The organism is Pseudomonas sp. GW822-FHT02G04 (assembly GCF_058802085.1).
Genome location: NZ_JBXANU010000007.1, coordinates 1 through 115,033 on the forward strand (window position 1 = coordinate 1; position 115,033 = coordinate 115,033).

The window sequence follows — 115,033 nt, forward strand, 5'->3', positions numbered from 1 at the left end:
CCCATGTGAGAGTAGGTCATCGTCAAGATTAAATTCCGAAACCCCTATCTGCGTATGCAGGTAGGGGTTTTGTTTTGCCCGCAGGAAAGTTCGTACAGCAACATCGGAACGCTCCCGGCTGTCACGGTCTGCCGACAGTGCTAAGGTTCGGCCCTAGCTTTTGTATTTTCCCAAGGAAGCCTTTATGCCGGACGCTACGTCCCTTAGTGCTGGTTTTATGGTGGTTCACGGCAACCGCCTGGACGAGCTGCGCAGCCTGGTGGTCAGTTGGATGCGGCGCTACCCGCTGGCTCCCTTGGAAAATGAAATCGCCCTGGTGCAGAGCAACGGCATCGCCCAATGGCTGAAGCTGGCACTGGCCGAAGACCCTGAAGATGACGACATGGGCGGCTGCGGAATCGCTGCCGCCATCGATGTGCAGTTGCCAGGCAGCTTCATGTGGCAGCTCTATCGCATGGTGTTGGGACGTGACGAAATCCCGGCCAAGTCCCTGCTCGATAAAGCCCCACTGACCTGGCGCCTGATGCGCCTGCTACCACAGTTGATCAACCAGCCGCACTTCGAACCCCTGCAGCGCTTCCTTACGAATGACACCGACTTACGCAAACGCTATCAATTGGCAGAGCGACTGGCGGATCTATTCGACCAATATCAGGTTTACAGGGCGGACTGGCTCGAAGACTGGGCAGAAGGCCGTCACCAATTACGAAATGGCAGAGGCGAAGCCAAAGCCCTGGCCCCGGCCAACTGCTGGCAAGCAGAGCTGTGGCGTGCGCTGTTGCTGGATGTCGGTGAACAAGGCATGGCGCAAAGCCGCGCGGGTGTCCACCAACGCTTTATCGAGCGTATCAATGGTCTCGACAGAGCGCCCGGTGGATTGCCTTCCAGGGTGATTGTTTTCGGGATTTCTTCACTGCCAGCTCAAGCCTTGGAAGCACTTGCCGGGCTGGCTCGATTCAGTCAGGTCTTGCTGTGCGTACACAACCCATGTCGTCATCATTGGGCAGACATCGTCGCCGATAAAGACCTGTTGCGGCATCAATACAAGCGCCAGGCTCGCAAGCACGGCATGCCGGTTGTGCTTGATCCGCAAACGCTCCATCAGCATGCCCACCCGCTACTGGCGGCGTGGGGCAAGCAGGGGCGGGACTACATCAATCTGCTCGACAGTTACGACGATCCCAACAGCTATCGCTCGGCATTTCGCGATGGGCGCATCGACCTTTTCAGCGATAACCAGCCTCAGAGCATGCTCAATCAGTTGCAGGACGACATCCTGGAATTGCGCCCCCTGAACGAAACTCGCGAGAGTTGGCCTGCAGTCGATCTGACAAAGGATGAATCGATCCGTTTTCACATCGCCCATAGTGCTCAACGCGAAGTGGAGATTCTCCACGATCAGCTGCTCGCACGATTCAGTGCTGATCCAGACTTAAGGCCTCGCGACGTGATCGTGATGGTTCCAGACATCGACAGTTACGCCCCCCACATCCGCGCTGTCTTTGGTCAGCTTGATCGCCACGACCCACGCTTCATTCCCTTCACGCTCGCGGATCAAGGCCAGCGCGGCAGGGACCCGCTACTGATCGCTGTCGAGCATCTGCTCAAACTGCCTGACAGTCGCTTCCCTGTCAGCGAAATTCTCGATCTGCTGGACGTTCCGGCATTACGCGCTCGGTTCGGCGTAGAGGAACGTGACCTGCCGACCTTGCACCGCTGGATCGAAGGCGCAGGTATCCGTTGGGGGATGAATGCCGAGCAGCGTGCGGGTCTGGGCCTGCCGGAAGAACTGGAGCAAAACAGTTGGCGTTTCGGCTTGCGACGGATGTTGCTTGGTTATGCCGTGGGCAGCGCCAGTGCCTGCGAGGGTATTGAACCCTACGACGAGATCGGTGGCCTGGATGCTGCGCTCATAGGTCCTTTGGTCGCACTGCTGGATGCACTGGAGATTGCCCACCAGGAGCTCACCCAACCTGCGTCGCCCAAACTCTGGGGCATCCGCTTGCAAGCACTGGTGCAGTTGTTCTTCCAGGCCAGTAACGAACATGACGACTATTTATTGGCCCAACTCGAAGAGTTGCGCGAGACCTGGCTTGAGACCTGCGAGTCGGTAGGTTTGCAGGACGAGTTACCACTGACCGTAGTCCGTGAAGCCTGGCTGGCTGGCCTCGACCAAGGTCGCTTGTCTCAGCGCTTTCTCGCCGGTGCCGTCAACTTCTGTACCCTGATGCCCATGCGAGCGATCCCGTTCAAACTGGTCTGCCTGCTGGGCATGAATGACGGCGATTACCCTCGCGCGCAGCCGCCACTGGACTTCGACCTGATGGGCAGCGACTACCGGCCCGGCGATCGTTCCCGGCGTGAAGATGATCGCTATCTGTTGCTGGAAGCCTTGTTGTCGGCGCGGGACCAACTCTATATCAGCTGGGTCGGCCGCAGTATTCGGGACAACAGTGAGCGTCCTGCCTCGGTATTGATAGGACAGCTGCGTGACCATCTCGCCAGCGGTTGGCGATTGCACAATGACGATGATGATCTGCTTGAGTCCATGACTCAGGAACATCCCCTGCAACCCTTCAGTGCGCGCTACTTCCATGCAGGCGATGATTTGTTCAGCTACGCCAGCGAGTGGCAGGTACTTCATCAGTCCAGCGGTATGACGCCTGCCATCGAGGTTCTTGAACCCTACATTCAAGACGAGCCGCTGAGTCTGGGTCAATTGCAGGATTTTCTGCGCAATCCGGTACGGCATTTCTTCAGTCAGCGACTTAAGGTGTTCTTCGAGGCTGCCGAAGCGCCTTTGGCGGATGAAGAGCCATTTGTGCTCGATGCGTTGCAACGCTATAGCCTCAGCCACAGCTTGCTCGAAGCAGCACTGGGGCAACTGGACCAAACCGATCTGGTACTGGAGGCGCAGGCGAAACGCCTGCAAAACAGCGGGCTCTTGCCCATGGCCGGTTTTGGCGAATGTCTGCAGCGAGAGTTGATCGAGCCGCTGCCGGATCTGTTGCAGCGCTATCAGCAGCTCCTGGCGTTATGGCCGACCCCGCTCACCAGCGCGTTGCCGGTGAGTCTGGAACTGCATGGGCTGCGCCTGGAGGGCTGGCTCAGTGGCCTGCATCAACGGGCGGACGGTGGTTTGCTGTCGGTCACCACGATTCCCAACAGCATCGGCTCGCCCAAGACCCGCAAATGGCATCGTCTGACGCGACCATGGATCAATCACCTGGTTGCCTGTGCCAGCGGAATGCCGATGACCACCGCGTTGGTGGCCAGTGACGACAGCCTGCTACTGGCTCCGTTGGCGAAGGATGCAGCACTTGATGTCCTGGGTAATCTGTTGCTGGCCTGGCAAACGGGCATGCGCCAGCCGTTGCCGATTGCCGTAAAAACAGCCTTCGCCTGGCTGGCTCAAAGCGATCCGGTCAAAGCCGACGCCGCTGCCCGCAAGGCCTATGAAGGCGATGGCCAGACCACTGATGGCGAGCGCCGCGAAAGCCCGGCACTCGCTCGGCAATACGCCGACTACGATGTCCTGATTGCCGACGAGACCTTCCCCGATTGGTGCGACGCTTTGTATCGGCCGCTGCTTGAGGCTCCCTGGCGTTCATTGACGAGCGAGGAGGCGCGCCCATGACCACGAAAACACCGCTGGCCCTGGCATTCCCCCTGCGTGGCAGCCAACTGATCGAAGCCAGCGCGGGGACCGGCAAGACTTTCACCATTTCTGCGCTGTACTTGCGTCTGGTCCTTGGCCATGGCGACGAGTCGAGTGGTTTTGGCCGTGAATTGCTGCCGCCGCAAATCCTCGTGGTGACCTTCACCGATGCCGCGACCAAAGAACTGCGCGAACGTATTCGCACACGGCTGGCTGAGGCTGCGCGGTTTTTCCGCGATGAGACAGCGGCGCCGGATGGCCTGATTGCCGAGTTGCGCGAGCAATACCTCCCCGAACAGTGGCCTGGTTGTGCAAACCGCCTGGACATCGCCGCCCAGTGGATGGATGAAGCGGCGGTATCGACCATCCACAGTTGGTGCCAGCGCATGCTGCGCGAACATGCATTCGACAGTGGCAGCCTGTTCACCCAGACCCTGGAAACCGATCACAGTGATTTGCTCGGCGAAGTCCTGCGCGACTACTGGCGACTGTTCTGCTACCCGATGCAAGGCGATGCGCTGAACTGGGTTCGTGGTAACTGGGGTGGCCCGGCGGCGTTGTTGCCGCGAGTGCGTGGGTTGTTCGCCAGCGAGCGTGATAGCGTTGAAGGTAAAGAACCTGCCGAGTTGATTGCCGAGTGCCTAGAGGAACGACGGGCCGCTTTGCTCGAGCTCAAGATGCCCTGGCGCCAATGGGCCGATGAGCTGCTTGCCATCTGTCATCAGGGCGTCGCGAGCAAAAGCGTCGATGGTCGCAAGATGCAGGCGCGCTACTTCGAACCCTGGTTCGAAAAGCTCCGGGCCTGGGCCGAAGACGAATCTCTGGAGCAACTGGACATTGGCACCGGCTTCACTCGCCTGACTCCCGATGGCATGGCTGAAGCATGGAAAGGTGAAGCTCCCCGTCATCCCGGTCTCGATGCGATGCCCGGCCTCAAGGCCAGTCTCGATGGCTTGCCGACCCCCGATGCCGCCGTGCTGCAACATGCCGCCCACTGGGTCGGTGCTCGGTTCGAGGAAGAAAAGCGTCGTCGCGCGGAAATGGGTTTCGATGACATGCTGCTGCGTCTCGATGCGGCGTTGCAGTCCGATGGCGGTGAGCGTCTGGCGACCTTGATCCGCGAGCAGTTCCCGGTTGCGCTGATCGACGAATTCCAGGACACCGACCCGGTGCAGTACCGAATCTTCGAGAGCATTTATCGCATCGAAGACAACAATCCTGAATCCGGCCTGTTCCTGATCGGCGACCCGAAGCAGGCGATCTATGCCTTTCGCGGTGCCGATATCTATACCTATCTGCGCGCCCGGCAAGCCACCACCGGCCGCCTGCATACCCTGGGTACAAATTTCCGTTCCAGTCATGGCATGGTCAACGCGGTGAACCATGTGTTCGAGCGCGCCGAATTTCGTGAGCAGGGGCGCGGCGCGTTCCTGTTCCGTGAGAAGAGTGGCGAGAACCCGGTACCGTTTCTGCCCGTGGAGTCCCAAGGGCGCAAAGAAGTCCTGCACATTGAGGGTCAGGTTGTACCTGCCCTGAACATCTGGCATTTGTCCTCTGACCAGCCACTGTCCGGCGTGGTGTATCGACAACAATTGGCCGCCGCCTGCGCCAGTGAAATTACTGCGCTGCTCAATGGCGGTCAGCAAGGCCGTGCGGGCTTCATCCAGGATGGTAAGGATCTCAAAGGCCTGCTGCCGGCAGATATCGCGATTCTGGTGCGCGACGGCAAAGAGGCCCAGGCCGTGCGCGGCGAACTTTCCGCTCGCGGTGTGCGCAGTGTTTACCTCTCAGACAAGGACTCAGTGTTCGCCGCGCAGGAGGCCCATGATCTGCTGACCTGGCTCAAGGCGTGTGCCGAGCCGGATGTCGAACGTCCCCTGCGTGCCGCGCTGGCCTGCATTACGCTGAACCTTTCATTGTCTGAACTGGAGCGGCTGAATCAGGACGAACTGGCCTGGGAAGCACGGGTCATGCAGTTCCGCGGTTATCGCGAGCTCTGGCGCAAGCAGGGCGTGCTGCCCATGTTGCGGCGATTGCTACATGATTTTCAGCTGCCCCAGGCGTTGATCGCGCGCAGCGATGGTGAACGGATATTGACCAACCTGCTGCACTTGTCCGAGTTGCTGCAGCAGGCCGCCGCCGAACTCGATGGCGAGCAAGCACTGATCCGTCATTTGTCCGAGCATCTGGCGTTGTCTGGTCAGGCTGGCGAAGAACAGATCCTGCGTCTGGAAAGCGACGAGCAACTGGTCAAGGTCGTGACCATCCACAAATCCAAAGGGCTTGAATATCCGTTGGTATTTCTGCCGTTCATCTGCTCGGCAAAACCGGTGGATGGCAGTCGTCTGCCGCTGCATTACCACGATGCCGCGGGCAAGGCACAAGTGAGCTTGAAGCCGACGGCCGAGTTGATCGCCCTGGCCGATGATGAGCGTTTGGCCGAAGATCTTCGACTGCTCTATGTGGCTCTGACCCGGGCACAACATGCTTGCTGGCTGGGTGTGACGGACCTCAAGCGCGGCAATAACAACGGTTCGGTCCTGCACCTTTCGGCGTTGGGTTATCTGCTGGGCGGTGGTGCGCCATTGGCTGAGTCGGCAGGGCTGCGTCGTTGGCTGGAAGACCTGCAGCAAGACTGTGCGGCGCTGAACTACGGTGAAATGCCTGACGCGACCGCCGAGCATTACCATCCGCCACGCAATGAAGCGACCTTGCTGGCCCCGCTGATACCCAGGCGCAAGGCCAGCGAAAACTGGTGGATCGCCTCTTACAGTGCCTTACGCATTGGTGACAGCTTGAGCGTGGGCAGTGACGAGGCACCGGAGAGCGCGCAAGCACAAAAGCTGTTTGATGACGAACGCCTTGATCCCGAAGCGCCACGAGAAGTCGCCGCTGGCGGCGCAGATATCCATCGATTCCCTCGTGGGCCGAACCCCGGCACTTTTCTTCATGGATTGCTCGAATGGGCCGGTGACGAAGGCTTTGCCGCTGCACCGCAAACCGTGGAAGACGCCATTGCCCGTCGCTGCAACCGCCGTGGCTGGGAAGGCTGGATCACCACGTTGAGCGGCTGGCTGCTGCACTTGCTCAAATCCCCATTGCACATCGGTGGCGGGCAGGCGCCGGTGGTGTTCGAGCAACTGTCTCAATACCGGGTCGAGATGGAATTCTGGTTCGCCAGTCATAAAGTCGATGTGCTCAAGCTCGATGAGCTGGTGCGCCAATACACCCATCACGGCGTGGCCCGGGTGGCTGCCGAACCGGTGCTGCTCAATGGCATGTTCAAAGGCTTCATCGACCTGACGTTCGAGCATGAAGGCCGTTACTACGTCGCTGACTACAAATCCAATTGGCTGGGCGTCGATGACGCGGCCTATACCGAGCAGGCCATGGAACAGTCGATTCTCGACAACCGTTACGACCTGCAATACGTACTGTACCTGCTCGCCCTGCATCGCCAGCTCAAGGCTCGGCTGGTCGATTACGATTACGACCGACATGTCGGTGGAGCGTTGTACCTGTTTCTTCGCGGTACTCGAGCGGCCAGCCAAGGCGTGTATTTTGCCCGTCCGCCACGGGAGCTGATCGAGCGCCTGGACCGGTTGTTCCAGGGCAAACCAGAGCCCAAGGCCGAACCTGCCTGGGAACAGGGAGTATTGCTATGAGTCGCACTTTCGCCGATTTGCTGCCTACGCCGTTGGCGGCCGAAAGTCTGGCGGACCTGGCCCCGTTGAGTCGCGCTGATGACTTGTTGCTGCTGCTCACGCGCTGGGTCGAGCGCGGCTGGCTGCGGGCGCTGGACAAGGCCTTCGTCGCGTTTCTCCACGAGCTTGCTCCCGACGATGATCCGCTGGTGCTGCTGGCCGCCGCGTTGATCAGTCACCAACTGGGCCACGGTCATGTCTGCCTGGATCTGTTCGAAACACTGAAAGAGCCGGACTTTGCCCTGTCGCTACCGCCGGAAGGTGATGTGCAAAGCGGTGCGATGTTGCTGCCGTCGCAATTGCTTGAGGCGCTGGACGGCGCCCATTGGTGCAAGGTCCTGGCATCCAGTCGTCTGGTGGCTCTGGCCGTCGACGGTCGTGAGGCCGCGCAGCACCGGCCGTTGGTGCTGTCGGGTAAACGCCTGTACCTGCGCCGCTACTGGGCTTACGAACGGCGCATCGACCACGCGCTGCGCCAGCGTCTGGCGACACACGAAGCTACGCCGAGCGATTTGCCCCAGCGCCTGACCGGCCTGTTCGGTCCAGCCAGGTCTGATGAAGTGATCGACTGGCAGAAGCTCGCGTGTGCCCTGGCTACCCGCAGTGCGTTCAGCATCGTCACCGGCGGCCCGGGAACCGGCAAGACCACCACGGTCGTGCGCTTGCTCGCATTGCTCCAGGCACCTGCAGTGGAGGCCGGTAAACCGCTGCGCATTCGTCTTGCGGCACCCACCGGCAAAGCTGCCGCACGATTGACCGAGTCCATCAGTCAGCAGGTTCAAACCCTGAAAGTGCCTGAAACAGTGCGCGAGAAGATCCCGTCGGATGTGACTACCGTGCACCGTTTGCTCGGCAGTCGTCCCGGTACCCGGCATTTCCGTCACCACGCCGGTAATCGCTTGCCGCTGGATGTATTGGTGGTGGACGAAGCCTCGATGATCGACCTGGAAATGATGGCCAACCTGCTCGATGCATTGCCGCCCCATGCCCGTCTGGTGCTGCTCGGTGACAAGGACCAATTGGCGTCGGTAGAGGCCGGTGCCGTGCTGGGCGATCTGTGTCGCGATGCCGAAGCCGGTTGGTACAGCCCGCAGACCCGCCAGTGGCTGGAGGCGGTCAGCGGTGAGCGCCTCGATGCCAGCGGTTTGCGGGAAGACACCCACGGCGCGCATCCACTGGCCCAGCAAGTCGTGATGCTGCGTCACTCACGGCGCTTCGGCGAGGGTAGCGGAATTGGTCAGTTGGCCCGTTGGGTCAACCAACAGCATCCCGAGGACGCGCGCAAGTTATTGGCCGCTGCAAGTCATGGCGACGTATTTTCCCTGCCCCTCAAGGGTGAGCAGGACCGGGCGCTGGAGCGCTTGTTGCTCGAGGGCCATGGCGGGGGACCGCAAGGTTATCGGCATTACCTGAGTCTTTTGCGTAGTCAGCGACCAGCGCTCGACCGCCCGCTCGACGATCCATGCTGGGCTAATTGGGCTCGCGTGGTGCTACAAGCCTTCGACGCTTTCCAGCTGTTGTGTGCCGTACGCAAAGGGCCTTGGGGGGTGGAAGGCTTGAATCAGCGTGTGACCGACGCACTGCTCAAGGCTCGGCTGATCGACAGCGACCACCAGTGGTACGAAGGTCGGCCCGTGCTGATGACCCGCAACGACTATGGCCTGGGTTTGATGAACGGTGACATTGGTATTGCCCTCAAGCTGCCGGAGCGTGAGGGGCCGGAGGCCGGGCGGCACGTGCTGCGAGTGGCCTTCCCGCGCAATGATGGGCAGGGCGGTGTGCGCTTTGTCCTGCCAAGTCGACTCAACGATGTCGACACGGTGTATGCCATGACCGTGCACAAATCCCAAGGCTCGGAATTTGCTCATACGGCGTTGATTCTGCCGGATGCTTTGAATCCTGTGCTCACCAAGGAACTGATCTATACCGGGATAACCCGGGCCAAAGACTGGTTTACCCTGATTGAGCCTCGAGCCGGCGTATTCGAAGAGGCCGTGCGGCGCAAGGTCAAGCGCTTGAGCGGGTTAATGCTGGAGCTGGAAGAGGGTACCTGGCCGAGTCATTGAACGGGGCGGTGCCAGACGCCGGAATCTGTCCGATGTGCCGTAGTGCGTGGCCTCGCTGGTGTTTCGGTGCTGTGCTATCGTTGCGGCATCATTTTGTTGCGATCGTAGGGAATCCCTGCATGAAGGTGGCTGTCTGGGCGACAGAGCGCGTCGTTGGCTGCAAGCAAGTGCTACTTGCCGGCCTTCTCTGTTTGTTGACGGGCGTTGTCTGCGCTCAACCGGAAACCGCCGTGAGCAAGGCCGACAAGCGCGCCAGCTCGGTCACTCAGGTGGTACTCGGGATCCTCAGTTATGCCCGATGGCCTGTTGAACCCCAACAGCTGCGTCTGTGCGTGGTCGGCCCCACTGAATACACCGACGACCTGGTCAAAGGCACCACGCAAGCTACGGGTCGACCGGTTACCGTACGACGGTTGTTGGCCGATAACCCGGCCATCGCCAGTGAATGTGATGCGGTGTACATCGGCAAGCTGACCAGCGATGAGCGCAGTCAGCTATTCGCCTCGTTGACGGGGCGCCCGGTGGTGAGCATCAGCGAAGGCGGCGATCAATGCACCGTTGGCAGCCTGTTCTGCCTGCGGGTCGGTGATGAACAGGTGTCCTTCGAGGTCAACCTCGACTCGGTCGCTCGCAGCGGTGTACGTATTCACCCCAGTGTGCTGCAACTGTCGCGCCGCAAGCCGGCGGCGCCATGAGTCTATTTAAATCTCGTATACGTCCGACCCTGGGGTCGGTTATCGGCCGTGGACATTTGATCGTCGCCCTGGTGGGCGTGGCCATGGCCAGTGTTTCATTGACCTTGCTGGGTGTTCTGGCTTTGCGGGTCTATGCCGATCACAACCTGCATCTGATTGCCCGTTCGATCAACTACACCGTGGAAGCCGCGGTGGTGTTCAACGACAAGGCCGCCGCCACCGAAGCGCTGGCATTGATCGCGTCCACTGAAGAAGTGGCTGATGCACAAGTGATGGACGAGGAAGGCGAGTTGCTCGCGCGTTGGCAACGACCGGAAACGGGGTGGCTCTCCGATCTTGAAATGCAGATCGTCCGAACGATTCTGGAAAAACCCATCAGCATGCCGATCACCCATCAAGGTCAGGAAATCGGCAGCATCCTGCTCACCGGTCATGGCGGCAGCCTGATGCGCTTCTTGCTCAGCGGTCTGGTGGGAATCGTCTTGTGTACCGCTGTCAGTGCCTGGGTTGCGCTTTATCTGGCGCGTCGGCAATTGCGAGGAATCACCGGCCCGTTGCGCAGCCTGGCTGTCGTGGCTCACGCCGCCCGTAGCGAGCGTGCCTTCGACCGGCGCGTACCACCCGCCGACATTGCCGAACTCGACAACCTGGGCAACGACTTCAATGCCTTGCTCGACGAGCTCGAGTCCTGGCAGACCCACCTGCAAAGCGAAAACGAAACCCTGGCCCACCAGGCCAGCCATGACAGCCTTACCGGGTTGCCGAATCGGGCGTTTTTCGAAGGCCGCCTGATGCGCGCCTTGCGCAATGCCGGCAAGCTCGATGAGCGAGTGGCCGTGCTGTTTCTCGACAGCGACCGGTTCAAGGAGATCAACGACAACTTCGGTCACGCTGCCGGTGATGCAGTGCTCATCGCCGTGGCGACCCGGGTTCGTGCGCAGTTGCGTGAAGAGGATTTGGTGGCGCGTCTGGGTGGCGACGAGTTTGCCGTGCTGTTGACGCCGCTGCACAAGACCGAAGACGCCGAACGGATTGCCGACAAAATCATTGCCAGTATGGAAGCGCCAATCCCGTTGCCGGGCAGTACCCAAGTGTTGACTTCACTCAGTATCGGCATCGCCGTGTACCCGGACCATGGGCTCACGCCGGGGGCGCTGCTCGATGCTGCCGACGCCGCGATGTATCAGGCCAAGCGCCTTTCCCGAGGCGCCCACCACACGGCAGGGTCGGAGCACTCTGTCGCCGATGTTCAAACCAGGAGCTAATTTCTGTGTTCACACTCACTCAGCGTTCTCTGCGATTTTTTACGATTACCTTATTCATGACCTTGCTGGCATTGACCGGTTGCCAGACGACACCACAGAAAGGCCTGACCCCGGCGCAGATCGCTATGCTCAAGCAGCAAGGTTTCGAGATGACTGACGATGGCTGGGCGTTCGGCCTGTCCGACAAAGTGCTGTTCGGTAGTGATGTCGAGCACCTCAACCCCACCAGTACCGAGATCGTCGAGCGCATTGGCAAGGCGTTGTTGAGTGTGGGAATCGAGCGAGTGAGAGTCGACGGCCACACCGATGCCTCGGGCAAAGAGTCCTATAACGAACAGCTTTCCCTGCGTCGCGCGAAGAGCGTCGGCAATGTCTTGGCCGCTGTCGGCATAAAAGAACAAAACATCCAGCTGCGCGGCCTGGGCAGCAGCAAGCCCGTCGCCTCCAACGCCACCGCGGCCGGGCGCACCGAGAACCGCCGGGTGTCGATCGTGGTGAGTGCCGATTAATCGGCGAACACCATCTCCCGGCTTTCCCCCATCAACAGCGCATGATTCTGCTCGGTGACGGTACGGATGTAGTCCCACAACAAGGTAATCCGCTTGAGCTTGCGCAGGTCTTCGCGGCAGTACATCCAGAACTGCCGGGTGATGGTGATCTCTTGCGGTAACACCGGCAGCAATCGCGGATCCTGAGCCGCCAAAAAGCACGGCAGAATCGCCAGTGACCGTCCTTGCTGCGCCGCCACGAACTGCGCGATCACACTGGTGCTGCGCAGATTGGCACTGGCACCGGGCAACACATTCGCCAGGTACAGCAGCTCCGAGCTGAACGCCAGATCGTCCACATAACTGATGAATTGATGCTTGCTCAAATCTGCCGGGCGGCGGATCGGTGGGTGCTTGTCCAGATAATCCTGGGTCGCGTACAGCTGCAATCGATAGTCACAGAGTTTGCAGCAGACATAAGGGCCGTGTTCCGGCCGCTCCAGCGCAATGACGATGTCTGCCTCGCGCTTGGACAGGCTGATGAAGTGCGGCAGCGGCAGGATGTCCACCGATATCGCCGGGTAGGCGTCGACGAAATGGCTCAGCTGCGGGGTGATGAAAAAGCTGCCGAACCCTTCGGTACAGCCCATGCGCACATGCCCGGACAGCGCGACGCCTGAGCCCGAAACCTGCTCGCAGGCCATGTGCAGAGTGCTTTCGATCGATTCGGCGTAACCCAGCAGACGCTGGCCTTCAGCGGTCAGGACGAAGCCGCTGGTGCGGGACTTCTCGAACAACAGCGTGCCCAACGAGGCCTCCAGCGAACTGATGCGCCGCGACACAGTGGTGTAGTCCACCGCCAGGCGCTTGGCCGCGGTACTGGCCTTGCGAGTGCGGGCAACCTCGAGGAAAAACTTGAGGTCATCCCAGTTCAACGAGCCTAAAGAGGTGATGTTTTTTTGCATGATGGACCGGCTTTTATGTGCGTTCTTATTAGAAGTTTGCACATCTATACTCCAAAAACAGTCCGACAACCAAATCGCGGCACACGCCTCATCTCAAGGCGACTTTCTCGCCTTGGCTCCCAAGATAGCTCTCTAAATAAGAACAACGTCCCGGAGACCCAACATGAACGCATCGCTAGAAACCACCGTGCAAAAGGTCAAGTTATTGATCGATGGCGAGTGGGTCGAATCCCAGACCACCGAATGGCACGACATCGTTAATCCGGCGACCCAGCAAGTGCTGGCCAAAGTCCCCTTCGCGACCGCTGCTGAAGTCGATGCCGCCATCAGCGCCGCCCATCGCGCCTTTCAGACCTGGAAGCTGACGCCAATCGGCGCGCGGATGCGCATCATGCTCAAGCTTCAGGCGCTGATTCGCGAGCACTCCAAGCGTATTGCCGTGGTACTCAGCAATGAGCAGGGCAAAACCATCGCCGACGCTGAAGGCGATATCTTCCGTGGCCTGGAAGTGGTCGAACACGCCTGTTCCATTGGCAGCCTGCAAATGGGCGAGTTTGCCGAGAACGTCGCTGGCGGTGTCGATACCTACACCCTGCGTCAGCCGATCGGCGTCTGCGCCGGCATTACCCCGTTCAACTTCCCGGCGATGATTCCGCTGTGGATGTTCCCGATGGCCATCGCCTGCGGCAACACCTTCGTGCTCAAGCCTTCCGAGCAGGATCCGATGTCGACCATGCTGTTGGTGGAACTGGCGATTGAAGCCGGCATTCCTCCGGGTGTGCTCAACGTCGTTCATGGTGGCAAGGATGTGGTCGATGCGCTTTGCACCCACAAGGACATCAAGGCTGTTTCGTTCGTCGGTTCGACCGCGGTCGGCACGCATGTCTACGACCTAGCCGGCAAACACGGCAAGCGCGTGCAATCGATGATGGGTGCCAAGAACCACGCCGTTGTGCTACCCGATGCCAACCGCGAGCAAGCGCTCAATGCACTGGTCGGCGCCGGTTTCGGTGCGGCCGGGCAACGCTGCATGGCCACCTCGGTGGTGGTGCTGGTGGGCGCGGCCAAACAATGGCTGCCGGATCTCAAGGCGCTGGCGCAGAAACTCAAGGTCAATGCCGGCAGCGAGCCAGGCACTGATGTGGGTCCGGTGATTTCCAAACGAGCCAAGGCTCGGATTCTCGACCTGATCGAAAGCGGTATCAAGGAAGGCGCCAAGCTGGAACTGGACGGTCGCGACATCACTGTTCCGGGCTACGAACAGGGCAACTTTGTCGGTCCGACTCTGTTCTCCGGCGTGACCCCTGAGATGCAGATCTACACCCAGGAAATCTTTGGCCCGGTGCTGGTGGTGCTGGAAGTCGACACCCTCGATGAGGCCATCGCCCTGGTCAACGCCAACCCGTTCGGCAACGGCACGGGTCTGTTCACCCAGAGTGGTGCGGCGGCGCGCAAATTCCAGACGGAAATCGACGTTGGTCAGGTCGGCATCAACATCCCGATTCCGGTGCCGGTGCCGTTCTTCAGCTTCACCGGTTCCCGTGGTTCCAAACTTGGCGACCTCGGTCCGTATGGCAAGCAAGTGGTGCAGTTCTACACTCAAACCAAGACCGTCACCGCGCGTTGGTTCGATGACGACAGCATCAACCACGGTGTGAACACCACCATCCACTTGCGTTAAGGAGCCGGACATGAAAATCGCTTTTATCGGTCTCGGCAACATGGGCGCGCCGATGGCGCGCAACCTGATCAAGGCCGGCCATTCGCTGAACCTGTTTGATCTCAATCAAACCGTGCTGGCCGAACTGGCTCAACTCGGCGGCAGCATCAGCACTTCACCGAAGGAAGCGTCGAAAGACGTGCAACTGGTGATCACCATGCTGCCGGCCGCGGCCCATGTGCGCAGCGTCTGGCTGGGGGAAGACGGCGTGCTGGCGGGAATCGCCAAAGGCGTGCCAGCGGTGGATTGCAGCACCATCGATCCGCAGACGGCGCGAGATGTTGCCGCGGCGGCCGCAAAGCAGGACGTGGCCATGGCCGATGCCCCGGTTTCCGGTGGCACTGGCGGTGCAGCGGCCGGGACGCTGACCTTCATGGTCGGCGCCACGCCTGAACTGTTCGCCACTCTGCAACCGGTGCTGGCGCAGATGGGCCGCAACATCGTCCATTGCGGCGAAGTCGGCACCGGGCAAATCGCCAAGATCTGCAACAACCTGCTGCTGGGGATTTCCATGGTCGGTGTCAGCGAAGCCATGGCACTGGGCAGCGCCCTGGGTATCGACACAACGGTGCTGGCGGGCGTCATTAACAGTTCAACCGGGCGCTGCTGGAGTTCTGAGATATACAACCCGTGGCCGGGCATCGTCGAAACGGCGCCGGCCTCGCGCGGTTATACCGGCGGTTTCGGTGCTGAACTGATGCTCAAGGATCTGGGGCTGGCCACTGAGGCGGCACGTCAGGCGCACCAACCGGTCGTGCTCGGCGCGGTGGCCCAGCAGTTGTATCAGGCGATGAGCCTGCGTGGAGAAGGGGGCAAGGACTTCTCGGCGATCATCAACAGCTATCGCAAACCCCAATAAGCGTTTGTGGCGAGGGAGCAAGCTCCCTCGCCACAGGATTCATGCATGCCTCTTTACCGAGAGACCACGTCGGGTGGTCTCTCGGTTTTTTGCATCAGGCAAACACGAAATACTTACGCACGGTTTCAACCACTTCCCACGTGCCTTTCATGCCCGGCTCGATGACGAAAATGTCACCGGCGCGCAGGTGGATCGGCGCCATGCCTTCCGGGGTGATGATGCAGTAGCCTTCCTGGAAGTGGCAGTATTCCCACTTCACGTATTCCACATACCACTTGCCCGGCGTGCAGATCCAGGTGCCCATGATCTTGCTGCCATCTTCGCTGGTGTACGCGTTGAGGTTGACGGTGTGCGGATCGCCTTCGAGCTTTTCCCATTTGCAGGCGTCGAGTACGGGCAACGGGTGAGTGTCGCGAAGAACGGTAATCGGTGCGGTCATGTGGACTCCGGGCCTTGGAATATAGAAAGTGGTACTGAAGAACTGAAGTCGCACCCTATAGCGCCCATGCTCCGCTCAGTTGTCTGTATTCGACATCGAGCTGTCCAGAAACGCGCGCTACCCTCAAAGACTTTCCAGCGGACAATCGATTCGGGCCTGCAGGAAGGTGCTCTCGAACCCGACCAATTGCTCGTGTTGATGCCTGAGTGCAGCAATCTTCTCGCTGATTTCACACTTCTTGGCATCGATGGCCTGCTGCGCCAATGACCAGGGCATCGCCTGGCCTTGATGCCCGGTAAAGATTGCCTGTAATTCCTTGAGCCTGAAACCCAACTGTTGAGCGCACTTGATGAGGATCAGCAGGTCGATGCTTTGTTGGTCGTAGACACGGTATCTGCCTTGTCGCTGAGCGGCAGGCAGCAAGCCGATGGACTCGTAATGACGAATGCTCTTGATTGTCGTCCCGGAGCGTTGTGCGGCTTGGCCGATGTACATGAAAAGTCCCTTTTCGCGGTGGTAACACCCGGCGCATTATCGGCACACTCAGTGACTGGCGATAGCCTGGGCTTGCCGTAACCAGGCCTCACGCTGACCCTCGCTTGCGCCGAGAATCGGGCCGAACGTGAGTGTGCGCCGGGGTTCGATGCCGCAGAAGGCGAGGGTGGTTTTACGTATCTGGTGCAGCCCGGGCATGCGGTAGATCCAGCGGTAATACCAGGGTGGCGTGTCCATGGTCACCAGCAGATGCGCGCTGCGACCGCGCAGGAGTTTGTCGGGGAAGGCTTTGCCTTCGCGGTACTTGAAGGCGAAACCTGGCAGGAACACCCGATCGAAAAAGCCCTTGAGCAACGCCGGTACGCCTCCCCACCAGATCGGGTAGACCAGGGTCAGGTGTTCGGCCCACAGAATGTCCGCCTGAGCGCGGCGCAGGTCGGCTTCCAGTGGCTGAACCTGTTGATACCCTTCACGCAGTACCGGATCAAAATCCAGTTTGCCCAGAAATAACTGGCGCACCTCATGCCCGGCACGCAGCGCCGATTGTGCGTAGCGTTCGGCCAGTGCGCCGCAGAAACTGTTGCTCGAAGGATGACCGAGAATCACCAGAATTCGTTTGCTCACCGTAGCGGTCCCTGAAGATGAAACCTCAAGGGTAAAGTCTGCCCCTCAGGGGAGAGTCAAGGCGTTCAGCAAGGCCTGGGCATAACCGGGCAGTACGGTGAAGTCCCGGGCGCACAGCAACAGTTTGCGGCGAGCCCACGGCTCTTCCAGTGCGACGCTTTTGAACGGCGTTTCAGCCGGCCAGCGTTCGACCGCCGCCAAGGGCACGATCGCCAGCCCGGCCCCCCGGGCAACCATGCGCATCACGCCATCGAAACCATCGGCGCGGATGCGGACCTGCATCCGCAAGCCGCTATGCAGGGCTTGTTCTTCCAGGTACACGGCCAAGGCACTGTTGGCGTTCAGGCCGACGTAATCGTGGTGCAAGGTGGTGCTGAAACTTACGGCACCGGTACCTGCCAACGGATGCCCCCACGGCAGGATCAACACCAGCGGATCGTCGCGGAAATAGCGGGTTTGCAGGCCGTCGGTATCCACGGCGTCGGACACGATCCCCAGGTCTGCCGCGCCCTGGCGCAAGGCGTGGGTGATGCGTGTGCTGGGCAGTTCCTGCAGGTCGATGTCGAGGTTCGGATGGTCGCGCAAAAAGTCCGCCAGCAATTCCGGCAGGTACTCGGTGATCGCTGTGGTATTGCACAGCAACCGCACCTGGCCTTTGACGCCTTTGGCGTATTCGACCAGGTCCTGCTGCATGCGCTCGGCCTGTTGCAGCAGGACTCGGGCGTGCTGCGCCAGTGCCTTGCCGGCCGGAGTGGGGCTGACACCGCGGCGACCTCGCTCCAGAAACTCGATGCCCAGTGAGGCTTCCATCGCGCGGACTCGTGCACTCGCCGCCGCCAGCGACAAATGGCTGCGGGCGGCACCGGCGGTGATGTTGCCGGTGTCGAGGATATTCAGGTAGAGGCGCAGGTCGGTGAGGTCGAAGTGCATACAGTGTCCCGGATCGTTCCCACGCTCTGCGTGGGAATGCCTCGCTGGACGCTCTGCGTCCGCTTCGGCATGTGACGCGAAGCGTCACGGCTGCATTCCCACGCAGAGCGTGGGAACGATCATTGCCTCTTGGTAAACAAGAGGCAGCCTCAGTATATGGCAGATTTTCAAGGTACTCTTCAGGGCTCACGATAGCCCCATGAATACACTTGCCGCGTTCTATCAAAATCTGGGCTTGGCCCTTTCCTTATTGGTCATCGCTACCTTCCTGCTGGCCGGGGTGATCAAAGGTGTGATCGGCCTCGGTCTGCCGACCATTGCCATGGGCCTGCTCGGCCTGGCTATGGCACCGTCGCAGGCTGCGGCGTTGTTGATCATTCCCGCGACGCTGACCAACGTCTGGCAACTGGCATTCGGCGGTCATTTGCGCGGGTTGTTGAACCGGTTATGGCCGATGCTGCTGGCGATTTTCATCGGCACTGGCGCTGGCACAGTGTGGATCGGCATGGCCGGTGGACATTGGGTGGTACGGGGGCTGGGGGCGGCGCTGTTGATGTACGCCTTGAGTGGGTTGTTCCTGCCAACCTTGCACGTCGGCGGTCGCACCGAGCGTTGGCTCGGTCCGCTCTGCGGTGTGCTGACGGGCGTGATCACCTCGGCCACCGGTGTCTTCGTGATTCCGGCGGTGCCTTATCTGCAAGCGCTGGGCTTGAACAAGGATGAACTGGTGCAGGCGCTGGGCCTGTCGTTCACCGTTTCGACCCTCGCGTTGGCCGCCGGCCTGTTATGGCGCGGCGCCCTCGGCGGTGGCGAGTTGAGCGCGTCACTGCTGGCGCTGATCCCGGCGGTGCTCGGCATGTTGCTGGGGCAATGGCTGCGCCAGCGGATCAGCGCCGTGTTGTTCAAGCGCGTGTTCTTCATCGGCCTCGGCGTGCTCGGCGGCCACTTGCTGATCAGCGGCTAGCGGACGATGTGCTGAGCATTTCAATCGGACGGATATCGAAATCCCGCTCCAGATACTCCATGCGCATGTCGAGGAACTGCTTCATATGCGGCAGGTTCGAGTGCACGTCCAGATGGGCCTGGGATTGCCAGATCTCGTAGAAGATAAACAGCGTCGGGTCCTGTTTGTCTCGCAGCATGTGGTACTCGATGCAACCGGGTTCGGCGCGACTCGGTTCGACGTAGGCACGGAAGAACGCTTCGAAGGCCTCGGCTTTTTCCGGGCGGGTCTTGGCGTGCAGGATGAAGCCTTGCAGCTCGCTCATCAGAATCTCCTAAACAGTCAGAATCGACGCAAGTCTATGGCAACAATCGCTTGTTGATTCGTGCGTATAGGTCAAATGAATTTTGCGGATTGAGCGCTTATTCCGCGCGAGGCTGATCGCTACTCTGCCGCCATCGATTTCAACCTTGCGAGATTTCTCATGAAAAAAGTCCTGTTGCTCAATGGCGGCAAAAAATTTGCCCACTCCGATGGTCGCTACAACACGACGCTGCACGAAGCGGCGCTGAGCGTGCTGGATCGCGGTGGTGTGGATGTGAAAACCACGTTCATCGACGAGGGCTACGACGTCGCTGAGGAAGTCGCCAAATTCCTCTGGGCCGATGTGATCATTTATCAGATGCCCGGCTGGTGGATGGGCGCGCCCTGGACCGTCAAGAAGTACGTCGATGAAGTCTTCACTGCAGGCCACGGCAGCCTCTACGCCAGCGACGGCCGCACGCGCTCCGACGCGTCGCAGAAGTACGGCAGCGGCGGCTTGTTGCACGGTAAAAAGTACATGCTGTCGGTGACCTGGAACGCCCCGCAGCAAGCCTTCGACGACTCGACCGACTTCTTCGAAGCCAAGGGCGTGGACGCGGTGTACCTGCCGTTCCACAAGGCCAACACCTTCCTCGGCATGACCGGTTTGCCGACCTTTTTGTGCGTCGATGTGATGAAGCGCCCGAATATCGAAGCTGATGTGGCGCGTTATGAGCAGCACTTGACCGAGGTGTTTGGCCTGCCTGCCTGAGTTTTCCGGCTAGTATCCGTCGCAACGGCGGGAAAGATCGCAGCCTGCGGCAGCTCCTACGGATGGCGTACACCCGAAGGTTCAGGGCACGCAATCCTTGTAGGAGCTGCCGAAGGCTGCGATCTTGGCGATTCAAGTCACGCCGATTCGCGAACGAGGACACACGTGAAAGCCAGATCCGATGAGTTGCAGATTTTCGTCTGCGTGATTGAGTGCGGGTCGATTTCGGCTGCGGCTGAGCAAGTAGGGCAAACGCCGTCGGCGGTCAGCCGCACGCTGTCGCGGCTGGAGGCCAAGCTCGATACCACGCTGATCAATCGCACCACGCGGCGCATGGACCTGACCGAAGAGGGCAAATATTTCTTCGAGCACGCCAAGCTGATTCTCGATCAGATGGACGAGCTCGAAGAGCGCCTGTCCTCACGCCAGCAAACCCCGTCCGGGCGACTGCGGATCAACGCCGCGTCGCCGTTCATGCTGCACGCCATCGTGCCGTACATCGATGAGTTCCGCCGTCTCTACCCGGACATCCAGCTCGAACTCAACAGCAACGATTTGATCATCGACCTGCTCGAACAAAGCACCGACATCGCCATTCGCATCGGCACGCTGGCCGACTCGACCTTGCATGCCCGCTCCCTGGGGTGCAGCCCGCTACACATCGTCGCAAGCACAGCGTATCTGGAGCAACACGGCGTACCGAGCGCTGTCGAGGATTTGAGCGAGCACACGCTGCTGGGTTTTACCCATAACGAAGGCCTCAACCAATGGCCACTGCGCTATGTCCACGGTGACCGCTGGCCGATCCAGGCGTCGCTCAGCGCGTCGAGTGGCGAGACGGTCAGGCACCTGGCGTTGGCCGGGCAGGGCATTGCCTGCCTGTCGCACTTCATGACCATCGACGACATCCGCGCCGGTCGCTTGCAGGTGTTGCTGGCGGAGTTCAACAGCGGATATCGCCAACCCATCAACGCGGTGTACTACCGCAATTCGCAACTGGCCCTGCGGATCCAGTGCTTCCTGGACTTCATCCAGGGCAAATTGGCAGCTTATGCGATTGCCGATTTCAAGGGCTGATTCGCAGGCCGCGTGATCGTTCATTGCGAGCAGGCCACCCATTCACTGGCCCGCCCGCCGTCAACTCCGTAACATCCGCGTCCCTCTTTTCCCGCCTGCATTTTTAGGTAAACCATGAAGTCCAAACGTCTGCGCGCCGATGTCCTGGCCGGACTCACCACCTCTTTCGCCCTGCTCCCCGAATGTATCGCTTTCGCGCTGGTGGCCCACCTCAATCCATTGATGGGGCTGTACGGTGCTTTCATCATCTGTACCCTGACTGCGCTCTTCGGCGGACGGCCGGGGATGGTGTCTGGTGCCGCCGGATCGATGGCCGTGGTGATCGTCGCGCTGGTGGTGCAGCACGGTGCCCAGTACTTGCTGGCGACGGTGCTGCTGGGCGGGCTGATCATGCTGGCGTTTGGTCTGTTGAGGCTGGGCAAGTTGGTGCGCATGGTGCCGCACCCGGTGATGCTCGGCTTCGTCAACGGTCTGGCGATTGTCATTGCGCTGGCCCAGTTGGAGCACTTCAAGAGCGGTGAGGCCTGGTTGAGTGGTGCGCCGCTGTACATGATGATCGGGCTGGTGGCGCTGACGATGGCCATCGTTTACCTGATGCCGCGCCTGACGCGGGCCGTGCCGCCGGCGCTGGTGGCGATTCTGGGCGTTGGGCTAGTGGTTTACCTGCTCGGCCTGCCGACCCGCACCCTGGGCGACATGGCGCACATTGCCGGTGGCTTGCCGGGTTTTGCGCTGCCAGACATCCCCTGGAGCCTGGAAACCCTGCGCATCATCGCCCCTTACGCGATATTGATGGCATTGGTCGGCCTGCTGGAAACCCTGCTGACCCTGAACCTCACCGACGAGATCACCGAGAGCCGCGGTTACCCGGATCGCGAGTGCGTGGCATTGGGCGCTGCCAATGTGGTCTCCGGCATGTTCGGCGGCATGGGCGGCTGCGCGATGATCGGGCAAACCGTGATCAACCTCAGCTCCGGCGGTCGCGGTCGGCTGTCTGGTGCGGTGGCCGGGGGGATGATCCTGCTGTTTGTGCTGTTCCTTTCGCCGCTGATCGAGCGCATCCCGCTGGCCGCACTGGTCGGGGTGATGTTCGTGGTGTCGCAGCAGACGTTCGCCTGGGCTTCGCTGCGGGTGCTTAACAAGGTGCCGCTGAATGATGTCTTGGTGATCATTGCGGTCTCGGTGATTACGGTGTTCACCGATCTGGCCATCGCCGTGTTGTGCGGGATCATCATTGCGGCGCTCAACTTTGCCTGGCAACAGGCTCGCGAACTGTATGCCGACAGTCACGTTGAAGCCGACGGCAGCAAGCTCTACCTCCTGCATGGCACGTTGTTCTTCGCCTCGACGACGCCTTTTCTCAACCAGTTCGATCCCGCCAATGATCCGTCCGTGGTCACCGTCGACTGTCGCCACCTGAGCTTTGTCGACTATTCGGCCATCGCCGCGCTGAAGACATTGCGCGAGCGCTACACCAAGGTTGGCAAGCAGCTACGCGTACTGCACCTGTCTGAACGCTGCAAGAAACTGCTCAAGCGCGCCAGCGAGCATCACGACTGACGCGCGATTGTCTCAAGAACGGACGCTGATCGTTGATCAGCGTAGGGGGATGAAAGTTCCACTGTCCGATTTTCATAACCCGCGACCTCCCATACCTCTGCACGACATCCCTTATCCCTCCACGAAAATTACTTTCACTTCGTTTGAAAGTAGCGCGTCGAAATGATTTATGAGTTTCACAACCCATTCGACGTGACCCTTTCGAGGAGTACCGCATGACGCTTTCCTTCGGCTATTGGCTGTTGGTTTACGCCGCCATCGCCATCATTGCGCTGATCGTTCTGATCGCCCGTTACCGGATCAATCCCTTCATTGTGATCACCCTGGTGTCCATCGGACTGGCGCTGTTGGCGGGAATGCCGCCGTCGGGTGTGGTCGGGGCGTATGAAGCCGGGGTTGGCAAGACGCTGGGGCACATTGCGCTGGTGGTGGCGCTGGGCACGATGCTCGGCAAGATGATGGCCGAGTCCGGTGGCGCCGAGCAGGTGGCGCGCACCTTGATCGACCGTTTCGGTGAGAAAAATGCCCACTGGGCGATGGTGTGTATTGCCTTTCTTGTAGGTCTGCCGCTGTTCTTCGAGGTCGGTTTTGTCTTGCTGGTGCCGATCGCATTCACCGTGGCGCGGCGGGTGGGCGTGTCGATTCTGATGGTCGGTTTGCCGATGGTTGCGGGGCTTTCGGTGGTCCACGCGCTGGTACCGCCGCACCCGGCGGCGATGCTGGCGGTGCAGGTTTATCAGGCGTCGGTGGGGCAGACCTTGCTCTACGCGATTCTGATTGGTATTCCGACCGCGATCATCGCCGGTCCCCTGTACGCCAAATTCATCGTGCCGCGCATTCAACTGCCGGACGATAACCCCTTGGAGCGCCAGTTCCTGGAGCGTGAGCCGCGCGATAGCCTGCCGGGTTTTGGTGTCACCATGGCCACCATTCTGCTGCCGGTGGTGCTGATGTTGATCGGCGGCTGGGCCAACCTGATCTCCACGCCGGGTAGCGGTTTCAATCAGTTCCTGCTGTTCATCGGCAACTCGGTGATCGCCTTGTTGCTGGCGACCTTGCTGAGTTTCTGGACCCTCGGCCTGGCCCAGGGCTTCAACCGCGAATCGATCCTCAAGTTCACCAATGAATGCCTGGCGCCGACCGCCAGCATCACCTTGCTGGTTGGTGCCGGTGGTGGCTTGAACCGGATTCTGGTGGACGCTGGCGTCACCAATCAGATCGTCAGCCTGGCCGATGAATTCCAGTTGTCACCGTTGATGATGGGTTGGCTGTTCGCTGCGTTGATGCGCATTGCCACCGGCTCCGCCACCGTGGCCATGACCACCGCTTCGGGGATTGTCGCGCCGGTGGCCGTTAGTCTGGGTTATCCGCATCCAGAGTTGTTGGTGCTGGCGACGGGGGCAGGGTCGGTTATCTTTTCCCACGTCAACGACGGCGGCTTCTGGTTGATCAAGGAATACTTCAACATGACCGTTACCCAGACCTTCAAGACCTGGACAGTGCTCGAGACGCTGATCTCGGTGGTCGCCTTCGGCCTGACCGTAGGCCTTTCTCACCTGCTTTAGTCGGAGCCATCCGCCATGGACATCCTCTATCAGATCCGCGCCCGTCAGGAATCCTTCAGTGCCGGTGAAGGACGTATCGCTCGGCTGATGCTCGACGACGTAGGATTTTCAGCGTCCGCCAGCCTCGATGAACTGGCGCAGCGAGCGGAAGTCAGCACCGCCACATTGTCGCGATTCGCCCGCACAGTCGGTTGCCGCGACCTGCGGGATTTGCGCCTGCAACTGGCCCAGGCCAGCGGTGTCGGCAGCCGCTTTCTCGACCCAGCGGGCACGCCCGAGCAGTCGGCGTTCTACGGGCAGATCGTCGGCGATATCGAGTCGACCTTGCGCCAGCACCTGGCGGCGTTCGATGAGTCGCGCTTCGCCGATGCGGTGAAATTGCTGGGTAAGGCGCGGATGATTCACGCCTTCGGCATGGGTGGCTGCTCGACCCTGTGCAGCGATGAACTGCAAGTGCGCCTGGTACGCCTCGGCTACCCGATAGCGGTGTGTCACGACCCGGTGATGATGCGTGTCACCGCCGCCAGCCTCGGCGCCGAACACGCGCTCATCGCCTGCTCGCTAACCGGTATCACGCCCGAACTGCTCGAAGCGGTGGAATTGGCGCGCAGCTACGGCGCACGAATTCTCGCCATCTCCCGCGCCGACTCGCCGTTGGCGCAAATGGCCGATGTGCTGTTGCCACTGCAAAGCGCCGAGACCTCGTTTATCTACAAACCCACGGCGGCGCGCTACGGCATGTTGCTGGCCATCGACGTGCTCGCCACCGAACTGGCGCTGGCCAATCCTGAAGACAATCAAGAACGTCTGCGGCGGATCAAACTGGCCCTGGACGACTACCGCGGCGGCGACGATCACTTGCCGCTGGGAGACTGACATGATGTACGACACGCTAATCCGCAATGCGCTGATTATCGATGGCAGCAACACCCCCGGCTATTCCGCTGACGTGGCGATTCTGAACGGCCGCATCGTGCGTATCGGCGACTTGCACGACGCTCGCGCCACCGACGAAATCGATGCTGCCGGAAGAGTATTGGCCCCAGGTTTCATCGACGTGCACACCCATGACGATACGGTGGTGATCCGCCAGCCACAGATGCTGCCAAAACTCAGCCAGGGCGTGACCACGGTGATCGTCGGCAATTGCGGGATCAGCGCATCGCCGGTGAGTTTGCGCGGTGATCCGCCGGACCCGATGAACTTGCTCGGCACCGCCGCGGCGTTTGTTTATCCGCGCTTCAGCGACTATCGCGCCGCCGTCGAGGCGGCCAATACCACACTGAACGTGGCCGCGCTGGTGGGGCACACCGCGTTGCGCAGCAATCACCTGGACGACCTGTATCGCACCGCGACCGCCGATGAAATCAGCGCGATGCGCGAGCAACTGCGCGACAGCCTTGAAGCCGGTGCCTTGGGTTTATCCACAGGCCTGGCCTACGCCAGCGCCTTCTCGGCTTCCACCGAAGAGGTGATGCAACTGACCGAAGAGCTGACGGCATTCGGCGCGGTTTACACCACCCATTTACGCAGTGAATTCGAACCGGTGCTGGAGGCCATGGACGAGGCGTTCCGCATCGGACGTCACGCACAGTCGCCGGTGATCATTTCCCACCTCAAATGTGCCGGCGCCGGTAACTGGGGCCGTAGTCCGCAACTGCTGGCGTCCCTCGAACACGCCGCGAAAACCCACCCGGTGGCTTGCGATTGTTATCCCTATGCGGCGAGTTCTTCGACGCTGGACCTCAAGCAAGTCACCGACGCCCATCGCATCACCATCACCTGGTCCACGCCACATCCGGAAATGGGTGGTCGGGATCTGATCGACATTGCCGCCGAATGGAACGTGCCACTGCTCGAAGCTGGCCGCCGACTGCAACCGGCCGGCGCGGTGTATTACGGCATGGACGAGGCCGATGTACGAAGCATCCTCGCACACCCGCTGTCGATGGTCGGCTCCGACGGCTTGCCGGAAGACCCGTTTCCGCATCCACGCTTGTGGGGCGCGTTTCCACGAGTGCTCGGACATTTCAGTCGCGACGTCGGCCTGTTTCCGCTGCACACCGCCGTGCACAAGATGACCGGGTTGTCGGCTGCACGATTTGGCTTGAAGGAACGTGGCGAGATTCGTGAAGGGTATTGGGCGGATCTGGTGTTGTTCGATCCTGCGACGATTCGCGATGTGGCCGACTTCAACGATCCGCAACGGGCGGCGCAAGGGATTGATGGCGTTTGGATCAACGGTGCCTTGAGTTATCGCGACGGGCAGGCGAACGGCAGAAGGGAAGGGCGGTTTCTGGCGCGGGAGGGGAATTTGCGTAAAGGGTTTCATTGATCGCCGCCTTCGTAGGCGCTGCCGAAGGTTCGGGCCGCGTGCGGACGATCTTTTGACTTGCGTCTCATGGTGGCTCATTGCAATTAAAGAAAGCCGTCGCCAAGCCGAAGCGCTGACATCCAGCCCAGCTACACTGGGCTCTTTCAGTCAGGGAGTTACCCCATGAGTTTCGGCAAAACCACCCCAATCCTGCGGACTTTCGACGAAACCAAGGCTTTGGAGTTCTACGTCGAGTTCCTGGGGTTCAAGATCGACTGGCAGCATCGTTTCGAAGCGAACTTCCCGCTGTACCTGCAAGTGTCGCGCGGCGAATGTGTGCTGCACCTGTCCGAACACCATGGCGACGCGACACCGGGCTCAGCCCTGCGCATCGAGACCGATGAGCTGGAGGCGTTTCAGCAGCAATTGCTGGCCAAGGAATATTCTTTCGCTCGCCCACAGATTCAGGCCATGCCGTGGGGTAGCCAGGACATGACTGTGACTGATCCGTTCGGGAATCGGTTGGTTTTTACCAATACGATTAGTGTTTGAGGCAGCAGGAAAAAGCTTAACCCGTGATAGTGTCGTCCGATCAATTCAGCGAGCACAGAGGGCGCTTATGGCCAGCCTTACCATTGGCAATCTTGACCCGCAGATTTATGAGCAATTGCGCAACAACGCGCGCAGCAACGGCAGGTCCATGGAGGAAGAGGCTCGCTTGATTCTGAGGCGCGCTCTCGATCAGATGGATGGTGCTCATGGATTGGGGACTCGAATCAACAACCGATTCAAAACTAGTGGCGGGATCGTGTTGGATCTGCCACATCGCTAGAGTGGGCAGTGAATGCGAAGCAAGGGCTAACCCGAAATAACTTGTGTCTGTTCAAAAGCATTCGCGGGCAAGCCCGCTCCCACAGGTTCAGTGAGTAACCTGTAGGAGCGAGGCTTGCCCGCGAATGGATCTTTCATTCACCGCAAAGTGAATATCAAACCCGGAAGTGGCTCACCATCATCTGCAACTGATTGCCCAATCGCGCCAGTTCAACACTGGACGCAGCGGTTTCGTCGCTGGCGGTGGCGGTCTGTTCGGACACGTCGCGTACGTTGATGATGCTGCGGCTGATTTCTTCGGCCACGGCGCTTTGTTGCTCGGCGGCGGCAGCGATCTGCTGGTTCATCGACTGAATGTTGGACACCGTGCGGGTGATGTTTTCCAGTGATACGCCGGCCTTGCGGGTCAGCGCCACGCTGCTGTCGGTCAGGGTACGGCTGTTGTTCATCACCGCCGCCACTTGTTGAGTGCCGTTTTGCAAACCGGCCACCAGGCCTTCGATTTCCTCGGTGGATTTTTGCGTGCGCTGGGCCAGGCCACGAACTTCGTCAGCCACCACCGCAAAACCACGACCGGCCTCACCGGCACGGGCCGCTTCGATGGCGGCGTTGAGTGCCAGCAGGTTGGTCTGTTCGGCTACGGCTTTGATCACGTCCATGACGCTGCCGATCTTGTCGCTTTCCTGCTGCAGCACGCTCATCGCTTCAGTGGAACGCACCACTTCGCTGGCCAGGCGCTCGATCTGGGCGATGGCTTCGTTGACCACTTTGTCGCCTTCGCGAGCTTCACCGTCAGCGGCAGCTGCGGCCTGAGAGGCTTCTTCGGCGTTGCGCGCGACTTCCTGCACCGTGGCCGTCATTTCGTGCATGGCGGTGGCGACCTGATCGGTTTCCACTTTCTGGCTGTTCACACCCGCGCTGGTCTGCTCGGTCACGGCCGACAGTTCTTCGGCGGCGCTGGCGATCTGGGTGACGCCATCGCGGATGCCGCTGATTAAATCCCGCAGGGTCACGCCCATGCGCGCGATGCCTTGCTGCAACACACCGAGCTCGTCGCGGCGGGTCACTTTGATGTCCTGAGACAAGTCACCACCGGCGATGCGCTCGACCACTTTAAGGGTATCGCGCAACGGGCCGGTGATCTGACGGGTGATGACCACGGCGGCAATGATGCCCACCAGCAACGCCAACAAGGTACTGATCAATTGCAATGTGCGGGCCTGGGCGCTTTCGGCGTCACGGCGGTCGAGCTGGAATTGATACAGTTTATCGCTCAGGGTCACGATGGCGGCGCCCTGGTCGGTCATTTCCTTGCGCGCCTGCACCGAGTCGTTGTTGGCGGCTTTATAGGCTTGCAAGGCACTGCGGTAGTTGCTTAGCGCGGTTTCCAGCTGACGCAGGGCGTCTTGCTGGGTTTCGGCGAAATGCACGTTCAGCGACTTCAGGCTGGCGATGGCCGCATCCAGTTGGGAAACGGCTTTCTGCTCGGTCTCGGCATTGGTGTTGGCGGTGTAGCCGCGCACTTCATAGCGGGCAAGAATGAACGCTTCCTTGGCGGCGGTGATGGCCAGGAACTGTTCGAAGCGCTGATCGCTCAAGGGCATTTGCTGCACACGGATGTTGATCGCATCGATCAGCTTGCCGGCGGTTTCGGCGTTGGCGCCCATGGCGTCGCGGGCGCTGTTGCCGGTGCGGTAGGCGCTGCGCATTTTGTTCAGCGACGTCTGATAAGCGGCGATGGTCGCGGCCTGCTCTTTGAGCATTTTGACGTTTTCAGGGTTTTTGAAGCTGCCCAGCAGGGCGGTTTGCTGAGCAACAAAACTGTCCAGGGTGGTTTGCACATTCTGTGCGGCGGTTTCGTCGCCATTGGTCAGCATGTATTGCAAGCGAACCACACGCAGCTTGGTCAGGCCGGCATTGAGCTGAGTGATGTCGCTCATCCAGTTGCTGCGGTCAATCAACCCGCCCAGGCTGGTCCAGCCGGTCAGGGCGAGGATGCAGGTCAGTGCCAGGACCAGGCCGAATCCCAGGCCCAGTTTCAGGTTCACGCTGATGTTACCGAACCAGCTATTCATCAAATTCCTCCAGGAACGTTGCGCGTTAGATCGTCGGTTGGCTGGAAGATTTTTGTTTTTAGGAGCCAGCAAGGTGTGTAGCAGGTATGTATCGGCAGCAATCGCGTGAGCTGAAAGGATTTTGTTGTACCGATTCTGTAACAAGATTTTTTGGGAGGCTCTTGAATTGGGCGACTCTTAAGCTTTTTTTCACATGAGTTTCACCAGCAGCCAACGCGAGACTCTCTACTCTGGCGGCTTTGTATGATTGTGATGCATGCCGGCGAGGCGGCTAAACGTGGAATTGAGACTGAGTCTGTTCGGGATAAAACGCTCGATCGATCTAAGGCGTTTGGCCCGTTATCGAAACGCCGTGGTCATCGTGGCCTCGTTGCTGCTGGTGATTCCGCTGACCGTGTGGCTGTTGCGGCCTGCGGCTGTGCCCGATCTGGCCCATGGCAATGTGGCGGGCGCCCGTGCGCTGGCTGCGGGTTGGGCCAAGGGCGACATGATCGTGCTGGTGCGTCACGTCGAGCGTTGCGATCACTCCACCGCCGCCTGTCTGATTGGCAATGATGGCATTACGGATCGCTCGCGCAGTGTGGCAGTGGGTGTCGGTGCGCAGTTTGAACATCTGGGCCTGAACAAGACCGATATCTATAACAGTCCGATCATCCGTGCGGCACAGACTTCCAGTTATATGTTCAACAAGGTCGGCGTCGGCGAAGACTGGCTGATCAACTGCAAGGGCAGCATATTGCGCGATGCCCTGGCGCACAAAGTGGCCGGGCGCAACCTGATTCTGGTGACTCACAGTGAGTGCATGGCGGAACTTGAAAAAGATCTCAAGCTGCCGACCGCTACTCTAGGCTATGGTGCCTCTCTGTTTATCTCCGCTGAAAAACCTCAGGAACCTCGCATGCTTGGTTCCATCGAAGCCTCTGACTGGCATTCGGTGACCACCGAATGAGCTTCTTCATCATCCCTCTGGATCTGGACGTACGATGCTGACTTCTTCCCGTTACCGCTTTTACTGGGTGAACTTTGGTATTCCGCTGGCCTGCGCGGTAGCGGTGTTCCTGATGTTTGACATGACCAAAATCGACATCGCTTTCAGCGATCTTTTTTATGACCCGGCTACCCGGCTGTTTCCGTTGGACCATGTCCGTCTGTTCGAGCAGATCACCCATAAATGGGCGCGAATCATCCCGAACTGGACCGGTGAGGTCGCGATCATTGGTGCCTTGCTGTCATTTCTCTGGCCGCGATTGAAGGCTGAAAAACATTCGAAGATCATCGCGTTCCTGGAAAAAATCAAAGTCGCGCCCGTGCTTCGATTCGCCAGTAAACACCGTCGGGACTTTCTCTACGTGGTGTTCGCGTTTTCCATCAGCACCGGCGTTATCCACTACCTCAAGAGCCACACCAGTGTGTATTGCCCGGTTGAAACCACTCAGTACGCCGGGAAAATCGAGCACAAGGAGTGGTACCAGAATTTTGACTTGCTGAAAGAAGCCGGTGACGGTCGCTGCTGGCCGGGTGGGCATGCGTCGGGCGGCTTCACGATGCTCGCGCTGTACTTCGTGGCTCGCCGCTACCGCTGGCGGTACGCAAAAACTGTGATGTACGGCTCGCTGCTGCTTGGTTTCATCTACGGCACGACACGGGTCCTGCAAGGCTGGCACTACATGTCCCACACCTTTTGGGCCGGGATCTTCGTGTGGCTGACGTGTTTACTGACGGCATTGGCGTTTTATGGGCGTGCGCGGCTGGAGTTGCCGTTGTTGCAGAAGGCTGCGCTACCCGTCGCTGAGCCGTTTACAGGGTCACAAAGTAGTAAGCCTGACGCCCCACCTTCATTGTCTTGATCACCTTTAAGGGCGCGGCGGGTTCATTTACACCAGACATGAGTGCCACATTAGCCGGTGAGGCGCTCAGAAACTCATGCAATTGCGCCTCGGTATCCAGGCCTTTGAGTACGCGCCGGGTGTAGAACACGCTGGCGCCGCCCACCCGCTCGTTGGCTTGAAACAACGCGACTTGTTGCCCGCTGGCCTGCAACGTCTGAATCTGCTCGGTCAGCGGCAGGAAGGACAGTTTGCGATCAGCGTGAGGCAATACCCATTGTGCGGCAGCGAGATAGCTGCCGATCACCACCGCCAATACGCCAATGCCTACACTGCGACGATGCCGGACAATCAGCCCTGGCAAGGTCGACGCACCGGTGTAGGCTTGAAGTCGCTCGAACAGCACTCTCGCATACTCCGCGGCAATCACCGCCGCCGCCGGCGTCATGGACATCAGGTACACCGTGCGTTTGCTCGACGCCAGAGTCAGCATGACGAACTGCGCCAGCAGCCACACCGTGAAGAACAACAGGTAACGATTGGCCATCAGGCTTTTGCGAAAGTGCCACAGCCCCAGGTACACCAGAATGTTCCAGGGCGCGAAGGCCTCCGGCAGCTTGGCCAGGTAGTAGTAGAACGGTTCGTAATGTCCGGCCTCGACGAAAGAGCCGCTGAAGCGCCCGACGCTATTGGTCAGCAACACTTCCCCCACGGCATGCGCGCCACCGCGTTGATACAGCACTGCGAGCCAGATCATCAGCGGCACCAGCCCCAACAGTGTCAACAAGCCGGGGCGCAGCCAGTCCCAGGGCTTCAGGCGCTTGTCCATCAAGGTTTCGGCCAGCAGATACGCGAAGATCACCACCCCTGGCATCGCCAGCCCCAGTACCCCTTTGCTCAATGTCGCGATGGCGATCCCTGATGCAAAAAGCAGGGCGTTGCCGACAGTCGAGTACCGTGTCCCCTGAAAAAATGCCAGCAGCGCCATGCTCACGCCGAAGGCCAGCAACGCGTCTTCGCCGACGCTGCGCGTGTTGCTCCAGTAACTGGCCATGGTCGCCAGCAAAATCCCCGCGGTCCAGGCAATCGCCTTGGGCCGGTCGAACCGCCGTAGCATCGCATACAGCAACATCACGCTGAACAACCCGGCAAACGCCGACGCCAGCCGCACCGCCCACGGCGTACCGCCGAATGCGCGAATCGCCCCGGCGTCGAGCCACAAGCTCAAGGGCGGTTTTTCAAGAAATGGCTCGCCGAACAAATGCGGGGTCACCCAGTCGTTGTCCAGGTGCATCTCCATGGCAATTCCGGCGACCCGGGCCTCCGTGGAACCTTGTAATTGGTGATTGCTTAGCGCGAAGAAAAACAGCAGAGCGGCGAGCAGAAACAGTGAAGAGACGGCGCGTGACATGAACTTCTGACTACCGAGCAGGGGACCGGGAAGCTTGAGCATACGAGGTGCATGCTTAACGAATCGTGAACGGCCAGCGAGAGGTCACGGGCGACGTCGGGGCAGCACTAACGGGGCCCATCTGAGTAGCAGAGCCCTTCCTGGCGCTGTTATTGTCTGACGTCATGGAGTTTGTAGTTAAGGATGATGCAATGGAGCTAGCGCTGACGGTTGGCACTCACGCATTGAGATTGAGCGCCCCCGACCCCGAATGGTGTAAAGCGTTGCAGCATGCGCTGAACGCCAGTTTTATCGCTCATTGCGAATTTCTGCCCTGGGCCAAACCCTACACCACCGAGGACGAGGCCCGATCGTTCCTCGCGCGGGCAGTCGATGAATTCAAAAGCGAAACCGGTGAGCGGCGGCTGTTTATCGTCGACGATGCCACGCACACGATCATCGGCTGCATTGGCTTGAAGCCCCGGCGCCGCAACCGGTATGTCGTCGGCTATTGGGTCAATACCGAGTATTCGGGCAAAGGCTATATGCGCACGGCGCTTGAAGCGTTGATCAAAAGCATGCCCGGTTTCACCTTTTACCTGTCCATCGCCTCGGCCAATGTGGCGAGCCAGCGGCTGGCCGAAGCGGCCGGGTTTGGCTTGATCAGACGGTGTTATCAGATGCCTTGTTTGCAGCCGCATGAGGCGCAGGATACGTATTTGTATCGGTTGAAATGATTGTGGGAGCGGTCACTTGCACCGACCGCTAACCAAATCGCAGACAAAAAAAAGCCCGCGGGAGGGCGGGCAAACCGTAGTTTCTTGAATGAGCGAGGGGAATGTACAGGTTGGAGAGAGGTGGTGGGGTGAAGAAAAGTTCATGTGGATGGAAGGCTTTTCCATATTGCTCACCACCACGAAGAGGCACTGAAAAAATCATTGCTTTGCAAGGAGACTCGACAGTAAGTTACATAAAGTGAAACCTTCTGTAGAGTCACAGGTATGCAGTCACACTCAAAATCCACCCAGCCAATGGGGCGCCTCCTCCGGAAACTGACCCATTTGGCCAGTGACGAGCGCTATCTGTTCACCCCGGACGATCTCAGGGCGTTGGTGCCCGACATTTCCGACGGTGCCTACAAAACCTTGTTGAGTCGTGCGGCCTCGGAAGGTCATCTGGCCCGAGTGTGTCGAGGGCTTTACCTGTTTGAAGCGGCCATGCCGTCCAGCGGGCTGGTGCTGTTTCATGCGGCTGCCAGGCTGCGTGCCATGCAGTTCAACTACATCAGCCTTGAAACAGCATTGAGTGATTGTGGCGTCATCTCACAGATTCCCATCAACTGGATCACGCTGATGTCTTCCGGGCGCAGCAGCACCCTTTCCTGTGGACGTTGGGGCACTATCGAATTCGTGCACACCCGCCAGATACCTCAGGACCTGGTTGGTCAGCTCCACTACGACGCACGTTGCCGCCTATGGCGGGCAACACCGCAACAGGCATTGCGAGACATGAAGGCGGCGAAACGAAATATGGACTTGATCGATTGGAGCGTTGCCAATGAGTTTGTTTGATGAACTGGTAGATGAGGCACTAAAAAACAAGCAGGATCTGGCGCCATTGCGGGTCGTGGTAGAAAAGGAGTTGCTCCACCACGACATCATGTTGGCGCTGAGTTCTGCTGGCATGCTCGCCAAGCTGACCTTTATTGGCGGTACCTGTTTGCGTGCATGCTACGGTTCTAACCGTTTGAGTGAGGACCTGGATTTTACCGGTGGTGCAGATTTCAATCGCGAGAGCCTGACCGAACTTGCCCATGTATTGGTAACCACACTAAAAACCAAATATGGCCTTGAGGTTGAAGTTGGAGAGCCTGTTCGTGAGGAAGGGAATGTAGACACCTGGAAACTGAAGGTTCAAACCAGACCTGGGCGCAAAGACCTGCCGGCACAGCGCATTAACATCGACGTGTGCTCCATCCCGAGCTATCAGCCACAGCCCATGCAGTTGCTTAACCCTTATGGTGTCGACATGGGCACAAGCGGCCTGATCTTGCAGGCTGAAACGCGCGAAGAAATCTATGCGGACAAGATCGTAGCGTTTGCTCTGCGCCCTAACCGAATCAAGAACCGTGATCTCTGGGATATGGTTTGGTTGCGTCAGCAAGGCGTAACACCGCAACTGGATCTGATCACGAAAAAGCTCGGTGACCATCACTGTGAGCAGGACGAGTTCTTGAGACTGTTCAAGGTGCGTTCAACGCTGCTCGACACCGACCCGAAAGTCGCCATCGAATTTCGCAAGGAAATGAGTCGGTTTCTACCGGGGGAGCTGGTAAATCAAACCGTTAATGAACCAGCGTTCTGGACGTTTTTGGTTGGGCATATACGCGGCTTGTATGTCACGACAGAGAAAACATTGAGCGGTGATGAGGGCATTCAGGACTTAGGCTTCAAGATGTAGCAATGAAGGGCATCAGCAAAAATGGGCGACCTCAATGAGGTCGCCCATTTTGCTTTTCTACGCTGAGATCTGCGTCTGTAGCTGTCGCTCAATCAACGAGTGCGATCACTCAATGCAAGACAGTAGGCGTGTCTACGGCCACCGACGCGTTCGGATCAAGGTTATCCTTCGCTCGGTTGACCAAAAGCTCGGTCAGCATCGTCAACTGCTGAAGCGCCAGTGCCACATTGCGCTGTGGGCCTTCGAGTCGGTTGGCAAAGTCCAGCGTCATGACGTTGAGGGACGCCAAGGTTTCGCTGGCATGAGCGAGCAGGGTGGGCATGTCGACGTCGGGGCGGACGCTGAAGATGTTCCTGTTCACGTTGCGCCGGCGGGCGCTGACGGCGCGCTCGGTGGCTTTGGGAAGTTGAGTCGGGTCGAGGGTTTCAGGCTGTGAAGTGGCCGGATTTTTAAGTGGGATTCGGGTGATCTTTTTCATAAGGGCGTTCCATTGGTTTAGGGATCCTTACGTAATGTCGGCTTGTTAAAACCATCCGCAGGGTCGCAGCGAAGGGTGAAGACTATCTTTCAGAAATGTTGTTCACCAGTTCATGGCAGTCGCTACGGGTTGCAGGAAAATTCCCAGGATGACGTGGTTCTAATCTGTCAGAGAAATCCTTTTTCGCTACCGTTGGCCCTGAGCAACCGCCGTGCCGTCTCAGTCGCTCAGTGTTTGTGCCTGTGATGGATATCGGGAAAGTGCGGATGACTGTGTTTAATGGGCGCGTGGTCGTGTAAATGGCTATGAGGTTGAGTGCCGTCCCACTCAAAGGCATGTTCATGTTGATGGTGCTCGTCATGAATATGCGGATGGTCATGTGTTTGCGGATCGTGTTGGTGTTCGTGAGAGTGGCTCTCGGTCAGGTGTATCCAGACGCCAACCCCCATCAGGCTTGCGGCCACCCAAAACACCCACGTCACCGCTTCGCCTAACAACAGGATCGAAATAGCGGCCCCCAGGAACGGTGCAGTAGAGAAGTACGCACCTGTGCGCGCGGTGCCAAGCCCCCGCAAAGCCAAAACGAATAGCACCAGGCTAACGCCGTAGCCCAAAAAGCCTACGAGTAGCGTTGGCCCCAATAGAGACAATTCAGGGAGATGCATGCCAAGAGCCATCCCCAAAGCGCAGTTGACCACCCCGGCGACCAATCCTTTGATGCCAGCGATGAACAATGCATCCGATGCGGAAACCTTCCGGGTAAGGTTGTTATCGATAGCCCAACAAAAACATGCAATCACTACGGCGACCGGGCCAACCCAACCATGGATCTGTGCGGAAGTTTGAGGCCAACCCAACAGCACGCCACCGGCAACGATTGCGATCATTCCAGCGACGATCCGCCGGTCGGCGTTCTCCTTGAACACCATCCAGGCAAGCAGGGCGGTTAACACCGCCTCAAGGTTCAGCAACAGCGAAGCGGTGGTCGCTGAGGTGAGGGTAAGGCCGAACATTAGAGACACCGGCCCCAGCACGCCGCCGAACGCGATAGCACCAATGAGCCATGGCCATTCGGATATTGTTAAACCGACAGGTTGCCAGCCGCGATCACGGATCAGCCGAGTGACCGTGAGACCTAAGCCACTTCCCAGGTAAAGCAAACCGGCGAGCAAGACGGGTGAAACGTTCAGCCCCAAGACCTTGGCAAGCGGTGTGCTGGCACCAAACAGCGCTGCAGCACCCAAGGCGTATAAAACGCTTTTGTTCATCATCTGTTCCGTAGCCAAAGGCATGGTTGAGAAACACGATACTCGTCATGCATGGATAGCGCATTGAATCGAATCCACAAAAAAGGCACCTGCGATAGGCTCGTCAGGTGCCTTTTTACGTTGGGGGGCGTGGCGACGACGTCCTATGCGGATTCGCTAAGACGCTGAAACCTGCCTCTGCAATCGCCGCCCAACCACATCCAGCAAATCGCAACCATCGCGCAACGAAGTCACCAACACCCGCGCCAGCTCACTGTGAACACCTTCGTTCACAGCGAAACTCTCCAGCAATTGAGTAGCCGTGCGGATGCGGTAGGCCGCTGTTTCATGCAGCACGTCCAGCGGTGCTTCGGTGTCGATCAGCAGCGACGCGATAGTGCAGTCGATGCCGGTGATCGGCATGTATCGATCCATGACAAAACCTCCATTCGATCAAACGAGCGCGATTGCTCAGTGGCAGACGGGCGTGACCGCCGGCATGGGCGAGTCGAGGTTATCCAGCGCTCGATTGATCAACATCTCGGCCAGCACGGCCAGTTGCTGCATCGCCAATGCCACGTTGCGATGCGAGCCTTCGAGCTGGTCGGCCAGGTCGGTGGTCATGACGTTCAGGGAGGCCAGGGTTTCGCTGGCGTGAGCGAGCAGGGTGGGTGTGTCAACGTCGGGGAGGATGGTGAACACATGGCTCACGGGATCGGGCTGTTTCGGGTTGCGCAAGCGGGCGCTGACGGCGCGTTGGGTGGCTTTGGAGAGTTGGGGCAGGTCGAGGGTTTCCGGCTCTGAAGTGGCTGGGTTTTCAAGTGGATTTCGGGTGGTCTTTTTCATTAGGGCGTTCCATTGATTTAGGGGGCCCTACGCTATTTCGGCCTGTCAAAACCGTCCGCTGGGTTGCAGCGAAGGGGGAAGACTATCTTTCAGAAGCGTTGTGCACCAGTTCATGGAAGCCGCTACGGATTGCGGGAAATTTCCTAGGACGGTGGGTGCGAGTCTGTCAGGCAGGTGATGGATTAGGTTCCTCCGGGGCTGGGTGTCAGCGGAATTGTTTCTGGAGGGGGATTCGTCGTGGTGTTCGACTGTGGCGACCCTAGGCAAGGTACCGATGAGTCGCGACAGTGCTTCATGAGCGCGTTGCAGTTGGGCTGTCTACGGAAGGAGTGGCAAATAGATGCTCGGCGGCAAAGTCCACGAATACGCGGATTTTCGGTGAAAGATGGCGACTGGACGGCCACAATGCCCAGAACTGCCCTTGATCTTCGCTGTGACCGTCGAGCACCGTTTCCAGGCGCCCCTGGGCGATAGCTTCGCGCGCCAGGAAGTCCGGGACAAATGCGATACCGTGCCCATCCACCACGGCCATCAGCATGGCTTCCATGTTGTTCAATGTCAGGGCGGTTGGCAGGCGCAACTGCGTGAACTGGGGGGCCGAAGACATACTCCAGTCCATTATTTTACCCGTCGTGACAAATCGGTAACGCAAGCACTCGTGATGCTCGAGGTCACTGATAGTGACGGGCCGTCCCTTACGCCGCAGATAGTCAGGCGATGCGCACAGGACAAACTTAAAAGGCCCCAACTTTCGGGCCATCAGCTTGGAGTCGGCCTGGCCGCCGCTGCGAATCACTACGTCAAAGCCTTCATCGATCACATCCACCAACTGGTCGTTGAAGTCCAGTTCCAGCTCAATCTCCGGATAGGTTTTGCGGAACCGCGCCATATGGGGCAAGAGAAAGCGATAACCGATGGTGGGCAAGCTGACGCGTAACTTTCCACGGGGTTCCTGTGTGGCATGGGAAAGCATCGCCCGGGCATCTTGAAGATCGTCGAGGATCTTGCGGCAGCGTTCATAGAACAACTGTCCCTCCGCAGTCAGGCTGACTTTGCGGGTGCTGCGGTGCAACAACCGCACATTCAGCGAAGCCTCAAGTTTGGCGACGTTTTTGCCCACGGCCGAGGCAGAAATCCCCAACGCCCTGGCGGCGCTGATGAAACTGAGCGCCTCGGCGGTTTTTACGAATGAGATCACCCCACTAAGACTGTCCACAACTCGATTACATCCTTTTGGTTCACTATAAGTGGAATAAAAGCCCGTTTATCTTCGATTGTATCCTAACTAGAGTGTACGAACGATCGCGCGCCTCGGCCTGGACAGCACGGATACTTCATAGATATGCAGGGAATCACCTAATGAACTCAGCTACCGAACCGCTGCCGGCCCATGGCCGGCACTCCATATTGGCTGCAATTTGCCTCGCCGCCTTGGTATTGCCCATGAGCTTTACCGGCGGGGCAGTGGCCACGCCGTTCATTGGTCAAACCTTTGATGCCCATCCCACGGAACTGGCCTGGATCACCAATGCCTTCATGCTTAGCTTCGGCAGCCTGCTGATGGCCGCCGGCACCCTCGCTGACCTCTACGGACGCAAGCGACTGTTCATGTGTGGCATGGCGTTGTTTGCACTGGTGTCGATCCTGTTGGCGGCGGTCCCCGATATTTTCTGGCTGGACCTGTTGCGTGGCGTGCAAGGCATTGCCGCGGCGGCAGCCCTGGCCAGCGGTTCGGCGGCACTGGCGCAGGAATTTGATGGGCATGCCAGAACTCGTGCTTTCAGCCTTCTGGGCACCACTTTCGGGGTTGGCCTGGCCTTCGGTCCGTTGTTATCGGGGTTGCTGATCGAGTACTTGGGCTGGCGCGCAATTTTCCTTTTCACGGCCCTGCTCGCCATCCTTTCCTTGATATTTGCCCTGCCGAAAATGCGCGAAAGCCGCGACCCGCAAGCACAGCGTCTGGATACGCCCGGCGTGCTGACGTTTTCCGGCCTGCTGATCATGTTTACCACGGCGGTGATCCTGGCACCTGAGCAAGGCTGGGGCTCGTCGGTCATCCATGCACTGCTTGGAACGTCGGCGGTCTTTTTGCTGCTGTTTATCATTGTTGAGAATCGGGCAAAACATCCGATGCTGGAACTGGGGCTATTTTTGTTTCCGCGCTTTGTCGGTGTACAGATCCTGCCGATCGGCACCTGCTATTGCTACATCGTCTTGATCGTATTGCTGCCGTTTAGGTTTATCGGCGTAGAAGGGGCCAGTGCCTTTGAAGCGGGGCTGATGATGTTGGCACTCTCTGCCCCGATGCTGATTGTCCCGATCATTGCCGCGTCGCTGACTCGCTGGTTGTCGGCGGGCGTACTCTGCGCAATCGGCTTCGTGATCGCAGCGGCCGGGCTCTACTGGCTGAGTACGATCCCGGTCGGCACGCACGCGCAGATCATCGCGGCCATGCTGCTGACCGGTATCGGTACAGGCCTGCCCTGGGGCTTGATGGATGGTTTGTCGATCAGCGTGATCCCCAAGGAACGGGCGGGGATGGCCGCCGGTATTTTCAACACGACGCGGGTGGCCAGCGAGGGTGTCGCCCTGGCGATCACTGTTGCGGTGCTGACGGCTCTGGTCGCACACCATCTGAGCATCAGTACCTCGGTCAAACTGTCCGCCGTTGACTATTCAACTATCGCGCAACGCCTGGTGATGGGTGATATCCAGCACGCGAGCACCGACGCCAGCCAAATCCCGCTGACGATGCTGCGCTCGGCCTATACCGCCGGGTTCAACACCTTGTTGCAACTACTGGCGATGTTCACGCTGTTCACTGCCGCCGTGGTCTTTCTATTCCTGGGACGCCAAAGCGAAGCCTGCGTCGGTGCCGAATCCACGCCCGATGTGGGGAAAGCCGGATAACCCTGCCCCGGTGGGGCTTCGTGTCTGGGGGCGAGACGGTAGTAACGATGTCCTGCGAGCCAAAGAAAGCTGGCCTTGGAAAAGCTTCGATGAAGCAATGAGGCGCGGGATTAGACTGGCTACGAAATGGTGTGAGCGATAACTGTTATTAGCAAACCGGTCTCGGTTGCTCAAGTTATTGCGCAGCGAGCTGAGTTTCAATCCAGCTTCAGCCACTTGGGCCGAGATCTGAACCGGTTTGGGCATCAACCTCATGCTGTGTCTTGCGTGGTGACTATCGGTCTCCAGCCAGAAGGGGACCAGAACGGGCCTTGCCTGACCACTGTCGGCTCCTTGTCGGAGCACTGGACAAGGCTGGTAGGGCATGTTCTATTCTTGCCTTTGATTTGGGAAGTTTCCTACAGCCCGGGTCGACTCTGATGAGGCGCTTCAGGATTAAAGCGTCTCCGCCAGCTCGCTAGCCTCCGCCGTTGTCACTTATCAGGGATGATATTCATGCGAAGCGATTGTCCAACCAATAACAACGCGCCCATGCAGTCCGTCGACGTGCACCAATTGCTCGATGCCGAGCTGAGCAGACGTGGCCTTGGGCATTTCGAGGTTTATCAGTGTGGGCCGACGCTGGATGAAGCGGAAATCATCACCAATTATCCCGATGCGCTGGACCGTGGTGACTCTGCGGATGACTTCTACCAACGCGGTCAATTGCTGTCTTTGTCCAAGCGCCGCATAAAACCGTTTTTCTGGAGCGATGAAAACATCCTCGCGCCCGCAGCAGAAGCGGTGCCGGTGCCGGGGCCCTGTGCACCCGTCGGTGAGGGAGCCAGTTTTATCGTGCATGGCAATCGGGGGGTTTATTCCATCCTCAACCTGTGCAGCTTTGGCGAACACCAGCAGTTTCGCGAGAGAGTGCTGGCTAACAAAAGTGAGCTGCAGATGTTGCTGGTCTCGGTCTACGACGAGACCTTGGAAAGCGACGTAGCCGTGTGCGCCCCAGTTTTACAGGAAACTGTACTCACGCCTCGGGAAACGGAGGTGTTGTCCTGGACCAGCCTGGGCAAGACCTATAACGAAATAGCGCTCTTGGTTTCAATGAGCCCGCGCACCGTCAAGTTCCATATGAAGAATATCTTCGGCAAGTTGGATGTCACCAACGGAAAGTCCGCAATTCGCAAAGCCTTGCAACTGGGCTACATCCGCGAACAGGCCTGATCAGCAGGCACTCCCATCTGCCAATGCCACGCCAGCCGGTGAATTTTCACCGGCTGGCGCGCGCGCGTGATTTGGCCCTACCTGTCTAAAAGGGCAGCTTGTTCGCGATCAAGCGGTGCTTTAGTTTTTTTGCAGCCGATGAGTCTAGCTCAGGCAAAAAAACAATAGCCGCAACACCTGAAAAGACCTTAGCCCAGCAATGAGCCTGGTGTTGCAGCGCGCCGCTTAATTATGGAGTGATTATGCTGGTCGATAAAAACAAAGAGCCTGTTGGCGAATACGCTGCGGGTATTTCCCGTGAAACCTTCGGAATGCTCAAGCATCTGTGCAAGAAGGATAACTATCACTGGGCCATCGCGCTGGGTAAGGACTACGCAATCATCGTCGTTGCCATCTACCTGTCCCTGGGTGTCAGCTACTGGTTCTATCCGCTTTCGCTATTTCTGATCGGTACCACCCAACGTGCCCTGACGAACGTGCTACATGAGTCAACCCACAAGGTCTTGGCGAAAAACCGTGCGATCAACTGGTTCGCCGGTACATTTCTCTCGGGCTACCTGGTTTTCCACCTGTATCAGTCCTACAGCACATCGCACATCAAGAACCACCATGTGCACTTGGGGCATCCGGAAAAAGACCCTGACTACAATTTTCATCTCCAATGCGGCCTATACGACTTGCAACAGAGCGAGCATGAGTTTTTCTTGAAAAACGTGGTGATGGCGCTGTCCGGCTACAGGACCCTTCAGTACATCAAGTACGTGGTCAAGGACCGGGTCCAGGGCCAGGACCCCCGCATTCGCAATGAACGCAGGGTGATGTGGGCCTACTGGGCGGTGATTCTGGCGGTGGCCGTCTGGTTTGGCGTGGTCGCTGAACTGGTGCTGTTCTGGCTGGTACCGCTATTCACCACCGCCGTCGCCGTAGGCTGGATCATCGAACTCGCCGAGCACTATCCACTGCCTGCCGTAGAGACCGACAAGCTCTTGCTGACCCGTAACCGTAAAGGCAACGTGCTGGAAAACTTCTTTTTTGGTCGCCATGACGATAACTATCACCTTGTGCACCACCTGCACCCGTCGATACCCCATTGGAATATGCGCAAGGCACATAAGCTGCTGATGTCACATCCTGAGTACGCGCGCTGGGACAACATGTGGGCCGGTATTTTTACTCGTGACCGGCATAGCCGCCATAAAGAGACCCTGCTCAGTTACGCGGCCAAGTTCCGCGCCCACAAGATTGTCAATCAAGGCGACGATTCGAGTTTCGCACGGCGCATGCTCAACCAGGCTTCCGGGGTTTAACGCCATGAACACTACTGATAACAGCTTGCTGGCTACCCTGGCCCTGAAGAAACTGGCGGCGAACAAGACCTATCGTGACTTGTTCCTGGCCAGCGAGACGCTGCGTGATTTCCTGCGTCCTGCAGCCCTTCGCTACATCATTTCCGAAGACCGCCTGGAGATGCTCGACAAGCTGGCTGCCCTGTTGGGAAAAGGCTATCGCACGGGTGTCGAGTTCGTCGGCGAGGAAGCGACTACGTTGGCCGAAGTGACCACTGCAACCGACGAATACCTGAAGCTGATCGACTTGATCGTGCAGCATCCCAAGCTCGGCGAACCACCTCAACTGGGGTTCGACCTGTCTAACGTCGGCACTATCATTTCCCGGGAACTGGCGATCGAGAACTGCTCGAAGATCCTGACCCATGCGGCCGACAAGAATGTCGGTGTGATCATCAGTATGGAGCGCTCCCAATGGACGGATTCGATCCTCGATATCTTCCTGCAACTGAGCGGGCGCTTCCCCAACGTGGGGATCACCCTGCAGGCGCAGTTGAACCGAACCCCGGATGACCTGGGGGCGGTCCTGGAAACCGGCTGCAAAGTGCGCCTGGTCAAAGGCGTCTATGCTGAGCCTGCCACGATTGCTTTGCCCCGTGGTGAGGCCCTCAACGAGCGTTACCTGGGGCTGCTGGACCGGATCAATGGCGGCCGTGGGCAGTTTGCTTTCGCGACCCAGGACCCGTTGCTGATTGAAGAAATCCTCACCAGCCACATCGCCAACCGCGGCGAGCTGGAGATGCTCCACGGCGTGCGCCCTGAACTGATCAAGGCGGTAAAAGACCAAGGCCAGGTCAGGGCCCGGGTATCGGCGGTGTATGGCACCAACTGGTACTTGCATCTGCTGCACCGTGTGGCTGAGTTTCCGCAGAACATTTTCCTGGCGCTGGATGACGTGGCTTCGCCTGGGTAATCTGAATCGGTCTTCTAGGTCATTGATTATTAGCGTCAATATGAATTTTGTATTTTGATTGGAATACCAATTGGAATACATCATGAAATAGTTTTTCCATTGAGCCGCCTGGATTCAACCAGAAATATCGCTTCGCATTCATGATTAACAGTGATTTTCGTGCGGCAGTCAGGACAGGAGCAGCAATTGATCCGAGTCGGAAGACTACAAAAAAAACGGCCATCAACAGCCTTTCGTTGGCCGTAGGCCGGTCAATGACGCAGTCATCCTTTAAAAAGGTTATACCTACCTTAGAGTTGTATATTGAAATCACCCAAAAAAAGAAGCGTAGCATGCCTAAATAGCGCCGCTGTTCGGGGCTTTGTAATTAAATCGTGTTTGTTGCTCGTACTTTATTTGAAACTAATTTCTAGAATCCTCGGCGGACTTCTCATCAGTAATTGTAAACGGGGCGATCTAAGGGCTGGGCTCTAAGGTGCCGCACGCATTCAATCCCCGTATTTAAGCCGCATCCATAGCTCTATCAATGAATATATCTGATGCTCCAAGCTTTTGGAGCTGTACGCGCACTGCCCGGCTAAATGCTGCATCGGCACGAGTTTTCGCCTTGAGTGCCTCAATTTGCCGTTCAATTGCTCGCATTGGAGCCTGATCGCCCAGCATATCTAGATCCTCAGCGCTTATCTGTATGGTTTCATAAAGCTCCTTTGCCTCTTTCATTGCCGCAAATCGAGCTTCCCTCATGCGCTCGAAGTTTAGCCCATAAATAATAGCTGACTCTTTGATACGTCTCGCTGGTAAACCAACACAAAATAAACTCTTAACGAAAAGTCCACGGTCATCAAAATCTATAAAGTTCAGATCGCCTCTAACCAGCGGGTCAAGTAACAACGGTAACTCATCATCAATGCAACGATCGTCCCAACTAGCTTTTCTGCTGCCGTCCAGTAAAGGAAACCAACTTCCCTTGCCTACGGTAACTTCATTGCCTTCATCTTTATTCAAACGATTACAATTCTGGGCTGAAAGCCGGAAATTTTCCCAACTGAAGGCGAGCCATGCGTAGCCGTGTTCGTCCATAATTTCTTCAGTGCGTTTAGCCTCTGACTTCGGACGAAAATGATCTACATCAAAATTGGCGCCCGCATCCTTCGCCTCGGAGTACCAGCATTTCCCATGCGACATCTTTGAGAGGTGCTTAGCGAAGCCACGCCAAATGTGAGACTTGCTCTTAATGTAGTCTTTTCTTTTCTCTATAGGTAGTTGCTCCAGCTTTATCTGAGCACGCGAAGCGACATCAAGAACTTTCTGAGGAATAATATCAGCATTTCTATTGATATAAATCATTTGCTCAGAACCTCTTTTTCTAATAGGGCGGTAATAACCTTTTTCATTGCTTCGCGCCTTCTCGCAGCTTTGTCAGGCGTTAACGGTGGTTTTTCAGCATATCGCAAGTCCTGCCAAGCCAAAAGAAACTCATTATAAAGTGGCTCCCTGTTTTCGAAGGAAAATCCCAAGCGATTAAGTTCATCATTAAGTACTGCCAGAGCATCATCTTGCTCAGGGGACCGTAATTGAATATGAGCCAGCTCATTACGATCATCTACAAGCTTTTGAGTCTCTAAGTCTAACGTTGTATTTAGCCCAAAGATCTCCGTTAAAGTTGACATAAATCCAATGCCACGAGGATCTACATATGGCTCCCTTGAATGGACCCTGTAATTGTCGTCCCGCCACATCACTTGGACTTGCTGTCTTTTAAGCTCCGCTATTGCTAGCGGATGATGTGTAACCATAAGCAAATGACTGGTTTCGTGATTGGGTACAAACTCTCGCAAAAATTGGAGGTACTTTATGGCCCAAGAAGGGTTTAAGTGGGTGTCGGGCTCATCCAGTAAAAACAATGAATCTTTACCGCCTGTAAATCTTAACAAGCCTAGCACTGTTAATAATTGCTGCTCACCTTCGCTAAGCTCACGAAAAGTTAATGCTTCATTACTACTAGAAACTTTGACGCGTATACTGACTTCTGAAATTATTTCAGAAAGAAGCGTGCTTTCCAGCATTTTAAATAGCTCAGCTGCTGTCAACCCTTCAGCAAATTCCCGTAATGAATCCAAGTTTGGCAAGAACAAATGAAAAAACTCATTTTTATTTCCCTTCCCCGTTAAAGTCATCCCTTCGTTTCTCTCAACTTTTACCGGAGCTATTACATGGGGATATAGAACGTCTAGAAATTTTCTTACGACACCAAATGCGCCCCAGAAAAGCTCTTTCTTTTTATCTGACTGAGTCCATGCTGCACGTCTCATAACAAAATGAATGCTGTCTAGCCCTTCGATACCTAGATGCTCTCGAAGAAAATTACTTTGAGTTTCACTTTTGTCAGCAAGAAAAAAAGCAAGCAATACAAACTGACTATGATTAGGTTTGGCATAGAATAACGGCCGGATATCGCCCTTGAGGTCAACTTTGCTCTCGAGCAACCTTTTATAAAAATTTGCACGATGTCTATGAAAGTATTTTTCAAGTCTATCGCTAGGGCCGGAGTAATAAGCAAACACATACTTAGGAAGATAAGGAGCGTTACCATCCTTGTCTCTTTTTACTTTGGAAAATGGAACGGTTAAACCAACTGCTTCACCGAATAATTCCGAAGACTCAAGAGTTAGAAGATCTACGACCTTAACCTCATATTGTTTGGCAAGCGTGCCCCGATTTGGTTCTCCGTCAATGGTTACCTCTAACCAGTTATCACTGGGGTTATTCTCGTGAGGTTGTTGTCCGAGCCGATAGACTAGATGATAGGAGAATGGGGGAGCTTCGCCCAAGTCCAGATTTCGAAAAATCGATACTAAAGCTTCCAATACGTTAGATTTGCCAGAACCGTTACGCCCAACAATAACAGTCATCAGGTTGTTCTCATCAAACTCAACAAGAACATTTTCCAGGTTTTTGAAGCGTGACCGAATATGTAGCTTATCGACTTTCATGAGCCTTCCCTAGCAATTTTATTCTGTCTCTTTCAAGGCGAACCAGTCTTGGCCGTCGTTATCCCGATATTGCTTGATGATTTGCTGCAAGTTTAAGGCAGATCGGATATCCAAAAAAAACTGTTCGAGTTGCTCAACGTTACTATCGCGGGGATAGCCAGCAGCACTCAAAAGTTGCTGACCGCTTAAAGGTTTGCCAGATTTTTTAAGCGCATCTACAACTTTAATAGGTTGATCGCTTACGATCTTGTCTTTCATTTTTCTTATACCATTTTTCTTTGGAGTTGACGGCTTGGTCAAAGCCTTGCGCTCAGCTTCTATTTTTTCCAGTAGTGTCTTTGCGCTATTTTCCCCATTAACTAAGTCTGGGTTTGCCACGCGCCAGTCAGCTGTGAGTTCGCCGCTGAAAGCTAGCATCAAGATGCTTTGTGGCAAACGGTCAACATGCGCTTGTGCTTCAAATACTTTTGCTTCGAACCGATCGGCAAAAGCGAGGAGCTTTTCAGCACGTCGAACTATCTCCTTTTGCTCTTCAAGAGATGGGACAGGAAATAAGAAGTTTCGACACTGAGATAGTGAGATGTTTATCTGTCCAGCCGACCCCTTTGTTTCATGCATTATGTTTTTTAGATTGTCTCCCCCCTCGAGTACAATCTTAATCCAGCCAGAAATAATTTCTTTACTCGGCCGGAACAGTGCAATTGCCTGGTTAAGATTCCACTCTGGATAAGAATCTGGAATTACTGCAATCTTACCGAGTGGTGGGCCTACAATGTTCATAACTACATCGCCAGGTAATGCTATTGACTTTGAGGATGAGGTTTTGTGTATAGACGCTTCAATAAATTGTGATCTATATTCGAAATCAATTTTTTGATCAACGATATTATAGACCTTTAAGAATGGGATGCCGCTTTGGGAAAATCCAGTTTTTGGCGTACCGCCACTTTGAACTTTTTCACAAATATCCATTGCTTTCTTGTAAGACCAAGCAGAACGGCTAGCTGTTGACCAGTTCTCTGTGAGTCGGCCAGAGACAGCGGCTGTGAAGACAGATTGGCGAAATTTTTTAATTTGGATAGGAATCGCGTCAATTCTGGCTTTAAGCATGCTAACACGTGCAATTAAGCCATCTACCTTCTTGGCAATATAAATTTGCTCATGAAGAGGAGGTAAAACAAAAGGGGCTGCTTTTGCTTTAGGTGTCCCTAAGCGTGGCATACCCATGCCGTGAGATGCCTCTTTTACATACTCGAGAAATGACGGCGACTTTAGCGAGTAAAACAGATAGCCACGATCAAGCAGTCCGGGCGATATGGTAATTATTTCGCTTGAGCAATAACCATCCTGGTCTATCTTAAGAACTTTATTCAAGTATGGTCGTAGTTTTCCGTAAAGAATTTGCCCTGCTGTAAACTTATTTTTAGAGCTCTTCGGTGCGCGTTCCTTTACGGTTTTAGTATCTATTAGTCTGGATGTATCACGCTCGACGTCTTCAAGCTCAATTAGCAGCGCTGATGAATCCATGTCCTGAGGCTGAACGGTAGTAGTATTTCCATAGTTGACCACATCACCAAGAGTCACTTTGAGCCAAGAAGCTGGGAGTTCAGTCATACCCCGCCTCCAGCTCTTGCATCAGTTGCTCGAGGTCATGGAGGGCTTCAGTAAGCTCAGTCATAATTTCGCTAGCGAGTATTTCCGGCGTGGGTAGATCAACCGAATTAAGACTGTCCGTATCCTTTAACCAACTAATGTCCAATGAATCACCTCGCTCCCTGATTTCCTCGCGAGTAAATACTCGAAAACGACTTAAATCACCAATGCCTTCTACATTTTCTGCCCGTTGACTATTTCCATTTGGGTCATCTCCGTATGCGTCTTCGAAAGGCTGGAGGTGATATGCCCCAAAGGTTGTACGCTTCCCAAAATTAGGCATATTACTGCGTAGGTTGTACACCCATACTCGCTGAGTGCAGCCTTCTTGTTGCTTGGGATTCTCGATACTTCCTTTCTGAAAAAATAGAACGTTGGTTTTGACACCTTGTGCATAGAAAATGCCTGTGGGCAGTCTGAGGATGGTGTGCAGGTTGCACTTGTCCATTAGTTCACGACGTACGTCGGTACCGACACCAGCGTCGAATAGGACGTTATCTGGCACCACAACTGCGGCTCTCCCACCGGCCTTGAGCCCATGATAAATGTGCTGAAGAAACGCTAGTTGCTTGTTACTTGTCTTATGAGTAAGGTCATCCCGTGTAGGGCCACCACCGCCCTTGGCAGTACCAAAAGGAGGGTTGGAAAGAATCAGATCAGCCTTGGGTAAGTTTACTCCAGCCTGGCCAAGGGTATTTCCTAGCCGTATAACTCCTTCGCTGTTACCTTCAATACCATGTAGTAAACAATTCATCAGTGCAAGGCGACGGGTGCCGGGAACTAATTCAATACCGATAAAAGCGTCGTTGCGCTGGAAGTGGCGACTCCGCTCGTCCAAATCTGCATGATCGTTGCTGTTTTGCTTGATATAGGCATCGGCTGCAATCAAAAAGCCGGCTGTTCCAGCTGCGGGATCTTGGATCACCTCACCTGCTCGGGGCTGTATAACGCGGATAATGCTATCGATTAGTGGGCGTGTAGTGAAGTATTGACCAGCGCCTGATTTAGTTTCACTTGCATTCTTCGCAAGTAGACCCTCATAGAGATCTCCAAGGCCATCCTGGCGAGCACTGAACCAGTCGATTGCGTCGAGATTCTTAATTAGCTGGTCGAAATGGTGTGGTTCGACGAGGCGAGTTTGGGCTTCTGAGTATATAGCAGCGATCAATGGGTCGGAGCTCGCGCCCAAATCCGTTAGCATCTGCCTATAGTGATTTAGACGAAGCACACCGACTTTGTCGGTGAGATCTGTCCAGCGGCAGCCAACCGGCAATTTATGCTCAAAGTTTAAGTGGTTCTGGACCTGTTCATACTCCATTTTTATAAACAACAGCAGAACGAGCTCTGTCACATAATCGCTGTAGTTGATGCCATCATCGCGCAGTACGTCGCACAGGCTCCAGAGTTTATGGACGATGTCGATGTTAGTCATGCATTACTCAATGTAAGTGTCGGGCAGCATGTGCTGCCAGGCTGGTTTATCTGGTAACGGGTGCTTCGTCCTCCGCCGGGCAGACGCCGCAAGCAGCCCTTCTCAAGCAGATCGCTCAAGTGACGCGTAGCAGTAGCTTTAGATACTTTGGATAAGGCTTGGTACTGAGCTGCGCTGATTCCGGCCTCGAATCCTTTTTCGCCGCCATCAAGTAGGCGGTTAAGCACTTTTATTTGCTCCGAGGATAATCCGGCCTCACGGTATGCCTCCCAAAAGCGGGTCTTGGCTAAGATACTGTCTAAATGTGATAACGCCTGATCCAAACTATGCAGAAGGGTAGCGAGAAACCACTCTAGCCAATCTGTAATGTTCAAATCACCTTTTTGCCGAGTTTCTAACACTTGGTAATAACCAGCGCGATTACTGAGTATGCTAGCCGCCATAGCGTAGTGGCGAATAGCGTTACTTCCGCCCTGTGCGAGAGCCATGTCAGTAACAATTCGGGCCAAACGGCCGTTACCATCCTCAAACGGATGTAAAGTGACAAACCAAAAATGAGCGATTCCTGCTCGAAGAAGAGGGTCCAGAGATATATCTTTTTGGCTGGTTTCTAGCCAATCCAAAAAATCAGCCAGTTGTCTTTCTAGATTTGTACGAGGAGGAGCTTCGAAATGCACGGTCGGGCAATCCAAGCGGCCGGAAATAACCTGCATTGGCTCCTCACCACGTAATTGGCCAATTTTTTCGCACCCAACGAGCGAGAAATCATCTCGGGTAAATAACCAACTATGCCAAGCAAATAGGCGTTGCTCATTCAATGGTTGATCATCACCACTTATGGCGTCCATCAGCAATGTCACTAGGTTCTCACTGCGAGAACCTGGATTGTTCTCTCCAGCTATTCCAAGACGGTAAGCTAATGAAGAGCGCACGGATTCTACATTAATTGGTTCGCCTTCGATGGCAGATGAAGAAACTATATTCTGCAACATCGCGTCAAGACTATTTTGTGTTACTGCAACGCTATCAACGGCACCAATTATACCCAGTAGCCGGCCTTGCGTTTCGATACAGGATCGCAACAATGGTGACAATCGTTCCGACTGCCAGGTAAATTTCGGCCAGTCGGGGTGCTGCCAAATCCAATCAGCATTGCGCATAGGGAAAGAGTCTCATGTGAGTCAAATTGACTCTCTTTATTTGGCTCGTCACATGAGCCGATTATGCGGTTTGCTCTGTTTCTTGTCTAGGCTAGGTAAGGCTGCCGATAGGCAATTCAACGATTCGGCTCTCGAACTCAGCTTTACTCGAAGGCCATTCCTAACCTCCCACATAGATCAATGCCTTCGTACCATCCGGCAAAGTTAAGGTCATGCATCCGTATTTTTCCAAAGCAGTCGCGGCAAGCCATCCTTCCAATGATGCAGCGGGGGTACCCAGAAACAATAGGAGGGGAGACAGGCAACGTGGAGCGCCAGCGGTGGGCCGGCAGCTTCGGATGCAGGGCTTATTGACACTGCAGCTTGTGTTGTCGCGACTTCACATTTACGCTTTGCTCCGTCGTGGTCAATCCCGCGACCGGGTGTGACAACCTGAATTGTTCGAGGCGCATGGCGCCATAGCTACTAGCAAGTGCTAACACAGGCTTAGCTGCTGCTTTTCTATGGCGGATCGTGCGGGGCAGGCTTACGCCTGGCCGGTACCCTCGGACGCCGGTTTGTCACCCCCGTACGGTCTGCCACCCAACCGCGTGACAACGGTTGATGGCAGTTTTTACTTGTCCGAGGAGATAAGGAAAATGGCATGCCCCCCTTTTAAGCTCGTGCGCCTCCCTGGCGATTTGATTCAAGGTGCAAACTATTCCGGAGGGTTCCGTGATGTTTGATCTCTCGCTTCTAATCAGCCTTCCCAAACCCAACACCATCGATACTGCATCGCTTACCCCTGAAGGTGCAGCGATTAAACTGCGGCAGGCTGCCACTCTCCGGCTTAACGGAGCCCAGAGTATTCTGCTTCATTTTCCGCATGACGTTGAGCTGGCAGTTGAGCTGTTGGATGACGCTGCCGTGTTGTACGACAAGGCATTCCGGAGTCTAACTGGCATTCCAGCTCAAAGCGTTCATCAACAGATCCACGAGTATGTCTCTGTCCCGTCCGCTGAAGGGGCCCCCGCGATCCAAACACCGTGGGGTGATGAGTTCGCTCCGGTAATAAAGGAGGGTGTTCGTTGCGCAGAGACTTGGCTTGAAGGCTCATCACTTCCGTTATGGTGGGCACTGTCTCAGAACCGAAAGCGTCACCGTTCAGGTGATCCACAAGAGGCATTTGAAGCAGGTTTTCTGCTGCGGTTGCAGCAGACGCTGATCATGCGACGTGAGGCAGTCACTGCCCAATCAACCCGCTTTGATGCTTGAGTCTGTAATTGACGTTTGAGATTTGATTTTCCGCCAAACCCTCCGATCAAGCGATCTTTGATCGCGCTGATCGGAGGGTTCACTCGCTTTCTCTCGCCACCGTCGCGTTCCACCCCCCCCATTTTCAAATTTGATTAACCCCACGCTTGTTTTCACCCGTTAGTAATTTCCCGCGATTTCCATCAAGCCTAGCGCCATTCAATGTATGTGCGAATCTTTTCGTTGGCATGGATGTAGGTGTGGCGACAGCGGCGACAGCGGCGACGGCGGCGACAACCTACGTAGAACGTGGCCTGGAGCCTGGCGACAAAGTGGCGACAGTCGCCACTTTGACACGCTTTGGCCATAACGCTTGACCGCCTTTTCGAGTGAGTATAAAAATTGGCGCACGGATCGCTGTCGTTGACAGCACCAGCCCAGGTAGCCAGAACCTTCAAGGCTACGCCACTCGCGTGGTGGTTCTTCCGAAGTGCGATTAGCGTCCGGCGGCTCGCACGGTCACTCCCCAAGAGTGATGGATGCCTACTCGACTTATCTGCCCACTGCGGCAGACGATGGACTTTCCTCGCTGCATTGCAGCAACCTCACCTCTTGGCACACTTCGCTGCGCCAGACCGCGCCCGTCTCTTTCTCTTGGAAAGAGACGGGCGCTCGTACCACTGCTGCAAGCCGCGTCGTACAAGGCATTGCCGCAACTCTCCTCGTGACAATCGACCCGACAAATCCGATTCGTCGCCATCCGCCATGACACAGGCACCGGTGCCGCAGCCAATGGAAAGGCTGCACCTGACTGACAGTCAGGCATGCCCCAGGTATCCATGTCGTTGCCTTCTCCTACTCAGGATCTCCAGGTGCCGAACTCGTCAGTCGGCACAGCCTCCACCCGCCCGCATCTTCGGATGCGACTAAGGAGGCCAGATTCATGGGGGCATGCCATCGCTCCCGGTTGTAAGGAGCCGTTCGTTCCGCGTCAGTGAACACCTCACAGGCCGCAGGGGCCTTGATCCCTGATAACACTCAACAGCCGTGGCGGGACTACGTGAGGACAACCAGCAATGATCGAGGAGAGGGCCCATGCAGCAGTTAGATCCGAAGCTTGAACTACCACGACCACCTCGACCGTTGATTGAGTCGAATCCCTTGGCCCAGCCTTATCCGGTGCAGGCACTCGGTGGGATTCTTGGGCCTGCGGTTGAGCGCATGGCCGAGGTCATCGGTGTCCCTCAGGCACTGGCCGCGCAATCGGTGTTGGCTGCCTCGGCGCTGGCCACCCAAGGCCATGCGGGCTTACATCTCGACGGACGCAGTTATCCGCTGTCGCTGTACCTGATTACGGTGGCTGCGTCAGGTGATCGTAAGACCGCAGCGGATCGATTTGCACTGCTGCCAGCACGGCAATGGGAGCGTGAGCAGTGGCAGTGCTACCGCGAACAACTTGCCCGGTACCGCGTTGCACAACGACAGGCGCAGAGTCTCAATCCCGCCGATCCCGACTCTACAAACGTTGTGTCGCTCGAAGCGGAGCCCTCTGCCCCACGGCTGATCACCACGGACCCAACTATCGAGGCCCTGGTCAAAGGCCTCTGTCATGACTTACCGAGCATGGGCCTGTTCTGTGACGAAGGAGGGCAGTTCCTCGGTAGCAGCACCATGAGTAGGGATAACCGTTTGAAGGCGGTCACAACCTTGTCGTCACTCTGGGACGGTAGCCCGATAGATCGCGCGCGCTCCATGGTTGGTGAAAGCTTGCGAGCCTACGACCGGCGCTTGAGCCTGCATCTGATGCTGCAACCATATTTAGCCATGCAGTTACTCAGTGACCCGTTGCTGCAAGGGCAAGGCATTCTCGGCCGCTGCCTGATGACCTGGCCCACCAGTCTAGCCGGGCAACGTAGCTACCAAGCTGTCGACTTGTCCAAAGACGCCGCCCTCAAGCGCTATCATCACCGCCTTTCGGCTCTGTTTTATCAGCCTTGGTCACTTTCTGCTGACGGAGCCTTGCAGCTGTCAAAGCTGAGCCTCAGTCCGCTGGCGCGTCGTCGCTGGATTGATTTGCATGATGCTATCGAAGCTCAGTTGGGGGAGTTTGGCGAGCTGGCCAGCGTACGGCCCAGCGGATCAAAGGCCGCCGATAACCTGCTGCGCGTCGCCGGTATTCTTGCAGTCTTGGAGGAGAGCAGCGTCGTAGAGGTCGACCATATCCAACGGGCCTCCGCTTTAGTCGGCTACTACCTCACCGAGATCCAGCGCCTGACTGAGCAGGAGCCGGTGTGTCGAGTAAAAGAGGAGGCAGACCGGCTGCTGCGATGGCTACAGGTCAAAGATTGGAAGCGTTTCAGTATTCGTGAATTGAATCGCAACGGTCCCCGCTTTGCCCGCAAGAGCAGTCGTCATGCCGCCAAGCTGCTGGTCGAGTTGATTGATCATCAGTGGTTGATCACAGATGGCAACACCTTCGAGGTGCGCCATGTTTAATCTTGATGAAGCGCTGCGCAACCATCTGGCTCAGCGTCAAAAGGAGCCCAAAGCTCGATTTGTCGCCGCTACTGTCGCCACTTTGTCGCCACGCGCAAAACCAGGCAGGACGAGGGTTGTCGCCGCTGTCGCCAGTGTCGCCACCACCCCTAAAGGTATCGCCTCTACGATAGCCATTATTCAATGGTTGAAAGAGGAGGGTGCGCATCTTTACGTCACCGACAACACGCTGTGTTTTCGCCCGACTGATTGGGCTCAGTTCGCGATTGTAAGTGCGCACTGGCGAGCCCTTTTGCACGATCTCGCGGCAGTCGATCAGGAACAGAAAAATGGCTCGGGTCGGTAAGCGAGCGGGGCGCAATTTCGGCTTCGGTCGCCAGCTTAGCTATGCTGGACCGCAAGCACTGAAAGACCTGTTTGGTGACGGCCATTTTGCTACCGTCAAAGCCCATAGTGATCGCTGGCAGGCGTTCGTGCATTGGTGTCGATCCGATGAAGGACCGAGGGTCAACGACGCGCGCCAGATAGACCGCGAGATCCTCATGCGGTACGCAGTCCATGTGCGGGAGCAGGTTGATCAGGGCAACGTCGGCATTGCCACCGCGCAGAACCGACTGTCCAGCGTGAACCGAACGATGGCCGCACTGCGCGGTGATCAGTACGTCAAAATCCGGAGTCCGAGTAAGGCGCTGGGCTTGCAGCGCTCAAGTGTGCGTAGTGAGGCTCCGCAAGGCCAAGACCGTACGCAGGTCAAGTTGATCGCCCGGGCGCTGTCAGATTGTCAGCAATCGAGGGTGAGTGCCATTGTGCTCCTCGCCCGTGAGACTGGTATGCGCCTGCGCGAAGCGATCCTGGCCGATCTGCCCCGACTGCAACGTGAGGTTCGGCAACTGGGCAAGATCAACATCCAGGATGGCACCAAAGGTGGTCGATCAGGAGCCTCGGCACCGCGCTGGATTACGGTCACGGATCAAGTTCGCGATGCCCTGGATTGGGCCAGCGCGACCTCACCCAATGGCAGCCGGAATTTGTTGGCGCCCGGCGAAAGCTACAAAGACTTTATGCAGGCAGTTGTGCGACCGGCACGGGACATCCTGCATGAGCATGGATTGAAAGGTTTTCATGAGCTGCGGGCGGCTTACGCCTGTGAGCGCTATGAGCAACTAATCGGCTTTCCTGCACCCGTTAATGGCGGTCGTGTTCATCAAGAGGATCGAGCACTCGATCAGCGAGCCCGTAAGCAGATCAGCCACGAGTTGGGACATAACCGCATCGATGTGGTGAGTGCCTACATCGGAGGCCGGCGATGATGGCTGAGTTCGACATAGCGTTGTTCCTGCGGCCCATGCTCAAAGGAGCACATGCCACGCAGCAGCGGCACATCAGGCAAGCAGAAAGGATGCACGAGGTGATTCGTGAACGCTGGGGTTGCGCGACTCCCTGGTCCTGGAGAGAAAAGCACGTGAGGTGGTTTCTGGAGCACTATTTGCGATGCTCAGCTCCAGCTACCATCTACTACTACGAGTTAACAGCGGGGTTGATTCGCCGTAGAAAGGCAAAAGTCGTGGTTGCCTGATAGACGCTTTAAACGTGAGCCCCTGAGTATGGGAATGCGGAGCCTTCCCATACTCAGGGGCTTGGCTGAAAAAGCGCAGGCATACCAGAGATCTGGCAACTGTCGTCACTCCTTTCGCCCTACTACACGACACGAATCGTAGCCGGTGGCGCATACCTTTTGGGTGTTCAGCGAATCGGTACGACGTTGCGGTCTCTGGTTTGATTGATGGCCGATGCCGACAGGCTGCCGGTGGCCGCCTTCTGGATATGTTCACTCCACCAAGCCATCATCGGACGCCGGCGTTCGATGTAATCCGTCCGGTTGTAGGCGCTACGAACTTCGTCCTTGTCGACATGCGCCAGTGCGACCTCGATCAGTTCCGGATCCCAGCCATGCTCATTCAGGATTGTGCTCGCCATCGAGCGCAAGCCGTGGCTGACTAGACGGTCCTGAAAGCCCATGCGCTTCAACGCCATGTTGGCGGTCTGGCTATTGGCATGGGTGCGGGGGTTTCTATCTGAGGGGAACACGTACTCTCTGTTACCGCTGAGTTGCTTGAGCGTCTCCAGTAACGAAAGTGCCTGATCGGTAAGGGGGATTGTGTGCGGCCGACGCTTTTTCATGCGCTCTGCCGGAATGGTCCAAATGCGCTTGTCGAAGTCGATATCTGCCCATCGTGTGGTGGCTGCTTCGGCAGGGCGCGTCATCGTGTGCAGCTGCCATTCGATCAGGCAGCGGGTCGTGCGCTTGATGCTGGCGTTCGCGATTTCCATCATGAGCTCGGGAAGCTCCTCAGGTGGCAGCGCAGCCATGTTCTCTTTCTTGGGTTTCTTGAACACCGCCCGAATTCCATTGAGGGGGTTCGCAAATATCAGCCCGGAGTTGACCCCGTAGGTCATGATCTCGTTGAGTCGTTGGCTCAATCGTTTGACGGTTTCGAGGCTTCCTTTGGCCTCGATTGGGCGAAGGATCTTGATAACCATCGGAGCAGTGATTTGAGAGAGCGGTGTTGTTTTCATACTTGGGAAAACATGGAGCGTCAGCGATCTCCAAATGTCTTCGGCGTAGGCTTTGGTTACGGAGTCTTTCTTCAGCTCGAACCAGGCAGTGGCCACCTTCTCGAACGTGTGTTCAGTCTCAGCAAGTTTGGCTTGCCTTACCTCATCACGCTGGGTTTTGGGATCAGTGCCCAAAGCAAGCAACTCACGCGCCTCTGCGGCTTTCTTCCGGGCGTTGGCTAACGAGAGGTCGGGGTATGGGCCAAGCGCCATGTTGATACGGCTTCTGGTCAACGGCTCGCGGTAATTGAAATTCCACATCATCGAGCCGCTCGCGCGTACTCGAAGCTGCAAGCCATCGCCGTCGCTGAGGACGAAGTCTTTACCAGTTGCCTTGACTGCCTTGAGCTGGCGATCGGAGAGGCGGGTTGCGTTAGTAGGCATGGGGGCTACCTCCAGCACCGTTTTGGTATCCTGAAAATAGCATTTGGTAACCCGGGATACCACCTGGGATACCAAAGCGCCTGGAACTCAGAAATCCTCCAAAGCCCCAAAAAGAGCTGAAAGCCCCGTATTTACTGGATTTCAGGCACAAAAAAAGACGTCCGTGGACGTCTTTAGATGATGAAGTGGTGGAGCCGGGGGGATTTGAACCCCCGTCCGCCAGTACTCCGCTGTCGGTACTACATGCGTAGCCGTGTCTATTAAGTTAACCCTCAGCGACCCGACGGGCAGGGTGCTTTGGGCGAGTTGTGTAAGTTTTAGCCGCTTCGTCCACAACGTACTGCACGGCGATTCTGTTCTATATGACAATCACTTTGGGTTTACAGACATCCCCTGGTGATTGCTGGACCCGAAGGTACCAGAAGCTCAGGATCTAAGGCTGCTTACGCAGCGAGAGAGAATTCCTGGCCGTAGGTTTCGTCATTGGCAACTATAAGTAGTTGCAACAGTGGATTTACGAGTTCTGTTACCAACTCGGCATGCACCTAAAGTTTCGCAACCGGCGTCGAATCCTAAACGGCCCCGAACCTGCTGTGTGTAACCAGCAGGTAAGCGCAGTGTACGCCAATGCGCGCGGCGAGTCGACCTTCTGTCCTTACCTGCGTGTCAGGGTTAGCGCCGGATTGGCTCTGGCACGGCCCTAGTGGCTATGGCTTTGAATCTCCTGGAGCGCTTGCTGCGTCAGGGAAACACACTCTCTGTCGTTGTTGGAGGCGTGGGCGGCCTTGGCTTGTTCGGCTTTGGTGATGACGACACCTTTGGTGGCGGCGTCCAGCGTGGCAGCGCTGGACAGCTTGCTGTTGACTTCCTGGAGCTTCATTACGCATTGATCGCTATCGTTTGAGGCGTATGCGGAGGAGGCCAGCATTGTTGCAGCGATGAGCAGTCCAGCCAGGGCGGAACGCTTCATGGGTATCTCCTGGAACGGGGGTGGGGATTGGGCCACGCTGATTGGGGCTTAACAAATGGACTGTGACGGCGTGCAAGGGTTCTGTTTTCGCTTGCGATGGGGTGAAAGATTTTTCCGGGGGGGGCGGGTGCGAAAAAGGGACAAGAAACGCCTAACGCACAATCTCTGTGGGAGCGGGCTTGTGCGTTAGGCGTTATTGCCCCTTCTTTTTGTGCCTCGCTGTCAGACCGCTCTGGCCTGGGTCACCCGATCCACCAGATAGACCAGCCCGTGGTAGTCAATTCCACCGTGTTGTGTCAGACCAATCTCACAGGTGCGGCTGGTGGAAATCCCTTCGCTGCATTGCTGTACCGCATCTTTCAGTGTGCGTAACGAATGAGCGTTCAGTTCCGGGGTAGTGAAACCCTTGTCGCCGGCAAAACCGCAGCAGTGAATGCCTTCCGGAATGACTACGTTTTTACTGCACTTGCGCGCCTGATCGATCAACGCCTGGCTCTCGCCAAGATGCTGCGTGCTGCACGTGACGTGCACCGCGATCGGCGCTTCCTGCGGGGTGAAGTCCAGTCGATCGATCAAATGCGTACGAATGAAACGCACCGGGTCATACAGGTCCAGTCGCACGTCGCCCAGGTCCTGAACCAGCCGTAAGGTGCAGGGGCTGGTGTCGCAGTAGATCGGATCGAGCCCGCCACGGCTGGCGTGCAGCAGCGCGCCGATCAGTTCCTGGCGTTTGTGTTCGGCCTGTTCGGCGTAGCCCTTGGACGCGAATGGCTGGCCACAGCAGAGGTTGTCCTGATTGTCTGGAAAGACTACCTGGTAACCGGCCTTTTCCAGCAGGCCACGGGTTTTGTCGTACAGCGACATTTGCTCTTTATCACCCGCCGCCGGGCCCATGACCCGCGAGACGCATGCCGCGAGATACACCACCCGAGGGCGTTCGTCCGACACCGTCGGGCTGAAGCGAATGGCCCTTTCCGGTTGTGGCATGGCGTTGGTCCACTGTGGGACCTGGCCTTTGGATAGGCGCGTCAACGTTGCCGACAGTTTTGCCAAACGCGGCGCCCCCAGCAGCATCCGCGCACCGTTGGCGACGTGCAGGGTGAAGCGCGCACCTTGTAACGCAGTGGCGAAATTGCCTTCAATCCAGTTGGCGGTTTTCGTATGGGTCGCCTTACGGCCACGGAGCTTTTTCACCAGCTCGCCGGTGTTGATTCCTACAGGGCAACGTTGTGCACACAGGCCTGTGGCGGCGCAGGTATCGATGCCTTGGTATTCGTAGGCCTGTTCCAGTTCGGCGGTGTCTATGCCGGCGCGCTTCTTAGCCTGGATGTCGCGCCAGATCACGATGCGCTGGCGTGGGCTCAACGTCAGGCCTTTCGACGGGCACACCGGTTCGCAGAAACCGCACTCGATGCACTTATCCACAATCTCATCGGCGGCAGGCAACGGCTTCAGGTGTTTGAGGTGGATCTGTGGATCGTCGCTGAGCACCACGTCCGGGTTGAGAATGCCGTTGGGATCGAGCAGGCGTTTGAGTTGCCACATCAACTGGTAAGCATCGCTGCCCCATTCCAGTTCGACGAAGGGCGCCATGTTGCGCCCCGTGCCGTGTTCGGCCTTCAGTGAACCGCCGAACTCCACGGCCACCAACTGCGCCACGTCGTCCATGAACGCTTGGTAGCGTGCGACTTCTTCCGCGCTGTTGAAGCCTTGGGTGAAGACGAAGTGCAGATTGCCTTCCAGAGCGTGTCCGAAAAGGATCGCTTCGTCGTAGTGATGTTTGTCGAACAGCTCGATCAAGCGGTTCACGCCGATGGCCAGTTGTTCCACCGGGAAGGTCACGTCTTCGATGATTACCGTGGTGCCGGTTTTGCGCACCGCGCCGACGGCGGGGAAGGTGTCCTTGCGGATCGCCCAGAGCCGGGCGTTTTCCACAGGGTCTTCGGTGAAGTCGACTTGTTTCTCTACCGGGAACCCCGTCAGCGACGCCATGATTTGCGCCAGTTGTTCCTGCAGCAAAGTGGAAGAAGCGGCGCGGGATTCGATCAGCAGGGCGCAGGCGTTGGTCGACAGTTGTTGTACGAAAGCCGGCATGCCGGGCTTGTCCTGCACCGAACGCAGGCTGCGACGGTCCAGCAGTTCCACGGCCGACACCGGTTGGCTTTTCAGGACGGTGACGGCGTTGCAGCAGGTTTCCACGTCCGGGAACACGATCAGCGCCGACGCCTTGTTCGGGTGGTCGATCACTGTGTCGTAGGTGACTGCGCTGATGAACCCGAGCGTGCCTTCGGAACCCACCAGCAAGTGGCTCAAGATATCCACAGGCTCGTCGAAATCCACCAGGGCATTGAGTGACAACCCGGTGGTATTTTTCAGACGGTATTTGTGGCGAATTTTCGCAGCCAATTCAGCATTTGCGCGGGTCTCGCGGCCCAACGTTGCCAGACGCTCCAGCAGTTCGGCGTGGCTCTTTCGGAACGCCGCAATACTGTTGGCGTCTTCGGTATCGAGTCGGCTGCCATCCGCCAGCACCAGACGAATCCCGGCCAGGGTGTGATAGGTATTCTGCGCCGTGCCGCAGCACATGCCGCTGGCATTGTTGGCGACGATGCCGCCGATTTTACAGGCGTTGATCGATGCTGGATCCGGACCGATCTTGCGTCCGAACGGTGCCAGCCACGCATTGGCCTGCGCGCCGATTACGCCCGGTTGCAGGCGGATTTGCGTGCCCTGGCCGCGGATCTCGCGACCGTTCCAGTTATCCCCCAGCACGATCAGCACCGAGTCACTGATGGCCTGACCAGACAGGCTGGTGCCGGCGGCGCGGAAGGTCACCGGGACGTGGTCCCGTTGCGCCAGTTTGAGCAGCGCCACTACTTCGTCTTCGGACTCGACGCGGATCACCAGTTTTGGAATCAGCCGGTAGAAACTGGCGTCGGTGCCGAAGGCCAGGGTCGACAGCGGATCGTCGAAACGTCGTGCTTCAGGAATCAGTTGCTGCGCATCGCGCAGAAAAGCCGCCGGTAGACTCATTGGTCCTCCAGGATCAACACCACCAGGTCTTTCGGGCCGTGGGCACCGTAAGCCAACACTTGCTCGATGTCGGCAGTCTTAGATGGGCCGGACACCAGCAGCGCATTGGTCGGCATGCCTTGGGCCCATTCGAATTCCTGCTGCACCTGATAGAAGTTGTCGCGGATTTTACTGGCCTTGAGCAGGGCGAAATGCACCGGCGGCACCAGGCTCATCAAGCGCGGTTCTTCCCGCGTTGGCCAGAGAATCAGGCTACCGGTCGCGGCGATTGCGCCGAGGGTAGTGGTCAGGCTGGCCGGGGTGTCGTTGAACAACTCGGCTTTCCATTCCTCGACTGGGCGGTTGTAGGCTTTGAGCGCTGGCAGGCCAGGATTTTTCGCCCAATGCTCGGTGATGCGTTGCCCGTGAGGTGTCGTCGGCGCAATCAGCAGGCTCGGCAATTGGCGATCCCGCAGCAGGTGTGCGAGCAATTCGGGCCAGCCTTCTCTGGACGTCAGATGAATTTCGGTGTGCACCGCTTCCATCAGTTTGCGCAGTTGCGAGATGCGTTGTTCTGGTGTGTAGGTGTAGGGCTCGGTCACCAATTCGACATCGAAGTTGTCAGCCACCGGCGTGGTGCCCGTCAGACTGTTGCGCAACTTGGCGAGGATATTTTGTTTGGCGCTCATCAACGGTCCCCCTGTTTGGCCAGATGCTCGCGGGCCATGTCATGCAGTGAGCGGGCCGCGGGTTTCGGTGCGCTGTGGTTCTGGGTCCATGGGCCGACGTTGCTCGGTGTCAGCGCTCGCAGGCGAGTGGCAAAGAAGCCGAACAGGCGATAAAGCGTTGGCGAACTGTTGAGCCTGGCCCAGGCGTTCCAGATAAATCGTTCTTTGCGCGAATACTTGCTGCCCTGACCGCGCATCACTTGATGCGGGCTGTCCGGCGCTTTGACGTTTTCTTCCCGCAGGCGACGCAGCAATGCAGGGATCGGAATTTTTACCGGGCAGACTTCACCGCAGGCGCCGCACAATGACGACGCGCTCGGATGGTCGGGGACTTTCGCCAGGCCGACCATGTGCGGGGTGATGATTTTCCCGATAGGCCCGGGGTAAACCTCGCCGTAGGCATGGCCGCCGATTCGGGTGTAGACCGGGCAATGATTCATACAGGCGCCGCAGCGGATGCAGTTCAGGGTCTGGCGCAGTTCGCTGTCGGCAAATGCCTGGCTGCGACCGTTGTCCAGCAGCACCAGGTGCACTTCCTGTGGGCCGTCGAGTTCATGTTCCTTGCGCGGGCCGGAGATCATGTTGACGTAGGTGGTGATCGGGATGCCCAGGGCCGAGCGGGTCAGCAGCGACAGGAGTGGGACCACGTCGCGCAGGTTTTCCACGACTTTTTCGATGCCGGTGACGGCGATGTGCACCGGCGGCACCGTGGTGGTCATCCGACCGTTGCCTTCGTTTTCCACCAACAGCAAGGTACCGGTTTCGGCTACGGCGAAGTTGACGCCGGAGACGCCGATGTCGGCTTCGAAGAATTTCTGCCGCAAGACTTTGCGACCGATCTGAATGAGTTGGTCAACGTCCCTGGTGTACTCCACGCCAAGTTTGTCGTGGAACAAGGACGCGACCTGACCGGCATTCTTGTGGATCGCCGGCATAATGATGTGTGAAGGCTTCTCGTGGTCGAGCTGGACGATGTATTCACCCATGTCCGACTCCAGGCATTCAATGCCTTGAGCTTCGAGGACATGGTTCATCTCCATCTCTTCGCTGACCATCGATTTGCCCTTGATCACTTGCCGCCCCTCGTGAGCGCGGATGATCGACAAGACGATGCCATTGGCTTCGTCCACCGTTTCCGCCCAATGCACTGTCACACCGTTGCGGGTCAGGTTCTGTTCAAGCTGCTCGAGCAGGTCGGGCAACTTGGATAACGCACGGGCGCGGACCGCATTGCCCAGCGCTCGCAAATGTTCTCTTTCATGGGCATCGCTGAAAGACGCTGCCCGTTTGCTCATCAGTGAATCCATCGCCGTACGAAAGTTGTTTCGCAGTTGCGTGTCAGCCAAAGCCTTGTGAGCCCGGGTGCGAAAATCTTCTTCTACGGCGACCGTAGGAATAATCGTGGAGCTGCTCATCGGGCACCTCCGGTACGCTGCCAAAGGAAGCTGGCCAGATGCTGACCGCGCAACGCTTCCTGCTGTTTCTCCAACGAGCCGTTGATGTTCATCAGGCAACCGCAGTCGGCACTGAGTACCTTGTGCGCGCCGGATTCCTTCAACGCACGGGTCTTGTCGGCCACCATCGCGCCGGAAATATCCGGCATACGGACGCTGAAAGTCCCACCAAAGCCACAGCATTCACTTTCGTGGCTGTGGTCGACTCGCTCCACGTTGCTCAGCTGCGCCAACAACTCGCGGCCATGCAGGTGGGTGTTCATTTCACGGCGTGCCGAGCACGACGTGTGCAACGCCACTTTCACTGGTTCGCCGCTGTCCTTGAGCTGCACCTTGCAGACAAACAGCAGGAACTCGGCAAGTTCGTAAGTTCGTGCCGCGAGGGCCTGAACCTGTTTCAGCGTTTGCGGCTCGTCCTTGAACAAGTCGGCAAAGTGTTCGCGCAACATGCCCGCGCAAGAACCCGACGGCACCACCACCGGATAATCCCCGGCAAACAACGCCAGTTGCGAGCGCGCCACGGTCCGGGCCTGTTCGGTGTAACCCGAGGTGTAGGCCGGTTGCCCGCAGCAGCTCTGCCCTTGCGGGTATTCGACACGAATGCCCTCGCGTTCCAGCAGGTGGATCGCGTCCATCCCGGCTTCGGGGTAGAACAAATCCACCACGCAGGTCCCGAACAGGTACACCCGTGACGGTTTTTCGCTGGGGTATTGCCGAGGTTCAGGCAGTGGCGGGGCGACGCGGGTCGCGTTCGGCACAGCGTTGTAAAAAAGCTCGCTCATCAGGCGTGTCTCCGGGTGGTCCCGGTTATCCGTCCGCTGAGGCTGCTGAATATAGAGAGAGAAGCTTTCAGCAGCCTTGCAGACCCGGTTGTGAATAGCTGACGCCGGGGGCGTAACCCAGCGTCGGTTTTTTCCGTGTGGCGTGTAGTGCTTAGTGCACCAGCATGCCGGTGAACCAGTAAGCCTGGGCCAAGGTGATCAGGCCGACGATCGTTGCAAAGAATAGGCTGTGCTTGAGGGTGAAGCGGAACAGATCCGATTCTTTGCCCACCAGCCCGGTCGCGGCGCAGGCCACGGCGATCGATTGCGGCGAGATCATTTTGCCGGTCACCCCGCCGCTGGTGTTCGCCGCCACCAGCAAGGTGTCGTTGACGCCGATCTGGTGCGCGGTGGTCGCTTGCAGCGAACTGAACAGCGCGTTGGACGAGGTATCGGAGCCGGTCAGGAACACACCGAGCCAGCCGAGGAATGGCGAGAAGAACGGGAACGCCGCGCCGGTGCCAGCCAATACCAGAGCCATGGTCGACGACATGCCTGAGTAGTTGGTGACGAAGGCGAAGGCCAGCACCATGCCGATGGACAAAATCGGCCAGCGCAGTTCGTAGAACGTCTCTTTTAAAGTGGTCAGACCAATTTTAATGTTGATCTTCAGCACCAGCATCGAGATCAGCGCGGAGAAGAAAATCGCCGTGCCGGTCGCGGAAACCGGATCGAGTTTGAACACCGCAGGAATCGCTGTCGGGTTGGTCACGATCGGGGCGACCTTGATCACCATTTGATCCAGGTGCGGGATCGCGAAATTGAACACCCAGCCATACATCGAGCCACCTGCGGCAAACATCGCCTTGAACGGTTTCAGCGTCCAGATGGTGACCAATACAGTGAGGATCAGGAACGGCGACCAGGCTTTGAAAATTTCTCCCAGGCTGTAGGGCGAAGCCACGGTGGTGCGCGGTTGGCCGAAACCACCGGTGCTGGCCACCACGGAAGCCGAGACGGCGCCGACGATGTGTGCGCCCGCAGCGCGTTTTGGCTGCCAGATTTTCAGGAACAGCGTCAGGGAAATCAGGCTGACCAGCGCCGAGGTGATGTCCGGCAGTTCCGGGCCAATGAAGTTCGAGGTGAAGTATTGGGTGATGGCAAAACTCAAGCCGGCCACCAGCGCAGCTGGCCAGGTTTCCCGAACGCCGCGCAGGCCGTCCATCATGAACACCAGCCAGAACGGCACGAACAGCGACAGCAATGGCAGCTGGCGACCGGTCATGGCGCCGATCTTGAATGCGTCGATGCCAGTGACTTGCCCAGCGACGATGATCGGAATCCCCAAGGCGCCGAAGGCCACCGGCGCGGTGTTGGCGATCAGGCACAGACCGGCGGCGTACAACGGGTTGAAGCCCAGACCTACCAGCAGCGCGGCAGTAATCGCTACCGGTGCACCGAAACCGGCGGCACCTTCCAGGAACGCGCCGAAGCAGAAGCCGATCAGCAGCACTTGCAGGCGCTGGTCGTCGGTGATCGACAGTACCGAGCTGCGGATCACTTCGAACTGGCCACTCTTGACCGTCAGTTTGTAGAGGAACACCGCTGCCACGATGATCCACGCAATCGGCCACAGCCCGTAGGCAAAGCCATATCCGGCGGCGGCGAAAGCCATATCGACGGGCATCCGGAAGGCGAAGATTGCCACGGCAATGGACAACGCCAGGGTGATGCTGCCGGCCACATGGCCTTTGAGGCGGAACACGGCCAAAGCCAGGAAGAAAAATACAATGGGAATGACGGCCGCGAGTGCGGACACGCCGAGACTGCCGAGCGGGCTGTAGAGCTGTTGCCAGGTTTGCATATGGGGTGGCCCCTAATTGTTGTTGGTCAGGCACTGGTCAGCGTTCTTGGATAATTGGTAATACCAATTTACAATCGCTGTTGGCTAGGGTAAAAGCCTTGGAGGCGGTGTGTCAATTTGCCGCCCTAAAACTTTTGTCGAATGAGCGGTGCAGAACGCATCTGATCTGTTCGATCAAGCGTCGTCTGGTAGGTGCTGGCGCAGCGCCGATAGGCCAGAATAGAGAGCCCGGCGAGCCGCCGGGATCGTGGAGAGTTGAGTGATGGGGTTTGATCAGATTCGGCAACGCCGTTTGTCTGACGATATTGTCGAGCAACTCGAGGGGATGATTCTCGAGGGCACCTTGAAGGCTGGCGAACGTCTGCCGGCAGAGCGTGCGTTGGCCGAGCAGTTCGGCGTGTCACGCCCTTCGTTGCGTGAGGCGATTCAGAAACTGGTGGCCAAAGGGCTGCTGGTCAGCCGTCAGGGCGGCGGCAATTATGTGGTGGAATCCCTGGGTTCGACGTTCAGCGATCCATTGCTGCATCTGCTGGAAAGCAATCCCGAGGCCCAGCGCGATTTGCTGGAGTTTCGCCATACCCTGGAAGCATCCTGTGCTTACTACGCGGCACTGCGCGCCACCGATGTGGATCGTGAGCGGCTGACGGCGGCGTTTGACGAATTGCAGGACTGCTATTCGCGCCACGATGAAGTGAGTCGGGCGGAAGAGGGCGCGGCGGATGCAAATTTTCACTTGGCGATCGCTGAGGCCAGTCATAACGCAGTGTTGCTGCACACCATTCGCGGGCTATTCGACCTGCTGAAGCGCAACGTGGTGACCAACATCGGTGGCATGTACAAACAGCGCGTCGAAACCCGCGACATGCTGATTGCGCAGCACCGGGAGTTGTATCAGGCGATTATCGAAGGGCGGGCGGAGCAGGCACGAGAAGTTTCCAGTCGGCACATTTTGTATGTGCAGGAAGTGCTGGAAGAGGTGCGTCAGGAAGTGCAGCGCATGGCTCGGGCGGAGCGGCGCAAGGGGATGTAGTGACAGGCGATTCAGTGTGGCGAGGGAGCTTGCTCCCGCTGGGGCGCGAAGCGGCCCCCCGGCCAGCATTGTGGGCAGATTGTTTACGACTGCTTCGCAGCCGAGCGGGAGCAAGCTCCCTCGCCACAAAAGCCGCGATCAGGCAGGAAAATTAATCTTCCTTGCCCTTGTTCCGCACCGCTCGCTGCAATTCACGACCGGCGTCGCGTTCGCGTTCGGTATCGCGCTTGTCGTATTCCTTCTTGCCCTTGCCCAGAGCAATCTCGCACTTGACCATGTGCTTGCTCCAGTACCAGGACAGGCACACGCAGGCGTAGCCTTTTTGCTGCACGGCAGCGGCCAGCTTCTCCAGCTCGCGTCGGTTGAGCAGCAACTTTCGGGTGCGGACCGGATCGGCAATGACGTGGGTGCTGGCGGTCGTCAGGGGCGTGATGTGGCTGCCGAGCAGCCAGGCTTCGCCATCCTTGAGCAGCACGTAACTGTCAACCAGTTGCAGCTTGCTTGCCCGCAGACTTTTTACTTCCCAGCCGGCCAGGACCAGACCAGCCTCGAACTTATGCTCGATGAAGTAATCGTGTCGCGCCTTTTTATTTTGCGCGATGGTCCCTGTTGGGTGTTTCTTCTGTTTAGCCATAGGGGCGGCATTATAGGGAGTTGCGCGCGAGTCGGCTACGGTGACGCTACGTGCTTGAGCAGGTTGATTGAATCCCGGACAATGCGGCCTCTTTTTTGAACGCTTGGGCGTGATAACGATGTCGACAGACAAGGTTTCTGTCCACGGCAGTTGGGCTAGCCGCTGGGTCTTCATACTCGCTGCGACCGGTTCGGCCGTGGGTTTGGGGAGTATCTGGAAATTCCCTTACATGGTTGGCGTCTATGGCGGTGGGGCCTTCGTGCTGATGTTCCTGGCCTGTATCGCGCTGATCGGTGTGCCCGTCATGCTGGCCGAAACTCTGATCGGCCGGCGCGCGCGGCAGAGCCCGGCCAATGCCTTGAAGGTCCTGGCGCTGGAAGCGGGGCATTCGGCGAAGTGGTCCTGGGGTGCATTTGCCGGGATGATCACGGCGTTGCTGATTCTGTCTTTCTATAGTGTGGTTGGCGGTTGGTCGCTGGATTACATCATCGACATGGGCCGTGGCGACTTTCGGGGCGTGACGGCTGATCAAGTCGGCGCATACTTCGGTAATGTAATCGCCGACCCGTGGCGCCTGACACTTTGGCACACGATTTTCATGCTGTTGTCGGCAGTAGTGATCGCCAAGGGTGTAGTTGCCGGGCTGGAGCGCAGCCTGCGGATCATGATGCCGCTGCTGTTCGTGATGGTGATTGTCCTGCTGGGTTACAGCATGACCACCGGCCACTTCATGGAAGGCGTGCATTTCATGTTCGACTTCCACCCGGACAAGGTGCTTGATGGCTTGCTGCCGGCCATGGGGCACGCGTTCTTCTCCCTGAGCGTGGGTGTCGGTTCGATCATGATCTACGGCGCCTACATGCCGAAGCACTCGTCGATTTCCGGAACCGTCGTCGGTGTAGCGTTGCTCGACACCTTCGTTTCGCTGTTGGCCGGTCTGGCATTGTTTCCGATTGTGTTCGCTGCCGGCCTTAACCCGAGCGAAGGCCCCGGCCTGATGTTCGTCAGCCTGCCATTTGCCTTCGGTAACGTAGCGTTCGGCCAGTTGATGGGCGTAGTGTTCTTCGTACTGGTGGCGATTGCGGCCTGGAGCTCGGCGATTTCCCTGCTCGAGCCGATGGTGGCTTACCTGGTTGAGCGTACGAAGATCAGTCGCGCCTGGGTCACCTTCTGGCTGGCATTCACCTGCTGGTTCGTCGGTCTGGGTACCGTGTTTTCTTTCAATATCTGGAAGGAAGCCAAGTTTTTCGTGAACGAAGGCGGGATGTTCCATCTCTACCAATGGGGAGCCGCCGGTGGCCTGGACTTCTTTGGTGTGATCGACTTCTTCACCTCGCGGATCATGCTGCCACTCGGTGGTTTGTGTTTCGTGGTGTTTGCGGGCTGGGTGATGGGGCGTGAAGCGGTGCGCGACGAGTTGTCGATCCGTAGCCCGGTATTGTTCGCCCTGTCCCTGTTTTTGATGCGCTATGTGGCGCCCATCGGCATTCTTGTAGTGTTTGCCGCCCAGCTGTGGAAGTAACGCTGACATGACGACACACATTCAACGTTCGGCCCTGCTGCCGTATCCGGCGCAAGCGCTTTACGACCTGGTCAACGACGTGGCCCGCTATCCGGAATTCCTGCCGTGGTGCTCATCGACCGAAATTCTGGAAAGCTCCCCTGAGTTCATGCGCGCCAGCGTCGGTGTGGCCAAGGGCGGCCTTAGTCAGCATTTCGTAACGCGTAATACCTTGGTGCCTGGGTGTTCGATCGAGATGAACCTCGAGGAAGGTCCGTTCAGCCAGCTGCATGGCGTCTGGGTGTTCAAGCCGTTGGGTGAGAAGGCCTGCAAGATCAGTCTGGACCTGTCGTTCGACTACTCGGGACCACTGGTGCGTGCGACGTTGGGGCCTTTGTTTAACCAGGCGGCGAATACGTTGATGGACGCATTCTGCCAGCGCGCGAAGCAGATGCATGGTTGAGGTCGTGATCAAGGTCGAGGTGGTCTATGCCGCCGTTGATCGTCAGGTCCTGCTGAGCGTAACGGTGCCGGCGGGCGCGACGGTGCGGGATGCGTTGTTCAAATCGGGCCTGAATGACGAATTCCCTGAGCTGGATCTGGCCAGTTGTCCGGTCGGGATCTTTGGCAAAGTGATCGCTGAGCCGGCCATTCGCCAGGTTCAGGCAGGGGATCGCATCGAGGTTTACCGGCCGTTGCTCGCCGACCCGAAAGAAGTTCGCCGGTTACGTGCAGCCAAAGCGGCTGAGGCTAAAGCCCGGAATCAATGATTCGGTTAAACGCCAGACAATAAAAAACCCGGACATGCCGGGTTTTTTATTGCGTCGCAAATTATTGCGGCGAGGTTTCCAGTGGTTCTGGCGTCGGGACCGGGACAGTTTCTACGTTGTCCACGTCCTTCTGGATCTGATCCAGCAACGAGCCTGGCTTGACCGGTTTTTCTGGCTTCGGCTTCTCGGCGTTTGCTGCCGGCGCGGTCACGGTGGTGCCGCTGTCCTTGCCGAGAATGGCTTCGTCGCGGCTCACGCCTGGCATGAAATCGCCAGAGAGGCTGACAAGTTGGTCATTTGGGTTGAAGATAACGCTAATGCGTTCCTGTTGGCGTTCACCACCACCGGGTTGCAGGCTATACAGGTAATCCCAGCGATCGGCATGGAACGTGTCGGTCAACAGAGGGTTGCCCATGATAAACCGTACTTGCCGACGGGTCATTCCCGGGCGTAACTGGTCTATCATGTCCTGCGTGACGACATTGCCCTGCTGGATGTCGATTTTGTAAACCCCGGGGAATGAACAACCGGCGAGTGCGAGCAGTCCCACAAAGGTGAAACTGGTTAGCAAGAGCTTGGTGTTTTGCATCGGTGGGCGACTTCCACTATCTTGGCTGGGACAACGTAAACGCCGATCATACCCGCATTAAGAGAAGCTGCGAAGCAGCATCGCGAGAAAGCTGACCATGGTTGAAAATAGCGAACTACGCAAAGCCGGCCTCAAAGTGACCCTTCCACGGGTCAAAATTCTGCAAATGCTCGATTCCGCCGAGCAACGCCACATGAGTGCCGAGGACGTCTACAAGGCACTGATGGAGGCTGGTGAGGACGTCGGTCTGGCCACGGTTTACCGTGTTCTGACCCAGTTCGAGGCAGCTGGCCTTGTGGTGCGGCACAACTTCGACGGAGGCCATGCGGTCTTCGAGCTGGACGACGGCAAGCATCACGACCATATGGTCAACGTCGAGACCAGCGAAGTGATCGAATTCTTCGACGAAGAAATCGAGCGGCTGCAGAAAGCAATCGTCGACAAGTATGGCTTCGAGATGGTCGATCACAATCTTGTACTGTACGTGCGCAAGAAAAAGTAAGCATGTCGCGCGAACGCAAGGTTCGCGAAACGAACGAAGGCGACCCCAGGGTCGCCTTCGTGCTTTCTGCCTTTCTTAGATTTTCGCGGTAACAACCATTTTCTTCGCGTGAGCCAGGGACTCCTTGGTGAGGTCGATGCCGCCCAGCATCCGTGCCACTTCTTCGACGCGATCATTTTTGCTCAGCTTGGAGACGGCCGTGTGCGTGGCATCTTCACCGCGGACCTTGTGTACAAATAGATGTTGATGCCCCTGCGCCGCCACTTGCGGCAAGTGAGTCACGGTTAGAACCTGCCCGCGCTCCCCGAGGCGTCGCAGCAACTGGCCGACAATCTCGGCGGTCGGGCCGCCGATACCTACGTCCACTTCGTCGAACACCAGGGTCGGTACGCGGGAGGTCTGTGCGGTGATCACCTGAATCGCCAGACTGATACGCGACAGCTCACCACCCGACGCCACTTTTGCCAGGGCTTTCAATGGTTGCCCCGGGTTGGCGCTCACCAGCAGCTCTACTTGTTCGAGCCCGTTGGGCAGTAGTTCGTCGCTGCTGTTGGGCCGCAGCTCGATGGTGAAGCGGCCGCCGGGCATGCCCAGGCGCTGGATTTCCTGCTCCACGGCACTGGCCAGGCTGCTCGAGGCTTGATGGCGCAGGTCGCTCAGCTCCCGAGCCTTCTCCTGATAATGACGGGCGTAGGAGGCCAGCTCATCGCCCAGTCGTTCGATGGATTCATCGTTGGCATTCAGGGTTTCGATTTCATCGAGCAGCTTCTGTTGCATCTCGGCGACCTCGGTCGGCTGGATGCGGTGTTTGCGCGCCAGGGTGTAGATCGCATCGAGGCGTTCTTCCAGGTATTGAAGGCGTGCCGGGTCAGCGTCGAAATTGTCGAGAAAGCGGTTCAATTCGCCCACGGCTTCTTCAACCTGTATCTGCGCGCTGGTCAGCAGGTTGCTGGCTTCACCCAGGGCACCGATCGAATTGTTCACGCTCGATAGGCGATTGAGGCTGGCGGTCAGTGCGTTCAATACATTGCCGGAATCACTTTCGCTGCATTGTTCGACCACTTGCCGACAAATGCCCAGCAGGGTTTCGGCGTTGGTCAGGTTCTTGTGTTCCTGCTCCAGTTGCTCCAGCTCGCTTTCGCCAAGGCCGAGGTTTTCCAGTTCTTCGAGTTGATAGCTGAGCAACTGATGACGAGCACGCTGTTCGTCGCCGGAGTTGGAGAGGCGTTCCAGCTCCTGGCGGGTTTGGCGCCAGCGTTGGGCGGCCAGTTGCACCTGACGGGCAAGGTCTGTGGCGCCAGCGTACTCGTCGAGCAGGCGGCGGTGGGTATCGGTTTTGAGCAGGGATTGGTGTTCGTGCTGGCTGTGGATATCGATCAGCAACTCGCCCAGGGCCTTCAGGTCGCCGAGAGGGCAGGGGGTGCCGTTGATATAGCCGCGCGAACGCCCTTCGGCGGTGATCACGCGACGCAGGATGCACGGGCCATCGTTCTCGAGGTCGCGCTCGGCCAGCCAGGCGCTGGCTTCAGGGATGTCGATCAGGTCGAAGGTGGCCAGGATGTCGGCCTTGTCGGCACCGGGGCGGACCACGCCGCTGTCGGCGCGATCACCCAGGGTCAGACCGAGGGCGTCGAGCATGATCGACTTGCCGGCGCCGGTTTCCCCTGTGATCACGCTCATCCCGCGATCGAGTTCGAGATCGAGATGTTCAACGATGGCGTAGTTGTGTACGGACAGGTGCACCAGCATAAAGGCCGCTCCCAGGCTTTAGGTCTGGTTATTTATACAGTATTTTGTTTCTGGCTGACAATGCCCCTTCTTAGGTCGATTTGCTTGATTGAAAGAAATCCTTAGCGCGCCTGGGAATGACAAAGCAGTTGTTTTTTGTAGGGTTAATCATCAAACAGCCCTTGAAGCTGAATTTTGCGGCCCCATATACCGGGGCAGAAGCGCGAGTTGAGCTCGCGGACGATATTGGAAGGAGAAATCTATGGCTGACGAACAGACAGTGGATACGCAAAATCTAGACGCCAATCAGGCCCCCGAGGCTTCGGGTGAAGACCTGGCGGCTCGTGTACAAGTGCTCGAAGAGCAATTGGCTGGTGCGCAGGATCAGGCTTTGCGTGTAGCCGCCGATCTGCAGAACGTCCGCCGTCGTGCTGAGCAGGACGTTGAAAAGGCTCACAAGTTCGCCCTGGAAAAATTCGCAGGCGACCTGCTGCCGATCATCGACAGCCTGGAGCGCGGCCTGGAGCTGTCCAGCCCTGACGACGAAAACATTCGTCCGATGCGCGAAGGGATCGAGCTGACCCTGAAAATGTTCCAGGACACCCTGAAACGCTATCACCTGGAAGCCATCGATCCTGAAGGCGAACCCTTCAATGCTTCGCATCATCAGGCAATGGCCATGCAGGAAAGCGCCGACGTCGAGCCAAACAGCGTGCTCAAAGTGTTTCAGAAGGGCTATCAGCTCCACGGTCGCCTGCTGCGCCCGGCCATGGTCGTGGTCAGCAAGGCACCTGCACCGGTTTCGCCTTCGATTGACGAGCAGGCTTGAAATTAGCCGCAAGGCCCCCATTTAGAAGTCAAGCGTTTAAGTGCTACCGCAGTCAGCCACCACTACTGCGGCATCCAAATCCAAAGTTTCGGGAGAGTGAACATGGGCAAAATTATCGGTATCGACCTGGGGACTACCAACTCCTGCGTCTCCGTGCTGGAAAACGGCAAAGCCAAAGTTATTGAAAACGCTGAAGGCGCGCGTACCACGCCGTCGATCATCGCTTATGCCAACGATGGCGAAATCCTGGTTGGCCAGTCGGCCAAGCGTCAGGCAGTGACCAATCCGCATAACACCCTGTACGCGGTGAAGCGTCTGATCGGTCGTCGTTTCGACGAAGAAGTCGTACAGAAAGACATCCAGATGGTCCCTTACAAGATCGTCAAGGCTGACAACAGCGACGCCTGGGTTGAAGTGAACGGCCAGAAAATGGCTCCGCCACAAATCTCGGCTGAAATTCTGAAGAAAATGAAGAAGACCGCCGAAGACTACCTCGGCGAGCCTGTGACCGAAGCGGTAATCACCGTTCCGGCCTACTTCAACGACAGCCAGCGTCAAGCGACCAAAGACGCCGGCCGCATCGCGGGCCTGGACGTAAAACGTATCATCAACGAACCAACCGCAGCTGCACTGGCCTACGGTATGGACAAGGCGAAAGGCGATCACACCGTGATCGTTTACGACCTGGGTGGCGGTACTTTCGACGTTTCCGTGATCGAGATCGCTGAAGTCGATGGCGAGCACCAGTTCGAAGTGTTGGCCACCAACGGTGACACCTTCCTGGGCGGTGAAGACTTTGACATCCGTCTGATCGACTACCTCGTCGACGAATTCAAGAAAGAAAGCGGCATGAACCTTAAAGGTGACCCGCTGGCGATGCAGCGCCTGAAAGAAGCCGCTGAGAAAGCCAAGATCGAACTGTCCTCGAGCCAGTCGACCGACGTGAACCTGCCGTACATCACTGCAGACGCTACCGGTCCTAAGCACTTGAACGTGAAAATCTCCCGCGCCAAGCTCGAAGCGCTGGTGGAAGACCTGGTTCAGCGCACCATCGAACCTTGCCGCATCGCGATGAAAGACGCCGGTATCGACGTTGGTTCGATCAACGACGTGATCCTGGTCGGCGGTCAGACCCGTATGCCGCTGGTTCAGAAGCTGGTGACCGATTTCTTCGGTAAAGAAGCACGTAAAGACGTCAACCCTGACGAAGCTGTTGCCATGGGTGCTGCTATCCAGGGCGCGGTATTGGCTGGTGACGTGAAAGACGTTCTGCTGCTCGACGTCAGCCCGCTGACCCTGGGTATCGAAACCATGGGCGGCGTGATGACTGCGCTGATCGAGAAAAACACCACGATCCCTACCAAGAAATCGCAAGTGTTCTCGACTGCCGACGACAACCAGGGCGCAGTGACCATTCACGTACTGCAAGGTGAGCGTAAGCAAGCCGCGCAGAACAAATCCCTGGGCAAGTTTGACCTGGCCGAGATTCCACCAGCGCCACGTGGCGTGCCACAAATCGAAGTGACCTTCGACATCGACGCCAACGGCATTCTGCACGTAGGCGCGAAAGACAAGGCCACCGGCAAGACTCAGTCGATCGTGATCAAGGCCAACTCCGGTCTGTCCGAGGAAGAAATTCAGCAAATGGTTCGCGATGCTGAAGTGAACGCTGAAGAAGACCGCAAGTTCGAAGAGCTGGCCAGCGCCCGTAACCAAGGCGATGCTCTGGTTCACTCGACGCGCAAAATGGTCGCTGATGCTGGCGACAAGGTGAGCGCTGAAGAGAAGACTGCAATCGAAGCGGCAGTAGTTGCCCTGGAAGCCGCTGTTAAAGGCGACGACAAGGCTGCTATCGAAGCCAAGGTTGAAGAGCTGTCCAAGGTCTCCGCGCCAGTGGCTCAGAAGATGTACGCCGATCAGGCTCAGCCAGCTGAAGGCGCGGCACCGCACGACGAAAAAGCTGAAAAAGCTGACGACGTCGTCGACGCTGAGTTCGAAGAAGTCAAAGACCACAAGTAAGTTGTTGGTCGCCCGGTTGACTGCCTTCAGGCGGTGACTGGTAGGATGTCGCCGCGCGGGAGCTTGCTCCCGCGTTGGCGTGTCTGGAGTAAGCGAATTTTTACAGCATGCGACAACGCTCGGATGTTGGCGGTATGGCCGGAAATGCTCCTGCTTTTCGAGCCGAAAGTACTGCATCGAATCAAAGACCAGGATCGTTGAATTGACGTGAGTTGGGTCCGGGCCTGTATTGGGGCTCAACGAGTTCGGCGAGGCTCAGGAGAGGTTTGTCGAACGTCCTTAAGAGTGCAAAGACTTATGGCAAAGCGTGACTATTACGAAGTATTGGGTGTTGAGCGAGGTTCAAGCGAAGCGGACCTGAAAAAGGCCTACCGTCGCCTGGCGATGAAGCACCACCCGGACCGTAATCCCGATGACAAAGCGTCGGAAGAGATGTTCAAGGAGGCCAACGAGGCCTACGAAGTGCTGTCCGATTCCAGCAAGCGTGCGGCCTATGACCAATACGGTCATGCCGGTGTCGACCCAAGCATGGGCGGCGGTGCCGGGTTTGGTGGCCAGAACTTCTCCGACATCTTTGGCGATGTCTTCAGTGACTTCTTCGGTGGCGGTCGCGGCGGTTCCCGTGGCGGCGCTCAGCGCGGCAGCGACCTGCGTTACACGCTGGAGCTGAACCTGGAAGAAGCGGTGCGCGGCACGACCGTGAATATCCGTGTTCCGACGCTGGTCAACTGCAAGCCGTGCGACGGCTCGGGTGCCAAGAAAGGCTCCTCGCCGGTCACCTGCCCGACGTGCGGCGGTATCGGTCAGGTACGCATGCAGCAAGGCTTCTTCTCGGTACAGCAGACCTGCCCGCGCTGCCATGGCCAGGGCAAGATCATTTCCGATCCGTGCGATTCCTGCCACGGCGAAGGTCGTGTCGAAGAGTACAAGACGCTTTCCGTCAAAGTGCCGGCCGGTGTCGATACCGGTGACCGTATTCGTCTGTCCGGCGAAGGCGAGGCGGGCGCGCAGGGTGGTCCGACCGGCGACCTGTATGTGGTGATCAATGTGCGTGAGCACGCGATCTTCCAGCGTGACGGCAAACACCTGTTCTGCGAGGTGCCGATCAGCTTCGTCGACGCGGCTCTGGGCGGCGAGCTGGAGATTCCGACCCTCGATGGTCGGGTCAAGCTGAAGATCCCTGAAGGAACCCAGACCGGCAAGCAGTTCCGTGTTCGCGGCAAAGGCGTTGCGCCAGTCCGTGGCGGCGGTGCTGGCGACCTGATGTGCCGTGTGGCGGTCGAAACCCCGGTCAATCTGGGTCGTCGCCAGCGCGAATTGCTGGAAGAGTTCCGCAGCTCCCTGGCGGACGACAACAGTCATTCGCCGAAAACCACCGGTTGGTTCGAAGGCGTGAAGCGCTTCTTCGGCGATTTGTAAGGAGTGAGCATGCGACGTATAGCTGTGATGGGCGCCGCCGGCCGCATGGGCAAGATATTGATCGAGGCGGTGCAGCAGCGCGCGCCGCTGACCGGTCTGACAGCCGCCATCGTGCGCCCCGGCAGTACGCTGATTGGCGTGGATGCTGGTGAGCTGGCCTCGTTGGGGCGCATTGGTGTGCCGCTGTCCGGTAGTCTGGACTCGGTGGCTGATGAGTTCGACGTGCTGATCGACTTCACGCTCCCGGAAGTGATGCTGAAAAACCTGGCTTTCTGCCGTAAGGCGGGCAAGGCCATGGTGATCGGCACGACGGGATTGGACGCTGCGCAGAAGCAGTTGCTGGCCGAGGCGGGCAAGGATATTCCTATCGTGTTCGCGGCCAATTTCAGCGTCGGTGTAAACCTGTCGCTGAAGCTGCTCGACATGGCCGCGCGCGTGCTGGGCGATGATGCGGATATCGAAATCATCGAGGCTCACCATCGGCACAAGATCGATGCGCCTTCAGGCACGGCACTGCGCATGGGTGAAGTAATCGCCAATGCGCTGGATCGTGATCTGCAGAAGGTTGCGGTCTATGGGCGTGAAGGTCACACCGGTGCGCGCGAGCGTGAAACGATCGGCTTTGCCACTGTTCGTGGTGGTGATATGGTCGGTGATCACACGGTGCTGTTCGCCTGTGAGGGCGAGCGACTGGAGATCACTCACAAGGCATCCAGTCGCATGACCTTCGCCAAGGGCGCAGTACGTGCAGCTTTGTGGCTGGACGGTCGTGAGCCAGGCCTCTACGACATGCAAGACGTGCTCGACCTGCGTTAAGATGCAGCCGAAACCGGGTTCAAACATAGCCTTTGAGCCCGGTTTTAAACCGCCAAGCGACGTCCTGTCGCATTCTCCGGCCTTTAAGGCTCATTGGCGGTAGACCAAAAATGCCTTTTTCTGTAAGCTACAGCTTTAGTGTGTCCACTAAAAGCGCGCAGAATAATTCGATGAAGAAGCGGGGTGACGTGTCCATACGTCACTCCGCTTTTTTACAACCTGCGATCGCCCTTTCAGGCTTTATTTACGGGAGGTCTTCTTGACTAAGCCAGCCATACTCGCCCTTGCTGATGGCAGCATTTTTCGCGGCGAAGCCATTGGAGCCGACGGTCAAACCGTTGGTGAGGTGGTGTTCAACACCGCAATGACCGGCTATCAGGAAATCCTTACCGATCCTTCCTACGCCCAACAGATCGTTACCCTGACTTACCCGCACATCGGCAACACCGGCACCACGCCGGAAGACGCCGAGTCCGATCGCGTCTGGTCCGCTGGCCTGGTCATCCGTGACCTGCCACTGGTTGCGAGCAACTGGCGCAACACGATGTCTCTGTCCGACTACCTGAAAGCCAACAACGTCGTGGCTATCGCTGGTATCGACACCCGCCGCCTGACACGCATCCTGCGTGAGAAAGGCGCGCAGAACGGCTGCATCATGGCCGGTGACAACATTTCCGAAGCCGCCGCCATCGCCGCCGCCCAGGGCTTCCCTGGCCTCAAAGGCATGGACCTGGCGAAAGTCGTCAGCACCAAGGAAACCTACGAGTGGCGCTCGACTGTCTGGGACTTGAAAACCGACAGCCATGCGACCATCGACGCTTCCGATCTGCCGTACCACGTGGTTGCCTACGACTACGGCGTCAAGGTCAACATCCTGCGCATGCTGGTCGAGCGCGGTTGCCGCGTGACCGTGGTGCCCGCTCAAACGCCGGCGGCTGACGTTCTGGCGCTTAAGCCGGATGGCGTGTTCCTGTCCAACGGCCCGGGTGACCCTGAGCCATGCGACTACGCGATCCAGGCCATTAAAGACGTACTGGAAACCGAGATCCCGGTATTCGGTATCTGCCTCGGCCACCAACTGCTGGCTCTGGCCTCCGGCGCCAAGACCCTGAAAATGGGCCACGGCCACCACGGTGCCAACCACCCGGTCCAGGATCTGGACAGCGGTGTGGTGATGATCACCAGCCAGAACCACGGTTTTGCGGTAGACGAAGCGACCCTGCCAGGCAACGTTCGGGCGATCCACAAATCGCTGTTCGACGGCACCCTGCAAGGCATCGAGCGTACCGACAAGAGCGCCTTCAGCTTCCAGGGTCACCCTGAAGCCAGCCCTGGCCCGAACGACGTAGCGCCACTGTTTGATCGCTTCATCAACGAAATGGCCAAGCGACGCTAATCGCTCGCCCTGATGTAGCGAAGCCTGAGGGCGGTCCCGAAACCGGCGGCCCCCTCAAGGCTTCAGAGATTGAACAAGACGGCTTGCCGACTGACCTGCGGATTTGAGTGACAACCCATGCCAAAACGTACAGACATTAAAAGCATCCTGATTCTCGGCGCTGGCCCGATCGTGATCGGCCAGGCCTGCGAATTCGACTACTCCGGCGCCCAGGCCTGTAAAGCCCTGCGCGAGGAGGGTTACCGCGTCATCCTGGTGAACTCCAACCCGGCGACCATCATGACCGACCCGGCCATGGCCGACGCCACCTACATCGAACCGATCAAATGGCAGACCGTTGCCAAGATCATCGAGAAAGAGCGTCCGGACGCGCTGCTGCCGACCATGGGCGGCCAGACCGCTCTGAACTGCGCCCTGGACCTGGAGCGCGAAGGCGTTCTGGAGAAGTTCGGTGTAGAGATGATCGGCGCCAACGCTGACACCATCGACAAGGCCGAAGACCGTTCGCGCTTCGACAAGGCGATGAAGTCCATCGGTCTGGACTGCCCGCGTTCGGGTATCGCCCACAGCATGGAAGAGGCCAACGCGGTTCTCGATCGTCTGGGCTTCCCGTGCATCATTCGTCCGTCCTTCACCATGGGCGGCACCGGTGGTGGTATCGCTTACAACCGTGAAGAGTTCGAAGAAATCTGCGCTCGCGGTCTGGACCTGTCGCCGACCAAAGAGCTGCTGATCGACGAATCGCTGATCGGCTGGAAAGAATACGAGATGGAAGTTGTCCGCGATAAAAAGGACAACTGCATCATCGTCTGCTCCATCGAAAACTTCGACCCGATGGGCGTGCACACCGGTGACTCGATCACGGTTGCACCCGCACAGACCCTGACTGACAAGGAATACCAGATCCTGCGTAACGCCTCCCTGGCGGTACTGCGCGAGATCGGCGTGGAAACCGGCGGCTCCAACGTCCAGTTCGGCATCTGCCCGAACACTGGCCGCATGGTGGTCATCGAGATGAACCCGCGGGTATCCCGTTCCTCGGCCCTGGCATCGAAAGCCACCGGTTTCCCGATCGCCAAGGTCGCGGCGAAACTGGCCGTGGGTTACACCCTTGACGAACTGTCGAACGACATCACCGGCGGCAAGACCCCGGCGTCCTTCGAACCGTCCATCGACTACGTCGTCACCAAGCTGCCGCGCTTTGCCTTCGAAAAATTCCCGAAAGCCGACGCACGCCTGACCACTCAAATGAAGTCGGTCGGTGAAGTCATGGCCATCGGCCGGACCTTCCAGGAATCCCTGCAGAAAGCTCTGCGCGGTCTGGAAGTGGGTGTTTGTGGTCTGGACGAGAAGCTCGACCTGAGCAACCCGGAAAGCATGAGCATCCTCAAGCGCGAACTGACCGTGCCGGGCGCCGAGCGCATCTGGTACGTGGCTGACGCGTTCCGCGCCGGCCTGTCGGTCGAAGACATCTTCGGCATGAACATGATCGACCCGTGGTTCCTGGTGCAGATCGAAGATCTGATCAAGGAAGAAGAGAAGGTCAAGACCCTGGGCCTGTCCGCTATCGACCGCGACCTGATGTTCCGCCTCAAGCGTAAAGGCTTCTCCGATCAGCGTCTGGCCAAGCTGCTGGGCGTCACCGAGAAGAACCTGCGTACCCATCGTCACAAGCTGGAAGTGTTCCCGGTCTACAAGCGCGTCGATACCTGCGCGGCCGAGTTCGCCACCGACACCGCGTACCTGTACTCGACTTACGAGGAAGAGTGCGAAGCCGCGCCGTCGGGTCGCGACAAGATCATGATCCTCGGCGGTGGTCCGAACCGTATCGGCCAGGGCATCGAGTTCGACTATTGCTGCGTACACGCAGCACTGGCTCTGCGCGATGACGGGTACGAGACCATCATGGTCAACTGCAACCCGGAAACCGTTTCCACCGACTACGACACCTCCGATCGTCTGTACTTCGAACCAGTGACCCTGGAAGACGTGCTGGAAATCGTCCGCGTCGAGAAGCCAAAAGGCGTGATCGTTCAGTACGGCGGTCAGACCCCGCTGAAACTGGCCCGTGCCCTGGAAGCCGCCGGCGTGCCGATCATCGGCACCAGCCCTGACGCCATCGACCGCGCAGAAGACCGTGAGCGCTTCCAGCAGATGGTTGAGCGTCTGAACCTGCGTCAGCCGCCTAACGCCACCGTGCGCAGCGAAGACGAAGCGATTCGCGCCGCCGCCAAGATCGGTTACCCGCTGGTGGTTCGTCCGTCCTACGTACTGGGCGGCCGTGCGATGGAAATCGTTTACGAAGAAGAAGAACTCAAGCGCTACCTGCGTGAAGCGGTTCAAGTGTCCAATGACAGCCCGGTGCTGCTGGACCACTTCCTCAACTGCGCGATCGAAATGGACGTGGATGCGGTCTGCGACGGCACCGACGTGGTGATCGGCGCAATCATGCAGCACATCGAGCAGGCCGGCGTTCACTCTGGTGACTCCGCATGCTCCCTGCCGCCGTACTCGCTGCCGGCGCACATCCAGGACGAGATGCGCGAACAGGTCAAGAAAATGGCTCTGGAACTGGGCGTGGTTGGCCTGATGAACGTTCAGTTGGCGCTGCAAGGCGAAGACATCTACGTCATCGAAGTCAACCCGCGCGCATCCCGTACCGTACCGTTCGTCTCCAAGTGCATCGGTGTGTCCCTGGCGATGATTGCGGCTCGCGTGATGGCCGGTAAAACCCTGAAGGAAATCGGCTTCACCAAAGAAATCATTCCGAACTTCTACAGCGTGAAAGAGGCGGTGTTCCCATTCGCCAAATTCCCTGGCGTGGACCCGATCCTTGGCCCAGAGATGAAGTCCACCGGTGAAGTGATGGGCGTGGGCGACACCTTCGGCGAAGCCTTTGCCAAAGCCCAGATGGGCGCCAGTGAAGTGCTGCCGACCGGCGGCACCGCGTTCATCAGTGTGCGTGACGATGACAAGCCACTGGTTGCAGGCGTGGCCCGTGATCTGATCAACTTGGGCTTCGAAGTGGTTGCCACTGCCGGTACTGCCAAGCTGATCGAGGCCGCAGGCCTGAAAGTGCGTCGTGTGAACAAGGTGACCGAGGGTCGTCCGCACGTGGTCGACATGATCAAGAATGACGAAGTCACTCTGATCATCAACACCACCGAAGGTCGTCAGTCGATCGCTGATTCCTACTCCATTCGTCGTAATGCCTTGCAGCACAAGATCTACTGCACCACTACTATTGCTGCTGGCGAAGCTATCTGCGAAGCGCTGAAGTTCGGTCCCGAGAAGACCGTGCGCCGCTTGCAGGATCTACACGCAGGATTGAAGGCATGATCAAATACCCAATGACCGTCAAGGGCGCCAAAGCCCTGGAAGAAGAACACGCTCATCTGACCAAGGTCGTTCGTCCGAAACTCAGTCAGGACATCGGTACGGCTCGCGAGTTGGGTGATTTGAAGGAAAATGCCGAATACCACGCTGCTCGCGAGCAGCAGGGGATGGTCGAGGCGCGGATTCGTGATATCGAAGGCCGGATTCAGAATCAGGTCATCATCGATGTCACGACCATTCCTCATACCGGCAAAGTGATTTTCGGCACCACCGTTGAAATCGCCAACGTCGAGACGGATGAGCGCGTCACTTACCATATCGTGGGTGAGGATGAGGCTGACTTCAAACTTGGCAAGATCTCCGTCGGTTCGCCACTTGCCCGTGCCTTGATCGCCAAGGAAGAGGGTGATGTGGTGGCGGTCAAAACGCCGGGTGGCGTTATCGAGTATGAGATTGTCGAAGTTCGCCACATCTGAAAGAAGGCGCCCGCTACGTGCGGGTGCCATGCTTTGGCAGCTGACCCAGATGCTGTGGGTTGGCGGCTTGTGGTTGTTGCACATCGGTCTGCTGCCGGTGCTGGGGCAAATAGGCCTGGCGCCGCTGCTGATCGACGAAATTGCAGGCATGCTGAACACGCTGATGGTGGGATTTGCCACAGCGAGTGTGATTTTTCAGGCTTTGGTGCTGGTACAGGCCGAGGGCCTTGCCAGTCTATGGCGGGATATTCGTGGGCAACTGCTGCTGATGGCGCTGTATGGGTGCGCGATGTATTTCGCAGTACGCTTTGGCTGGCCGCAGGCGCTGCATTGGCAGTTGTTCAGCTATCTTGTTCTGGGCTTTTCCGGGCTGGTGCTGGTCATGCAGCCGGTGCCTGGATGGAGTGTCAGGGTGCGCGAAGCACACCCTTGACCCTTGTCATCACTTGAAGCGATGGACGTTCGACAGCTGCTTGTTGACGCTGAAGTTCTTGCGGTAAATCAGCGCCATCTTGCCGATGACCTGAACCAGATCGGCTTTGCCGGCCTTGCAGAGTTCTGCAATGGCTGCCAGGCGCGATTCGCGATCGAGGATGTTGAGCTTGATTTTGATCAGCTCGTGATCCGCCAAAGCGCGTTCAAGTTCGGCTAACACACCTTCAGTCAGGCCGTTGTCAGCCACAATCAAAACTGGTTTCAGATGGTGGCCAATGGACTTGTACTGTTTCTTCTGCTCTTGAGTGAGCGGCATAATCTGACCCTTTCGTCTGGATTCTGTAAAATGGCGGCCATTTTACCCGAGGGCTCGTGGATCCGCCCAATTAATCACGACCCTTATCATCGAGGTGCCCAATGGCGCGTTCCAAGACAAGCCTTGGTTGGCTGAAAAGACATGTCAACGATCCCTATGTGAAGCAGGCGCAGAAGGATGGCTACCGCTCGCGTGCGAGTTACAAACTTCTGGAGGTCCAGGAAAAATACAAGCTGATCCGTCCCGGCATGAGCGTTGTCGACCTGGGTGCGGCGCCCGGGGGGTGGTCGCAGGTGACTAGCCGTCTGATTGGTGGTCAGGGGCGCCTGATCGCCTCGGACATTCTGGAAATGGACAGCATTCCGGACGTGACTTTCATTCAGGGGGACTTCACCGAGGACGAAGTGCTCACGCGGATCCTTGAAGCTGTGGGTAATTCGCAGGTGGACCTTGTGATTTCCGATATGGCCCCCAATATGAGTGGTACGCCTGAAGTGGACATGCCAAAAGCCATGTTTCTTTGCGAGCTGGCGCTTGATTTGGCGGAACGGATACTCAAGCCGGGTGGTAATTTTGTGATCAAGATTTTTCAGGGCGAGGGGTTTGATGTTTACCTGAAGGATGCTCGTCGGAAATTCGACAAGATCCAGATGATCAAGCCAGACTCTTCCCGTGACAGTTCCCGCGAGCAATACATGCTGGCTTGGGGTTACCGCGGGCGTAGTGAGTAAAACGAGGTTTTTTGGCGGGGTGATAGGTTTTTCATATTTCGCCCCGCGTGCATTAGCGAATATCGTGTAGAAAGTGTTTCACAAAGGGTTACAGACGGCGCCTGCCAGAGCCGTAGGTAATGTAGTAAGTTAGGCCGGTGAATATCATGCGAAGCGCGCGCCATTAGCGGAGCTTGCTTCAGAGGGTAGTTAATTGAACGATATGGCAAAGAATCTGATCCTGTGGTTGATCATCGCGGCTGTCCTGGTGACGGTGATGAACAACTTCTCCAGCCCTAACGAGCCGCAGACCCTCAACTATTCCGACTTCATCCAGCAGGTCAAGGATGGCAAGGTCGAGCGCGTAGCGGTTGATGGCTACGTGATTACCGGCAAGCGCAACGATGGCGACAGCTTCAAGACCATTCGTCCGGCAATCCAGGACAATGGTCTGATCGGCGACCTCGTGGATAACCACGTCGTGGTCGAAGGCAAGCAGCCTGAGCAGCAAAGCATCTGGACTCAACTCCTGGTCGCAAGCTTCCCGATCCTGGTGATCATCGCCGTCTTCATGTTCTTCATGCGGCAGATGCAGGGCGGTGCCGGTGGCAAGGGCGGGCCGATGAGTTTCGGCAAGAGCAAGGCGCGCCTGCTCTCCGAAGATCAGGTGAAAACCACCCTGGCTGACGTTGCAGGTTGTGACGAAGCGAAGGAAGAAGTCGGCGAACTGGTTGAGTTCCTGCGTGATCCGGGCAAGTTCCAGCGCCTGGGTGGTCGCATTCCTCGCGGCGTGCTGATGGTTGGTCCTCCGGGTACCGGTAAAACCTTGCTGGCCAAGGCGATTGCCGGCGAAGCCAAAGTGCCGTTCTTTACTATTTCCGGTTCCGATTTCGTCGAAATGTTCGTCGGCGTCGGTGCCAGCCGTGTTCGTGACATGTTCGAGCAGGCGAAGAAGCACGCGCCATGCATCATCTTCATCGATGAAATCGACGCCGTCGGTCGCCACCGTGGTGCCGGCATGGGCGGCGGTCACGATGAGCGCGAGCAGACTCTCAACCAGTTGCTGGTAGAGATGGACGGCTTCGAAATGAATGACGGCATCATCGTCATCGCCGCGACCAACCGTCCGGACGTACTGGACCCTGCGTTGCTGCGTCCGGGCCGCTTCGACCGTCAGGTTGTGGTTGGCCTGCCGGACATCCGTGGTCGCGAGCAGATTCTCAAAGTCCACATGCGCAAAGTGCCAATGGGTGACGACGTCGCTCCGGCCGTGATCGCTCGTGGTACTCCTGGTTTCTCCGGTGCTGACTTGGCCAACCTGGTGAACGAGGCTTCGTTGTTCGCAGCTCGTGCCGGCAAGCGCATCGTCGAGATGAAAGAGTTCGAGCTGGCCAAAGACAAGATCATGATGGGTGCCGAGCGCAAATCCATGGTCATGTCCGAGAAAGAGAAGCAGAACACTGCTTATCACGAAGCCGGCCACGCTATCGTCGGTCGCGTCGTGCCTGAGCATGATCCGGTCTACAAGGTGTCGATCATTCCGCGTGGTCGCGCACTTGGTGTGACCATGTTCCTGCCGGAAGAAGATCGCTACAGCCTGTCCAAGCGTGCACTGATCAGCCAGATCTGCTCGCTGTACGGCGGTCGTATCGCTGAAGAGATGACCCTGGGCTTCGATGGCGTCACCACCGGTGCGTCCAACGACATCATGCGTGCCAGCCAGATAGCACGAAACATGGTGACCAAGTGGGGGTTGTCGGAAAAACTCGGTCCATTGATGTACGCCGAAGAAGAGGGTGAAGTGTTCCTCGGTCGTGGCGGCGGTGGTCAGCATGCCAGTTTCTCTGGCGAGACGGCCAAGCTGATCGACTCCGAAGTGCGCAGCATCATCGACCAGTGCTACGGCACGGCCAAGCAGATCCTCACGGATAACCGTGACAAGCTTGATGCGATGGCGGATGCCTTGATGAAGTACGAGACGATCGATGCCGATCAGATCGATGACATCATGGCAGGTCGTACGCCTCGCGAACCTCGCGACTGGTCTGGCGGCAACGACGCTTCCGGCACGCCTCCGGTGGTGCAGGATGGGCGTCCGGAAACACCTATCGGCGGCCCGGCTGCTGACGTTTAAGGTTTGAAATGACTTCTGTTCAGTCCTCGACCCGGTTGCCTTGCGGCAACCGGGTTCTTGATTTGGCCCAGATGCATGTCATGGGCATTCTCAATGTCACTCCCGATTCCTTTTCCGATGGCGGCCGATACAGTCAGCTGGACGCGGCCCTGCGCCACGCCGAGGCGATGGTGGCGGCCGGCGCGACGCTGATCGACGTCGGTGGCGAATCGACCCGGCCCGGAGCCAGGGCCGTTTCACCGCTTGAAGAGCTCGAGCGAGTAGCGCCTATTGTCGAGCGCATCAGCCGCGAACTGGATGTGATTATCTCGGTCGATACCTCCACGCCTGCCGTCATGCGTGAAACCGCAAGGCTGGGGGCAGGGTTGATCAATGACGTGCGCTCGCTGCGTCGCGACGGTGCTCTGGATGCAGCGGCGGCCACCGGTTTGCCGGTGTGCCTGATGCATATGCTCGGCGAGCCGGGCGATATGCAAGACAACCCGCAGTACCAGGATGTTACGAAAGAGGTCGGCGAGTTTCTCGCCGAACGCATGGTCCAGTGTGCGTCGGTGGGTATCCCTGCTGAGCGGATCATCCTCGATCCGGGCTTTGGCTTCGCGAAAACCCTGCAGCACAACCTGAGCTTGTTTAAGCATATGGAGGCTCTGCATGCCTTGGGTCGGCCCCTGTTGGTCGGGGTTTCACGAAAGAGCATGATCGGGCAAGCCTTGAATCGGCCGGTGGGAGAACGTCTGCATGGCGGCTTGGCACTTGCGGCGCTGGCTTCGGTCAAAGGTGCGCGTATATTGCGCGTCCATGATGTGGCGGAAACGGTCGACGTGGTGCGGATGATTGCCGCCGTAGAATCAGCCGAATAAAAATGATGGAGTACTTATGAGTAAAAAATACTTTGGCACCGACGGCATTCGTGGTCGGGTCGGTCAATACCCTATCACTCCTGATTTCATGCTCAAGCTTGGCTGGGCGGCAGGCATGGCATTTCGCAGCATGGGCGCCTGCAAGGTGCTCGTGGGCAAGGACACCCGGATCTCCGGTTACATGTTCGAGTCGGCGCTTGAGGCCGGGCTGACCTCGGCCGGTGCTGATGTGTTGCTGTTGGGGCCAATGCCGACGCCGGCCATTGCCTATCTGACGCGGACCTTTCATGCCGAAGCCGGCATCGTGATCAGCGCTTCGCATAACCCTCATGACGACAACGGCATCAAGTTTTTCTCTGGTAAGGGCACAAAGCTCCCGGATGAAGTCGAGCTGATGATCGAAGAGCTGCTCGACACCCCGATGACCGTGGTTGAGTCGAGCAAGATCGGCAAGGTGTCGCGAGTCAACGATGCCTCGGGCCGTTATATTGAATTCTGCAAGAGCAGCGTTCCGACCGGCACCAGTTTTGCCGGCCTGAAGATCGTGCTCGATTGTGCCCATGGTGCGACCTATAAAGTGGCGCCTAGCGTGTTCCGTGAGTTGGGGGCGGATGTCGTTGTGCTTTCTGCCAATCCTAACGGCCTGAACATCAATGACAATTGCGGTTCGACCCATATGGCGCCGCTGCAAGCGGCCGTACTGGCCGAATGCGCCGATTTGGGTATCGCCTTCGACGGTGATGGTGACCGGGTGCAGATGGTTGATCACACCGGCGCTGTCGTCGATGGTGATGAGCTGCTGTTCATCATCGCTCGCGACCTGCAGGAGCGTGGCAAGTTGCAGGGCGGTGTGGTCGGTACGCTGATGAGTAACCTGGGGCTGGAGTTGGCCCTGGCGGATCTGGCGATTCCTTTTGTGCGGGCCAACGTTGGTGACCGTTACGTCATCTCCGAGTTGCTGGAGCGCGATTGGCTGGTGGGCGGTGAAAACTCGGGGCACATTGTCTGCTTCAGTCACACCACTACCGGTGATGCGATCATTGCTGCATTGCAGGTATTGATGGCGCTGAAGAGGCGCTCAGAAGGCCTGGCTCAGTCGCGTCAGGCGTTGCGCAAGTGCCCTCAGGTGTTGATCAATGTGCGGTTTGGCGGTGGTGCGAACCCGCTCGAGCATCCGACCGTCAAGGAGGCTAGTGATCGTGTCACTCAAGCGATGGCGGGCCGTGGGCGCGTGTTGTTGCGCAAGTCCGGGACAGAGCCACTGGTGCGTGTCATGGTCGAAGGCGAGGACGAAACGCAGGTTCGCGATTACGCCGAAGAGCTGGCAAAACTGGTAACTGAAGTTTCTGCCTGATTTCGGCTTGCCAGCCATGATTGTGTTGGGTAACATCTGCGCCCACTTTGACCGACGAGGTACAGCATGCGTCGCCCTATGGTAGCTGGTAACTGGAAGATGCACGGTACCCGCGCCAGCGTCGCTGAGCTGATCGACGGCCTTCGTGATCTGGCCTTGCCAAGCGGTGTTGATGTCGCGGTGTTCCCACCTTGCTTGTATATCAATCAAGTGATTGATGGTTTGCAAGGGAAGTCGATTTCGGTCGGCGCGCAGAACTCTGCGATTGAATCCGGGCAAGGTGCGTTGACAGGTGAGATTTCGCCGAGTCAGTTAGTGGATGCAGGTTGTTCCCTGGTGCTTGTCGGGCACTCCGAGCGCCGCCAGATAATGGGCGAACTCGACGGGACGCTGAATCGCAAATTTGCGGCAGCGCAGGCATGCGGCTTGATTCCGGTGTTGTGTGTAGGGGAAACCCTCGAGCAGCGCGAAGCCGGAAAAACTCTTGAGGTTGTCGGGCGTCAGCTGGGCAGCATCATCGAGGAGCTGGGTGTCGGGGCTTTTGCAAAGGCAGTAATCGCTTACGAGCCGGTCTGGGCCATTGGTACCGGGCTGACTGCTTCGCCGCAACAAGCGCAGGATGTGCACGCAGCCATTCGTGCCCAGTTGGCGGCAGAGAATTCTGAGGTCGCGCAAGGTGTGCGGCTTCTATACGGCGGCAGCGTGAAGGCGGCCAATGCGGCCGAACTGTTCGGCATGCCGGATATCGATGGGGGGCTCATTGGTGGAGCTTCCCTGAATGCAGATGAGTTCGGTGCGATTTGTCGCGCCGCGGGAAACTGAAAAAATGCTGGAAACAGTCGTAGTCGTTTTTCATCTGCTGGGTGCATTGGGCGTAGTTGCTCTGGTATTGCTGCAGCAGGGTAAGGGTGCGGACGCTGGCGCATCTTTCGGAGCAGGTGCTTCAAATACTGTGTTCGGAAGCCAAGGTTCCTCTACCTTTCTTAGTAAGTTTACTGCTATACTTGCCGCCGGTTTCTTCATAACCAGCTTGGGGTTAGGTTACTTTGCTAAAGAGAAGGCTCACCAGCTGACTCAAGTAGGTTTGCCAAACCCGGCAGTGTTGGAAGTTCCAAAGCAACAACCGGCTTCTGATGATGTCCCGGTGCTTCAAGAGCAAAAGTCGGCTACTCCAGCGACTGACGTGCCTCCAGCTCAAGAGCAGAAGTAAGAAGAGTTTCAAACGTAGTATTGCCGAGGTGGTGGAATTGGTAGACACGCAACCTTGAGGTGGTTGTGCCCATAGGGTGTAGGGGTTCGAGTCCCCTTCTCGGTACCAATTATCAGGAGAGCCCGCTGTTGCGGGCTTTCTTGTAGGTGGAAGGTTACATTGACCCTGTCAGGGATCGGTCGTATACTTCCGCCCCAGCTTTGTCGCGGGGTGGAGCAGTCTGGTAGCTCGTCGGGCTCATAACCCGAAGGTCGTCGGTTCAAATCCGGCCCCCGCAACCAGTTTAAGGAGCCCCTTTTCAGGGGCTTTTTGTTAGCTGGACACTTTCAACGCCGCTATTCGGCGGCGTTTCAAGGATGGGCGTTTCGCCCATTTTTTTATTTTGCATAGCATGCACATACATGCACGAGGGGGTTCAGGTGTCGAGCAAGCTAGAAGAGTTGCAGGCCTTGCTGGCCCCGGTGGTCGTGGCCCTAGGCTATGAATGCTGGGGTATTGAGTTTTCGGCTCAAGGTCGCCACTCAATGTTGCGCGTTTATATCGATAAAGAAGGCGGCGTGCTGGTGGATGATTGTGCCATCGTCAGTCGCCAGATCAGCGGTGTGCTGGATGTTGAAGATCCAATCTCCGTTGAGTACACCCTTGAAGTTTCCTCGCCTGGCATGGAACGCCCACTGTTCACTCTTGAGCAGTTTGCAAAATTTGCCGGTGAACAAGTGAAGATCAAGCTGCGCTCGCCTTTTGAAGGTCGACGCAACTTTCAGGGCCTTCTGCGCGGTGTAGAAGAGCAGGACGTCGTGGTGCAGGTTGAAGACCATGAGTTCCTGTTGCCGATCGATATGATCGACAAGGCCAACATTATTCCCAGTTTTGACTGAGACGCGGATCCCGCGGATCCAATGGCTTGCGAAAGGCGAGGCGTACGATGAGCAAAGAAGTACTGCTGGTTGTTGAGTCGGTATCCAATGAAAAGGGCGTACCGGCAAACGTAATTTTTGAAGCGCTGGAGCTGGCTCTGGCCACTGCTACCAAAAAACGTTTCGAGGACGAAGTCGATCTGCGTGTGGAAATCAATCGCCACACCGGTGCTTATGAGACATTCCGTCGCTGGACGGTCGTCGAAGAAGCAGACCTGGACGATCCGGCTATCGAAACCTGGCCGAGCAAGGTTGCGCAAACGCATCCTGGCGCCAAGGTCGGTGACGTTGTCGAAGAAAAAATCGAATCCATCGAGTTCGGCCGCATTGCTGCACAGACTGCCAAGCAAGTCATCGTGCAGAAAGTTCGCGAAGCCGAGCGTGCTCAAGTCGTTGATGCCTATCGCGAGCGCCTGGGGGAAATCATCTCCGGCACCGTGAAGAAAGTCACCCGCGACAACGTGATCGTCGACCTGGGCAATAACGCAGAAGCGTTGCTGGCCCGTGAAGACATCATCTCTCGCGAAACCTTCCGGGTTGGCGTGCGCCTGCGTGCGCTGCTCAAGGAAATCCGCACCGAGAACCGCGGCCCGCAGCTGATCCTGTCGCGTACCGCGCCGGAAATGCTGATCGAGTTGTTCCGCATCGAAGTGCCGGAAATTGCTGAAGGCCTGATCGAAGTAATGGCTGCGTCCCGTGACCCGGGTTCGCGTGCCAAGATCGCGGTCCGCTCCAAGGACAAACGCATCGACCCGCAAGGCGCTTGCATCGGTATGCGCGGTTCGCGCGTCCAGGCAGTGTCCGGCGAGCTGGGCGGTGAGCGTGTGGACATCGTCCTGTGGGACGATAACCCGGCTCAGTTCGTGATCAATGCAATGTCGCCGGCTGAAGTGGCGGCAATTATCGTTGACGAAGATGCCCATGCAATGGACATCGCCGTTGGCGCAGACAATCTGGCTCAGGCCATCGGTCGCGGTGGTCAGAACGTGCGTCTGGCTAGCCAGTTGACTGGCTGGACCCTGAACGTGATGACCGAATCGGACATCCAGGCTAAGCAACAAGCAGAAACCGGCGACATCCTGCGCAACTTCATCGACGAGCTGGAAGTCGACGAAGACCTGGCACAGGTGCTGGTAGATGAAGGTTTTACCAGCCTGGAAGAGATTGCCTACGTACCGTTGGAAGAAATGCTCAACATCGACGGCTTTGACGAAGAAACCGTCAACGAGCTTCGCGCTCGCGCCAAGGATCGTTTGTTGACCAAAGCCATCGCTACTGAGGAAAAGCTGGCAGACGCCCATCCGGCCGAAGACCTGCTCTCGCTTGAGGGTATGGACAAGGATTTGGCGATGGAACTGGCGGTGCGCGGCGTAATTACCCGCGAAGACCTGGCCGAGCAGTCTATTGACGACCTGCTCGACATCGACGGCATTGACGATGATCGTGCCGGCAAGTTGATCATGGCCGCCCGAGCCCACTGGTTCGAGTAATTAGGCGCGGCCTGAGGAGAGAAGTGCATGACGCAAGTCACGGTGAAACAACTGGCCGATGAGGTCAAAACACCGGTAGAGCGCCTGTTGCAGCAGATGCGTGAGGCAGGTCTGCCGCACACCGCCGCCGAAGAACATGTGACTGACAGTGAGAAGCAATCTTTGCTGACTCACTTGAAAAGCAGCCACAAGGCGAAAGTGGAAGAACCACGCAAGATCACGCTGCAGCGTAAAACCACCAGCACCCTGCGTGTTGCTGGCAGCAAAAGCATCAGCGTTGAAGTACGCAAGAAGAAAGTCTTCGTGCAGCGCAGCCCGGAAGAAATCGAAGCCGAGCGCAAACGCGAACTGGAAGAACGTCGCGCAGTAGAAAATGCTGCACGTCAGAAGGCTGAAGAAGAAGCCAAGCGTCGCGCCGAAGAAGAAGCGCGTCGCCAGCCTGCTGCTGCGCAAACCGCTCCTGTCGAAGCTGTCGCAGCGCCTGTTGCAGTTGCCGAACCCGTGCGTGAAAGCGCCCCGGTCGTGGCCGCTGCACCTGCAGCCGACACTCGCAAACGCGACGAGCAGCGTCGTCCGGACAAACCACGTGCCGACGATAGCAATCGTCGTGGCAGTGGCGATGGCGAGCGCAAAAACGCTCCGCATCGTGCTTCGGTCAAGGAAAAAGCGCCTGCTCCACGCGTTGCGCCACGTACTACCGACGAAGAAAGCGATGGCTTCCGTCGTGGTGGTCGCGGCAAGGCCAAGCTGAAGAAACGCAACGCCCACGGTTTCCAGAGCCCAACCGGCCCTGTTGTGCGCGAAGTGAAGATCGGCGAGACCATCACTGTTGGCGATCTCGCCCAGCAGATGTCGGTCAAGGCTGCTGAGATCATCAAGTTCATGTTCAAACTGGGTACCCCAGCGACCATCAACCAGGTACTGGATCAGGAAACTGCCCAACTGGTTGCCGAAGAGCTGGGCCATAAAGTGACCCTGGTCAGCGACACCGCCCTGGAAGATTCCCTGGCAGAGTCCCTGAAGTTTGAAGGTGAGACGTTCTCCCGTGCACCGGTTGTGACCGTAATGGGTCACGTTGACCACGGTAAGACCTCGCTGCTCGACTACATCCGTCGTGCCAAGGTTGCTGCTGGCGAAGCCGGTGGTATCACCCAGCACATCGGTGCCTACCACGTTGAAACCGAACGCGGCATGGTCACCTTCCTCGACACCCCTGGTCACGCCGCGTTTACCGCCATGCGTGCCCGTGGTGCCAAGGCGACCGACATCGTGATCCTGGTGGTTGCAGCGGACGACGGCGTAATGCCGCAGACCGTTGAAGCTGTTCAGCACGCTCAGGCGGCTGGCGTACCTCTGGTTGTTGCAGTGAACAAAATCGACAAGCCGGGCGCCGATCTCGATCGCATCCGTAGCGAATTGTCGGTTCACGGCGTGACTTCGGAAGAGTGGGGCGGCGACACCCCGTTCGTATCGGTTTCGGCGAAAGTCGGTACCGGCGTGGACGAGTTGCTCGAAGCTGTTCTGCTGCAAGCTGAAGTTCTCGAACTGAAAGCGACCCCTTCGGCTCCTGGTCGTGGTGTTGTGGTTGAATCGCGTCTCGACAAAGGTCGTGGCCCGGTTGCAACCGTTCTGGTTCAAGACGGTACCCTGCGCCAGGGCGACATGGTGCTGGTCGGTTCGAACTATGGCCGCGTTCGCGCCATGCTCGACGAGAACGGCAAGCCAATCAAGGAAGCCGGTCCTTCCATCCCTGTCGAGATCCTCGGCCTGGACGGTACTCCGGACGCTGGCGACGAGATGAGCGTAGTTGCTGACGAGAAGAAAGCCCGTGAAGTGGCTCTGTTCCGTCAAGGCAAGTTCCGCGAAGTCAAGCTGGCCCGTGCTCACGCCGGCAAGCTTGAAAACATCTTCGAGAACATGGGGCAGGAAGAGAAGAAGACGCTCAACATCGTCCTCAAATCCGACGTCCGTGGTTCGCTGGAAGCGTTGAACGGTGCCTTGAATGGCCTGGGTAACGACGAAGTGCAAGTGCGTGTGGTCGGTGGCGGTGTCGGTGGTATCACTGAATCCGACGCCAACCTGGCACTGGCCTCCAACGCTGTACTGTTCGGCTTCAACGTGCGTGCCGATGCCGGCGCTCGCAAGATCGTCGAGCAGGAAGGTCTGGATATGCGTTACTACAACGTGATCTACGACATCATCGAAGACGTCAAGAAAGCCCTCACCGGTATGCTGGGCAGCGATGTTCGCGAGAACATCCTGGGTACCGCTGAAGTGCGTGACGTGTTCCGTTCGCCGAAGTTTGGTGCGATCGCCGGTTGCATGGTTATCGAAGGTGTTGTTCACCGTAACCGTCCAATCCGTGTACTGCGTGAAGACATCGTTATCTTCGAAGGCGAGCTGGAATCCCTGCGCCGCTTCAAGGATGACGCTTCCGAAGTACGTGCCGGCATGGAATGCGGTATCGGCGTTAAGAGCTACAACGACGTCAAAGTCGGTGACAAGATCGAAGTCTTCGAGAAGGTTCAGGTTGCTCGCAGCCTCTAACTCGCGCACTTCAAGAGCCGTGATGGCCAGCCGCATGCAATTGCGCGGCGCATCAGTCGGACTCTAAACGCAACGCCCGGTCTGGCTTTTGTCAGGCCGGGCGTTTGCCGCTTTCAGACCCTTCGGGTTTCACCGTGGGGCAGTAACAGGTAACAAGACATGGCAAAAGAATATAGCCGTACCCAACGTATTGGCGATCAGATGCAGCGTGAGCTGGCACAGCTGATCCGTCGTGAAGTCAAAGACCCGCGCGTCGGCCTGGTCACCATTACCGCTGTTGAAGTCAGCCGTGACGTCGGTCACGCCAAGATTTTCATCACCGTGATGGGCCAGGACAGCCGCGACGACATCGCGCAAAGCATCAAGGTGCTCAACTCCGCCGCCGGTTTCCTGCGCATGCAGTTGGCTCGCGAGATGAAGTTGCGCAGCGTTCCTCAGTTGCACTTCCATTACGACGAAAGCGTCGTGCGTGGCGCGCACCTGTCGGCCCTGATCGAACGCGCGGTGGCTGAAGACAATCAGCACCCGGTAGCGGCTGAACCCGAAGACGCCAAGGAGTAATCGGTGGCTCAGGTCAAACGTATCCGTCGTAACGTCAGCGGCATCATCCTGCTCGACAAGCCGTTGGGGTTCACTTCCAACGCGGCGTTGCAGAAGGTCCGCTGGTTGCTCAATGCCGAGAAGGCCGGGCACACCGGCAGTCTCGATCCGCTGGCCACCGGCGTGTTGCCGTTGTGCTTCGGTGAGGCCACCAAGTTCTCGCAATACCTGCTCGATTCCGACAAGGGTTATGAAACCCTGGCGCAACTGGGCAAGACCACCACCACGGCTGATGCCGAAGGTGAGGTTTTGCTGGAGCGTCCGGTGACCGTTGGTCGTGCCGATATCGAAGCTGTGTTGCCGAAATTTCGTGGGCAAATCAGTCAGATACCTCCGATGTACTCGGCACTCAAGCGTGATGGTCAGCCGCTGTACAAGCTGGCCCGTGCAGGTGAAGTAGTGGAGCGCGAACCGCGTTCTGTTACTATTGCGCGCTTGGAATTACTGGCCTTTGAGGGTGATACTGCGCGGCTTGCGGTGGATTGCAGCAAAGGCACCTATATCCGTACCCTGGTGGAGGATATCGGTGAGCAACTCGGTTGTGGCGCTTACGTGGCTGAATTGCGACGTACCCAGGCCGGGCCTTTCACGCTTGCACAGACCGTCACTCTGGAAGAGCTGGAAGCGGTACATGCCGAAGGCGGCAACGAAGCAGTCGACCGCTTCCTGATGCCATCGGACAGCGGCCTGCTGGATTGGCCACTGTTGCAGTTCTCGGAAGCGAGCGCGTTCTACTGGCTCAACGGCCAGCCGGTACGTGCCCCGGATGCACCGAAATTTGGCATGGTACGGGTACAGGATCACAATGGTCGCTTCATCGGTATCGGTGAAGTGAGCGAAGACGGGCGCATCGCGCCACGTCGTTTGATTCGGTCAGAATGACCGAAAACCAGTCTGTGTAACAGCAGGCTGGCGAGGGTGGCTGTTAACAGGCACGGTCACTACTCATTTTTAGATACAGGGATTTGTCCCTGGCCTGTTGAAACTGTTTTTCTGAAACAGTTTCCTGATAAAAGGATTGCCTCATGGCTCTCGACGTTCAAGAAAAAGCTCAAATCGTAGCTGACTACCAGCAAGCTGTTGGTGACACTGGTTCGCCAGAAGTGCAAGTTGCACTGCTGACCGCCAACATCAACAAACTGCAAGGTCACTTCAAGGCCAACGGTAAAGATCACCACTCCCGTCGTGGTCTGATCCGCATGGTTAACCAGCGTCGTAAGCTGCTGGACTACCTGAAAGGCAAGGACGTGAGCCGTTACAGCGCTCTGATCGCTCGCCTGGGTCTGCGTCGCTAATAAGCGATTGCGCTAGAGGTTGGTTGTCTGTCGTGCGTCAGCGGGTTTCCCGCCAGCGCATGGCAGGCTTCCAGCCTCAAGTTTTATCTGGATATCTGCTTTGCCTGAGTGATAGCACCCTGGACAATCCTGTCGGGCCGATTCCCGGCGTTGCCCAAGAATTTCGCAAGAAACCAGTTCCCCCAAGAGCCACAAAGAAGGTAGGACACCGTGAACCCGGTAATCAAAAAATTCCAGTTCGGTCAGTCGACCGTTACCCTCGAGACTGGCCGTATCGCCCGTCAGGCCTCCGGCGCAGTATTGGTCACCGTTGACGACGACGTCAGCGTATTGGTGACCGTAGTCGGTGCCAAACAAGCCGATCCAGGCAAGGGCTTCTTCCCTCTGTCTGTTCACTACCAGGAAAAGACTTACGCTGCCGGCAAGATCCCTGGCGGTTTCTTCAAGCGTGAAGGCCGTCCTTCCGAGAAAGAAACCCTGACTTCCCGACTGATCGACCGTCCGATCCGTCCGCTGTTCCCTGAAGGCTTCATGAACGAAGTGCAGGTTGTCTGCACCGTCGTTTCCACCAGCAAGAAGACCGATCCGGACATCGCTGCGATGATCGGTACCTCGGCTGCGCTGGCCATCTCCGGCATTCCTTTCGATGGCCCGATCGGCGCTGCCCGCGTTGCGTTCCACGAAAGCACCGGCTACCTGCTGAACCCGACTTACGAACAACTGAAAGCTTCGAGCCTGGACATGGTCGTTGCCGGTACTTCGGAAGCCGTTCTGATGGTTGAATCGGAAGCCAAAGAGCTGACCGAAGACCAGATGCTGGGCGCGGTACTGTTTGCTCACGACGAGTTCCAGGTGGTGATCAACGCCGTTAAAGAACTGGCCGCTGAAGCTGCCAAGCCGACCTGGACCTGGGCTCCACAGCCAGAAGCCACTGCTCTGCTGGGCGCTATCCGTGCCGAGTTCGGCGACGCGATCTCCCAGGCTTACACCATCACCATCAAGGCCGACCGTTACGCTCGCCTGGGTGAGCTGAAAGACCAGGTCGTTGCCAAGCTGTCCGGTGAAGAAGGTCAGCCTTCCTCCAGCGAAGTCAAAGCGGCTTTCGGCGAAATCGAATACCGCACCGTTCGCGAAAACATCGTTAACGGCAAGCCACGTATCGACGGTCGCGACACCAAGACCGTACGTCCGTTGAACATCGAAGTCGGTGTTCTGCCAAAGACCCATGGTTCGGCTCTGTTCACCCGTGGCGAAACCCAGGCTCTGGTCGTCGCGACACTGGGCACCGCCCGTGACGCACAGCTGCTGGATACCCTGGAAGGCGAGAAAAAAGACCCGTTCATGCTGCACTACAACTTCCCTCCGTTCTCGGTGGGCGAGTGTGGTCGCATGGGTGGCGCTGGTCGTCGTGAAATCGGTCACGGCCGCCTGGCCCGTCGTTCGGTTCAGGCCATGCTGCCGGCTGCCGACGTGTTCCCGTACACCATCCGTGTTGTGTCGGAAATCACCGAGTCCAACGGTTCGAGCTCCATGGCTTCGGTCTGCGGCGCTTCCCTGGCTCTGATGGACGCCGGCGTTCCGATGAAGGCACCAGTTGCCGGTATCGCCATGGGTCTGGTTAAAGAAGGCGAGAAATTTGCCGTCCTGACCGACATCCTGGGTGACGAAGACCACCTGGGCGACATGGACTTCAAAGTAGCCGGTACCGCCAAAGGTGTTACCGCGCTGCAGATGGACATCAAGATCAAAGGCATCACCGAAGAAATCATGGAAATCGCTCTGGGCCAAGCCCTGGAAGCGCGCCTGAACATCCTCGGTCAGATGAACCAGATCATTGGCCAGTCGCGTACCGAACTGTCGGAAAACGCTCCGACCATGATCGCGATGAAAATCGACACCGACAAAATCCGTGATGTCATCGGTAAAGGCGGCGCGACCATTCGTGCGATCTGTGAAGAGACCAAGGCTTCGATCGATATCGAAGACGACGGCTCGATCAAGATCTTTGGCGAGACCAAGGAAGCGGCTGAAGCGGCACGTCAGCGCGTTCTGGGTATCACCGCTGAAGCTGAAATCGGCAAGATCTATGTAGGTAAGGTTGAGCGCATCGTCGACTTCGGCGCATTCGTCAACATCCTGCCGGGCAAGGACGGTCTGGTTCACATCTCGATGTTGAGCGATGCTCGCGTAGAGAAAGTGACCGACATCCTGAAAGAAGGCCAGGAAGTGGAAGTTCTGGTACTGGACGTGGACAACCGCGGCCGTATCAAGCTGTCCATCAAAGACGTAGCAGCGGCCAAGGCTTCGGGCGTTTAATTACCCCCGCGCTTAACCGCTGAACAGCAAAACGCCCCGACTGGTTCGGGGCGTTTTGCTGTGTGCAGGAAAAAGCTGAGCGTGGAATTTGGTGTGGCGAGGGAGCAAGCTCCCTCGCCACAAGTTGCCGGACCTCGAGACCAGTGCTAGGTTTAGCCCACAGCCCGTGTAGCTCAGCCGGTAGAGCAGCGCACTCGTAACGCGAAGGTCGCAGGTTCGATTCCTGTCTCGGGCACCATTTCCCCCCGCTTACTTCACCTTTCTGCTCAGCTCCTCGACGGTGCGCTTGAGTTGATCCATCGCGCGATCCTGGTCGTTGATCTTCTGTTTCAGGCTGGAAATCTCGCTGTTGTTCGAACTGGAGCTGGAGCCGCTGTTGCGCTTGAGCTCTTCCACTTGCTTGCTGAGGCTGTTCAGGTCACGTTCCTGTTCATTGACCGTGCGCTTGAGGTCATCAATCTCTTTGCTGCTGGAGCTGGTGCTGGAACCGCTGTTGCGTTTGAGTTCTTCGATCTGACGGGCCTGTTCGCTGATGGTGCGCTTCTGGCTTTCCAGTTCGCTGGCATTGGCCTTCACGGTTTTTTGCAGGTTGTCCAGATCATCGATGCTGACGCTGGTTCTGACGAGCGTGTCCTTGCCGTATGAATTGTGGAGGGCGGAGATTTTGTCGGAGTACAGCGAAGGGTCAGAGGTGACTTCGACAGCCGCTTGAGCAGCGCTGGCCAGTGTCAGGCTGCCGAGCAGCAGGGTAGCAGCGGCAAGTCGGGTGGACGAAAGCTTTAAAAAGCTGCGCATCACTGGGGTTCCTTGTGAAGTGCTGATATGGCACATCGCTATGACTTGGGATTTGGATTTATGTTCCCCGAGGTCTCCAGCATCTCTTGCACTCAGCTTTTTGCGGGATAGATGTAAAGAGCCGTGTAAATCATCGGCAAAACGTCCTATATTCGTTGCCTGCATGAGCATCGCCCAGCAGTTTTCAGATGATCCCGAATGGTTCTGAAGGCCAGACAAACCGGGCTTCAAACGGTTTTTTGCGTCAGAGAGATCCTTGATGATCCAGATCCATCTTCCATTCCCCAGATCAGCGAGAACGCCATGACCGTTAAAGAATTGACCCAAGAAGCCAGACACGAAGAAGCCCTGAGAAAGTACGTGCTGGACGCACCCGAATTGATGGACGAGATCAAGGACTTGCCTGCCGACGATCAGAAAGACCAGATCCAGTGGGCGTTCGAGGATGAGGCAGAAGCCCAGGGTTTGCAGCCTTGGGAACTGACACTCAAGTACACCTCAAGCCCCGAAGAGTACGAGGCCGCGCGCCTGGCACTGCACAAGGAGGCGGCCGAGGTATTGGGCGTCGAGTGGGAAGAGTACTGCGAGATGAACAATCTGGTGGTCTGAAAAAAACGCCAGCCTTCATGAGGCTGGCGTTTTTGATTATCAGGGGTGTGATCAGAGACTCAGTCGCATCGACAGGTCCACGGCCTTCACATCCTTGGTCATCGCACCAATCGAAATGTAATCCACCCCGGTTTGCGCAATCGGCAGCAACGTACTTTCGTTGATGCCGCCGCTGGCCTCCAGTTTTGCCTTGCCGGCGTTCAGGCGCACGGCTTCGCGCATATCATCCAGGCTCAGTTCATCGAGCATGATGATGTCGGCCCCCGCCGCCAGGGCTTCTTTGAGCTCCGCCAGGTTCTCCACTTCGATCTCCACTGGTTTGCCCGGAGCGATCTTGTGCGCGGCAGCAATAGCCTCAGGGATGCCACCGCAGGCGGCGATATGGTTTTCCTTGATCAGGAAGGCGTCATACAGGCCGATGCGGTGGTTGTAGCAACCGCCGCAGGTCACGGCGTATTTCTGGGCCAGACGCAGCCCCGGCAGGGTTTTGCGGGTATCGAGCAACTTCACTTGGGTTTGGGCGACGAAATCCGCCAGGTACTGCGCGCGAGTGGCCACGCCCGAGAGCAGTTGCAGGAAGTTCAGCGCGCTGCGTTCGCCGGTGAGCAGCGAGCGTGCCGGGCCTTCGAGGTGGAACAGCACCTGATTGGGTATCACCCGCTCGCCATCGCTCACCTGCCAGTGCACGGCGACCCGCGGATCCAGCTGCCGAAACACGGCATCGACCCACGCAGTGCCGCTGATGACGGCAGCGTCGCGGGTGATGATCGTGGCTTTGGCCAGACGTTCGGCCGGGATCAGTTGCGCGGTGATGTCGCCGCTGCCGATGTCCTCGAGCAACGCGCGGCGCACGTTGGCTTCGATTTCGGCGGTCAAATCGGCGAGACGTAGATTCGGCATAACGGGCTCCACAAACAAAGTGGCCCGATTATAGGGCCATGGCGCGAGGCAACCCAAGGCATCAACAACCATCCCGTCGTTCGCAAACCTGCATTTGGTCGATTCGCGTGAGCAATTGACTCTAAGCAAGGGTCTTTCATAAACGTCTGTTTCTTTGGGAGCGCAGAGTCTGCTGGCACAAGAGAGGTCTTTTGCAGATAATTCTGCCTTGCATTTGACGTCATAGCTTTGACGTACCTTTGGATTCCCGATTATTGAATGACAGCGGGTGGGCAATGTTCTCCGCTGAGCGCCGGCTGTGTGGCCGGCGTGCTCGATCTTTCTTACCGAACCGAAGAATCACCGTTTCAGGAGGCTTGGATGCACAACGACGGGAATGTAGTGCCTTTGCACAAGGCGACTACCGACCAGGCGACTCATTCGCTGCTCGCCCGCCTGCCCGTGATTCTGCTTCAGGTTCGCGACAAAGCAGCTCAACAGCTCAAGCAGGGTTTGCAGGAGCTGTTCGATAACGCCGACGACACCTTGTTCGAAATGGCCGACCGGGCCCGGAACGATGTCGAGCAAAACATCTTCTTCGAAGCCATGCGCGATTTGCGCCTCAAGCGCAAAAATATCGAGCGCGGTTTTCTCGAGCAGTTCGTCGAGGCTTTCCTCAGACTTACGCAGTGCGACACCTCACAGGCTGCCTTGCCCCGGGCATTGGCTTTCGATACCTCGGTGTCGTTATCCCATGACGATATGGAGCGTAATGTGGCGGTGGAGGTCATGGTCGGCAAAGTGCTGAACCGCGATGGCTTCGCCCTCGACCAGCTCACCGCCCGACTGAGCACCCTGCTGGGCAAGAAACTGGTCGAACAGCACAACCCCCTGGGGCCGACGCTGCTCTGCGAGTATTTCCTGCAGGCGGGGCGCAACCTGGGAATGGAGATCAAGGTCAAGCTGATCATCCTCAAGCTGTTCGAGCGCTATGTGCTCAGCAACGCCGATCAGCTCTACGCCGAAGCCAATCAACTGCTGATCGCCACCGGCGTGCTGCCGGACCTCAAGCCCGCCCCGGCGCGACGTGCCACCGATCGAGCGGCTGCCAGCGTTCACGCCGACCCTGTCGAGGCAGGGAGTCGCAGCGGCAATCCACAGATTGACGAGGGGGTGCAGGAAGTTTTCGCCGCCTTGCAGGAGTTGCTGCTCCATGTGCGCGGCAGTGTTGCGCCGACTCTGGAGGTCAGTGCCCAGACCCAGCCCATTTCTACCCGCGATCTGCTGCGCCTGCTCTCGCACTTGCAGCAATACGTGCCGGCGCTGGCGGTTCAGGACGACTTCGACCTGCGTAACCAGCTCGAACTGCTGCTGACTAGGGTCAGTGTCAAAAGTGGCAGATCGCGGGTGGTCGGGGTGGCCGATGAAGACGTGATCAACCTGATCGCCATGCTCTTCGAATGCATTCTCGATGACCGCAACCTGCCGGATTCCCTCAAGGCGCTGATCGGCCGCTTGCAGATTCCGATGCTGAAAGTCGCGGTGCTCGACAAGAGTTTTTTCAGCCGCGGTAGCCATCCCGCCCGGCGCTTGCTCAACGAAATTGCCTCGGCAGCCATGGGCTGGGGTGAGTGCGATGACCATCAGCGCGACAGTCTGTACCTGCGCATCGAGCAGGTGGTGCAGCGCTTGTTGAATGACTTTGTCGATGACCCGGCGATCTTTTCCGAACTGCTGGCGGATTTCCTCGCCTTCACCAGTGACGAGCGCCGTCGCAGCGAATTGCTTGAGCAGCGCACCCGTGACGCCGAAGAAGGCCGCGCCAGGACTGAACTGGCGCGTCAGCGCGTCGAGCAAGCGCTGAATCAGGCGTTGATGGGCAAGGTTTTGCCGCACAGCGTGGTGGCGTTTGTTCAAGCGGCGTGGAGCAAGGTGCTGTTGCTGACCTGCCTCAAGCACGGTGACCAGTCCGCCGAATGGCACGCCGATGTGCAGACCATGGAACAGTTGATCTGGAGCGTGCAGCGTCATGACGAACCCGACGCGAGCCTGCGCTTGTTGGCGCTGGTGCCAGGGTTGCTCAAGTCGTTGCGCGATGGGCTGAACAGCTCGGCATTCGACCCGTTCGCTACCAGCGAGTTTTTCAGCGAGCTGGAAGCCCTGCACGTTCAACTGTTTGAACGTCCGAGCCAGAGCAGCACGCCTGTCGAGGGGCCGATGATGGTCGAAGTGCAGGAGGAAATCGTGCTTCGTACTGCTGACGAAGGCCCGGTCGAAACGGCCTCGGTGCGTTTGCCGGAGGATGATGTCGCGCTACTGCAAGTCGATCAACTGCGCCCGGGGTGCTGGGTCGAGTTTCAGGAAGACGAGGAAAACACCCTGCGTTGTAAATTGACGGCGATCATTGAAACCACCGGCAAGTACATCTTTGTCGACCGTACCGGAATGAAAGTGCTGGAGCACAACCGTACCGGCCTGGTCCTGGAGTTTCGGCGTGGCGCGGTGCGTAGGCTGGACGACACCTTGCTGTTCGATCGGGCGCTGGAATCAGTGCTGGGCAACCTGCGGCGTCTCAATCGCGGCAAGTGATCGCGCGCCGAGGGTCTATCGCGGCATACTGGGCGCCAACACAGTCGTCGTTGAAGGAGCCTGTATGCAGTTGGACCCCGCGAGTGGTTGGTGTCAGGGTGTGCGTTTATGCCCTTCGCCCAACTTCAATGCGCGCCCCGAGGGCGAGATTTCCCTGCTGGTGATCCACAACATCAGTCTGCCGCCCGCGCAGTTTCTGACCGGCAAGGTGCAGGAATTTTTCCAGAATCGCCTGGATGTCACGGAACATCCCTACTTTGCAGGGATCGCCGACCTGCGGGTGTCTGCACACTTTCTGATTGAACGTGACGGCACCGTCACTCAGTTTGTCTCTTGTCTTGAGCGCGCCTGGCACGCCGGCGTTTCGTGTTTCGAGGGACGGGAAACCTGTAACGATTTTTCCGTGGGCATCGAGCTTGAAGGCACGGATGATCTACCGTTTACCGATGCGCAATATCAGGCGTTGACGACTCTGACCCGACAGCTGCAAAGCGCCTTCACGGGCATCACCGCGCAACGTATCTGTGGGCATAGCGACATTGCACCCGGGCGCAAGACTGATCCGGGACCGGCGTTTGACTGGGCACGCTATCGCGCGGCCCTGGCAAAAGCCGCTCAGGAAGAAGAGGAGCAACAATGAGTTTTCTGGTGCTGCTGTTGGCGGTCTGGATCGAAAAATTCTCGGCCCTGCGCCATCGGGTCCAACGTGATGGCGGCTGGGTGCGCGAGCTGAACAAGCTTGAAGCCAGCCCACGCATGACCAACCGTCCGTGGCTGATACTGGTGGTGCTGGTGTTGTTGCCGGTGGCACTACTGGGGCTGCTGTTGGTGGTGCTGGACCCGGTGGCCTATGGCTTGCTGGCGTTGCCCGTGCACCTGTTGGTGGTGATTTACAGTCTGGGGCGTGGCGATCTGCTGGGCGGCCTGGGGCCGTTTCGCGATGCCTGGCGCCGGGAAGACCTGCAGGCTGCCGCCCATGTGGCCAAACGCGACCTGGATATCTGCGCTGACAGCGGCGAGCAACTGCTGGAACGGGTGCAGGGGCATCTGCTGTGGGAGGCCTATCAAAGCTTTTTCGCGGTGATCTTCTGGTATTTCCTGCTGGGCCCGGTCGCGGCCCTGAGCTATCGACTGCTGGCGCTGGCCGAAGAGCATGGGCAAAATCCGGCCGTGGTCGAGCGCGCGACACAACTGCGCCACGCATTCGATTGGGTGCCGGTGCGGTTGCTGGCGGCGAGCTTCGCGCTGGTTGGCAACTTTGTCGCGGTCAGCCGGGTGATGCTGCATGAGCTGCTGAACTGGAACATCAGCGCCGCCCAACTGATCGAGAAGGTCGGACTGGTGGCTGGTGAAATTCCGGCGCCGGTGGTCGGCCCGGACGGCATCAACAGCCTGGACCGGATCTGGGAACTGCTGCTGCGCGCGGCGGTGCTTTGGTATGCCGGGTTTGCGTTGTGGACAGTGTTGTCGTAATCCACAACACATCTGAAGCGAACTTCATTGTGGCTAGGGGCTTGCCTGTGGCGAGGGAGCTTGCTCCCGCTGGGGCGCGAAGCGGCCCCCTACGCCGTTTCAGACAGATCGAGTTGTCCGGATTTACGACTGCTTCGCAGCCGAACGGGAGCAAGCTCCCTCGCCACAGGGGCTCATCCGCTCCAACAACGGCGACCTGTCGTTAACCTTAAGTTACAAAACCTCCCTCCGATTTAGGCTATACAGAGGCAGCGCCAATAGTGGCTATCTGCTGTCTCTGCGCGCCTGCCAATAAAAATAAGAAATCAAAGGGAGACTTCACAGTGAAGAGCTTGCTCTATCCCGCCGTCGCGCTGATGAACCGCTTGAGCTTCGGCATGAAGTTCAGCCTGATCAGCGTGCTGTTCCTCGTACCGATGCTGGTGACCAACTTCTATCTGGTGCGCGATTCCTATCGCGAATTCCAGGGCACCCGGATCGAGTTGCAGAGCCTCGACCTGTTGGGCAGCGGCCTGAGCCTGCGTCGAGACCTGGAAACCCTGAACAACCTGGTACAGATCAACGTCACCCTGGGCCAGTCCAGCAAAGCCGGTCATGTCGAATCGACGATCAGTGCCCTGGAGCAAAGCGTCCTGAGCCGTTTGCAGGGGCTGGCGGCGATGACCACTGACCCGGAACAAATCACGTTTTTCGATGGCAAACGCGATGAAATGATCGCCGCGTTCAAGGCCCAGCAAGCGGAAAACTCCCTGCAAAGCAAAAGTGCGCTGATCGGCAAGTTGCTCGGCAACGCGCAGATTTTCAGCCATATCATTGCCAGTCAGGCCGGCCTGAGCCGCGACAGCCAGAGCGACATGCGTCAGCTGAGTGAACTCATTACCAACGTCACGCCGGCCGTTACCCAGACACTCGGTGAAGGCCGGGCGATGGGGTCTTACTCGCTGGGGCAGGGTTTTCTCAATTCGGCCTCGAGTACCCGATTTGATGAGTTGCTGGCGCAGATCGAAAAACTTCAGGCCGAATACGGCCTGAAGTTGAAGGACGCACTGGGCTCCAGTAAAGCCGCGCACGAAACCCTGGCGGCTCAGGCAGAAAGCAGCAAGGCCTCCCTGAAAAAGGCCAGTGAACTGTTCGAAGAACAGGTGGTGATGGCCGACACCCTCGATGCGCCGTGGCAGGCCTTTTTCGATCAGGTCACGGGCCTGATGGACCAGACCTATCAACTCAACGAAGCCACCCTGAAGTTTCTCGGCACCCAGTTGCAGCAGCGACTGGAGCAGCACCGTACCCACATGGTGTTGCAGGCGGTAGCGCTGGCGCTGGTGTTTGTATTGATTTTTTACCTCTATGGCGGGTTCTACGCCTCGACCCGCACCACCCTCAAGCGTCTTGGCGCGGTGATGGACAAGGTGGCGGCCGGTGACATGACCGTGACCTTCAGCGCCAACAGCCGCGATGAACTGGGCGAGTTGGGCGAGGTGTTCACCGGCACCGTGAAGAAAATCCATGATCTGATCGAGCGAGTGGGCCAGACCGTCAGCGAGGTCGAGCGTCAGGCTGGGCAGGTCGAACACGTATCCGCCCAGAGCAACCTGGCGGTGGCGGGGCAGCGCACACAGATCGAACAGGTCGCCACGGCGATGAACCAGATGTCGGCCACTTCTCTGGAGGTGGCGCGCAGTGCCTCTGCGGCTGTCAGCAGCGCCCACAGCGTCAATGACGAGACCATCAGCGGTCGCGGATTGGTGGAGTCCCAGCAGGGCAGTATTGCTGCACTGGCCAGTGAAATCGATCAGTCGGTGCGGGTAATCAATCAACTGGCCAGCGACAGTCAGTCCATCAGCCGTGTGCTGGAAGTGATCAAAAGCATTGCCGAACAGACCAACCTGCTGGCCCTCAATGCCGCCATCGAAGCTGCGCGCGCGGGCGAGCAGGGCCGTGGTTTTGCGGTGGTGGCGGATGAGGTCCGGACCCTGGCCAAACGCACCCAGCAATCGACCGAAGAAATCGAGCAGATGATCGCCAAGCTGCACAGCGGTGTCGGTGCGGCGGTCAAGGCGATGGGCACCAGTCATCAGATGGCTAGTGGCACAGTCGGGCAGTCGGAAAAGGTCCAGCAGGCGCTGGAAAACATCCTCGGCGCCGTCGGCATGATCGTCGACCAGAACCAGCAGATTGCCGCTGCGGTAGAGCAGCAGACCGCTGTGGCTCACGATATCGACCAGAACATCGTCGAGATCAACCGCGCCGGCGAGCGTACCGCCGAAGGCGCGCACCAGACCGAGAATGCGAGCCGAGCATTGTCGGCGCAGGTGGTGGAGCTCAAGCAGTTGATCAGCGCGTTCCGGGTTTAAGCATGATCGTTCCCACAGGTATTGGATTACCAGTTAAACAGCTCACAGGCGTTGGCCGTGCTGGCAGCGGCCAATTGTTCGGGGCTGATCGTCATGAGGGTGGCCAGTGCCTCGCAGATCGCCGGCAAATGGGCCGGGCTGTTGCGTTGGCCTGGGAACATGGCGGGGGCCATGTCCGGTGAGTCGGTTTCCAGTACCACCGATTCAAGGGGCAAACCGGCAATCACCCGGTGCATGCGCAAGGCCTGCGGCCAGGTCGCGGCGCCGCCGAGGCCGAGTTTGAAACCGAGCTTGATGTATTCGCGAGCCTCTTCCTGGCTGCCGGCGAAGGCATGAATGATCCCCGCCCGTTTCAAGCGAAACCGTTTGAGTGTGGCGATTACCGCTGCGTGGCTGCGTCGCACATGAATCAATGCTGGAAGGTTGAAGTCCGCCGCCAGTTGCAGTTGGGCGTCGAACAGCGTTTGCTGACGTTCACGATCCAGAGTTTCGATGAAGTAATCCAGACCGATCTCGCCCACCGCGCATAGCTGGCGATGGTCCGCTAACCGCGTCAGCCAGTCACCGAGTTCGGTCAAATCTTCAGGGCGATGGTTATCCAGATACACCGGGTGCAAACCGAACGCCGCGTACAGATCGGGATCACTTTGCACCAACTCCCAGACCCGCTGCCAATTGGCCTGATACACCCCCAGCACCACCATCCGCCGCACGCCGAGCGCGCGGCTCTGGGCCAGCAGCGCCTGGCGATCCGGGTCGAAGTCCGGAAAATCCAGATGAGTGTGGGTGTCGATCAGTTCCACGGCTCAATCCTGACGAATACGCTGCTTGAAGGTCCGTGCGATGGCCTGCACGCCAGGCTGGTAATCGGCCTGTTCGATGGCGGCCACTGCCAGTTCCAGGGCTTTGTCGGCGATCAGTTGATGCTGCTGGGCCATGGCGTTGACCGGCAGTGGCAGGAAGTCCAGCAACTGCGTATCACCGAAGGTGCCCAGGCGCAGTGGGCGGGTTTTCAGCGGGAAATCGTGCAAGGCATCGAACACGCCCTGAAGCAGCACGTAGGACGTGGTCACCAGCGCATCTGGCAAATGGCCCAGGCGCTGAATTAATTCTTCCATCAATTGTTTGCCGCACTCACGGCTGAACGACTCGCCGTGCTCGATCAGCGCCTCGCCTTTGAAGCCGTTCAGCGCTTCCTTGAAGCCCGCCGCCCGCTCCTGGCTGATACTCAATTCGGGACGTGCGCCGATCAGCGCGATCTGTTTTGGCAGCGGCTCCAGCAGGCTGCGAGTCAGGTGCAGGCTGGCTTCACGATCATCGCTGATCACCGAGCAGAAGTACTCGGGCTCCATCACCCGGTCGATGGCGATGATCGGAATGCCTTTGGCTTGCAACTGGCGATAGCTGTCGTCGCCGGCCGGCAGGCAACTGGCGACGATCAGCGCATCGCAGCGGCGGGCGCGGAACAGTTGCAGCAATTGCCGTTCGCTGTCCGGCGCATCGTCGGAGCTGGCGATCAGCAGCTGATAGCCGCGCGCCCGAGCGCCTTGTTCCAGCAGTTTGGCGATTCGCGCGTAACTGGGGTTTTCCAGGTCCGGCAGAATGAAGCCCAGGGTGCGGGTGTGCCGACTGCGCAGCCCGGCGGCCTGCGGGTTGGGCGTGAAGCCATGTTGTTCGACCACTGCCCGCACGCGCTCGACGGTGGCGCTGCTGATGCGTTGCTGTTCGGCCTTGCCATTGATGACGTAACTGGCGGTGGTCACGGAGACGCCGGCCAATTGTGCAATATCACTGAGTTTCAACCCGGTATTCCTTGTTTTTAGAGCGTGCCCCGACATTTTCGCCAATCCTACCCGATTGCGGCAGGCGACCATTGTCGCAGCACATCCGACAATTGGACTTCAAGGATGAGACATTATCGAGTAACGTGCCTAATATTCTAGATTAAACGTTTCAGCAGGCGTATTTTCTACGTTATAGGTCGCTTTGGCCGGTTCTGCCGCGAAACCGCCAAAACTGCGTCTGAAAAGGTGTACTCAAAACGCCTAAGCTGAATCAATCAAAACAATACCTGGCGTCACACGGCGCCAAAAAGGAGAAAGCATGCTCGAGCTCACCATAGAGCAGATATCCATGGGCCAGTCGGCTGTGGATAAAGCCACCGCCTTGCAATTGCTCGCTGACCGACTCGTGACCGATGGCCTGGTGGCGGACGGTTACCTCGCAGGCTTGCAGGCCCGGGAAGCCCAGGGCTCGACCTTTCTCGGCCAAGGTATCGCCATCCCCCACGGCACTCCGGAAACCCGCGATCAGGTATTTGCCACCGGTGTGCGGCTGATGCAATTTCCTGACGGCGTGGACTGGGGCGATGGTCATATCGTTTATCTGGCCATCGGTATCGCCGCCAAATCTGATGAACACCTGCGCCTGCTGCAGCTGCTGACCCGTGCCCTCGGTGAAACCGACCTGGGCCAGGCCCTGCGCCGCGCCAGTTCCGCCGAAGCCTTGCTGAAATTGCTGCAAGGCGCGCCACAAGAGCTGGCACTGGACGCACAGATGATCGGCCTCGGTGTGTCCGCCGATGACTTCGAAGAGCTGGTTTGGCGCGGTGCCCGTTTGCTGCGTCAGGCCGATTGCGTGAGCAACGGTTTTGCCGGCGTCTTGCAGCAGGTCGAAGCGCTGCCGCTGGGCGATGGCCTGTGGTGGCTGCACAGCGAACAAACGGTGAAGCGTCCCGGCCTGGCGTTCGTTACCCCGGACAAACCCATTCGCTACCTTGGTCAGCCGTTGAGCGGGCTGTTCTGTCTGGCCAGCCTTGGTGAAGCCCATCAGGCACTGCTCGAACGTCTTTGCGCGTTGCTGATTGAAGGTCGCGGTCAAGAATTGGGCCGTGCCACCAGCAGCCGCGCGGTGCTGGAAGTCCTTGGCGGTGAACTGCCGGCGGACTGGCCGAGTGCACGCATTGCCTTGGCCAACGCTCACGGTTTGCATGCGCGCCCGGCGAAGATCCTCGCGCAACTGGCGAAAAGTTTTGAAGGCGAGATCCGTATACGCATCGTCGATGGTCACGACAGCGCGGTGTCGGTGAAGAGTTTGAGCAAACTGCTCAGCCTTGGCGCCCGTCGCGGTCAGGTGCTGGAACTCATCGCCGAACCGGTCATCGCCGCCGACGCCTTGCCCGCCTTGCTGGCGGCCATCGAAGAAGGCCTCGGTGAAGAAGTCGAGCCGCTGCCGGTGGTGAGCCAGCAGCGCGAAGTGCTCGTGGAAGTGGAGATCGCCGAAGCGCTGATCGCGCCGAAGTCCGGCAGCCTGATTCAGGCGATTGCCGCCGCACCGGGGATCGCCATCGGCCCGGCGCATATTCAAGTGCTGCAAGTCATCGATTACCCGCTGCGCGGTGAGTCCGCCGCCATCGAGCGTGAACGTCTCAAGCAAGCGCTGGCGGATGTGCGTCGCGACATCGAAGGCCTGATCGAGCGCAGCAAGGCCAAAGCGATTCGCGAGATTTTCATCACCCATCAGGAAATGCTCGACGACCCGGAACTGACCGACGAAGTCGAAACCCGCCTCAAGCAAGGTGAAAGTGCCGAAGCGGCGTGGATGACGGTGATCGAAGCCGCTGCTAAACAACAGGAAGCGCTGCAGGACGCGTTGCTCGCCGAACGTGCCGCCGACTTGCGCGACATTGGCCGTCGGGTGCTGGCGCATTTGTGTGGCGTCGAAACGCCTGCGGAGCCTGCGCAACCGTACATTCTGGTGATGGACGAAGTCGGCCCGTCGGACGTGGCGCGTCTTGATCCGACGCGCGTCGCCGGCATTCTCACCGCTCGCGGTGGTGCCACGGCCCACAGTGCGATTGTCGCTCGGGCCCTGGGTATTCCAGCACTGGTGGGCGCCGGCGCCGCCGTGTTGCTGCTGAAACCGGGCACGCCGCTGTTGATCGATGGCCAACGCGGCCGCCTGCACGTGGACGCCGATGCCGCGACCTTGCAGCGCGCCACCGAAGAGCGCGACACCCGCGAACTGCGCCTCAAAGCCGCCGCCGAGCAACGCCATCAACCGGCGCTGACCACTGACGGCCATCCCGTGGAAGTGTTCGCCAATATCGGTGAAAGCGCTGGCGTCACCAGTGCAGTGGAGCAGGGCGCCGAAGGCATTGGCCTGTTGCGCACCGAACTGATTTTCATGGCCCACTCGCAAGCGCCGGACGAGGCCACCCAGGAAGTCGAATACCGTCGTGTACTCGATGGCCTTGCCGGGCGGCCGCTGGTGGTGCGCACCCTCGACGTCGGTGGCGACAAACCGCTGCCGTACTGGCCGATCGCGAAAGAAGAAAACCCGTTCCTCGGCGTGCGTGGCATTCGCCTGACCCTGCAACGCCCGCAGGTCATGGAGGCGCAATTGCGTGCCTTGCTGCGTGCGGCGGATAACCGTCCCTTGCGGATCATGTTCCCGATGGTCGGCAGCGTCGATGAGTGGCGCCAGGCTCGGGATATGACCGAACGTCTGCGTCTGGAAATCCCGGTCGCGGACCTGCAACTGGGGATCATGATCGAAGTGCCGTCGGCCGCCTTGCTGGCGCCGGTATTGGCCAAAGAGGTGGACTTCTTCAGCGTCGGCACCAACGATCTGACCCAGTACACCCTGGCCATCGACCGTGGTCATCCGACTTTGTCGGCCCAGGCTGACGGCTTGCATCCGGCGGTGCTGCAACTGATCGACATCACCGTGCGTGCGGCTCATGCTCATGGCAAGTGGGTCGGCGTGTGCGGTGAACTGGCGGCCGATCCGCTGGCGGTGCCGGTGCTGGTGGGCCTGGGTGTGGATGAGTTGAGCGTGTCGGGCCGCAGCATTGCCGAGGTCAAGGCGCGCATTCGTGAACTCAGCCTGACCCAGACTCAAACCCTTGCCCAACAGGCCCTGGCCGTGGGCAGCGCGAACGAAGTCCGCGCATTAGTGGAGGCGCTGTAATGGCCAAGATCTTAACCCTGACCCTCAATCCGGCGCTGGACCTCACCGTTCAATTGCCGTTGCTTGTGCCCGGTCAGGTCAATCGCAGCGACGAAATGCACACCCACGCCGCCGGCAAAGGGGTGAATGTGGCGCAGGTGCTGGCCGACCTCGGGCATCAGCTGACCGTCAGCGGATTTCTCGGGGAAGACAACCTTCAGGCATTCGAAACCCTGTTCGCCAAACGCGGCTTTACCGACGCGTTTGTCCGCGTTCCCGGCGAGACCCGCAGCAACATCAAACTGGCGGAAAGCGATGGGCGCATCACCGACATCAACGGCCCGGGGCCGCGGGTCAGTGAAGCGGCGCAGCAGGCTTTGCTCGATCGGCTCGACCAGATTGCACCCGGGCATGACGCCGTCGTGGTGGCCGGCAGCTTGCCCCGTGGCGTGAGTGCTCAATGGTTGCGGGAGTTGATCCTGCGCTTGAAAAAACGCGGCTTGAACGTCGCGCTCGACACCAGCGGTGAAGCCTTGCGCGCTGGCCTGTCGGCCGGCCCATGGCTGATCAAACCCAACACCGAAGAGCTGGCTGAAGCACTGGATTGCGAAGTGGTTTCCGTGGGCGCCCAAGCCGAGGCAGCGAGCCGTTTGCATGCTCATGGCATCGAGCACGTGGTGATTTCCCACGGTGCGGACGGGGTGAACTGGTTCAGTGTCGGCTCGGCGATGCACGCCACGCCACCCAAGGTCAGCGTGCTCAGCACCGTCGGTGCGGGGGATTCGTTGCTGGCGGGCATGCTGCACGGCTTGCTCAGTGCCGATACGCCTGAACAGACCTTGCGCACCGCCACCGCGATTGCCGCCATGGCCGTGACCCAGATCGGTTTTGGCATCGGCGACGCCGCGCAACTGGCGCAGCTCGAACAGGGCGTGCGCGTGCGCCCCCTGACAGAACAATAAGAGGGTTTGCAATGAAATTAGCCATTGTTACGGCCTGCCCGAACGGCATGGTCACCAGTGTGCTGTGCGCTCGTCTGCTCGATGCAGCGGCCCAGCGTCAGGGCTGGAGCACCAGCGTCGAAGTCGTTGACGCGGCCCATCCGGAACGCCAACTGTCGGCGGCGACCCTTGAGGCCGCCGAGTGGGTGTTGCTGGTCACCAGCGCGCCGGTGGACATGTCGCGGTTCGTCGGCAAGCGTGTGTTCCAGAGCACTCCGGCCCAGGCCCTGCAAGATGTCGAAGCCGTGCTGCGCCGTGGGGGGGAGGAAGCCGAGGTTTACGTCGCGGCTGAAGCCACCGCTGAAGCCACCGCCGAACCTGCTGCGGTGGTTAAAAATGCGCCGCGCCTGGTGGCCGTCACCGCGTGCCCGACCGGCGTCGCCCACACCTTCATGGCCGCCGAAGCCTTGCAGCAAGCGGCC

98 protein-coding genes, 3 tRNA genes, 1 other RNA gene and 1 pseudogene (1 of these 103 cut by a window edge) are annotated in these 115,033 nt (G+C 58.0%); 68 read left to right on the plus strand and 35 right to left on the minus strand.

Going from position 1 to position 115,033, the window contains the following annotated elements; genetic code table 11:
• The first annotated feature begins 184 nt into the window (after positions 1-184).
• From recC to yfiB, 6 genes are all read left to right on the plus strand, one after another.
• Positions 185-3,637, plus strand: coding sequence for an exodeoxyribonuclease V subunit gamma (recC, locus tag AC1RO5_RS11765; RefSeq protein ID WP_493174970.1), 3,453 nt, complete (start codon positions 185-187; stop codon positions 3,635-3,637).
• Entirely contained in the window at positions 3,634-7,323 is a 3,690-nt protein-coding gene (recB, locus tag AC1RO5_RS11770) for an exodeoxyribonuclease V subunit beta (RefSeq protein WP_493174971.1), read from the plus strand. The genes recC and recB overlap by 4 nt, the downstream gene beginning before the upstream one ends.
• A complete protein-coding gene (gene recD / locus AC1RO5_RS11775; RefSeq protein WP_493174972.1) occupies positions 7,320-9,428 on the plus strand; it encodes an exodeoxyribonuclease V subunit alpha in 2,109 nt (702 codons plus the stop codon). Before recB ends, recD begins: the two co-directional genes overlap by 4 nt.
• A gap of 119 nt (positions 9,429-9,547) precedes the next feature.
• Positions 9,548-10,123 carry a regulatory sequestration protein YfiR gene (gene yfiR / locus AC1RO5_RS11780; RefSeq protein ID WP_493174973.1) on the plus strand — a complete coding sequence of 192 codons (576 nt, stop codon included), beginning with the start codon at positions 9,548-9,550 and terminating at the stop codon, positions 10,121-10,123.
• Complete coding sequence (dgcN, locus tag AC1RO5_RS11785; protein WP_493174974.1) at positions 10,120-11,388, plus strand: diguanylate cyclase DgcN/YfiN; 1,269 nt, start codon at positions 10,120-10,122, stop codon at positions 11,386-11,388. Before yfiR ends, dgcN begins: the two co-directional genes overlap by 4 nt.
• Positions 11,389-11,393: 5 nt before the next feature.
• Entirely contained in the window at positions 11,394-11,897 is a 504-nt protein-coding gene (yfiB, locus tag AC1RO5_RS11790) for an outer membrane lipoprotein YfiB (RefSeq protein WP_493174975.1), read from the plus strand.
• Here the strand turns inward: yfiB and AC1RO5_RS11795 are convergent.
• Positions 11,894-12,841 carry a LysR family transcriptional regulator gene (locus AC1RO5_RS11795; RefSeq protein ID WP_258672309.1) on the minus strand — a complete coding sequence of 316 codons (948 nt, stop codon included), beginning with the start codon at positions 12,839-12,841 and terminating at the stop codon, positions 11,894-11,896. The genes yfiB and AC1RO5_RS11795 overlap by 4 nt on opposite strands.
• 163 nt (positions 12,842-13,004) lie before the next feature.
• On the opposite strand from AC1RO5_RS11795, the gene AC1RO5_RS11800 reads away from it, so the two are divergent.
• On the plus strand, positions 13,005-14,522 hold the full coding sequence (locus AC1RO5_RS11800; protein ID WP_007933394.1) for a CoA-acylating methylmalonate-semialdehyde dehydrogenase: 1,518 nt from the start codon (positions 13,005-13,007) through the stop codon (positions 14,520-14,522).
• 10 nt (positions 14,523-14,532) lie between these two features.
• Positions 14,533-15,420 (plus strand): 3-hydroxyisobutyrate dehydrogenase, encoded by an 888-nt coding sequence (gene mmsB / locus AC1RO5_RS11805; protein ID WP_493174976.1) that lies wholly within the window; start codon positions 14,533-14,535, stop codon positions 15,418-15,420.
• A 94-nt stretch (positions 15,421-15,514) separates the two neighbouring features.
• Here the strand turns inward: mmsB and AC1RO5_RS11810 are convergent, their stop codons facing one another.
• The 4 genes from AC1RO5_RS11810 to AC1RO5_RS11825 form a co-directional block, all read right to left on the minus strand.
• Positions 15,515-15,859, minus strand: coding sequence for a cupin domain-containing protein (locus tag AC1RO5_RS11810; protein WP_007900627.1), 345 nt, complete (start codon positions 15,857-15,859; stop codon positions 15,515-15,517).
• Positions 15,860-15,982: 123 nt separating this feature from the next.
• Positions 15,983-16,354: a MerR family transcriptional regulator gene (locus tag AC1RO5_RS11815; protein ID WP_493174977.1), complete on the minus strand. Its 372-nt coding sequence runs from the start codon at positions 16,352-16,354 to the stop codon at positions 15,983-15,985.
• Positions 16,355-16,402: 48 nt separating this feature from the next.
• Positions 16,403-16,978 (minus strand): NAD(P)H-dependent oxidoreductase, encoded by a 576-nt coding sequence (locus tag AC1RO5_RS11820; protein WP_305411045.1) that lies wholly within the window; start codon positions 16,976-16,978, stop codon positions 16,403-16,405.
• Between the two features lie 45 nt (positions 16,979-17,023).
• Positions 17,024-17,908 carry a LysR substrate-binding domain-containing protein gene (locus tag AC1RO5_RS11825; protein ID WP_493174978.1) on the minus strand — a complete coding sequence of 295 codons (885 nt, stop codon included), beginning with the start codon at positions 17,906-17,908 and terminating at the stop codon, positions 17,024-17,026.
• A 199-nt stretch (positions 17,909-18,107) separates the two neighbouring features.
• On the opposite strand from AC1RO5_RS11825, the gene AC1RO5_RS11830 reads away from it, so the two are divergent.
• Positions 18,108-18,872, plus strand: a complete 765-nt coding sequence (locus AC1RO5_RS11830) for a sulfite exporter TauE/SafE family protein (RefSeq protein WP_493174979.1) — start codon at positions 18,108-18,110, stop codon at positions 18,870-18,872.
• Here the strand turns inward: AC1RO5_RS11830 and AC1RO5_RS11835 are convergent.
• Entirely contained in the window at positions 18,862-19,176 is a 315-nt protein-coding gene (locus AC1RO5_RS11835) for a putative quinol monooxygenase (protein ID WP_028939933.1), read from the minus strand. The genes AC1RO5_RS11830 and AC1RO5_RS11835 overlap by 11 nt on opposite strands.
• A 159-nt stretch (positions 19,177-19,335) precedes the next feature.
• On the opposite strand from AC1RO5_RS11835, the gene mdaB reads away from it, so the two are divergent.
• The 8 genes from mdaB to AC1RO5_RS11875 all read left to right on the plus strand — a co-directional run bounded on the left by mdaB (position 19,336) and on the right by AC1RO5_RS11875 (position 27,274).
• A complete protein-coding gene (mdaB, locus tag AC1RO5_RS11840; protein WP_493174980.1) occupies positions 19,336-19,926 on the plus strand; it encodes an NADPH:quinone oxidoreductase MdaB in 591 nt (196 codons plus the stop codon).
• A gap of 165 nt (positions 19,927-20,091) precedes the next feature.
• On the plus strand, positions 20,092-21,003 hold the full coding sequence (locus AC1RO5_RS11845; RefSeq protein WP_493174981.1) for a LysR substrate-binding domain-containing protein: 912 nt from the start codon (positions 20,092-20,094) through the stop codon (positions 21,001-21,003).
• 114 nt (positions 21,004-21,117) lie between these two features.
• Positions 21,118-22,563 carry a SulP family inorganic anion transporter gene (locus AC1RO5_RS11850; protein ID WP_493174982.1) on the plus strand — a complete coding sequence of 482 codons (1,446 nt, stop codon included), beginning with the start codon at positions 21,118-21,120 and terminating at the stop codon, positions 22,561-22,563.
• A gap of 215 nt (positions 22,564-22,778) precedes the next feature.
• Positions 22,779-24,128 (plus strand): GntT/GntP/DsdX family permease, encoded by a 1,350-nt coding sequence (locus tag AC1RO5_RS11855; RefSeq protein ID WP_493174983.1) that lies wholly within the window; start codon positions 22,779-22,781, stop codon positions 24,126-24,128.
• Between the two features lie 15 nt (positions 24,129-24,143).
• Positions 24,144-25,004: a MurR/RpiR family transcriptional regulator gene (locus AC1RO5_RS11860; RefSeq protein WP_493174984.1), complete on the plus strand. Its 861-nt coding sequence runs from the start codon at positions 24,144-24,146 to the stop codon at positions 25,002-25,004.
• 1 nt (position 25,005) lies between these two features.
• Positions 25,006-26,463: a D-aminoacylase gene (locus AC1RO5_RS11865; protein ID WP_493174985.1), complete on the plus strand. Its 1,458-nt coding sequence runs from the start codon at positions 25,006-25,008 to the stop codon at positions 26,461-26,463.
• 162 nt (positions 26,464-26,625) lie between these two features.
• Complete coding sequence (locus AC1RO5_RS11870) at positions 26,626-26,994, plus strand: glyoxalase superfamily protein (protein ID WP_493174986.1); 369 nt, start codon at positions 26,626-26,628, stop codon at positions 26,992-26,994.
• A gap of 67 nt (positions 26,995-27,061) precedes the next feature.
• Positions 27,062-27,274 (plus strand): FitA-like ribbon-helix-helix domain-containing protein, encoded by a 213-nt coding sequence (locus tag AC1RO5_RS11875; protein WP_493174987.1) that lies wholly within the window; start codon positions 27,062-27,064, stop codon positions 27,272-27,274.
• A gap of 154 nt (positions 27,275-27,428) precedes the next feature.
• Here AC1RO5_RS11875 and AC1RO5_RS11880 read toward each other — a convergent pair whose 3' ends face one another.
• A complete protein-coding gene (locus AC1RO5_RS11880; RefSeq protein WP_404942596.1) occupies positions 27,429-28,292 on the minus strand; it encodes a methyl-accepting chemotaxis protein in 864 nt (287 codons plus the stop codon).
• Positions 28,293-28,334: 42 nt separating this feature from the next.
• Positions 28,335-29,348: pseudogene (locus AC1RO5_RS11885) on the minus strand (methyl-accepting chemotaxis protein); the annotation flags it as partial.
• Between the two features lie 277 nt (positions 29,349-29,625).
• On the opposite strand from AC1RO5_RS11885, the gene pmrG reads away from it, so the two are divergent.
• The gene (pmrG, locus tag AC1RO5_RS11890; protein WP_493174988.1) at positions 29,626-30,297 is read left to right on the plus strand and encodes a lipopolysaccharide core heptose(II)-phosphate phosphatase PmrG; all 672 of its coding nucleotides are present in this window, start codon (positions 29,626-29,628) and stop codon (positions 30,295-30,297) included.
• A gap of 34 nt (positions 30,298-30,331) precedes the next feature.
• On the plus strand, positions 30,332-31,195 hold the full coding sequence (locus AC1RO5_RS11895) for a phosphatase PAP2 family protein (protein ID WP_493174989.1): 864 nt from the start codon (positions 30,332-30,334) through the stop codon (positions 31,193-31,195).
• On the opposite strand, the gene AC1RO5_RS11900 is transcribed toward AC1RO5_RS11895, so the two are convergent.
• Positions 31,146-32,585 carry an ArnT family glycosyltransferase gene (locus AC1RO5_RS11900; protein ID WP_493174991.1) on the minus strand — a complete coding sequence of 480 codons (1,440 nt, stop codon included), beginning with the start codon at positions 32,583-32,585 and terminating at the stop codon, positions 31,146-31,148. The genes AC1RO5_RS11895 and AC1RO5_RS11900 overlap by 50 nt on opposite strands.
• A 191-nt stretch (positions 32,586-32,776) precedes the next feature.
• On the opposite strand from AC1RO5_RS11900, the gene AC1RO5_RS11905 reads away from it, so the two are divergent.
• From AC1RO5_RS11905 to AC1RO5_RS11915, 3 genes are all read left to right on the plus strand, one after another.
• Entirely contained in the window at positions 32,777-33,301 is a 525-nt protein-coding gene (locus tag AC1RO5_RS11905) for a GNAT family N-acetyltransferase (RefSeq protein WP_493174993.1), read from the plus strand.
• A 264-nt stretch (positions 33,302-33,565) separates the two neighbouring features.
• A complete protein-coding gene (abiEi, locus tag AC1RO5_RS11910) occupies positions 33,566-34,135 on the plus strand; it encodes a type IV toxin-antitoxin system AbiEi family antitoxin (protein WP_493174995.1) in 570 nt (189 codons plus the stop codon).
• Positions 34,122-35,024 carry a nucleotidyl transferase AbiEii/AbiGii toxin family protein gene (locus tag AC1RO5_RS11915; RefSeq protein WP_493174997.1) on the plus strand — a complete coding sequence of 301 codons (903 nt, stop codon included), beginning with the start codon at positions 34,122-34,124 and terminating at the stop codon, positions 35,022-35,024. The genes abiEi and AC1RO5_RS11915 overlap by 14 nt, the downstream gene beginning before the upstream one ends.
• A 109-nt stretch (positions 35,025-35,133) precedes the next feature.
• On the opposite strand, the gene AC1RO5_RS11920 is transcribed toward AC1RO5_RS11915, so the two are convergent.
• The 5 genes from AC1RO5_RS11920 to AC1RO5_RS11940 form a co-directional block, all read right to left on the minus strand.
• A complete protein-coding gene (locus AC1RO5_RS11920; RefSeq protein ID WP_493174999.1) occupies positions 35,134-35,502 on the minus strand; it encodes a DUF6124 family protein in 369 nt (122 codons plus the stop codon).
• Between the two features lie 227 nt (positions 35,503-35,729).
• The gene (locus AC1RO5_RS11925; protein ID WP_493175001.1) at positions 35,730-36,770 is read right to left on the minus strand and encodes a DMT family transporter; all 1,041 of its coding nucleotides are present in this window, start codon (positions 36,768-36,770) and stop codon (positions 35,730-35,732) included.
• A 156-nt stretch (positions 36,771-36,926) separates the two neighbouring features.
• Complete coding sequence (locus tag AC1RO5_RS11930) at positions 36,927-37,184, minus strand: hypothetical protein (protein WP_028939924.1); 258 nt, start codon at positions 37,182-37,184, stop codon at positions 36,927-36,929.
• A gap of 36 nt (positions 37,185-37,220) precedes the next feature.
• Positions 37,221-37,595, minus strand: a complete 375-nt coding sequence (locus AC1RO5_RS11935; protein ID WP_493175003.1) for a DUF6124 family protein — start codon at positions 37,593-37,595, stop codon at positions 37,221-37,223.
• A gap of 292 nt (positions 37,596-37,887) precedes the next feature.
• A complete protein-coding gene (locus tag AC1RO5_RS11940) occupies positions 37,888-38,811 on the minus strand; it encodes a LysR family transcriptional regulator (protein WP_493175005.1) in 924 nt (307 codons plus the stop codon).
• A 143-nt stretch (positions 38,812-38,954) separates the two neighbouring features.
• On the opposite strand from AC1RO5_RS11940, the gene AC1RO5_RS11945 reads away from it, so the two are divergent.
• The 4 genes from AC1RO5_RS11945 (at position 38,955) to AC1RO5_RS11960 (ending at position 43,976) form a co-directional block, all read left to right on the plus strand.
• Positions 38,955-40,505 (plus strand): MFS transporter, encoded by a 1,551-nt coding sequence (locus tag AC1RO5_RS11945; protein WP_493175007.1) that lies wholly within the window; start codon positions 38,955-38,957, stop codon positions 40,503-40,505.
• Between the two features lie 531 nt (positions 40,506-41,036).
• Positions 41,037-41,717 (plus strand): helix-turn-helix transcriptional regulator, encoded by a 681-nt coding sequence (locus AC1RO5_RS11950; RefSeq protein ID WP_493175009.1) that lies wholly within the window; start codon positions 41,037-41,039, stop codon positions 41,715-41,717.
• Between the two features lie 242 nt (positions 41,718-41,959).
• Positions 41,960-43,024 carry a fatty acid desaturase gene (locus tag AC1RO5_RS11955; RefSeq protein WP_493175011.1) on the plus strand — a complete coding sequence of 355 codons (1,065 nt, stop codon included), beginning with the start codon at positions 41,960-41,962 and terminating at the stop codon, positions 43,022-43,024.
• A gap of 4 nt (positions 43,025-43,028) precedes the next feature.
• Positions 43,029-43,976, plus strand: coding sequence for a proline dehydrogenase family protein (locus AC1RO5_RS11960; RefSeq protein ID WP_493175015.1), 948 nt, complete (start codon positions 43,029-43,031; stop codon positions 43,974-43,976).
• Positions 43,977-44,477: 501 nt separating this feature from the next.
• On the opposite strand, the gene AC1RO5_RS11965 is transcribed toward AC1RO5_RS11960, so the two are convergent.
• The 5 genes from AC1RO5_RS11965 to AC1RO5_RS11985 are packed head-to-tail and all read right to left on the minus strand — an operon-like array spanning position 44,478 to position 51,214.
• Positions 44,478-45,323, minus strand: a complete 846-nt coding sequence (locus tag AC1RO5_RS11965) for an HNH endonuclease family protein (RefSeq protein ID WP_025131441.1) — start codon at positions 45,321-45,323, stop codon at positions 44,478-44,480.
• On the minus strand, positions 45,320-46,969 hold the full coding sequence (locus tag AC1RO5_RS11970; protein ID WP_493175017.1) for an AAA family ATPase: 1,650 nt from the start codon (positions 46,967-46,969) through the stop codon (positions 45,320-45,322). The genes AC1RO5_RS11965 and AC1RO5_RS11970 overlap by 4 nt, the downstream gene beginning before the upstream one ends.
• 18 nt (positions 46,970-46,987) lie before the next feature.
• Positions 46,988-48,583 (minus strand): restriction endonuclease subunit S, encoded by a 1,596-nt coding sequence (locus tag AC1RO5_RS11975; protein WP_493175019.1) that lies wholly within the window; start codon positions 48,581-48,583, stop codon positions 46,988-46,990.
• The gene (locus AC1RO5_RS11980) at positions 48,576-50,054 is read right to left on the minus strand and encodes a class I SAM-dependent DNA methyltransferase (protein ID WP_493175021.1); all 1,479 of its coding nucleotides are present in this window, start codon (positions 50,052-50,054) and stop codon (positions 48,576-48,578) included. Before AC1RO5_RS11980 ends, AC1RO5_RS11975 begins: the two co-directional genes overlap by 8 nt.
• Positions 50,051-51,214 carry a Fic family protein gene (locus tag AC1RO5_RS11985; RefSeq protein ID WP_493175023.1) on the minus strand — a complete coding sequence of 388 codons (1,164 nt, stop codon included), beginning with the start codon at positions 51,212-51,214 and terminating at the stop codon, positions 50,051-50,053. Before AC1RO5_RS11985 ends, AC1RO5_RS11980 begins: the two co-directional genes overlap by 4 nt.
• A 717-nt stretch (positions 51,215-51,931) precedes the next feature.
• Between AC1RO5_RS11985 and AC1RO5_RS11990 the strand changes: the two genes are divergently transcribed.
• The 5 genes from AC1RO5_RS11990 to AC1RO5_RS12010 all read left to right on the plus strand — a co-directional run bounded on the left by AC1RO5_RS11990 (position 51,932) and on the right by AC1RO5_RS12010 (position 56,519).
• Positions 51,932-52,468 carry a LasR-specific antiactivator QslA gene (locus tag AC1RO5_RS11990; protein WP_493175025.1) on the plus strand — a complete coding sequence of 179 codons (537 nt, stop codon included), beginning with the start codon at positions 51,932-51,934 and terminating at the stop codon, positions 52,466-52,468.
• Positions 52,469-53,542: 1,074 nt separating this feature from the next.
• Positions 53,543-54,943 carry a YfjI family protein gene (locus tag AC1RO5_RS11995; RefSeq protein WP_493175027.1) on the plus strand — a complete coding sequence of 467 codons (1,401 nt, stop codon included), beginning with the start codon at positions 53,543-53,545 and terminating at the stop codon, positions 54,941-54,943.
• Entirely contained in the window at positions 54,936-55,289 is a 354-nt protein-coding gene (locus tag AC1RO5_RS12000; RefSeq protein WP_493175029.1) for a hypothetical protein, read from the plus strand. The genes AC1RO5_RS11995 and AC1RO5_RS12000 overlap by 8 nt, the downstream gene beginning before the upstream one ends.
• Complete coding sequence (locus AC1RO5_RS12005) at positions 55,273-56,253, plus strand: integrase domain-containing protein (protein WP_493175030.1); 981 nt, start codon at positions 55,273-55,275, stop codon at positions 56,251-56,253. The genes AC1RO5_RS12000 and AC1RO5_RS12005 overlap by 17 nt, the downstream gene beginning before the upstream one ends.
• Positions 56,250-56,519 carry a hypothetical protein gene (locus AC1RO5_RS12010; protein WP_493175033.1) on the plus strand — a complete coding sequence of 90 codons (270 nt, stop codon included), beginning with the start codon at positions 56,250-56,252 and terminating at the stop codon, positions 56,517-56,519. The genes AC1RO5_RS12005 and AC1RO5_RS12010 overlap by 4 nt, the downstream gene beginning before the upstream one ends.
• A gap of 167 nt (positions 56,520-56,686) precedes the next feature.
• Here AC1RO5_RS12010 and AC1RO5_RS12015 read toward each other — a convergent pair whose 3' ends face one another.
• The 8 genes from AC1RO5_RS12015 to AC1RO5_RS12050 form a co-directional block, all read right to left on the minus strand.
• Entirely contained in the window at positions 56,687-57,943 is a 1,257-nt protein-coding gene (locus tag AC1RO5_RS12015; RefSeq protein ID WP_493175036.1) for an integrase domain-containing protein, read from the minus strand.
• 186 nt (positions 57,944-58,129) lie between these two features.
• Positions 58,130-58,527, minus strand: a transfer-messenger RNA (tmRNA) gene (gene ssrA, locus AC1RO5_RS12020).
• A 116-nt stretch (positions 58,528-58,643) separates the two neighbouring features.
• A complete protein-coding gene (locus tag AC1RO5_RS12025; protein WP_493175038.1) occupies positions 58,644-58,913 on the minus strand; it encodes a PA2433 domain-containing protein in 270 nt (89 codons plus the stop codon).
• A gap of 222 nt (positions 58,914-59,135) precedes the next feature.
• Positions 59,136-61,946: an FAD-binding and (Fe-S)-binding domain-containing protein gene (locus AC1RO5_RS12030; RefSeq protein ID WP_493175040.1), complete on the minus strand. Its 2,811-nt coding sequence runs from the start codon at positions 61,944-61,946 to the stop codon at positions 59,136-59,138.
• Entirely contained in the window at positions 61,943-62,614 is a 672-nt protein-coding gene (locus AC1RO5_RS12035) for a LutC/YkgG family protein (RefSeq protein WP_493175042.1), read from the minus strand. Before AC1RO5_RS12035 ends, AC1RO5_RS12030 begins: the two co-directional genes overlap by 4 nt.
• Positions 62,614-64,068, minus strand: a complete 1,455-nt coding sequence (locus AC1RO5_RS12040) for a LutB/LldF family L-lactate oxidation iron-sulfur protein (RefSeq protein ID WP_493175044.1) — start codon at positions 64,066-64,068, stop codon at positions 62,614-62,616. The genes AC1RO5_RS12035 and AC1RO5_RS12040 overlap by 1 nt, the downstream gene beginning before the upstream one ends.
• Positions 64,065-64,889, minus strand: coding sequence for a (Fe-S)-binding protein (locus AC1RO5_RS12045; RefSeq protein WP_493175046.1), 825 nt, complete (start codon positions 64,887-64,889; stop codon positions 64,065-64,067). Before AC1RO5_RS12045 ends, AC1RO5_RS12040 begins: the two co-directional genes overlap by 4 nt.
• A gap of 151 nt (positions 64,890-65,040) precedes the next feature.
• Positions 65,041-66,732: a lactate permease LctP family transporter gene (locus tag AC1RO5_RS12050; RefSeq protein ID WP_493175048.1), complete on the minus strand. Its 1,692-nt coding sequence runs from the start codon at positions 66,730-66,732 to the stop codon at positions 65,041-65,043.
• A 262-nt stretch (positions 66,733-66,994) separates the two neighbouring features.
• Between AC1RO5_RS12050 and AC1RO5_RS12055 the strand changes: the two genes are divergently transcribed.
• The gene (locus AC1RO5_RS12055) at positions 66,995-67,762 is read left to right on the plus strand and encodes an FCD domain-containing protein (protein ID WP_253416853.1); all 768 of its coding nucleotides are present in this window, start codon (positions 66,995-66,997) and stop codon (positions 67,760-67,762) included.
• A 151-nt stretch (positions 67,763-67,913) separates the two neighbouring features.
• On the opposite strand, the gene smpB is transcribed toward AC1RO5_RS12055, so the two are convergent.
• Positions 67,914-68,396, minus strand: coding sequence for an SsrA-binding protein SmpB (smpB, locus tag AC1RO5_RS12060; RefSeq protein WP_007933497.1), 483 nt, complete (start codon positions 68,394-68,396; stop codon positions 67,914-67,916).
• A gap of 118 nt (positions 68,397-68,514) precedes the next feature.
• On the opposite strand from smpB, the gene AC1RO5_RS12065 reads away from it, so the two are divergent.
• The 3 genes from AC1RO5_RS12065 to AC1RO5_RS12075 are packed head-to-tail and all read left to right on the plus strand — an operon-like array spanning position 68,515 to position 70,667.
• A complete protein-coding gene (locus AC1RO5_RS12065) occupies positions 68,515-69,918 on the plus strand; it encodes a sodium-dependent transporter (protein ID WP_493175051.1) in 1,404 nt (467 codons plus the stop codon).
• Between the two features lie 7 nt (positions 69,919-69,925).
• Complete coding sequence (locus AC1RO5_RS12070) at positions 69,926-70,360, plus strand: type II toxin-antitoxin system RatA family toxin (protein ID WP_205890909.1); 435 nt, start codon at positions 69,926-69,928, stop codon at positions 70,358-70,360.
• Positions 70,353-70,667, plus strand: coding sequence for an RnfH family protein (locus tag AC1RO5_RS12075; RefSeq protein WP_493175053.1), 315 nt, complete (start codon positions 70,353-70,355; stop codon positions 70,665-70,667). Before AC1RO5_RS12070 ends, AC1RO5_RS12075 begins: the two co-directional genes overlap by 8 nt.
• Positions 70,668-70,728: 61 nt before the next feature.
• Here the strand turns inward: AC1RO5_RS12075 and AC1RO5_RS12080 are convergent, their stop codons facing one another.
• Complete coding sequence (locus tag AC1RO5_RS12080; RefSeq protein WP_007933506.1) at positions 70,729-71,256, minus strand: outer membrane protein assembly factor BamE; 528 nt, start codon at positions 71,254-71,256, stop codon at positions 70,729-70,731.
• 97 nt (positions 71,257-71,353) lie between these two features.
• Here AC1RO5_RS12080 and fur point away from each other — a divergent pair, with 97 nt between their 5' ends.
• Positions 71,354-71,758 carry a ferric iron uptake transcriptional regulator gene (gene fur, locus AC1RO5_RS12085; RefSeq protein WP_003197684.1) on the plus strand — a complete coding sequence of 135 codons (405 nt, stop codon included), beginning with the start codon at positions 71,354-71,356 and terminating at the stop codon, positions 71,756-71,758.
• A gap of 75 nt (positions 71,759-71,833) precedes the next feature.
• On the opposite strand, the gene recN is transcribed toward fur, so the two are convergent.
• On the minus strand, positions 71,834-73,507 hold the full coding sequence (gene recN / locus AC1RO5_RS12090; RefSeq protein ID WP_018929474.1) for a DNA repair protein RecN: 1,674 nt from the start codon (positions 73,505-73,507) through the stop codon (positions 71,834-71,836).
• A 241-nt stretch (positions 73,508-73,748) separates the two neighbouring features.
• Here recN and grpE point away from each other — a divergent pair, with 241 nt between their 5' ends.
• The 8 genes from grpE to AC1RO5_RS12130 all read left to right on the plus strand — a co-directional run bounded on the left by grpE (position 73,749) and on the right by AC1RO5_RS12130 (position 84,210).
• Positions 73,749-74,315, plus strand: a complete 567-nt coding sequence (grpE, locus tag AC1RO5_RS12095; RefSeq protein WP_413696271.1) for a nucleotide exchange factor GrpE — start codon at positions 73,749-73,751, stop codon at positions 74,313-74,315.
• 102 nt (positions 74,316-74,417) lie between these two features.
• Positions 74,418-76,334 carry a molecular chaperone DnaK gene (dnaK, locus tag AC1RO5_RS12100; RefSeq protein ID WP_258697618.1) on the plus strand — a complete coding sequence of 639 codons (1,917 nt, stop codon included), beginning with the start codon at positions 74,418-74,420 and terminating at the stop codon, positions 76,332-76,334.
• Positions 76,335-76,631: 297 nt separating this feature from the next.
• The gene (gene dnaJ, locus AC1RO5_RS12105; RefSeq protein ID WP_493175056.1) at positions 76,632-77,753 is read left to right on the plus strand and encodes a molecular chaperone DnaJ; all 1,122 of its coding nucleotides are present in this window, start codon (positions 76,632-76,634) and stop codon (positions 77,751-77,753) included.
• A 9-nt stretch (positions 77,754-77,762) separates the two neighbouring features.
• Positions 77,763-78,569 carry a 4-hydroxy-tetrahydrodipicolinate reductase gene (gene dapB, locus AC1RO5_RS12110; RefSeq protein WP_493175058.1) on the plus strand — a complete coding sequence of 269 codons (807 nt, stop codon included), beginning with the start codon at positions 77,763-77,765 and terminating at the stop codon, positions 78,567-78,569.
• 259 nt (positions 78,570-78,828) lie between these two features.
• Complete coding sequence (gene carA, locus AC1RO5_RS12115) at positions 78,829-79,965, plus strand: glutamine-hydrolyzing carbamoyl-phosphate synthase small subunit (protein WP_493175060.1); 1,137 nt, start codon at positions 78,829-78,831, stop codon at positions 79,963-79,965.
• Between the two features lie 117 nt (positions 79,966-80,082).
• Entirely contained in the window at positions 80,083-83,304 is a 3,222-nt protein-coding gene (carB, locus tag AC1RO5_RS12120; protein ID WP_019651074.1) for a carbamoyl-phosphate synthase large subunit, read from the plus strand.
• Positions 83,301-83,777 (plus strand): transcription elongation factor GreA, encoded by a 477-nt coding sequence (gene greA / locus AC1RO5_RS12125; protein WP_019651075.1) that lies wholly within the window; start codon positions 83,301-83,303, stop codon positions 83,775-83,777. Before carB ends, greA begins: the two co-directional genes overlap by 4 nt.
• A 28-nt stretch (positions 83,778-83,805) precedes the next feature.
• Positions 83,806-84,210, plus strand: coding sequence for an MFS transporter (locus tag AC1RO5_RS12130; RefSeq protein WP_258672335.1), 405 nt, complete (start codon positions 83,806-83,808; stop codon positions 84,208-84,210).
• A gap of 9 nt (positions 84,211-84,219) precedes the next feature.
• On the opposite strand, the gene AC1RO5_RS12135 is transcribed toward AC1RO5_RS12130, so the two are convergent.
• Positions 84,220-84,528 carry a YhbY family RNA-binding protein gene (locus AC1RO5_RS12135; protein ID WP_007900503.1) on the minus strand — a complete coding sequence of 103 codons (309 nt, stop codon included), beginning with the start codon at positions 84,526-84,528 and terminating at the stop codon, positions 84,220-84,222.
• A 101-nt stretch (positions 84,529-84,629) separates the two neighbouring features.
• On the opposite strand from AC1RO5_RS12135, the gene rlmE reads away from it, so the two are divergent.
• The 16 genes from rlmE (at position 84,630) to AC1RO5_RS12215 (ending at position 100,199) form a co-directional block, all read left to right on the plus strand.
• Positions 84,630-85,259 carry a 23S rRNA (uridine(2552)-2'-O)-methyltransferase RlmE gene (gene rlmE, locus AC1RO5_RS12140; RefSeq protein ID WP_007933535.1) on the plus strand — a complete coding sequence of 210 codons (630 nt, stop codon included), beginning with the start codon at positions 84,630-84,632 and terminating at the stop codon, positions 85,257-85,259.
• 202 nt (positions 85,260-85,461) lie between these two features.
• Positions 85,462-87,372, plus strand: a complete 1,911-nt coding sequence (ftsH, locus tag AC1RO5_RS12145) for an ATP-dependent zinc metalloprotease FtsH (protein WP_493175062.1) — start codon at positions 85,462-85,464, stop codon at positions 87,370-87,372.
• An 8-nt stretch (positions 87,373-87,380) separates the two neighbouring features.
• Positions 87,381-88,232, plus strand: a complete 852-nt coding sequence (gene folP / locus AC1RO5_RS12150) for a dihydropteroate synthase (protein WP_493175063.1) — start codon at positions 87,381-87,383, stop codon at positions 88,230-88,232.
• Between the two features lie 16 nt (positions 88,233-88,248).
• Complete coding sequence (glmM, locus tag AC1RO5_RS12155) at positions 88,249-89,586, plus strand: phosphoglucosamine mutase (protein ID WP_493175064.1); 1,338 nt, start codon at positions 88,249-88,251, stop codon at positions 89,584-89,586.
• Positions 89,587-89,652: 66 nt separating this feature from the next.
• The gene (tpiA, locus tag AC1RO5_RS12160) at positions 89,653-90,408 is read left to right on the plus strand and encodes a triose-phosphate isomerase (RefSeq protein WP_493175065.1); all 756 of its coding nucleotides are present in this window, start codon (positions 89,653-89,655) and stop codon (positions 90,406-90,408) included.
• A 4-nt stretch (positions 90,409-90,412) separates the two neighbouring features.
• Positions 90,413-90,796, plus strand: coding sequence for a preprotein translocase subunit SecG (secG, locus tag AC1RO5_RS12165; protein ID WP_017336473.1), 384 nt, complete (start codon positions 90,413-90,415; stop codon positions 90,794-90,796).
• Positions 90,797-90,818: 22 nt separating this feature from the next.
• Positions 90,819-90,904 (plus strand) — tRNA-Leu (locus AC1RO5_RS12170).
• Positions 90,905-91,000: 96 nt separating this feature from the next.
• A tRNA-Met gene (locus tag AC1RO5_RS12175) sits at positions 91,001-91,077 on the plus strand.
• 138 nt (positions 91,078-91,215) lie between these two features.
• Positions 91,216-91,674 carry a ribosome maturation factor RimP gene (rimP, locus tag AC1RO5_RS12180; RefSeq protein ID WP_007973115.1) on the plus strand — a complete coding sequence of 153 codons (459 nt, stop codon included), beginning with the start codon at positions 91,216-91,218 and terminating at the stop codon, positions 91,672-91,674.
• A 47-nt stretch (positions 91,675-91,721) separates the two neighbouring features.
• Positions 91,722-93,203: a transcription termination factor NusA gene (gene nusA / locus AC1RO5_RS12185; RefSeq protein ID WP_007933547.1), complete on the plus strand. Its 1,482-nt coding sequence runs from the start codon at positions 91,722-91,724 to the stop codon at positions 93,201-93,203.
• A 27-nt stretch (positions 93,204-93,230) separates the two neighbouring features.
• Positions 93,231-95,750 (plus strand): translation initiation factor IF-2, encoded by a 2,520-nt coding sequence (infB, locus tag AC1RO5_RS12190; protein ID WP_019582451.1) that lies wholly within the window; start codon positions 93,231-93,233, stop codon positions 95,748-95,750.
• 159 nt (positions 95,751-95,909) lie between these two features.
• Positions 95,910-96,311: a 30S ribosome-binding factor RbfA gene (rbfA, locus tag AC1RO5_RS12195; RefSeq protein WP_007900467.1), complete on the plus strand. Its 402-nt coding sequence runs from the start codon at positions 95,910-95,912 to the stop codon at positions 96,309-96,311.
• A 3-nt stretch (positions 96,312-96,314) separates the two neighbouring features.
• Positions 96,315-97,232: a tRNA pseudouridine(55) synthase TruB gene (gene truB / locus AC1RO5_RS12200; RefSeq protein ID WP_007933551.1), complete on the plus strand. Its 918-nt coding sequence runs from the start codon at positions 96,315-96,317 to the stop codon at positions 97,230-97,232.
• A gap of 143 nt (positions 97,233-97,375) precedes the next feature.
• Positions 97,376-97,645 (plus strand): 30S ribosomal protein S15, encoded by a 270-nt coding sequence (gene rpsO, locus AC1RO5_RS12205; protein WP_011332409.1) that lies wholly within the window; start codon positions 97,376-97,378, stop codon positions 97,643-97,645.
• 210 nt (positions 97,646-97,855) lie between these two features.
• Positions 97,856-99,961 carry a polyribonucleotide nucleotidyltransferase gene (gene pnp, locus AC1RO5_RS12210; RefSeq protein ID WP_008024453.1) on the plus strand — a complete coding sequence of 702 codons (2,106 nt, stop codon included), beginning with the start codon at positions 97,856-97,858 and terminating at the stop codon, positions 99,959-99,961.
• A gap of 162 nt (positions 99,962-100,123) precedes the next feature.
• Positions 100,124-100,199, plus strand: a tRNA-Thr gene (locus tag AC1RO5_RS12215).
• A gap of 11 nt (positions 100,200-100,210) precedes the next feature.
• On the opposite strand, the gene AC1RO5_RS12220 is transcribed toward AC1RO5_RS12215, so the two are convergent.
• The gene (locus tag AC1RO5_RS12220) at positions 100,211-100,756 is read right to left on the minus strand and encodes a hypothetical protein (RefSeq protein WP_493175067.1); all 546 of its coding nucleotides are present in this window, start codon (positions 100,754-100,756) and stop codon (positions 100,211-100,213) included.
• A gap of 303 nt (positions 100,757-101,059) precedes the next feature.
• Here AC1RO5_RS12220 and AC1RO5_RS12225 point away from each other — a divergent pair, with 303 nt between their 5' ends.
• Positions 101,060-101,365, plus strand: a complete 306-nt coding sequence (locus AC1RO5_RS12225) for a DUF6388 family protein (RefSeq protein WP_019651081.1) — start codon at positions 101,060-101,062, stop codon at positions 101,363-101,365.
• Between the two features lie 51 nt (positions 101,366-101,416).
• Here AC1RO5_RS12225 and nadC read toward each other — a convergent pair whose 3' ends face one another.
• On the minus strand, positions 101,417-102,265 hold the full coding sequence (gene nadC / locus AC1RO5_RS12230; protein ID WP_493175069.1) for a carboxylating nicotinate-nucleotide diphosphorylase: 849 nt from the start codon (positions 102,263-102,265) through the stop codon (positions 101,417-101,419).
• Positions 102,266-102,625: 360 nt separating this feature from the next.
• Here nadC and AC1RO5_RS12235 point away from each other — a divergent pair, with 360 nt between their 5' ends.
• The 4 genes from AC1RO5_RS12235 to AC1RO5_RS12250 all read left to right on the plus strand — a co-directional run bounded on the left by AC1RO5_RS12235 (position 102,626) and on the right by AC1RO5_RS12250 (position 108,660).
• Entirely contained in the window at positions 102,626-104,833 is a 2,208-nt protein-coding gene (locus tag AC1RO5_RS12235) for a DUF1631 domain-containing protein (RefSeq protein ID WP_493175070.1), read from the plus strand.
• 64 nt (positions 104,834-104,897) lie between these two features.
• On the plus strand, positions 104,898-105,473 hold the full coding sequence (gene ampD, locus AC1RO5_RS12240) for a 1,6-anhydro-N-acetylmuramyl-L-alanine amidase AmpD (protein WP_028939912.1): 576 nt from the start codon (positions 104,898-104,900) through the stop codon (positions 105,471-105,473).
• Positions 105,470-106,306 (plus strand): regulatory signaling modulator protein AmpE, encoded by an 837-nt coding sequence (gene ampE / locus AC1RO5_RS12245; protein WP_493175072.1) that lies wholly within the window; start codon positions 105,470-105,472, stop codon positions 106,304-106,306. Before ampD ends, ampE begins: the two co-directional genes overlap by 4 nt.
• 323 nt (positions 106,307-106,629) lie before the next feature.
• Complete coding sequence (locus tag AC1RO5_RS12250) at positions 106,630-108,660, plus strand: methyl-accepting chemotaxis protein (protein WP_493175073.1); 2,031 nt, start codon at positions 106,630-106,632, stop codon at positions 108,658-108,660.
• A 26-nt stretch (positions 108,661-108,686) separates the two neighbouring features.
• Here AC1RO5_RS12250 and AC1RO5_RS12255 read toward each other — a convergent pair whose 3' ends face one another.
• Both AC1RO5_RS12255 and cra read right to left on the minus strand, forming a co-directional pair.
• Positions 108,687-109,463 (minus strand): TatD family hydrolase, encoded by a 777-nt coding sequence (locus tag AC1RO5_RS12255; protein ID WP_493175074.1) that lies wholly within the window; start codon positions 109,461-109,463, stop codon positions 108,687-108,689.
• Between the two features lie 3 nt (positions 109,464-109,466).
• Positions 109,467-110,462, minus strand: coding sequence for a catabolite repressor/activator (gene cra / locus AC1RO5_RS12260; protein WP_493175075.1), 996 nt, complete (start codon positions 110,460-110,462; stop codon positions 109,467-109,469).
• A 301-nt stretch (positions 110,463-110,763) separates the two neighbouring features.
• Here cra and ptsP point away from each other — a divergent pair, with 301 nt between their 5' ends.
• The 3 genes in view from ptsP to AC1RO5_RS12275 are tightly spaced (at most 11 nt apart) and all read left to right on the plus strand, a layout consistent with a single transcriptional unit that may run on beyond the window.
• The gene (gene ptsP / locus AC1RO5_RS12265) at positions 110,764-113,631 is read left to right on the plus strand and encodes a phosphoenolpyruvate--protein phosphotransferase (protein WP_493175076.1); all 2,868 of its coding nucleotides are present in this window, start codon (positions 110,764-110,766) and stop codon (positions 113,629-113,631) included.
• The gene (gene pfkB / locus AC1RO5_RS12270; protein WP_493175078.1) at positions 113,631-114,572 is read left to right on the plus strand and encodes a 1-phosphofructokinase; all 942 of its coding nucleotides are present in this window, start codon (positions 113,631-113,633) and stop codon (positions 114,570-114,572) included. The genes ptsP and pfkB overlap by 1 nt, the downstream gene beginning before the upstream one ends.
• A gap of 11 nt (positions 114,573-114,583) precedes the next feature.
• Positions 114,584-115,033, plus strand: partial view of a PTS fructose-like transporter subunit IIB gene (locus AC1RO5_RS12275; RefSeq protein WP_493175079.1) — the start only. It continues 1,302 nt past the right edge of the window; 450 of the gene's 1,752 nt are visible here — the first part of the coding sequence; it begins with the start codon at positions 114,584-114,586; the stop codon falls past the right edge of the window.

What these genes read in the sequence shown, in the direction of transcription:
- recC (WP_493174970.1), top strand. Translation starts at nt 185, where the DNA reads ATGCCGGACGCTACGTCCCTTAGTGCTGGTTTTATGGTGGTTCACGGC.
- recB (WP_493174971.1), top strand. Translation starts at nt 3,634, where the DNA reads ATGACCACGAAAACACCGCTGGCCCTGGCATTCCCCCTGCGTGGCAGC.
- recD (WP_493174972.1), top strand. Translation starts at nt 7,320, where the DNA reads ATGAGTCGCACTTTCGCCGATTTGCTGCCTACGCCGTTGGCGGCCGAA.
- yfiR (WP_493174973.1), top strand. Translation starts at nt 9,548, where the DNA reads ATGAAGGTGGCTGTCTGGGCGACAGAGCGCGTCGTTGGCTGCAAGCAA.
- dgcN (WP_493174974.1), top strand. Translation starts at nt 10,120, where the DNA reads ATGAGTCTATTTAAATCTCGTATACGTCCGACCCTGGGGTCGGTTATC.
- AC1RO5_RS11795 (WP_258672309.1), bottom strand. Translation starts at nt 12,841, where the DNA reads ATGCAAAAAAACATCACCTCTTTAGGCTCGTTGAACTGGGATGACCTC.
- AC1RO5_RS11800 (WP_007933394.1), top strand. Translation starts at nt 13,005, where the DNA reads ATGAACGCATCGCTAGAAACCACCGTGCAAAAGGTCAAGTTATTGATC.
- mmsB (WP_493174976.1), top strand. Translation starts at nt 14,533, where the DNA reads ATGAAAATCGCTTTTATCGGTCTCGGCAACATGGGCGCGCCGATGGCG.
- AC1RO5_RS11810 (WP_007900627.1), bottom strand. Translation starts at nt 15,859, where the DNA reads ATGACCGCACCGATTACCGTTCTTCGCGACACTCACCCGTTGCCCGTA.
- AC1RO5_RS11815 (WP_493174977.1), bottom strand. Translation starts at nt 16,354, where the DNA reads ATGTACATCGGCCAAGCCGCACAACGCTCCGGGACGACAATCAAGAGC.
- AC1RO5_RS11825 (WP_493174978.1), bottom strand. Translation starts at nt 17,908, where the DNA reads ATGCACTTCGACCTCACCGACCTGCGCCTCTACCTGAATATCCTCGAC.
- AC1RO5_RS11830 (WP_493174979.1), top strand. Translation starts at nt 18,108, where the DNA reads ATGAATACACTTGCCGCGTTCTATCAAAATCTGGGCTTGGCCCTTTCC.
- AC1RO5_RS11835 (WP_028939933.1), bottom strand. Translation starts at nt 19,176, where the DNA reads ATGAGCGAGCTGCAAGGCTTCATCCTGCACGCCAAGACCCGCCCGGAA.
- mdaB (WP_493174980.1), top strand. Translation starts at nt 19,336, where the DNA reads ATGAAAAAAGTCCTGTTGCTCAATGGCGGCAAAAAATTTGCCCACTCC.
- AC1RO5_RS11850 (WP_493174982.1), top strand. Translation starts at nt 21,118, where the DNA reads ATGAAGTCCAAACGTCTGCGCGCCGATGTCCTGGCCGGACTCACCACC.
- AC1RO5_RS11855 (WP_493174983.1), top strand. Translation starts at nt 22,779, where the DNA reads ATGACGCTTTCCTTCGGCTATTGGCTGTTGGTTTACGCCGCCATCGCC.
- AC1RO5_RS11860 (WP_493174984.1), top strand. Translation starts at nt 24,144, where the DNA reads ATGGACATCCTCTATCAGATCCGCGCCCGTCAGGAATCCTTCAGTGCC.
- AC1RO5_RS11865 (WP_493174985.1), top strand. Translation starts at nt 25,006, where the DNA reads ATGATGTACGACACGCTAATCCGCAATGCGCTGATTATCGATGGCAGC.
- AC1RO5_RS11870 (WP_493174986.1), top strand. Translation starts at nt 26,626, where the DNA reads ATGAGTTTCGGCAAAACCACCCCAATCCTGCGGACTTTCGACGAAACC.
- AC1RO5_RS11875 (WP_493174987.1), top strand. Translation starts at nt 27,062, where the DNA reads ATGGCCAGCCTTACCATTGGCAATCTTGACCCGCAGATTTATGAGCAA.
- AC1RO5_RS11880 (WP_404942596.1), bottom strand. Translation starts at nt 28,292, where the DNA reads ATGGGCGTGACCCTGCGGGATTTAATCAGCGGCATCCGCGATGGCGTC.
- AC1RO5_RS11895 (WP_493174989.1), top strand. Translation starts at nt 30,332, where the DNA reads ATGCTGACTTCTTCCCGTTACCGCTTTTACTGGGTGAACTTTGGTATT.
- AC1RO5_RS11900 (WP_493174991.1), bottom strand. Translation starts at nt 32,585, where the DNA reads ATGTCACGCGCCGTCTCTTCACTGTTTCTGCTCGCCGCTCTGCTGTTT.
- AC1RO5_RS11905 (WP_493174993.1), top strand. Translation starts at nt 32,777, where the DNA reads ATGGAGCTAGCGCTGACGGTTGGCACTCACGCATTGAGATTGAGCGCC.
- abiEi (WP_493174995.1), top strand. Translation starts at nt 33,566, where the DNA reads ATGCAGTCACACTCAAAATCCACCCAGCCAATGGGGCGCCTCCTCCGG.
- AC1RO5_RS11915 (WP_493174997.1), top strand. Translation starts at nt 34,122, where the DNA reads ATGAGTTTGTTTGATGAACTGGTAGATGAGGCACTAAAAAACAAGCAG.
- AC1RO5_RS11920 (WP_493174999.1), bottom strand. Translation starts at nt 35,502, where the DNA reads ATGAAAAAGATCACCCGAATCCCACTTAAAAATCCGGCCACTTCACAG.
- AC1RO5_RS11925 (WP_493175001.1), bottom strand. Translation starts at nt 36,770, where the DNA reads ATGAACAAAAGCGTTTTATACGCCTTGGGTGCTGCAGCGCTGTTTGGT.
- AC1RO5_RS11930 (WP_028939924.1), bottom strand. Translation starts at nt 37,184, where the DNA reads ATGGATCGATACATGCCGATCACCGGCATCGACTGCACTATCGCGTCG.
- AC1RO5_RS11935 (WP_493175003.1), bottom strand. Translation starts at nt 37,595, where the DNA reads ATGAAAAAGACCACCCGAAATCCACTTGAAAACCCAGCCACTTCAGAG.
- AC1RO5_RS11945 (WP_493175007.1), top strand. Translation starts at nt 38,955, where the DNA reads ATGAACTCAGCTACCGAACCGCTGCCGGCCCATGGCCGGCACTCCATA.
- AC1RO5_RS11950 (WP_493175009.1), top strand. Translation starts at nt 41,037, where the DNA reads ATGCAGTCCGTCGACGTGCACCAATTGCTCGATGCCGAGCTGAGCAGA.
- AC1RO5_RS11955 (WP_493175011.1), top strand. Translation starts at nt 41,960, where the DNA reads ATGCTGGTCGATAAAAACAAAGAGCCTGTTGGCGAATACGCTGCGGGT.
- AC1RO5_RS11960 (WP_493175015.1), top strand. Translation starts at nt 43,029, where the DNA reads ATGAACACTACTGATAACAGCTTGCTGGCTACCCTGGCCCTGAAGAAA.
- AC1RO5_RS11965 (WP_025131441.1), bottom strand. Translation starts at nt 45,323, where the DNA reads ATGATTTATATCAATAGAAATGCTGATATTATTCCTCAGAAAGTTCTT.
- AC1RO5_RS11970 (WP_493175017.1), bottom strand. Translation starts at nt 46,969, where the DNA reads ATGAAAGTCGATAAGCTACATATTCGGTCACGCTTCAAAAACCTGGAA.
- AC1RO5_RS11975 (WP_493175019.1), bottom strand. Translation starts at nt 48,583, where the DNA reads ATGACTGAACTCCCAGCTTCTTGGCTCAAAGTGACTCTTGGTGATGTG.
- AC1RO5_RS11980 (WP_493175021.1), bottom strand. Translation starts at nt 50,054, where the DNA reads ATGACTAACATCGACATCGTCCATAAACTCTGGAGCCTGTGCGACGTA.
- AC1RO5_RS11985 (WP_493175023.1), bottom strand. Translation starts at nt 51,214, where the DNA reads ATGCGCAATGCTGATTGGATTTGGCAGCACCCCGACTGGCCGAAATTT.
- AC1RO5_RS11990 (WP_493175025.1), top strand. Translation starts at nt 51,932, where the DNA reads ATGTTTGATCTCTCGCTTCTAATCAGCCTTCCCAAACCCAACACCATC.
- AC1RO5_RS11995 (WP_493175027.1), top strand. Translation starts at nt 53,543, where the DNA reads ATGCAGCAGTTAGATCCGAAGCTTGAACTACCACGACCACCTCGACCG.
- AC1RO5_RS12000 (WP_493175029.1), top strand. Translation starts at nt 54,936, where the DNA reads ATGTTTAATCTTGATGAAGCGCTGCGCAACCATCTGGCTCAGCGTCAA.
- AC1RO5_RS12005 (WP_493175030.1), top strand. Translation starts at nt 55,273, where the DNA reads ATGGCTCGGGTCGGTAAGCGAGCGGGGCGCAATTTCGGCTTCGGTCGC.
- AC1RO5_RS12010 (WP_493175033.1), top strand. Translation starts at nt 56,250, where the DNA reads ATGATGGCTGAGTTCGACATAGCGTTGTTCCTGCGGCCCATGCTCAAA.
- AC1RO5_RS12015 (WP_493175036.1), bottom strand. Translation starts at nt 57,943, where the DNA reads ATGCCTACTAACGCAACCCGCCTCTCCGATCGCCAGCTCAAGGCAGTC.
- AC1RO5_RS12025 (WP_493175038.1), bottom strand. Translation starts at nt 58,913, where the DNA reads ATGAAGCGTTCCGCCCTGGCTGGACTGCTCATCGCTGCAACAATGCTG.
- AC1RO5_RS12030 (WP_493175040.1), bottom strand. Translation starts at nt 61,946, where the DNA reads ATGAGTCTACCGGCGGCTTTTCTGCGCGATGCGCAGCAACTGATTCCT.
- AC1RO5_RS12035 (WP_493175042.1), bottom strand. Translation starts at nt 62,614, where the DNA reads ATGAGCGCCAAACAAAATATCCTCGCCAAGTTGCGCAACAGTCTGACG.
- AC1RO5_RS12040 (WP_493175044.1), bottom strand. Translation starts at nt 64,068, where the DNA reads ATGAGCAGCTCCACGATTATTCCTACGGTCGCCGTAGAAGAAGATTTT.
- AC1RO5_RS12045 (WP_493175046.1), bottom strand. Translation starts at nt 64,889, where the DNA reads ATGAGCGAGCTTTTTTACAACGCTGTGCCGAACGCGACCCGCGTCGCC.
- AC1RO5_RS12050 (WP_493175048.1), bottom strand. Translation starts at nt 66,732, where the DNA reads ATGCAAACCTGGCAACAGCTCTACAGCCCGCTCGGCAGTCTCGGCGTG.
- AC1RO5_RS12055 (WP_253416853.1), top strand. Translation starts at nt 66,995, where the DNA reads ATGGGGTTTGATCAGATTCGGCAACGCCGTTTGTCTGACGATATTGTC.
- smpB (WP_007933497.1), bottom strand. Translation starts at nt 68,396, where the DNA reads ATGGCTAAACAGAAGAAACACCCAACAGGGACCATCGCGCAAAATAAA.
- AC1RO5_RS12065 (WP_493175051.1), top strand. Translation starts at nt 68,515, where the DNA reads ATGTCGACAGACAAGGTTTCTGTCCACGGCAGTTGGGCTAGCCGCTGG.
- AC1RO5_RS12070 (WP_205890909.1), top strand. Translation starts at nt 69,926, where the DNA reads ATGACGACACACATTCAACGTTCGGCCCTGCTGCCGTATCCGGCGCAA.
- AC1RO5_RS12075 (WP_493175053.1), top strand. Translation starts at nt 70,353, where the DNA reads ATGGTTGAGGTCGTGATCAAGGTCGAGGTGGTCTATGCCGCCGTTGAT.
- AC1RO5_RS12080 (WP_007933506.1), bottom strand. Translation starts at nt 71,256, where the DNA reads ATGCAAAACACCAAGCTCTTGCTAACCAGTTTCACCTTTGTGGGACTG.
- fur (WP_003197684.1), top strand. Translation starts at nt 71,354, where the DNA reads ATGGTTGAAAATAGCGAACTACGCAAAGCCGGCCTCAAAGTGACCCTT.
- recN (WP_018929474.1), bottom strand. Translation starts at nt 73,507, where the DNA reads ATGCTGGTGCACCTGTCCGTACACAACTACGCCATCGTTGAACATCTC.
- grpE (WP_413696271.1), top strand. Translation starts at nt 73,749, where the DNA reads ATGGCTGACGAACAGACAGTGGATACGCAAAATCTAGACGCCAATCAG.
- dnaK (WP_258697618.1), top strand. Translation starts at nt 74,418, where the DNA reads ATGGGCAAAATTATCGGTATCGACCTGGGGACTACCAACTCCTGCGTC.
- dnaJ (WP_493175056.1), top strand. Translation starts at nt 76,632, where the DNA reads ATGGCAAAGCGTGACTATTACGAAGTATTGGGTGTTGAGCGAGGTTCA.
- dapB (WP_493175058.1), top strand. Translation starts at nt 77,763, where the DNA reads ATGCGACGTATAGCTGTGATGGGCGCCGCCGGCCGCATGGGCAAGATA.
- carB (WP_019651074.1), top strand. Translation starts at nt 80,083, where the DNA reads ATGCCAAAACGTACAGACATTAAAAGCATCCTGATTCTCGGCGCTGGC.
- greA (WP_019651075.1), top strand. Translation starts at nt 83,301, where the DNA reads ATGATCAAATACCCAATGACCGTCAAGGGCGCCAAAGCCCTGGAAGAA.
- AC1RO5_RS12130 (WP_258672335.1), top strand. Translation starts at nt 83,806, where the DNA reads ATGCTTTGGCAGCTGACCCAGATGCTGTGGGTTGGCGGCTTGTGGTTG.
- AC1RO5_RS12135 (WP_007900503.1), bottom strand. Translation starts at nt 84,528, where the DNA reads ATGCCGCTCACTCAAGAGCAGAAGAAACAGTACAAGTCCATTGGCCAC.
- rlmE (WP_007933535.1), top strand. Translation starts at nt 84,630, where the DNA reads ATGGCGCGTTCCAAGACAAGCCTTGGTTGGCTGAAAAGACATGTCAAC.
- ftsH (WP_493175062.1), top strand. Translation starts at nt 85,462, where the DNA reads ATGGCAAAGAATCTGATCCTGTGGTTGATCATCGCGGCTGTCCTGGTG.
- folP (WP_493175063.1), top strand. Translation starts at nt 87,381, where the DNA reads ATGACTTCTGTTCAGTCCTCGACCCGGTTGCCTTGCGGCAACCGGGTT.
- glmM (WP_493175064.1), top strand. Translation starts at nt 88,249, where the DNA reads ATGAGTAAAAAATACTTTGGCACCGACGGCATTCGTGGTCGGGTCGGT.
- tpiA (WP_493175065.1), top strand. Translation starts at nt 89,653, where the DNA reads ATGCGTCGCCCTATGGTAGCTGGTAACTGGAAGATGCACGGTACCCGC.
- secG (WP_017336473.1), top strand. Translation starts at nt 90,413, where the DNA reads ATGCTGGAAACAGTCGTAGTCGTTTTTCATCTGCTGGGTGCATTGGGC.
- nusA (WP_007933547.1), top strand. Translation starts at nt 91,722, where the DNA reads ATGAGCAAAGAAGTACTGCTGGTTGTTGAGTCGGTATCCAATGAAAAG.
- infB (WP_019582451.1), top strand. Translation starts at nt 93,231, where the DNA reads ATGACGCAAGTCACGGTGAAACAACTGGCCGATGAGGTCAAAACACCG.
- rbfA (WP_007900467.1), top strand. Translation starts at nt 95,910, where the DNA reads ATGGCAAAAGAATATAGCCGTACCCAACGTATTGGCGATCAGATGCAG.
- rpsO (WP_011332409.1), top strand. Translation starts at nt 97,376, where the DNA reads ATGGCTCTCGACGTTCAAGAAAAAGCTCAAATCGTAGCTGACTACCAG.
- AC1RO5_RS12220 (WP_493175067.1), bottom strand. Translation starts at nt 100,756, where the DNA reads ATGCGCAGCTTTTTAAAGCTTTCGTCCACCCGACTTGCCGCTGCTACC.
- AC1RO5_RS12225 (WP_019651081.1), top strand. Translation starts at nt 101,060, where the DNA reads ATGACCGTTAAAGAATTGACCCAAGAAGCCAGACACGAAGAAGCCCTG.
- nadC (WP_493175069.1), bottom strand. Translation starts at nt 102,265, where the DNA reads ATGCCGAATCTACGTCTCGCCGATTTGACCGCCGAAATCGAAGCCAAC.
- AC1RO5_RS12235 (WP_493175070.1), top strand. Translation starts at nt 102,626, where the DNA reads ATGCACAACGACGGGAATGTAGTGCCTTTGCACAAGGCGACTACCGAC.
- ampD (WP_028939912.1), top strand. Translation starts at nt 104,898, where the DNA reads ATGCAGTTGGACCCCGCGAGTGGTTGGTGTCAGGGTGTGCGTTTATGC.
- ampE (WP_493175072.1), top strand. Translation starts at nt 105,470, where the DNA reads ATGAGTTTTCTGGTGCTGCTGTTGGCGGTCTGGATCGAAAAATTCTCG.
- ptsP (WP_493175076.1), top strand. Translation starts at nt 110,764, where the DNA reads ATGCTCGAGCTCACCATAGAGCAGATATCCATGGGCCAGTCGGCTGTG.
- pfkB (WP_493175078.1), top strand. Translation starts at nt 113,631, where the DNA reads ATGGCCAAGATCTTAACCCTGACCCTCAATCCGGCGCTGGACCTCACC.